66 protein-coding genes and 1 pseudogene (2 of these 67 only partly in view) are annotated in these 115,343 nt (G+C 68.6%); 35 read left to right on the top strand and 32 right to left on the bottom strand.

Annotation, left to right across the window (positions count from 1 at the left end):
• The 5 genes from VT85_RS18175 to VT85_RS18155 all read left to right on the top strand — a co-directional run.
• Nucleotides 1–479 carry the end of a SpoIVB peptidase S55 domain-containing protein gene (locus VT85_RS18175; RefSeq protein WP_068418505.1) on the top strand. 1,426 nt of this gene lie to the left of the window's left edge, so the window shows 479 of its 1,905 coding nt (coding positions 1,427–1,905); the start codon falls outside the window, past its left edge; it ends in the stop codon at nucleotides 477–479.
• A gap of 40 nt (nucleotides 480–519) precedes the next feature.
• A complete protein-coding gene (locus tag VT85_RS18170) occupies nucleotides 520–2,694 on the top strand; it encodes a hypothetical protein (RefSeq protein ID WP_068418502.1) in 2,175 nt (724 codons plus the stop codon).
• Nucleotides 2,695–2,697: 3 nt separating this feature from the next.
• On the top strand, nucleotides 2,698–3,699 hold the full coding sequence (locus VT85_RS18165; protein ID WP_068418500.1) for a DUF1559 domain-containing protein: 1,002 nt from the start codon (nucleotides 2,698–2,700) through the stop codon (nucleotides 3,697–3,699).
• 3 nt (nucleotides 3,700–3,702) lie between these two features.
• Nucleotides 3,703–4,353 carry an HAD family hydrolase gene (locus tag VT85_RS18160; protein WP_068418498.1) on the top strand — a complete coding sequence of 217 codons (651 nt, stop codon included), beginning with the start codon at nucleotides 3,703–3,705 and terminating at the stop codon, nucleotides 4,351–4,353.
• 728 nt (nucleotides 4,354–5,081) lie between these two features.
• Nucleotides 5,082–15,473 carry an Ig-like domain-containing protein gene (locus VT85_RS18155; protein ID WP_068418495.1) on the top strand — a complete coding sequence of 3,464 codons (10,392 nt, stop codon included), beginning with the start codon at nucleotides 5,082–5,084 and terminating at the stop codon, nucleotides 15,471–15,473.
• 786 nt (nucleotides 15,474–16,259) lie between these two features.
• Here the strand turns inward: VT85_RS18155 and VT85_RS18150 are convergent.
• The 8 genes from VT85_RS18150 to VT85_RS18115 all read right to left on the bottom strand — a co-directional run bounded on the left by VT85_RS18150 (nucleotide 16,260) and on the right by VT85_RS18115 (nucleotide 27,103).
• Nucleotides 16,260–17,591, bottom strand: coding sequence for a type II secretion system F family protein (locus tag VT85_RS18150; RefSeq protein ID WP_068418491.1), 1,332 nt, complete (start codon nucleotides 17,589–17,591; stop codon nucleotides 16,260–16,262).
• Between the two features lie 40 nt (nucleotides 17,592–17,631).
• On the bottom strand, nucleotides 17,632–19,092 hold the full coding sequence (gene gcvPB, locus VT85_RS18145; RefSeq protein ID WP_068418488.1) for an aminomethyl-transferring glycine dehydrogenase subunit GcvPB: 1,461 nt from the start codon (nucleotides 19,090–19,092) through the stop codon (nucleotides 17,632–17,634).
• Between the two features lie 59 nt (nucleotides 19,093–19,151).
• Nucleotides 19,152–20,504 carry an aminomethyl-transferring glycine dehydrogenase subunit GcvPA gene (gcvPA, locus tag VT85_RS18140; protein ID WP_068418484.1) on the bottom strand — a complete coding sequence of 451 codons (1,353 nt, stop codon included), beginning with the start codon at nucleotides 20,502–20,504 and terminating at the stop codon, nucleotides 19,152–19,154.
• Between the two features lie 57 nt (nucleotides 20,505–20,561).
• On the bottom strand, nucleotides 20,562–20,948 hold the full coding sequence (gcvH, locus tag VT85_RS18135; protein ID WP_068418481.1) for a glycine cleavage system protein GcvH: 387 nt from the start codon (nucleotides 20,946–20,948) through the stop codon (nucleotides 20,562–20,564).
• Between the two features lie 59 nt (nucleotides 20,949–21,007).
• Complete coding sequence (gcvT, locus tag VT85_RS18130; protein WP_068418478.1) at nucleotides 21,008–22,111, bottom strand: glycine cleavage system aminomethyltransferase GcvT; 1,104 nt, start codon at nucleotides 22,109–22,111, stop codon at nucleotides 21,008–21,010.
• Between the two features lie 120 nt (nucleotides 22,112–22,231).
• Nucleotides 22,232–26,224 carry an FtsK/SpoIIIE domain-containing protein gene (locus VT85_RS18125; RefSeq protein ID WP_068418476.1) on the bottom strand — a complete coding sequence of 1,331 codons (3,993 nt, stop codon included), beginning with the start codon at nucleotides 26,222–26,224 and terminating at the stop codon, nucleotides 22,232–22,234.
• Entirely contained in the window at nucleotides 26,221–26,460 is a 240-nt protein-coding gene (locus VT85_RS18120; protein ID WP_068418472.1) for a hypothetical protein, read from the bottom strand. Before VT85_RS18120 ends, VT85_RS18125 begins: the two co-directional genes overlap by 4 nt.
• Nucleotide 26,461: 1 nt before the next feature.
• Nucleotides 26,462–27,103, bottom strand: coding sequence for a hypothetical protein (locus tag VT85_RS18115; RefSeq protein WP_068418468.1), 642 nt, complete (start codon nucleotides 27,101–27,103; stop codon nucleotides 26,462–26,464).
• Between the two features lie 231 nt (nucleotides 27,104–27,334).
• Between VT85_RS18115 and VT85_RS18110 the strand changes: the two genes are divergently transcribed.
• A complete protein-coding gene (locus VT85_RS18110; RefSeq protein WP_082858708.1) occupies nucleotides 27,335–29,149 on the top strand; it encodes a MutS-related protein in 1,815 nt (604 codons plus the stop codon).
• Nucleotides 29,150–29,186: 37 nt separating this feature from the next.
• Here VT85_RS18110 and VT85_RS18105 read toward each other — a convergent pair whose 3' ends face one another.
• Together VT85_RS18105 and VT85_RS18100 are read right to left on the bottom strand one after the other, a co-directional pair.
• Nucleotides 29,187–30,527 carry a DUF1552 domain-containing protein gene (locus tag VT85_RS18105; RefSeq protein WP_068418466.1) on the bottom strand — a complete coding sequence of 447 codons (1,341 nt, stop codon included), beginning with the start codon at nucleotides 30,525–30,527 and terminating at the stop codon, nucleotides 29,187–29,189.
• Between the two features lie 55 nt (nucleotides 30,528–30,582).
• A complete protein-coding gene (locus tag VT85_RS18100; protein WP_068418463.1) occupies nucleotides 30,583–32,916 on the bottom strand; it encodes a DUF1592 domain-containing protein in 2,334 nt (777 codons plus the stop codon).
• A gap of 709 nt (nucleotides 32,917–33,625) precedes the next feature.
• Between VT85_RS18100 and VT85_RS18095 the strand changes: the two genes are divergently transcribed.
• The 4 genes from VT85_RS18095 to VT85_RS18080 all read left to right on the top strand — a co-directional run bounded on the left by VT85_RS18095 (nucleotide 33,626) and on the right by VT85_RS18080 (nucleotide 39,013).
• The gene (locus tag VT85_RS18095) at nucleotides 33,626–34,732 is read left to right on the top strand and encodes a DUF1559 domain-containing protein (protein WP_068418461.1); all 1,107 of its coding nucleotides are present in this window, start codon (nucleotides 33,626–33,628) and stop codon (nucleotides 34,730–34,732) included.
• Between the two features lie 139 nt (nucleotides 34,733–34,871).
• Nucleotides 34,872–35,105, top strand: coding sequence for a hypothetical protein (locus VT85_RS18090; RefSeq protein ID WP_068418458.1), 234 nt, complete (start codon nucleotides 34,872–34,874; stop codon nucleotides 35,103–35,105).
• 135 nt (nucleotides 35,106–35,240) lie between these two features.
• Complete coding sequence (locus VT85_RS18085; RefSeq protein ID WP_082858707.1) at nucleotides 35,241–38,249, top strand: FG-GAP-like repeat-containing protein; 3,009 nt, start codon at nucleotides 35,241–35,243, stop codon at nucleotides 38,247–38,249.
• A 5-nt stretch (nucleotides 38,250–38,254) separates the two neighbouring features.
• On the top strand, nucleotides 38,255–39,013 hold the full coding sequence (locus tag VT85_RS18080; protein ID WP_156512940.1) for a hypothetical protein: 759 nt from the start codon (nucleotides 38,255–38,257) through the stop codon (nucleotides 39,011–39,013).
• Between the two features lie 55 nt (nucleotides 39,014–39,068).
• Here the strand turns inward: VT85_RS18080 and VT85_RS18075 are convergent, their stop codons facing one another.
• Nucleotides 39,069–39,851 carry an MBL fold metallo-hydrolase gene (locus VT85_RS18075; RefSeq protein ID WP_068418452.1) on the bottom strand — a complete coding sequence of 261 codons (783 nt, stop codon included), beginning with the start codon at nucleotides 39,849–39,851 and terminating at the stop codon, nucleotides 39,069–39,071.
• 571 nt (nucleotides 39,852–40,422) lie between these two features.
• Between VT85_RS18075 and VT85_RS27765 the strand changes: the two genes are divergently transcribed.
• The 5 genes from VT85_RS27765 (at nucleotide 40,423) to recJ (ending at nucleotide 45,974) form a co-directional block, all read left to right on the top strand.
• Nucleotides 40,423–41,952: a HEAT repeat domain-containing protein gene (locus tag VT85_RS27765; protein WP_068418449.1), complete on the top strand. Its 1,530-nt coding sequence runs from the start codon at nucleotides 40,423–40,425 to the stop codon at nucleotides 41,950–41,952.
• Nucleotides 41,942–42,589, top strand: a complete 648-nt coding sequence (locus tag VT85_RS27760) for a hypothetical protein (RefSeq protein ID WP_197490851.1) — start codon at nucleotides 41,942–41,944, stop codon at nucleotides 42,587–42,589. The genes VT85_RS27765 and VT85_RS27760 overlap by 11 nt, the downstream gene beginning before the upstream one ends.
• Before the next feature lie 11 nt (nucleotides 42,590–42,600).
• Entirely contained in the window at nucleotides 42,601–43,035 is a 435-nt protein-coding gene (locus tag VT85_RS18060; RefSeq protein WP_156512938.1) for a hypothetical protein, read from the top strand.
• On the top strand, nucleotides 43,032–44,090 hold the full coding sequence (corA, locus tag VT85_RS18055; RefSeq protein ID WP_068418440.1) for a magnesium/cobalt transporter CorA: 1,059 nt from the start codon (nucleotides 43,032–43,034) through the stop codon (nucleotides 44,088–44,090). Before VT85_RS18060 ends, corA begins: the two co-directional genes overlap by 4 nt.
• A gap of 108 nt (nucleotides 44,091–44,198) precedes the next feature.
• A complete protein-coding gene (gene recJ / locus VT85_RS18050; protein WP_068418437.1) occupies nucleotides 44,199–45,974 on the top strand; it encodes a single-stranded-DNA-specific exonuclease RecJ in 1,776 nt (591 codons plus the stop codon).
• Between the two features lie 88 nt (nucleotides 45,975–46,062).
• On the opposite strand, the gene VT85_RS18045 is transcribed toward recJ, so the two are convergent.
• The 3 genes from VT85_RS18045 to VT85_RS18035 form a co-directional block, all read right to left on the bottom strand.
• Nucleotides 46,063–47,046 (bottom strand): ROK family protein, encoded by a 984-nt coding sequence (locus VT85_RS18045; protein ID WP_068418434.1) that lies wholly within the window; start codon nucleotides 47,044–47,046, stop codon nucleotides 46,063–46,065.
• A gap of 256 nt (nucleotides 47,047–47,302) precedes the next feature.
• Entirely contained in the window at nucleotides 47,303–50,314 is a 3,012-nt protein-coding gene (locus VT85_RS18040; RefSeq protein ID WP_068418431.1) for a sigma-70 family RNA polymerase sigma factor, read from the bottom strand.
• A gap of 502 nt (nucleotides 50,315–50,816) precedes the next feature.
• Nucleotides 50,817–51,755, bottom strand: a complete 939-nt coding sequence (locus VT85_RS18035; RefSeq protein WP_197490850.1) for an NAD-dependent epimerase/dehydratase family protein — start codon at nucleotides 51,753–51,755, stop codon at nucleotides 50,817–50,819.
• 218 nt (nucleotides 51,756–51,973) lie between these two features.
• On the opposite strand from VT85_RS18035, the gene VT85_RS18030 reads away from it, so the two are divergent.
• The gene (locus VT85_RS18030; RefSeq protein WP_068418425.1) at nucleotides 51,974–52,960 is read left to right on the top strand and encodes a DUF1570 domain-containing protein; all 987 of its coding nucleotides are present in this window, start codon (nucleotides 51,974–51,976) and stop codon (nucleotides 52,958–52,960) included.
• Between the two features lie 13 nt (nucleotides 52,961–52,973).
• On the opposite strand, the gene VT85_RS18025 is transcribed toward VT85_RS18030, so the two are convergent.
• From VT85_RS18025 to VT85_RS18010, 4 genes are all read right to left on the bottom strand, one after another.
• Nucleotides 52,974–54,923: a DEAD/DEAH box helicase gene (locus VT85_RS18025; RefSeq protein WP_068418423.1), complete on the bottom strand. Its 1,950-nt coding sequence runs from the start codon at nucleotides 54,921–54,923 to the stop codon at nucleotides 52,974–52,976.
• A gap of 165 nt (nucleotides 54,924–55,088) precedes the next feature.
• Entirely contained in the window at nucleotides 55,089–56,087 is a 999-nt protein-coding gene (locus VT85_RS18020) for a hypothetical protein (protein ID WP_068418418.1), read from the bottom strand.
• 100 nt (nucleotides 56,088–56,187) lie between these two features.
• The gene (gene murB, locus VT85_RS18015) at nucleotides 56,188–57,072 is read right to left on the bottom strand and encodes a UDP-N-acetylmuramate dehydrogenase (protein ID WP_068418413.1); all 885 of its coding nucleotides are present in this window, start codon (nucleotides 57,070–57,072) and stop codon (nucleotides 56,188–56,190) included.
• A 147-nt stretch (nucleotides 57,073–57,219) separates the two neighbouring features.
• Nucleotides 57,220–57,969: a hypothetical protein gene (locus VT85_RS18010; RefSeq protein WP_068418410.1), complete on the bottom strand. Its 750-nt coding sequence runs from the start codon at nucleotides 57,967–57,969 to the stop codon at nucleotides 57,220–57,222.
• Between the two features lie 194 nt (nucleotides 57,970–58,163).
• Here VT85_RS18010 and VT85_RS18005 point away from each other — a divergent pair, with 194 nt between their 5' ends.
• Together VT85_RS18005 and VT85_RS18000 are read left to right on the top strand one after the other, a co-directional pair.
• Complete coding sequence (locus VT85_RS18005; protein WP_156512937.1) at nucleotides 58,164–59,438, top strand: hypothetical protein; 1,275 nt, start codon at nucleotides 58,164–58,166, stop codon at nucleotides 59,436–59,438.
• Nucleotides 59,327–60,472, top strand: a complete 1,146-nt coding sequence (locus VT85_RS18000) for a hypothetical protein (RefSeq protein WP_068418404.1) — start codon at nucleotides 59,327–59,329, stop codon at nucleotides 60,470–60,472. Before VT85_RS18005 ends, VT85_RS18000 begins: the two co-directional genes overlap by 112 nt.
• Here the strand turns inward: VT85_RS18000 and VT85_RS17995 are convergent.
• Nucleotides 60,371–63,010 carry a serine/threonine-protein kinase gene (locus VT85_RS17995; protein WP_197490849.1) on the bottom strand — a complete coding sequence of 880 codons (2,640 nt, stop codon included), beginning with the start codon at nucleotides 63,008–63,010 and terminating at the stop codon, nucleotides 60,371–60,373. The genes VT85_RS18000 and VT85_RS17995 overlap by 102 nt on opposite strands.
• Before the next feature lie 47 nt (nucleotides 63,011–63,057).
• A complete protein-coding gene (locus VT85_RS17990; RefSeq protein ID WP_068418398.1) occupies nucleotides 63,058–64,119 on the bottom strand; it encodes a Gfo/Idh/MocA family oxidoreductase in 1,062 nt (353 codons plus the stop codon).
• 548 nt (nucleotides 64,120–64,667) lie between these two features.
• Between VT85_RS17990 and VT85_RS17985 the strand changes: the two genes are divergently transcribed.
• Both VT85_RS17985 and VT85_RS17980 read left to right on the top strand, forming a co-directional pair.
• The gene (locus VT85_RS17985) at nucleotides 64,668–65,966 is read left to right on the top strand and encodes an acetyl ornithine aminotransferase family protein (protein ID WP_068418394.1); all 1,299 of its coding nucleotides are present in this window, start codon (nucleotides 64,668–64,670) and stop codon (nucleotides 65,964–65,966) included.
• A 23-nt stretch (nucleotides 65,967–65,989) separates the two neighbouring features.
• Nucleotides 65,990–67,414: a hypothetical protein gene (locus tag VT85_RS17980; RefSeq protein WP_068418389.1), complete on the top strand. Its 1,425-nt coding sequence runs from the start codon at nucleotides 65,990–65,992 to the stop codon at nucleotides 67,412–67,414.
• Nucleotides 67,415–67,505: 91 nt separating this feature from the next.
• Here VT85_RS17980 and VT85_RS17975 read toward each other — a convergent pair whose 3' ends face one another.
• The 5 genes from VT85_RS17975 to VT85_RS17955 form a co-directional block, all read right to left on the bottom strand.
• Nucleotides 67,506–69,860, bottom strand: a complete 2,355-nt coding sequence (locus VT85_RS17975; RefSeq protein WP_068418386.1) for a c-type cytochrome domain-containing protein — start codon at nucleotides 69,858–69,860, stop codon at nucleotides 67,506–67,508.
• Nucleotides 69,861–69,918: 58 nt separating this feature from the next.
• On the bottom strand, nucleotides 69,919–72,429 hold the full coding sequence (locus VT85_RS17970) for a DUF1549 and DUF1553 domain-containing protein (RefSeq protein WP_082858702.1): 2,511 nt from the start codon (nucleotides 72,427–72,429) through the stop codon (nucleotides 69,919–69,921).
• On the bottom strand, nucleotides 72,429–74,960 hold the full coding sequence (locus tag VT85_RS17965; RefSeq protein ID WP_197490848.1) for a peptidase: 2,532 nt from the start codon (nucleotides 74,958–74,960) through the stop codon (nucleotides 72,429–72,431). Before VT85_RS17965 ends, VT85_RS17970 begins: the two co-directional genes overlap by 1 nt.
• 112 nt (nucleotides 74,961–75,072) lie before the next feature.
• Nucleotides 75,073–76,380 carry a DUF1501 domain-containing protein gene (locus VT85_RS17960; protein ID WP_068418381.1) on the bottom strand — a complete coding sequence of 436 codons (1,308 nt, stop codon included), beginning with the start codon at nucleotides 76,378–76,380 and terminating at the stop codon, nucleotides 75,073–75,075.
• 370 nt (nucleotides 76,381–76,750) lie between these two features.
• On the bottom strand, nucleotides 76,751–78,310 hold the full coding sequence (locus tag VT85_RS17955; protein ID WP_068418378.1) for a glucoamylase family protein: 1,560 nt from the start codon (nucleotides 78,308–78,310) through the stop codon (nucleotides 76,751–76,753).
• A gap of 400 nt (nucleotides 78,311–78,710) precedes the next feature.
• Here VT85_RS17955 and VT85_RS17950 point away from each other — a divergent pair, with 400 nt between their 5' ends.
• The 4 genes from VT85_RS17950 to VT85_RS17935 are packed head-to-tail and all read left to right on the top strand — an operon-like array spanning nucleotide 78,711 to nucleotide 84,334.
• Nucleotides 78,711–79,739: a cobalamin-independent methionine synthase II family protein gene (locus VT85_RS17950; protein ID WP_068418374.1), complete on the top strand. Its 1,029-nt coding sequence runs from the start codon at nucleotides 78,711–78,713 to the stop codon at nucleotides 79,737–79,739.
• Nucleotides 79,740–79,762: 23 nt separating this feature from the next.
• Entirely contained in the window at nucleotides 79,763–80,608 is an 846-nt protein-coding gene (locus VT85_RS17945; protein WP_068418371.1) for an MBL fold metallo-hydrolase, read from the top strand.
• Nucleotides 80,605–82,146 carry a xylulokinase gene (gene xylB, locus VT85_RS17940; RefSeq protein WP_068418368.1) on the top strand — a complete coding sequence of 514 codons (1,542 nt, stop codon included), beginning with the start codon at nucleotides 80,605–80,607 and terminating at the stop codon, nucleotides 82,144–82,146. The genes VT85_RS17945 and xylB overlap by 4 nt, the downstream gene beginning before the upstream one ends.
• A 34-nt stretch (nucleotides 82,147–82,180) precedes the next feature.
• Complete coding sequence (locus VT85_RS17935; protein WP_068418365.1) at nucleotides 82,181–84,334, top strand: ArnT family glycosyltransferase; 2,154 nt, start codon at nucleotides 82,181–82,183, stop codon at nucleotides 84,332–84,334.
• Here VT85_RS17935 and VT85_RS17930 read toward each other — a convergent pair.
• Nucleotides 84,324–85,220 carry a class I SAM-dependent methyltransferase gene (locus VT85_RS17930; protein WP_197490846.1) on the bottom strand — a complete coding sequence of 299 codons (897 nt, stop codon included), beginning with the start codon at nucleotides 85,218–85,220 and terminating at the stop codon, nucleotides 84,324–84,326. The two genes, VT85_RS17935 and VT85_RS17930, sit on opposite strands and share 11 nt — an antisense overlap.
• A 130-nt stretch (nucleotides 85,221–85,350) precedes the next feature.
• Between VT85_RS17930 and ispG the strand changes: the two genes are divergently transcribed.
• Nucleotides 85,351–86,520 (top strand): flavodoxin-dependent (E)-4-hydroxy-3-methylbut-2-enyl-diphosphate synthase, encoded by a 1,170-nt coding sequence (ispG, locus tag VT85_RS17925; RefSeq protein WP_068418362.1) that lies wholly within the window; start codon nucleotides 85,351–85,353, stop codon nucleotides 86,518–86,520.
• A gap of 73 nt (nucleotides 86,521–86,593) precedes the next feature.
• Here the strand turns inward: ispG and VT85_RS17920 are convergent, their stop codons facing one another.
• Complete coding sequence (locus tag VT85_RS17920) at nucleotides 86,594–88,072, bottom strand: NAD-dependent succinate-semialdehyde dehydrogenase (protein WP_068418359.1); 1,479 nt, start codon at nucleotides 88,070–88,072, stop codon at nucleotides 86,594–86,596.
• Nucleotides 88,073–88,383: 311 nt separating this feature from the next.
• Between VT85_RS17920 and VT85_RS17915 the strand changes: the two genes are divergently transcribed.
• From VT85_RS17915 to VT85_RS17905, 3 genes are all read left to right on the top strand, one after another.
• A complete protein-coding gene (locus VT85_RS17915; RefSeq protein ID WP_156512936.1) occupies nucleotides 88,384–89,004 on the top strand; it encodes a PEP-CTERM sorting domain-containing protein in 621 nt (206 codons plus the stop codon).
• A 123-nt stretch (nucleotides 89,005–89,127) separates the two neighbouring features.
• Nucleotides 89,128–90,717: a methionine--tRNA ligase gene (metG, locus tag VT85_RS17910; RefSeq protein WP_068418353.1), complete on the top strand. Its 1,590-nt coding sequence runs from the start codon at nucleotides 89,128–89,130 to the stop codon at nucleotides 90,715–90,717.
• A gap of 139 nt (nucleotides 90,718–90,856) precedes the next feature.
• Entirely contained in the window at nucleotides 90,857–92,401 is a 1,545-nt protein-coding gene (locus VT85_RS17905; RefSeq protein ID WP_156512935.1) for a hypothetical protein, read from the top strand.
• A gap of 13 nt (nucleotides 92,402–92,414) precedes the next feature.
• Here VT85_RS17905 and wecB read toward each other — a convergent pair whose 3' ends face one another.
• Nucleotides 92,415–93,569 carry a non-hydrolyzing UDP-N-acetylglucosamine 2-epimerase gene (gene wecB / locus VT85_RS17900; RefSeq protein WP_068418347.1) on the bottom strand — a complete coding sequence of 385 codons (1,155 nt, stop codon included), beginning with the start codon at nucleotides 93,567–93,569 and terminating at the stop codon, nucleotides 92,415–92,417.
• 62 nt (nucleotides 93,570–93,631) lie between these two features.
• Nucleotides 93,632–94,840 carry a glycosyl transferase gene (locus VT85_RS17895; RefSeq protein ID WP_068418343.1) on the bottom strand — a complete coding sequence of 403 codons (1,209 nt, stop codon included), beginning with the start codon at nucleotides 94,838–94,840 and terminating at the stop codon, nucleotides 93,632–93,634.
• Nucleotides 94,841–95,592: 752 nt separating this feature from the next.
• On the opposite strand from VT85_RS17895, the gene VT85_RS17890 reads away from it, so the two are divergent.
• The 3 genes and pseudogenes from VT85_RS17890 to VT85_RS26900 all read left to right on the top strand — a co-directional run bounded on the left by VT85_RS17890 (nucleotide 95,593) and on the right by VT85_RS26900 (nucleotide 101,846).
• A complete protein-coding gene (locus tag VT85_RS17890; protein WP_068418339.1) occupies nucleotides 95,593–100,188 on the top strand; it encodes a glycosyltransferase in 4,596 nt (1,531 codons plus the stop codon).
• A gap of 100 nt (nucleotides 100,189–100,288) precedes the next feature.
• Nucleotides 100,289–100,954 carry a DUF1559 domain-containing protein gene (locus VT85_RS17885; protein ID WP_068418336.1) on the top strand — a complete coding sequence of 222 codons (666 nt, stop codon included), beginning with the start codon at nucleotides 100,289–100,291 and terminating at the stop codon, nucleotides 100,952–100,954.
• A 45-nt stretch (nucleotides 100,955–100,999) separates the two neighbouring features.
• Nucleotides 101,000–101,846: pseudogene (locus VT85_RS26900) on the top strand (IS5 family transposase).
• 67 nt (nucleotides 101,847–101,913) lie between these two features.
• On the opposite strand, the gene VT85_RS17875 reads toward VT85_RS26900, so the two are convergent.
• Nucleotides 101,914–103,656, bottom strand: a complete 1,743-nt coding sequence (locus VT85_RS17875; RefSeq protein WP_068418333.1) for a class I SAM-dependent methyltransferase — start codon at nucleotides 103,654–103,656, stop codon at nucleotides 101,914–101,916.
• 283 nt (nucleotides 103,657–103,939) lie between these two features.
• Here VT85_RS17875 and VT85_RS17870 point away from each other — a divergent pair, with 283 nt between their 5' ends.
• From VT85_RS17870 to VT85_RS17860, 3 genes are all read left to right on the top strand, one after another.
• Complete coding sequence (locus VT85_RS17870) at nucleotides 103,940–106,105, top strand: glycosyltransferase (protein ID WP_068418332.1); 2,166 nt, start codon at nucleotides 103,940–103,942, stop codon at nucleotides 106,103–106,105.
• A 2-nt stretch (nucleotides 106,106–106,107) separates the two neighbouring features.
• On the top strand, nucleotides 106,108–109,383 hold the full coding sequence (locus VT85_RS17865) for a glycosyltransferase (RefSeq protein ID WP_156512934.1): 3,276 nt from the start codon (nucleotides 106,108–106,110) through the stop codon (nucleotides 109,381–109,383).
• Nucleotides 109,384–109,453: 70 nt separating this feature from the next.
• Nucleotides 109,454–110,263 (top strand): class I SAM-dependent methyltransferase, encoded by an 810-nt coding sequence (locus tag VT85_RS17860; protein WP_068418328.1) that lies wholly within the window; start codon nucleotides 109,454–109,456, stop codon nucleotides 110,261–110,263.
• 115 nt (nucleotides 110,264–110,378) lie between these two features.
• Here VT85_RS17860 and VT85_RS17855 read toward each other — a convergent pair whose 3' ends face one another.
• The gene (locus tag VT85_RS17855) at nucleotides 110,379–112,211 is read right to left on the bottom strand and encodes an ArnT family glycosyltransferase (RefSeq protein WP_068418326.1); all 1,833 of its coding nucleotides are present in this window, start codon (nucleotides 112,209–112,211) and stop codon (nucleotides 110,379–110,381) included.
• Nucleotides 112,212–112,647: 436 nt separating this feature from the next.
• Here VT85_RS17855 and VT85_RS17850 point away from each other — a divergent pair, with 436 nt between their 5' ends.
• Nucleotides 112,648–114,744, top strand: a complete 2,097-nt coding sequence (locus tag VT85_RS17850) for a right-handed parallel beta-helix repeat-containing protein (protein ID WP_082858697.1) — start codon at nucleotides 112,648–112,650, stop codon at nucleotides 114,742–114,744.
• 43 nt (nucleotides 114,745–114,787) lie between these two features.
• Here the strand turns inward: VT85_RS17850 and VT85_RS17845 are convergent, their stop codons facing one another.
• Nucleotides 114,788–115,343: the 3' portion of a class I SAM-dependent methyltransferase gene (locus VT85_RS17845; RefSeq protein ID WP_068418321.1), read on the bottom strand. It continues 212 nt past the right edge of the window; 556 of the gene's 768 nt are visible here — the last part of the coding sequence; its start codon lies off the right edge, out of view; its stop codon occupies nucleotides 114,788–114,790.

Genomic DNA, 115,343 nt, shown 5'->3' with positions numbered 1-115,343 from the left:
CCGTGGAGCCCGGCGGGACCCTGAAGGCGTTCGTCACGCTCAAGCCCTACAAGGGCGAGCGTCGGGTCGTGGAGGCGTCGGTCCAGATCCCCGCCGACTTTCCCGAAGGGTCCCACGAGGCCGTCGTCTGCGACCTGACCAACAGCGCCCGGAGACGGTTCCGCAACGACCCGATCTTCAGCGAGCCGCGCGACCTGGAGGGGATTCTCTCGTCGCTCCGGCTGCAAACCGAGCCCAAGCGGACCGAGGTCTACCTCCACGTCCAGACCCCCGAGCGCGGGCTGGCCGTGAACGGGGTGGCCTTGCCGAACCTCCCCGCGAGCGCCCGAGCGGCGTTCGGCTCGAAGCGGCAGGCGCCGGCCTCGGCCATCCGATCCGACCTGATCCAGGCGGCGGCCACCCCCTGGGTCGTCGAAGGGAACCAGACCCTCAAGTTCACCGTGGCCAAGGACGCCGGGCTCTCGTTATCGTTGGAGTGACCGGGCCGGACGCCCGACTTCACGACTGACGAGGATCGACATGACCGATCTCAGGCTCCCCCGGCGTCGGCGACTTCTCGAAAAGCCCCTCACGATCGCGACGCTCGCGGCGTTCCTCGTCGCGACCGGCGCGATCGAGGTTTTCGCGAAGCTCGAAACCTGGCGGCAAGAGTCGGCCTCGGCTTTCGCCAGGCACAGGCGCGAAGGCGTGGTGATCTCCGACCAGGGCCGCGTCCGCCTGGGTCGAGCCCTCCTGCCGACCGCTCCTCTCGACGCCGAACGCGTCTGGGACCTGGCGCGGGGAGCCGATGGTTCGGTCTACGCCGCGACCGGCGATTCCGGGAAGGTCTTCCGGCTCGCCCCCAAGGAGCCGACCGCCTGGGAGCCGATCCTCGACGACGCCGACGGCCAGGCGCTCAGCCTCGTCGCCACGGCGGACGGCAAGGTCTTCGTGGGCACCGGCCCGTCGGGAAAGGTCGTGGAGCTGACCGACCCGATGCATCCCTCGTCTCGGCCCGACCCGAGCGTGCTCTATGTCTGGGACCTCGCCGCCGATCCCCAGGGGAACGTCTACGCCGCGACCGGCCCTAACGGACAACTCTGGAAGCGGAGCGTCCAGGGGGCCTGGTCCCTCGTCCACGACGCCAAGTCCGCGCATTTGCTCTGCGCGGCGGTCGGGCCCGACGGCTCGGTCTATGCGGGCAGCGACGGCGAGGGGCTGATCTACCGCATCGCCCCGGACGGGAAGGCGTCCGTCTTGTACGACGCCCCCCAGTCCGAGATCCGCGCCCTCTTGCCCGGCCCCGACGGATCGCTCGACGCGGCCACGGCCGCCGAGGCGGGCGGCGGCGGCTCCTCGCGAGGGTCTGGGCTCTTCTCGATGCGGGGGTCCGACCCGGACGGCGACTGGCCCGGCGCGAGGCCCGGCGCGACGGTCGCCGCCGTGATGCAGGCGCCCGCCGACGACGAAGCCGAGAAGCCGGCTGAAGACGCCTCGGGCCGGAATTCGGCGGCGCCGAAACCCGCCGCGCCCGGCGAGAACGCCGTCTACCGGATCGACCAGGCCGGCGCGGCCCGCGAGGTCTTCCGGGTCAAGGCGCTCCTCTTCGCCCTGGCCCGGATCGAAGACCGCCTTCTGGTCGGGACCGGACCCGAAGGCGTGCTCTATGAGGTGCACGAGGGGGAATCGGAGAGCACGCCGATCGCCAGGCTCGACAACGGCCAGATCCTCGCGCTGCTCGCGGAGCCTGACGGCGGCCTGCTCCTGGGCGCGGGGGACCCCGGCGCGGTGGTGCGGCTGGCCTCGAACGTCGTGGAACGCGGCGAACTCGTTTCCGACGTCTTCGACGCCAAGCTCCCCAGCCGGTTCGGCTCGCTGACCTGGCAGGGTGAGACGCAGGAGGGGACTTCCATCGCGTTGCAGGTGCGCACCGGCCACGTCGGCGAGCCTGACTCGACCTGGTCCGACTGGTCGCCCGAGCAGACCGATCCGAAGACGGCCCAGGCCCAGGTCCCCATCGGCCGCTTCGTCCAGTATCGCGCGAAGCTCGCGACCCGCGACCCGAAGCGTTCGCCCGAACTGCGCTCGGTCGCCGTCTCGTACCGTTCGACGAACCTCCGCCCGGAGATCGCCAAGCTGGAGACGCCCGACGTCTCCGTCGCGGACGGCGCGGCGAAGCAGGCGAAGTTGAATCTCCGATGGGATGTGGCCGATCCCAACGGGGACGACCTGAACTTTCGGGTCCAGGTCCGCAAGGAGGGTTGGCCCGACTGGATCGGCCTCACTGACGCGCCGATTACGGAGAAGTCGTATTCGTGGGACGCCTCGGCCTTCCCGTCGGGGCGCTATCGGGTGCGGCTGGTCGCCAGCGACCGACCCTCCAACAGCCCCGAGGACGCCCTGAGCCGCGAGCGAGAGAGCGAGAGCTTCCTCGTCGATCATGAGGCGCCGAAAATCATGATCGCCCCCGAAGCTCGCAAGGCCGTGGTCTCGTTGACCGACGATCTGACGCGGGTTGTGAAAGCCGAGTACGCGGTCGACGGCGGCGCCTGGTCGTCGCTCTTCCCGGACGACGGCCTGTTCGATGGGACCAGCGAGACGATCACGTTGGCCTTGCCCGACCTGAAACCGGGCGTCCACCTTCTGATGATCCGAGCCACCGACGCCGCCGGGAACGTGGGTTCCGGCGACGCCCTCCTGACTGTGAAGGACTGATCCGTGAGGCGGTCGCCAGTATTCCGAGACGGTCGGCCCGCGCCGACCGCCCCCGCCGGGCTTGCGCCGGCCGACGTCGTCGTCATTCTCTTCGTCGTGATCGTGGTCCTGCTGTTCGTGGTCATGGGACTGACCCGAGCTCGGGAGTCGGCCCGGTTGACGATCTGCCAGAACAACCTGGCGCAGATCGGCAAGGCGCTGGCGTATTACGACGACGCCTACAGGGGCCTCCTGTGGGTCGGGTCGCCGATCGGCGTGGACGGATCGCTGGCGGACTCCCCGCCCGGACCGCTGCGGGCGATGCTGGAGACCCTCGGCGTCGCCAGCTTCCTCGGGCTCGACCCCGATGGATCCAACCTCCCCGGCCTCCGAGCGCCGACGCCCGAAGCGATCCCCGTCGCGGGATTCCTCTGCCCGAGCGACGCGACCGCGATCGACGGCCGCTTCGCCTCGCCGGTCAGTTACCGTGCGGCGACCGGGGGCGACCGCGAAGGGACCGACGGCGCGTTCGCGATTGGACGGCCGACGAACCTGGCCGAGGTCGAGCGTCGCGACGGCGCGAGCTTCACCGCGGCCTTCGCCGAACGGCTGGTCGGGAACGGCCGGGAGGAAGACGCGCCGGAGAACTACTTCATCGCGGATCAGCTCGCGACGCGGCCGATCGGCCGACCGTCGCCACCCCAGGGCGGGCCCTGGCGGGGCGACGCCGGCTCGACCTGGGCGCCCGCCGACTACCGCTACACGCTTTACAACCACGCCGACCCGCCGGCTTCCCCCGTTTCGAGCGTCTCTCGCGACGGACGGTCCGCAGTCATGAGCGCGTCGAGCGCCCACATCCGGGGCGTGAACCTGCTGATGCTCGACGGCTCGGCGAAGGTCGTCGCGACGTCGATCTCGCCGGTCGTGTGGCAAGCCTACGGGACCGTCGGCGCGGAGGCACCCCCTTCGACGGCCGACCCGTCCGAACTCGCCGTGCCGGATTCGACACCCCCCCCGAGGAATTGAGACATGCGTTCGCCGGTGCTGATGTTCGATTTCGGAAACGTCCTGGCCTTTTTCGACTACACAATCATCTACGGCAAGCTCGGCGCCCGGCTCGGGCTCTCCGCCGAGGCGTTCCACGAACTCGCGAAGTCCAAAGGCCTGAAGGGGCGGCTTTCCGAATTCGAATCGGGCCGACTTTCCCCGGAGGAGTTTTCGGCGATCGTTCAGCGGGAGGTCGGGCTCGACATCACGTTCGAGGAGTTCGCCGAGGCCTGGCAGGACATCTTCGAGCTGAACGCCCCGGTCGCCGCGCTGGCGGCCGAGTTGAAGGCCGGCGGCTATACGCTGCTGCTGGGTTCCAACACGAACGCCCTCCATGCCACGTTCTACCGTCGCCAGTTCCGCGAGACGCTCGACCAGTTCGACCATTTCGTGCTCTCGCACGAAATCCTGGCGATGAAGCCCTCGCGCGCGTTCTTCGAGGCCTGCACCCGGGCGGTGGGGGCGCCCGCCGACTCCTGCATCTTCATCGACGACGTCGAGGAGAACGTGCAGGGGGCTCGCGAAGCGGGCCTCGTGGGCCTGGTCTATACCGACGCCGCGACGCTCCGTGACGATCTCCGGGCCCTGGGCGTCGACCCGACCGGGCCTTCGTTCGAAAGCCCCCGGACTTGAGACGATTTCCCCTCGAATCGGGGTCGATCGGCGCGGGATCGTCGCGATCGACCCCTCCCATTCCGTACGAAATCATCCTCCGACCTCTCCCCTCGCCACGACCGATGAAGGTCCCACCCCGCCCGGCCATTCGACCCTCCCCCTCCTTTGACAACCCCCATCCATGGGTCAGACTGTCGTATGAGCCGCCATCTCCAACGTGGCGCCAGCCCCGATTCGCCTGACGACACCCCCTTTGAGCTCACATCCCGCCGAATTGCCCGGACCCGGGGCCTGACGAACGGAATCTTCAAAAATAATCATTGACTGCGTGCATGGAGTCACCCAATTATAGGGCTAACGCCTTGATCCTCGTCGCGCCGTCAGGCCGACGGGAGGAAGGGCGGGCGAGGGATCGAGGGCCTGGACGCATCGAAGTCGGGGCGACGTTTCTGAGCGGGGACGTCGGACGGCCCGGTGGGTGTGGGTCGCAGTTGTGACAAACGGGAGGGCCGCCGCTTGCGGCCTTCGAGAGATGCCGGTTGGAGGGCGAGCGGCCTCGCGAGAGGGCGGTCGCGAGGGGCCGCGCGGCCGACGGGCGGGGGCGAGGGATTTCCTCGCCGACGTCGGAACCGCTTGATCGGAATGAGTCACCTTGACGGGAGAGACCGACCTGTGGGGGCCGGCGCGGTGGAACGCGGCGGTCGGCCTGGGGCGGCACTTTCAACGCAAACCGGGGGAGTCTGTCGATGGGGAGCTTCAAGGCGGATAGTGGTGACAAGGGGCCCGATCGGCGTCAAGGCAAGAAGCACGCCAAGCGTCAGGGCTCCCCGAAGCTCGAGTACCTGGAGGGGCGCATCCTGCTGGCGAGCGATCCGCTCCAGGGGGGCAACCCGATCTGGAATGCGCGCTCGGTCGACATCGGGGACGTCCAGAACGGGCCCATGGCCCCGCTGGGCGGCCAGCTGATCAACCTGTACCAGAAGCAGCAGTCCGGGCTCACCTCGAACGCGCTGGCGGCGGCGTTCCCCGCGCTCCAGATCCGCAACGGCTCGGTGCTCGTCGGCCTGACGACGTGGGGCGACCTGAACGCGCTCCAGAAGACGGTGAAGAACCTGGGGATGCAGGTCACGTCGTCCAGCACGACTTACGGCATGATCAACGGCTGGCTGCCGATCAACCAGCTCTACACGACCTCGCAGATCCCCAGCCTCGTCAGCGGACGGCCGATCTACAAGCCCGAGGCCTCCTATCAGGGACTGGCCAACAACCAGGCGCAGCAGTCGATGTTCGCCGACGCCGCGGCGACGCAGTACAACGTCACCGGCGCGGGGGTGACGGTCGGCGTCCTCAGCGACAGCTTCGACTCGCTCGGCGGCTATCAGACCGACGTCTCCACCGGCGACCTTCCCGCCGGCATCCGCGTGCTTTCGGACCTCCCCGCGGGCCAGGGGTCGGACGAAGGTCGGGCGATGTTGCAGAACATCTATGACATCGCGCCCGGCGCGACCTTGCAGTTCGCGACGGCGTTCATCGACGACCTCAGCTACGCGCAGAACATCGTGGCCCTGGCCGACGCCGGCTCGAAGGTGATCGTCGACGACGTCGGGTACGCCAACGAGCCGTTCTTCCAGGACGGCATCATCGCCCAGTCCGTGACCAACGTCACGCAGCGGGGGATCCCGTACTTCGCCGCGGCCCGGAACTCGGCCGACGGCGGCTACCTGTCGAGCTTCCGAGGGGTCCAGGCCACGATCCCGTCGATCAACAACGGCGCGGCGGCCCGGTTCATGAACTTCAACGGCGGCTCCGGCACCGCCGTCACGCAGATGCCGATCACGACCGCGTCGGACGGCGTGTCGATCATCTTCCAGTACGACCAGCCGTTCGCCACCCAGCAGCCCGTGGGGACCGGCAACACGGTCACCTCGCAGCTCCACTTCTTCGTGCTGGACTCCAGCGGCGCCGTGGTCGCCTCGGGGACCGACGACAACACGGCCACCCAGCAGCCGTTCCAGTTCGTCACCATCCCGACCGCGGGCACCTACTCCGTCGTGATCCAGGTCGTCAGCGGCGCCGATCCCGGCCACGTCCAGTTCGTCGAGTGGGGCGGCGACGTCGCGGTCTCCCAGCAGTTCGGCACGGCGGGCGGGACCTACTACGCCACCAGCGTCGGCCACTCCACGGCGGTCGACACGATCGGCGTCGGCGCCACCCCCTGGTGGGCCCCGTCGCCGTTCCTTAACCAGAACCCGCTGGCGAACGAGCCGTTCAGCTCGTTCGGGCCGTCGATCTACGTCCGCGACGCCCGGGGCGCCCTGCTCTCGAAGTCGGTGGTCCCGCAGAACCCGTTCATCACGGCGCCTGACGGAGGCAACACGACGTTCTTCGGCGGGGTGATGCAGACGAACAACCCGCCGTTCCCGGGCAACCCGGCGACGACGACCAACCTCTCGCAGGACCTGCCCAGCTTCTTCGGCACCTCGTCGGCGGCCCCGAACGCCGCGGCCGTCGCCGCGCTGATGTTCGAGAAGGCCCCGGACGCAACCGTCGCCGAGATCCGCGCCGGCCTGGCCTCCTCGGCCCGGCCGATGAACGGCGCGGGCGCCGGGGTCTGGCATCCCCAGTCCGGCTTCGGCCTGATCGACGCCGTCGCGGCGGTCGCCTCGGTGGACGTGCTCCAGGTCGCCTCGACCACGCCGGCGAACAGCACGGTCGTCACCACGACGCCGAACTACATCATCGTGACCTTCAGCAAGCCGGTCCGGGCCTCCAGCCTGTCGGCGGGCAACATCCAGTTCGTCCGGAAGCCCAACGGCGTCACGACCTCGATCGGGGCGCCCATCCCGGTCGACGACCCCACGAATCCGACGGTCGTGGCCTATCCCTACTCGTTCACCTACAACAAGGCGGTCACCAATACGGCCAACGGCGTCTACAGCTACGTCGTCGCCGGGCCCGTCACCTCGACGGACGGTCGCGTCCTCGAGCAGTCGGGCCTGATCTCGTTCCAGCTCAGCGACGTCACGTCGCCGAGGGTGGCCTCGACGAACACGCAGGGGCGGCTCGTCACGGTCAAGTTCTCCAAGCCGATGAATCCGGCGACGATCACCAAGCAGAACATCATCGTCGCCCGCTTGAACGGCGCGCCGAACTTCAGCTCCCCCAACATCGCCCGTCCCTCGCTCGATCCCCGCGTCACCATCAGGTACGACGCGGCCACCAACACGGCCACGCTCGACTTCTCGGCGTTGCCCCAGACCGAACTGCCGACGGACGCCTACGCCATCGTGGTGATGGGCGGCGCGGGCGGGGTGACCGACGCGGTCGGCAACCAACTCGACGGCGAGTTCTCCGGCTCGTTCCCGTCGGGCAACGGGACGGCCGGCGGCACCTTCCTGCAAGAGCTGGGCACCCTGGTCGTCAGGGCCCCGGTGATCACGTCGTTCGCCCTGGATCCGTCGTCGACCAACGACACCGGCATCCCCTCTGACTCCAACACGAACAAGGCGCAGCCGAAGTTCATCGGCCAGGTGTTCAACACCTTCCCGGGCTCGGTCGCCAACGCGGATTACTACGTTCAGTTCAATTCCACGAACGGCGGCGCCTTCAGCCTCGGGGTGGGCCCCGGCGGTCGTGGGATCACCGGCAGCTACAACGTCTCGGGCAAGACCGACGCCAACGGCGCCTTCACGCTGACGGCGCACACGGCGCTGCCCGAAGGCTTCCAGCGGGCGCGGGTGGTGGTGGTCGGCCAGAACGATCAGACGTCCGGATCCGGCCTCTCCTCGTCGCTCGACCGGGCCTTCCGCATCGACCTGACGAGGCCCTCGGTCACCGGGGCCGCGCAGCTCGACCAGTCGCCGTTCCCGTTCTACGTCTCCGACCTGCCGGGGCTCTCGCTCTACGTGCAGGACGTCTCGGCGCAGGCGGCGGGCTATCTCGCGACGCCCAGGAACGTGGTCTTCCCGGCCCTCGATCCCTCGACGGCCGTCAACCTGAGCAACTACCAGCTCCAGGTTACGCTGGACAACGGGACGACCCTCGACGTCTCGCAGTACATCACCAAGGCGAACTACGTCGGCCTCACCCCCACGTACGACGCCTCGGGGAACTTCATCGGGACCTACCAGGGCCGCATCGACCTGACCCTGGCCCCCGGGCTCCCGGCGGGCACGTACCGACTCCGGGCCTTCAGCCAGGGGACGGTGGACGGCGTCTTCCGCAGCGGCCTGCTCGACGCCGCCGGCAACCCGCTGCTCAACGGGGGGAGCAGCACGCCGAACTACGCCCTGTACTTCAAGCTCCAGCGGGCCCCGGCCTACATCACCAACATGGTGATGGCCAGCGCCCCCTCGCCCAACGCGTACTACTCGGTCGGCGGGCCGGGCGCGTACTTCGACCTCTCGGGCGGCCGGGCCCAGGCCCCGCCCAAGGCGTGGATGCTCGACTTCTCGAACCCGCTCCCCTTCAGCAACGGCTCCGGCGCGGCCATCGACTACTCGGCGATGATCCAGCTCGTCCGCTCCGCCAACTCGGCCGGGGCCCCGGCCGACGGCAATTTCGGCGACCTCGGCCAGGACGGCAAGGGCTCCTCCGGGAGCGGCTTCACCCGGGTCGCCGGGACGATCGCCGAGCTTTACTGGCAGAACCCCGCCACCGGCGGCTGGATCAAGTCCGACGCCAGCCATCCCCACGGCACGCGGATCGTGCTCCTCTCCCCGGGCGGCCTGCCCGACGCCGACTACTACCGGGTCTACGTCCCCAACCAGGTGGACGTGAGCGGCAACGACAGCCGGATCTTCGACATCTACCGCAACCAGCTCGACGGCGAGTTCCTGGGCAACCCGACCAGCACCGTCAGCACCCAGTTCCACCCGTTCTCGCCCGATCCCTCCAAGCTGTTCCCCGGCGACCGCGCGATCTACAACTATGAGACGCTGCTCACGACGGGCTACACCTCGCCCGCGCCGGTCAGCCGCATGACCGGGGACGGGGTCGACGGCGGGGCGTTCATGGCCGGCTTCGTGGTGGCGACCAGCAACCACATCCTCTACACCCGCCCCGACTACAGGGAAGACCCGTTCGATCCGTCGACGGCGCCCGACGGCAGCCTGGCGAAGCCGTACTCGGCGCTCGCCCCCGAGGCCGCCCCCGGGTCCGACCTCAACCCGGGCCGCGACCCGAACGGCGGGCTCAATTCCGCCTCCAACTTCCTGTCGGGATTCAACCCGAACTACGACCGGAACGGCAACGGCCGGTTCGACCGCTCGGTGCTCTACGCGGCCCAGCAGCTCGCCTACACCGGCCCGGTCGTGATCGTCGCCATCCCGGGCACTCCCCAGCGGGATCCGCTCACGGGCGTCGTCACGCAACTGCCGTTCGTGCTCCAGGCTCCGGCCGGGTCGAATTCCTACAACAACGGCAGCGCCTCGGTCCCCTTCAACACCACCCTGGTCTTCACGCCGGGGACGACGCTGAAGTCTCAGAACGCGTCGCTGTTCGTCCAGAATCAGGGCTCCGCGCTCCAGATCCAGGGGAACTCGATCCCGGGCCAGCAGGTCAATTTCACGTCGTACAACGACGCGTCGATCGGCGGGCCGACCAACGGCAACCCCAACACCACGCCCCGGGCGGGCGACTGGGGCGGCGTGGTCTTCCGCAACTACAACCAGTCCGTCGACACCCGGGCCAACGACGTGCGATTCCCGGTCGACGGCATCTTGCTGGGCGTCGGGGCGGCTTCGGCCGATCCCGCCAGGCCCGCCCTCGCCGGGGCGGACGAGCTGATGTCGCGGATCAACTTCGCCACCTTCCGGTACGGCGGCGGCGCCGTCCCGCGAAGCTCGGGCACGACGTACAGCGGCATCACGCTCTACAACACTCGGCCCTCGATCACCAACACCCGCGTCACCGACACCGGAACCTCCGGCGGCACGCAGGGGGCGATCGGCGCCGACATGGACTCGTTCCTCCAGGACGACGTCGCTCGCGGTCCGGTGATCCGCCGGGTCACGGTCCAGAACAACAGCCTCAACGGCATCTGGATGCTCGCCCAGAACAACGGCTTCATCGAGCCGACCGACGCCACCCGCCTGGCCAACCCGATCACCGACCAGGTCAGGCCGGCGAACTACGCCTTGTTCCAGCCCCTGCCGCTGATCGTGCTCGCCCAGCTCATCGTGGGCCAGCAGTTCCAGGTCAATTCGGGCGGCAGCACCCGCTGGGTCGGCGACCGTCTCTACGTCGACTCGGGCAGCATGCTGCGGTTCGGCCGCAACTCCTCGCTCAGCGTGCTCAACCCCCAGTCGAGCCTCAACGTCGGCTCGCGCGACTACATGTCGAAGTTCGACCGGAATTCGAACTACAGCCCCGAGAGCGACAACTTCAAGGCGCTCAACGCCAACGACCCGCAGGTCCTGTTCACCTCGCTGTTCGACAACACGGCGACCACGACCCTCGTCCCCACGCCGATCAACGTGACCGGGAACACCACCCCGGTGACCCTCGGCCCGGCGATGTGGGGGAGCGTCGGCATCCAGAGCGGCGCCCGCGCGGTGATCAACGCGGCGACGTTCCGCTACGGCGGCGGCGAGGTCAACACGACCAACATCACCATGCCGTCGCAGTCGGTCCTGTCGTTCATCACCGACCAGACGACGTTCTCGACCCCGTTCACGTTCGGCCAGGGGACGCGGGTCTACGTCACCAACAACAACTTCTACAACAACTTCGACGCGGCCATGCAGGTCGAGCCCGACGGCCTCCTGGCCGGCGACCCGCTCCGTCCGCTCATCTCCGGCCATCCGTTCCTTCGTGGGAACGTGATGCAGGGCAACGGCATCGACGGCCTGGCGGTCCTGGCGACCCGCTCCTATCTCAGCAACGCCTCGTCGAACTACGCGGTCGTCGGCCCGATCGAGGCGAGCCTGCTCCCGTTCAGCTCCGGCAACCAGTTCGTCCACGCCGTCTGGGACCTGACGGACATCACCTACGTCCTTCGCGGGACCATCGTGCTGGCCGGGACGAGCCGCCCCGTCGCCAACCCGAGCGCCTTCGTCACGCCTCCGGGCCCCAACACTTCGCTGACGATCCAGTCGGCCTTGCCGAACACGCTCCTGGCCGACGGCACGCGGATCGCTAGCCCCGGGGCCTCGGTCGTGGTCAAGCTGCTGACCGAGAACAACACCAACGGAGCCGGCGACCTCGAGGGGACCTTCGGTTCCACCGGCGCAGCCGCGTCGCTCCAGGGCGGGGCCGGCTTCATCGCCGGCGTCGACGACGGAGCCGATCCCGACGCCAGCCCACTGATCGATCCCGGCGTCTGGTCGCAGATCCGCATCCTCGGCATCCCGGGCAATCAGAGCACGGGACAGAAGCGGGTGCCGGTGATCATCACCTCGCTCCGTGACACGACGGTCGGCACGACGGCCCGGGGCGTGGTCAACAACACCATTCTCAACAGCTACCCGGTCGGGCCCTACACCCGGTACGCTGGGCAGAGCCTCTCGACCCCGGCGGCGGGCGACGGCGGGTACATCTACATCGGCGGCAACTCGTCGACGACGTTCAACCTGGACGACCCCCGTCAGGGGAGCCTGATCGACAACGCCGATCTCCGCTTCATGACCCGGATCGAGGTCGAGGGCGGCGGCATCGTCAGCGCCGGGCCCGGAAGCCCGCTCGAGAACAAGGCCGGCTACGTCGATCCCTCGGTGCAGCTCAACGCCCGCATGGCGCTGCGGATCTCGGCCTCGAACATCGACTCGTTCGCCGACGCGGCCGTGTTCGCCCATCCCGGCGCCGCCAACGCGATCGTCGGCTTCGAGAGGTCCGACTTCCGCGGCCAGGGCGTGACGCTCTACCTCTACAACAACACGATCTCGAACACCCCGGTCGGCGTCCGGGTCAACTCCGAGACCGTCAACAACGACCCCAGCCCGTCGCCGATGATCCTGGTGGCGCTGAACAACACGTTCTACAACACCGGCACCGGGATCCGCACCCAGTCGCCGATCCACGACGGGACGAACTCCCAGTCGCACGTCTACACGATGGCGATGAACAACATCTTCGTCAATTCGAGCGACGTCGCGGTCAACCTCCAGGGGATGCAGTGGAACAGCCAGCTGCAGAACAACCTGTTCTTCGGCAACAACCAGAACGTCCTCTCGGAAGGCAACAGCGGGGCCTTCCAGGGTAACATCAGCCCCCGCTACGGCGATCCCAAGTTCGTCGACGCGGCCAACCGCAACTTCGCTCTGTCCGCCGGCTCGCAGGCCATCGACGCGGGCCGGAGCGAAATCGGCCCCAACCCCGCCGGGAACGCGGTCTACCCGATCGTCACGCCGCCGGCGAGCGGCCTGTCCTACGGCCCCCGCACTGATCCGGCGAACCTCACGGGGAACCAGCAGGCGGGCGCCTCGAACGTGCGGGGCGGCCTCGGCGGGATCTTCGACACCCGCCAGATCCTCACCCTGCCGGGCTCGGGCGCCTACAGCTTCCCGGACCTCTTCGTCCCCACGCTGACGCTCCCCGCCGGCGCGACCAACGGGCCCTCCTACGTCACGGGGTCACTCAAGTACGAGGCCCTCGGCAACCAGTTCCTTGGCCGTCGCGACCTGCTCGGCTTCATCCGGGCCGACGAGCCGACGACGCCCGACGCCGGCACCGGCTTCGATCCGTTCACGGACATCGGCGCCTTCGAGTACGTCAACCTCCACCCGCCCACCGTCACGGCAGTCACGGCCATCTACGCCGGGGCCGCGGGCGTCTGGGAGACCAAGAACTTCTACGCGGTCGGCGGCACCGCCGGGTCGAACCGGACCCCCGACTACGTGCAGTTCAACTTCGACAGCCCGATCGACCCGAACAGCGTCAACGCCGATACCGTCAAGCTCCAGGCCCAGGGCAAGACCGGCAACAACGTCCCGGGCACGTACATCAGCCTCGCCGGGCTGCTGAGCTATGACGTGGCGAACCGGTTCGTCCGCGTCAAGCTGGCCGCCGCCGGGATCGACCTGAAGACCGACGCCTACCGCTTCGTCCTCGTCGGCGAAGGCGCCAACGTCCTCGCCAACCCGCAGGGCATCGCCCTCGACGGCGAGAACCTGACCAACAACAACAACCCGGCCACCGGCGTCCAGTTGCCGCTCCCCTCGGGCAACGGCAACCCCGGCGGCGACTTCTACAGCAACTTCATCATCAACACGGTCGCCTCGGGCATCCTCCCCGGCAGCTTCGTGCTGTCCCCGGCCAGCGACAGCAACGTGGTCGGCGATCGGGTCACCAACGTCGTGAACCCGACCTTCACCGGCACCATCACCAACCCCAACACCGCCCTGGTCCCGCTCGCGGGCCAGACGGCCGTCGTCGACATCGGCGTGGTCTCCATGACCGGCAACGGCAACACCACGACCTACTGGACCGCGGCCTCCGCCCCGGCGAACCTCGCCGCGTTCGTCCGTCCCAACGCCGGCACGGGCCTGACCTCGAACACCGGCGCCTTCGCCGTCACGGTCGGACAGGACGCCGCCGGCTCCGGCCTCGTGACCAACACGGCCGGCCTGCTCTCCTCGCCGTACAACGTCGGTTCGAGCGGCAACCTGATCCCGATCCCCGGCACCGTCGGCGGCTACTACGTCGCCCGCGTCCGGATCATCGACCAGAGCGGCAACGTCTCGAACAACACGATCCCGGCCGCCCAGACGACGCTCGTCGTCGACAACGGCGTGCCCACCTCGGCGGGGACCCCGCTGGTCGTCAAGATCGACTCCCCGACGAACGGGTCGGTCGTCTCGAACCCGACCTCCGACTTCGGGTTCCAGATCTCGGCCAACAAGAACCTCGACCTGACGCACCTGACGACGTCGCAGATCCAGCTCGTTCGGGCCGGGGCGGACGGCACGTTCGCCAGCGGCACCTCGATCACCATCGACCCGGCAAGCATGTTGGTCCGTTTCCTCGACTCGGCGGCCGAAGGGGGAGGCGGCGGCAAGGGCCGCGAGCTCGTCACCTTCAAGCCGTCGACCAGCCTGGGCAACGGCCTGTATCAGCTCACGATCCTCGGCACGGGCGCCAACGGCATCCGCGACATCGCCGGCAACCTGCCCGGCGCCGACCTGACCATCCAGTTCGCGGTGTACAGCCCGTCGACCGCCCACAGCGTGTTCGTCGGCGCCGCCTTCGCCACCGACCCGTCCGCGACGTTGGGCTCGCGGGCCAACCCGTACTCCACCATCGCCGACGCCGTCTCGGCGGCTGGCTTCGGGGACCGGGTCGCGGTCCTGCCCGGCATCTACTACGAGTCCGTGGTGATGCGGAACCAGATCAGCCTGGTCTCCGCCTCCTCCAGCAGCACCGACGCCTCGCTGGTGCCTGGCAACGCCCTGAAGACCATCATCCGGCCCGCCGCCGCGGCGAACGCGATCTCCGTCACCGCCACCGGCCTGACGGCCTTCACCGACCCCACGACCGGGGCGACCTTGCAGACCGAGCTCACCGGGTTCACGATCGCCTCGTCGCTCCTCGGCGACCCGGCCTTCGGCTCGACCAACCAGAACTCGATCGGCCTGCTCCTGACCAACTCGACGATGCTCGTCGGCCAGAACTACTTCATCAACTCCGGCATCGGAGTCCTGGCCAACACCTCGTCCTCCGCACCGGGGACCTCGTCGTTCGTGAACAACGGGTTCATCGGCAACACCACCGGCGTCTACCTGAACGATCAGGGTGGCACGCCGACCTCGTCGACCCACTACCTGGTCAACAACACCTTCGCCTTCAACACGACCGGACTCTGGGCCCAGAACAGCGGCACCACCGGCTCGAACCAGGCGTACGTGGCCAACAACATCTTCTGGCAGAACCACGACCAGACCCCCGCCCGCGGCGGGCTCGGGATCTACTCGGCCACGCCGAGCCACCTGATCCTCAACAACAACCTGTTCTCCGGGAACGGCCAGAGCGACTCCCTGCACTGGTGGGCCGCCTACAACGCCGGCAACGGCTTCGACCTGACCAAGCTCGGCCGAACGCCAGCAACGCCGCCGCCAACCTCGGCAACTTCACGGGCTGGCCCGCATTCGTCTCGCCGATCGACCCCCGCCCCGGCTCGGACGGCCCGGCCACCTTCTACCTGAGCGCCGACTTCGGCCTCGCGTCGAACTCGGCCGCCATCAACAACGCCCTGGAGTCGATCGCCACCAAGACCGACTTCCGCGGCATCCCGGAGAACGTCAATCCCACGACCCGCGGCTTCAAGCTGGCCGGGTTCGGACCTCGCGACGTGGGCGCCTTCGAGTTCGTCCCGGCCGGCTCGACCACGACGCCCCGGACGACCCCCGTCACCACCCCCACGACGACGCCCGTCGGCGTTAGGACGACCGCCTCGGCGGCTCCTTCCACCGCCCCGGCGCAGGTCGCCGAGCTCGTGACGTTCGCGGCGCCGACCCCCGTCGCCCCGACCTCCCCGACGCCGGCGCCCTCGCCGACTCCGGTGACCGTCAACACCCGGGCCGGCGCTCGGGCCGCCGCCGCCGCCAAGCTAGCCGCCCAGCAGGCCGCTCGTCGGGCCGCCCGGGCCGACATGGCCGCCAACCTGGCGGGCCCCCGGCTCGCCACCCTCAAGCGGACCCCGCCCCGGTTCGCCGCGGGCCACTGATCTCACGCGGCGATCATCGCCGTGGCTGTAACCAGGGAGGCCGGACCGCAAGGTCCGGCCTCTTTTCTTTTCGAAGAAGAGTTGAGGCATCTCCGCGCGACGGAGCCCGAAGCCCGGCGCGATTCCTCGCGACGGGATCCTGGGCTCGACACGCCTGGATCAAGCAGGCGGCGGTGTCCAGACGGCCAGGTCCAGGGTCCGGAGCCTTGCGATCACACGGCTGAAGTCGGCCCACCACCTTCGAGACGGTGGGGCCGATCCGGCGTCATCCCCCGGCCAGCGACGTGATGAGCTGGATGTAAGGGAGGAAGACGGCCAGGATGATGAACAGGACGAACCCGGCGAGGATCAGGATGAGCAGCGGCTGGATGAGCTGGCCGAGGTTCTTGACCATGTGGGCTGCCTGCTCCTCGTACTCGTCCGCGAGGTGGTTCAGGGTCTCGGGGAGCCTACCCGTCTCCTCGCCCGATTCCAGGATGGCGATGACGTCCGGGCCGAACTGCCGGGTCGGCGCCAGCGCGACGCTCAACTCCCGTCCTTCCAAGACCTTCAGCTTCGTGGATTCGACGGCCTCGCGCATCGGGGTCATGGACAACGCCTGGGCGGTCAGCTCGATCGAGCTTCCGACGTCCACCCCCGCGTCGAGGAGGCTGGAAAGCGTGCGGGCGAAACGGCTGACGTCGAGCTTTCGGAAAATCGAGCCCAGCACGGGGATCCGGAGCAGGATCCGGTCCAGGATGCTCCTGCCGAGTGGCGTCTTGTACCACTGGAGCAGGGCGAACGGCACCCCGAAGAGCAGAAGTGGGAGGATCCACCAGCCTCCCGAGGAGACGAATCCGCTGAACGCGAGCAGCCCGCGGCTCGCCCAGGGGAGCTGGGCTTTCTTGCTGATGTCCGCCAGCAGCGAGGCGAACATCGGGAGGATGAAGATCGCCATCAGGCAGGCGATGGACGAGGCCATGAAGAGGACGATCAGCGGGTAGATCATGGCCGATCGCGCCTGGCGGATCATCCGCTGGCGGGATTCGTAGCTCTGGCTGAGCATGCGGAGGGTCTCGGGGACGCCTCCGCGCGCCTCGGCCACGCGGATCATGCTCTGGAAGACTGAGCCGAAGACCGCCTTCTCGGGTGCCGTGGCCTCTTCCAGGGTCGATCCGGCCTTGATCCGGAGACGCATACGCTCCAGGACCGGTCCGAAGGCCGTGCGCTGGAACTGGCGTCCCAGGCTGACGAGCGATCGGTCGTAGTCCACTCCGGCGTTGAGGTAGGACGCGAACTGGCGACAGAACTGCGCGAGTTGACCGGAGCTGACGCGGCCGAAGAGGATGCGTTCGTACCACTTGGGCCCCGGCGCGACGGCCTCTTGCCTGAGCGTCCCGTCGGCGGCCTTGCCGGACTTTCGAGCCGGTCCCGGCCGCGAGGGCGAAGGCGAGGGGCCTCCCACGCCGGGACTGGGCCGGAAGACGGAGTCGCCGTAGCCCGCGCGAGGAGGGTGCTCGGGGGGGCTCCCGGTCGGTCCGCCCCCCGGATCGGCGTCCCGTTTGGGCCGGGGTCTTCGGGGCTCGTTCGGATCGAGGTCGTCGGGGACGTGGCTCATGATGGGGCTCGGCGATCCGAAGCTCGGGTCGGCGGACGGATCAGGGGGTCCAGCGCAGGACGGGCGTCTTGGCGGCCTTGACCTCGTCGAGCCGGCTGACCGGCGTGGTGAAGGGGGCGTCTCGCAACATGTCGGCGTCTTCCGTCGCGATCGCCCGGAGCGCCTTGGCGAACGCTTCGAGCGTGTCGCGGCTCTCCGTCTCGGTCGGCTCGATCATCAGGGCTTCCGACACGATGAGCGGGAAGTAGACCGTGGGCGCGTGGAAATTGTAATCGATCAGCCGCTTGCCGACGTCCATGGCGCGAATTCCTCGGTCTCTCGCGAGCGAGCGGCAAGACGCGACGAACTCGTGCATGCAGCGATTCCCGCACGGGACGGGGTAGACGTCGTGGACGAGGCTCAGCAGGTAGTTCGCGTTCAGGACCGCGTGCTGCGCCACCCGCTTCAGCCCGTCGGGCCCCTGGCTGCGGATGTAGCAGTAGGCCCGGAACAGGACGCCCGTGTTGCCGAAGAACGCTCGGATCCGGCCGATCGAATGCGGATGGTCGTCGTCGAGGAAGAAGGAGCCGTCCTCGCGACGGGCCACCGTGGGGGAGGGGAGGTATTTGGCGAGCTTGGCCCGGACGGCGATCGGACCCGCGCCGGGGCCGCCGCCGCCGTGGGGGCCGGAGAAGGTCTTGTGGGGGTTGTAGTGCATCAGGTCGACGCCCATGTCGCCGGGGCGGACCACGCCGAGGATGGCGTTCATGTTCGCGCCGTCGAGGTAGAGGAACGCGCCTCGATCGTGGAGCAGGCCGGCGATCTCGCCGATCTGGGGGTCGAACAGGCCGACGGTGTTCGGGTTCGTGATCATGAACACGGCGACGTCGTCGGTCAGCTTGGCCTTGAAGTCGTTCAGGTCGACGAGCCCGCGGCCGTCGCTCTTCACGGTGACGGTCTCGAAGCCGGCGAGATGCGCCGAGGCCGCGTTCGTGCCGTGCGCGCTGTCCGGGATCAGGACCTGGGTCCGCTTGCGGCCCGGCTCCTGGTCGCGGAAGTAGGCCGCGGCGACGAGGAGGGCCGTCAGCTCCCCCTGGGCGCCGGCGGCCGGCTGGAGGCTGACGGCGTCGAGCCCGGCGATCTCGGCCAGGTCTTCCTGGAGCCCGTGGAGGATGGCGAGCATCCCCTGGAGCGTCGAGTCTTCCTGGTAGGGATGTTGGGCCCCCAGGCCGGGCAGCGAAGCCAGCCGCTCGTTGCGCTTGGGGTTGTACTTCATCGTGCACGAGCCGAGCGGGTAGAAGTTCCCGTCGATCGACATGTTGAGCGCCGAGAGGTTCGTGTAGTGGCGAACGACGTCGAGCTCGCTCAGCTCGGGGAGCGACGGCGGCGAAGTCTGGAGCTGGTCCGCGGGGATCAACTGATCGAGCGGGACGGCCGGCACGTCGGACGGAGGGAGGATCGCGGTGCTCCGGCCGGGGCGGCTCGACTCGAACAGGAGGGGGGGGAGATCGAGTTTATACATGGATAAGCTTGATTTCGAGAATGAGTGTCGGTCGCGGCCCCAGGTCCGTCGTCGCGGCCTCAGAGCGAGGCGAGGGCCGTGCGATAGGCCTCGGCCAGGCCGTCGATCTCCGCCCTGGTCCGCTTCTCGGTCACGGCGATCAGGATGTGGTCGGCCAGTTCGGGATACCACCGTCCCAGCCGGACGCCGCCGTGGAAACCGGCCTCGCCGACCTTCTCCAGGACGGCCTTGGTGTCCTTGGAGCAGCGGATCGCGAACTCCTTGAAGAAGGGGCCGGGGAAGGCCGGCGACAGCCCGTCGACCTTCGAGAGGACCTCGGCGGCGTAGTGGGCCTTGCGGGTGCTCGACTCGGCGGCCTCGCGGAGCCCGCGCGGGCCCATCGCGGCCAGGTAGATGCTCGACCGGAGCGCCAGAAGCGCCTGGTTGGTGCAGATGTTGGAGGTCGCCTTCTCGCGGCGGATGTGTTGCTCACGGGTCTGGAGGGTGAGGACCCATGAGCGTTTGCCGTTGCGGTCGGTGGTCTGGCCCACGATCCGTCCGGGCAGCTTGCGGAGATAGTCCTGACGGCAGGCGAGGATGCCGAGGTACGGCCCGCCGAACGACATCGGGTTGCCGAGGCCCTGGCCCTCGGCGACCACCACGTCGGCCCCGTAGGCGTCGGGGCGCTGGAGCAGGCCCAGCGAGATCGGGTCGACGCTGACGACGGCGGTCGCACCGTGGGCGTGGGCGGCGTCGACGAGCGTCCGCACGTCTTCGAGTCGCCCGAAGAAATTGGGGTGCTGGATGACGACGGCCGCCGTGTCCGGCGTGATCGCCTCCGCGAACGCCCGGGGATCGACCCCGCCGTCGACGGTCGGGACCGTGACGACCTCGGGCTCCAGGTGTTCGAGGTAGGTCTCCAGGATCTTGCGATGCTCGGGATGGACGCTGCCGGCGACCACGACCCGACGGTTGCGCCGGTTGGTGGCCACGGCCATGAGGACGGCCTCGGCCACGGCCGAGCCGCCGTCGTAGAGGCTGGCGTTGGAGACGTCCATGCCCGTCAGCTTGGTGATGAGCGTCTGGTACTCGAACGTCGCCTGGAGCGTCCCCTGGCTGGCTTCCGGCTGATACGGGGTGTAGGCGGTGTAGAACTCGCCGCGAGACGCCAGGTTGTCGACGACGGCCGGGATGAAGTGGTCGTAGCTGCCGCCGCCGAGGAAGCAGACGCGGCGGTCCGCGCCCTCGTTGCGCGCGAGCAGGCCCTCGACGTGGCGGGTCAGCTCCAGCTCGGCCATCGCGGGGGGGATCTGGAGCGGACGGTCGAGTCGGTACTCCGGCGGGACCATGTCGAACAGTTGATCGAGCGAGTCGAGGCCGATCGCGCCCAGCATGACGCGGACGTCCTCGGGCGTGTTAGCGATATAAGCCATTGTATTCCCGATATGATGAACGCGATTCGGCGCGGAGGGGCCTCGGACGGCTCGCGATCAGTGATCGTCCTGGGCGATCTTGGCCTGATAGGCGTCGTGGTCCAGGAGCTTGTCGGCGTCGGCCGGGTCATCCACCTTGATCTTGACCAGCCAGCCCTTGGAGAACGGGTCCTCGGAAAGGATCTGGACGTCGTCGATCAGGGCCTGATTCACCTCGACGACCTCGCCCCCCACGGGAGCGTAGAGGTCGTTGACCGACTTGACGCTCTCGACCTCGCCGAAGCTCTTGCCGGCGGTCAGTCGGTCTCCCACCTTCGGCAGCTCGATCGTGAGCAGGTCGGTGAGCTGGTCGACGGCGAACTTGGAGAGGCCCACGACGGCCTGGCCCCCGTCGAGGTCGACCCATTCGTGGGTGGGGGCGTAGCGGAGGTTCTTGGGGTCCATGGATCGGGTCCTTGAGCCTTCTGGGGGACGCATGCGGAAGACGACGGCGACGGGACTGCTCAGCTTCGTGGCCGCTTGTAGAAGGGGAGCGGGACGACCTCGGCCGGCTCGGGCTTGCCGCGGACGTCGATCACGACCTTCGTGCCCGGCGCCGCGAAGTCGGGGTCGATCGACGCCATCGCGAGGCTGGTCTGCAACGTCGGGGCGAAGCTTCCGGAGGTTACCACGCCCAGCGTCCGCTCGCCCGAGGAAACCGTCGACCCCTGCCGGGCGATCCGCTTCCCTTCCAGCTTCAGGCCGACCCGGATGGTGGCCGGACTCTTCGCCTGCTGCTTGAGCGCTTCGGCGCCGACGAAGTCCCCCTTCTCGAGCTTGACGGCCCAGCCCACACCGGCGGAGAACGGGTCGGTCGTCTCGGACAGCTCGTGGCCGTACAGGGGCATCCCGGCCTCGAACCGCAGCGTGTCGCGGGCCCCGAGGCCGCAGGGGGCGACGCCGAGCGGACCGCCCGCCTCCATCAGCCCGACCCACACCTTGACCGCCTGCGCGGCGGGGACGATCAGCTCGAAGCCATCCTCGCCCGTGTAGCCCGTGCGGCTGACGACGGCGTCGACGCCGTCGAGGACCTTGCCCTCGACCACGTGATAATACTTGAGTGCGTCGAGGGGCTTGCTGAAGAGGGGGCTGACCAGCTCGACGGCCTTCGGGCCCTGCACCGCGATCATGGCGGTCAGGATCGTCCTGTCCGTCATCGAGGCCTTGAAGCCCTCGTGGTGTTCCTCGAACCGGGCGACGACCTTCTCGCGGTTCGATGCGTTGCAGACGACGGAATAGTTCTTGTCCACGCGGTAGACGAGGATGTCGTCGATCAGCCCGCCGAGGTCGTTGGCCAGCAGGCTGTACTGGATCCGTCCCGGTTCGAGCTTGGACGCGTCGTTGGTGGCGACGAGGTTGATCCAGTCGAGCGCCTTGGCCCCTTCGAACGCCAGCCGCCCCATGTGGCTGACGTCGAACAGGCCCACGCCGCGACGGACGGCCTGGTGTTCCTCGACGATGCTCGTGTACTGCACGGGCATGGACCATCCCGCGAAGTCGACCATTCGGCCGCCGTTGGCCTGGTGCCAGTCGAAGAGGGGAGTTTTCAACGGGGTCGGGTCGGACATCAACGACGCTCCGGGCGAAAGCCCCAAACTCATGACTTTACAACGGGAATTGTGGATTGTATCCGTACCGGGTCGGGACGACAACCGAACCGAAAGGTCCGGCCGATTCGCCGGCGGGGATCACGGGATTCTTCCGGACAGCCGGGCGTGGAGAGTCGACAGGAATTCGGCGTCGATCGGGCGATACGGCCGGAATTTCTCGAGCTGGTTGTGCTCCTCGCTGGAGTAAAGCGCGCGGTTGGGGCCGAGCCTGGCGGCGGCGGGGCTGTCGAGCAGGTGGCCCGAATCGGTCGTGCTCATCTGGAAGACGACGCGCATGCCGAACTCGCGGAGTTGCTGGAGCGAGAAGCAGCGGTTGAGGTTGTTCACGGTGTCGCACCAGGCGATCAGGTGCACGCCGTGGCCGGGGCCTTCGCGGAGGATCAGGTCGATCAGGTCGGCGGGCGTCTCGTCCTCGCGTTCGCCGAAATGGAAGTCGTCCTCGCGGCGGCGGAGGTCGCGGAATCGGGGCAGGTCGTGAATCAGGAGGAACAGCTCGGGGCCGTCGGCCGCGACGGGCTCCCGCCGGCGCTTCAACTCGGCGCCGACCTCGGCGACGATCGCCGAGGCCTCGCGCCAGCCCCCGACTCGCACCTTGTGGGGGAGGGCCTCGGCCGTGCGTCGCAGGGTCTCGGCGTGCTCGGAATCCTCCGGGGTCCCGTCCAGGAGCCGGAATTCGGCCCCTTCGCGGACGTTCGGCTCGCGGGCCGGCGGGAACTGCGCCGCCAGGCTCGCGAGCGCCGCGGCCGTCACCCCGATCGCGGCCTCCTCGTTCTGGCCGACGATCAGGAGGTGGTTGCCCCCCTGGCGACGGAAGAGGGCCGCCGTCGGCTCCTTGATCGCGACCGGATCGCCGAGCCAGGCCTTGGCCGAGCGGGGGGAGTCGGGCCAGGCCGCCTCCCCCAGTCGTTCCAGGAGTAGGGGGTTGGTCGCGAGATCAGCCTGCGCGTCCCCCTCGAAGACGATCGGCGCGCGGGCGAGCGCGGGAGGTCGCCGGTCGCTGAGGGCGCGGATCTGATCTAGGTAATCCTCGCGACGATCCTCGCCGAGCCAGACGACCTGGAAGACGTGGTTCCCCTCGGGCGAGCCGTTGGCGTCGTTGTAGATCGCCTCGCCGGGCCGCGAGAGCGCCTTGGCGGCGGGGTTGTTCTCGGAGAGGATCAGGTGCGAGTCGACGTCGGAGCACTGCAGCGCGATCCGCACGGCCATCTGGCCGAGCGTGCTGCGGGCGAGCGTGAACGCCCCCCCCAGGCTCTGCGAGCCCAGGATCGCATGAATGCCGAAGGCGCGGCCCTGGCGGACCAGACGGTCCAGGACGCCCGCCGCCTCCTGCGCCAGCTTGTCCTCCTCGACGAAGAACTCCTGGAACTCGTCGACCACCAGCAGGATGCGGGGCAGGGGGGGCGAATCGGGGAGGTTCCGGAATCCCTGGACGTCCTGGACTCCCGCGGCGCGGAACCGATCGGCCCGGATCTTCAACTCGGCGTCGAGCCGGTTCAGCACGCTGACGCCGAACTCGCGCTCGCTCTCGATCGCGACGACGCTGGCGTGGGGGAGGCCGTGCGAGGCGTAGACCTTGAACTCCACGCCCTTCTTGAAGTCGATCAGGTAGAGGTCGATCTCGTCCGGGCTGTACGCGAGCGCCAGGTTGACGATCATCGCGTGCATCAACGTCGACTTGCCCGATCCGGTGCGACCGGCGATCAGGACGTGCTGCGACGTCCCCTTGCCGAGGGCCAGATGCTGGCGCTTGGAGGCGGCCGCCTTGCCCAGCGGCACGTCGAGCCCCGCGCGGCTGTCGAAGGTCCACCACGACTCCGGGGCGGGGGCGATGAACTCGAACGGCACCTCGACCCGCTTGGCGGCCTTCGCGGCCTCGCCGATGCGCTGGATCAGCCGCGTGGCCGTCTCGCCGACCGGAGGCGCGTCGGGGATGAAGGGGAAGCCGCCCAGTTCGGGGTCGTCCCAGGCGAGCGTTCCATCTTTCCAGACCAGCCGGGAGCCGTACGGTCGAAGGTCGGCGAGTCGGCAGCCGGTGGGGAATTCGCGGCCTTCGTCGACGGCGATCAGGGTGAGCACGCCGCACGGGGGGCCGCCGGCGACGATCGACGCCAGCCGCGAGGCCGCCTTCTCGTCGAACTTCGTCGGATAGTCGACCACGACGAGGACGCGGTAGGGCTCTGCGACCTCGCCGGCCGCTGCGTTGTACTCCTCGATCGACGCGTATTCGTTCCGCAGATACCTCTGCGTGACCAGCTCCATGTGGGCTTCCAGGTCGGCCAGGCGCTCCTCGATCTGGCGGGCGTCGGTCCAGACCTGTCGGTTCACCAGGGCCTCGTCGAAATCGGCCAGGTGCATGAACGCGCCGAAGCCGCGACCGAGCCCGATGGGATCGACGATCGTGAATCGGACCATGCCCGGCGGGAGCCCGGTGAGGAGACGGAGCATGGCCGCCTGGATCGCCGTCGACGCGGCGGCCCGGCCCTCGGCCGGCGTCTCGACGAGCAAGTTGGCGGAGGCCGGGAAAGGACGGAGCGCCGGGAGTTGGAAAAAATCCGGCAACCCTTCCATCAGCTTCGGGTCGGCCGGGAGCCCTCCCGGAAGCGACCCGAGGTCCAGCGCGACGGTCCCGAACCGGATGGCCGGCGGGATCTCGCGAGGGAGGGCGCGGTCGGCCCAGTCGTCGGCGTCCCAGGAGAGGCCGAATCCTTCCGCGCGTCGGGCCACGTCGTCCAGCACGGCGGCGGCCTCCGAGACGGCGGCGCGCCAGCGGGCGGCCGTCGCCCTGCGGTCGCTCTCGAACACCGCGAGGGCCTGCGCCTTGATCGTGCGGTGGCCCTCTTCGAGCTGGATCGCCCCGGCCTCGCTCTTGGCCTTCAGATCGGCGATCTTGCGCGCGTGGGTTTCGACCGCCTCCCTCGCGCGAGCGTCGCGTTCCTCGGAATTCTCGCGGAGCTTGCGGGCGTAGACCTCGTTGATCTGGCGGAGCCGCTCGTCGCGGTCGGCCTCGCCCTGGGCGATGGTCAGGGTGTGGGCCTCCTTGGCCTGCTCCAGGTCCTTCTCGCGTCGCGCGTCGAGGGTCCTGAGCGACTCCTGGAATCGGCCGTCGATCCGGGCCTTGGCGTGGTCGGCCAGCCCGGCCGCGTCGGACGCCGATTGCATCAGCGGCTTGTACAACCGATCGAGCTGCTGCTTGGACAATTCGACGAGCTTCATCCGAATCGCGAGACCGAGCGCCAGGCCGACGCCCGCCAGGATCGCCGTGACGCTCAAATCCGCGCCGAACGCCAGGCCGACGCCGCCGCCGATCAGGGCGGTGATGATGTAGACCCAGGCCTCGTTCGCCCCTTTCATGGAACGGGGGATGATCAAGCGTTCGAGGAGCTTCAGCGGCGGCCCCATGCGGGAGAGCCGTTCGAACACCTCGTCGACCGGCTCCGCGAACTTGTCGTACGACTCGCGAGTGGCGTGCGGGAACTCGGGATCGAGGTCGAACTTGCGGAAATCGGCGGCGACGACGGCGAGCCGTTCGCGATACGAATCGAGGATCGCGAGCGCGTCCTGCAGCGGCTTGGTGGCGAGGGCGTGCTCCTTGGCAGCGACCTTTTGACCGGAGTCGTGACCGCCGATCGCGTCGGATTTGTCGCGCGTCAGCTTGGACTTCGCGGTCTGGCGGAGAGCGTCGAACTCGGCGGCGATCCGACGGCTCCCCATCGCGAAATCGTTCTTCGCCCGAGCCTCCCCCGACGCCGCCGCCTCGTCGACTTCCCGACGACGCAGCTCGTCGGCGACGGCCGCGTCCTTCTCAAGCTGGGCGACGCGTCGGGTCAGGGCTTCCTTCTTGAGTCGAAACTCCGAGTCGGCCTCGGCCTCCCGCGTTTGGCGCGTGCGCTCGATCGCGGCCTCGCCCTGGGCGCGTTCGGCGACCGTGGCGATGAGCGAGCGCACGGCGTCGCGCTGGGCGCGGAGGAGGTCGGCCGCGGCGGTCGGAATGGAAGCGTCGGCCGGATCGGGTTCGGGGGCGTCGCCGTCGGGACGAGCGCCCGGGACTCTCAGCGAGGACGGGGGAGTCACGAGAGTTCACTCCGATCGGAGCAGTCGCGGCGGACCTTGTCGAGCACGTCGGCGAGCTTCTGGAGGCCGACGACCGCCGCATCGACGGCCGGGGCGAGCGGGGCGAGGTGTTGCTCCTCGAAACGGCGGCGGACGTCGTCGCCCCAGGTCGCCTCGGTGAGCATCCAGTGATCGTTGAGGATGCGAATCGTCTGCTTGAGCCGGGTCGATCCGGCGAGGATCTTCGCGTTCGCCACCTCAGGGGTCCTCCTCGGGGAGTTGAGGGTCGGTCGGGGGCTCGTCGTCGGCCGGCTCATCCTTTTCCAGGATCTCGCGTGCGACGGCCTGGAACGCCGGGGTGAGCCGAGCGACGCCGCCGCCCGCCGCCTCCGTGGTCGTCGACGGAGACCCCTCCGGCGGCTGGATCCGAAGATAAGCTTCAAGCGCCTCGACGATCCGCGCGAGTAGGCCCATGGCGCGAGGGACGTCGGCCGCCGCGAGGTCTTTCAGCCGCTGGACGCTGGCGTGGTATTCCAGCGCGGCTTGCTGGAGCGCGGGCTGCCATTTGCGGACGGCGAGGAGTCGCTTCTCGGCGTCCTGGAGGGCGGCCTCGGCCTGCCTCAGTCGTTCCTTGGGCTCGGCGAGCGAGGGGTGGTGCTCGGGAGTCTTCTGGAGCTTGAGCCGGAAGAGGTCGGCCCTGGCCGCGGCGACCCGGTCGCGCCGGCGTTTGATCTGCTCCTGCCAGTAGAACGGACGGTCTTGCTGGAGCCACTGGACGGTGCGGCGGATCTCGGCGTCGGCTGCGCCGAGGGCCGCCAGGACGTCCTCGCCGTAAAGCGCCAGCGCGGCGCGGAAGTCGCGCAGGGCCTCGACGGAATGGACTTCAGCCTGGCTGCTCATGGCGTTCCTCGCTCGCGCCATCGCCTGTTTCCCCGCGAGGCGGCCGGATCCCGAAAGGATCGCGCCGACGGGTCGGTCGCCATTCTATTCGATCGCCGGGCGGTTGGGGATGCGGCACCCGCCGGAAACCGTCGGCGCGTCGGGTCGCGAGCGTGGGCGGCTTGAGCCGACGCGGGCGATCGGCTACGTTTGGTCCTTGGCATTTTCTCCCCTCCGGCGACGACATCCATCATGACCGAACGATCCGACGTCTCCCCCGACCTCCGCGCGGAGTACGCCCGCCGGCTGGAGCTTCACGAGCAAGCCGCCGCCCGCTGGAACCGGCTCGACGCCCGCGTCGCCGACCTCCGCCTGATCGTCTTCGCGCTGGGCCTGGCGTTTGCGGCCTACCGATACCAGGCGGGGGGGCCTTCAGCCTGGTGGCTGGTCCTGCCGGTCGCGGCCTTTGCGGCGGTCCTGATGGCGCACGAGCCGATCCGCCGCCGGGCGGTCCACGCGGCGCGGACCATCGAGTTCTACAAGCGGGGGATCGCCCGGATGGAGGACCGCTGGGCCGGCACGGGGGTCGATGGCTCGAATTTCCTCGACCTGGATCATCCCTATGCGGCCGACCTCGACCTTTTCGGCGTCGGCTCGCTGTTCGAGCGGCTTTGCACGGCGAGGACGAAGGCCGGGGAGGACGCGCTGGCCGCCTGGCTGCTCGCCCCGGCGACTCCCGAAGTCGTCGCGACCCGGCATGAGGCTGTCCTGGAACTCCGGCCGCGACTCGACCTCCGCGAAGACCTCGAATTGCTCGGGGCCGATGTCCGCGCCGGGATCGACCCGGCCGCGCTAGCCGCGTGGGGGGAATCGTCACGCGTCTTCTGTTCGCCCGCGCTTCGCGTCGTCGCCGCGCTGCTCGCCGGACTCGGCGCGACGTCCGTGATCGGCTATTTCTGGTTCCAGACGCCGGGGTTCTTCCTGGCGCTCCTTCTCGTCCTGGCGATCGAGGCGGCATTCGGCCTCTGGCTCTCCCGACGCGTCGACACGGTGCTCGACGGCGTCGACGAGCGAGCCCATGACTTGATCGTGCTCTCGGGGCTGCTCGACCGCCTGGAGCGCGAGCCCCTGGATCGTCCGCTGCTCCGGTCGTTGCGCGAGGCGCTTGAGACCGGGGGCCGTCCCGCTTCCGAGCGCATTCGCAAGCTGGGGAAGCTGTTGCACCTGTTGGACACGCGCGACAACCAGTTCTTCCTGCCATTCGCGCTGGTGCTGCTCTGGAAGACGCAGCTCGCGATGAAGATCGACGCGTGGCGGGCCGAGAACGGGCCGCGGATCGCCGGTTGGCTGGCCTCGGTGGGCGATTTCGAGGCCCTCTCGGCGCTGGCGGCCTATTCGGCCGAGAATCCCGACGACGTGTTCCCGGAGGTGGTCGCCGGTGCGGCGTCTTTCGAGGCCGAGGGTCTGGGGCACCCGTTGATCCCCCGTCGCGAGTGCGTGACGAACGACCTCGCGCTGGGCCTGGGCGGCGTGACGGCCATGGTCGTCAGCGGGTCGAACATGTCGGGGAAGAGCACGCTGCTGCGCGCTATCGGCGTGTCGACCGTCATGGCCCTGGCGGGCGCCCCGGTTCGCGCCGACCGGTTGCGCCTCTCGGCGCTGGCGGTGGGGGCGACGCTCCGGGTCCAGGATTCGCTCCAGGCCGGTCGGTCGCGGTTCTACGCCGAGATCACCCGCGTGCGGCAGATCGTCGACGTGTCGCGCGGGCCGCTGCCGCTGCTGTTCTTGCTCGACGAGCTGTTCAGCGGGACGAATTCGCACGACCGCCGCGTGGGCGCGGAGGCGGTGATCCGGGGGCTGCTGGAACGCGGGGCGATCGGGCTGGTCACCACCCACGACCTGGCGCTGGCGGAGATCGTCGCCGGCCTCGGGAGCGGGACGCTCAACGTCCACTTCGAGGATCACTTCGAGGACGGCGTCATGCGGTTCGACTATCGCATCCACCCGGGCGTCGTGCAGCACTCGAACGCCCTGGAGCTGATGCGGGCCGTGGGGCTGGACGTCTGATCGACGCTCCCGCCCCGACGGCCTCGCGATTCACCGATCAGGCGAGCCGCTCCAGGCGTCCCGTGCTGTCGCCGAGGCGCTCGCAGGGGACGTCCATCCGGTCGAGCATCGACAGGTAGAGGTTGTTCAGCGGCTGCGAGGGGTAGACGACGTGGCGGCCGGTCTCGATCGTTCCGCCCCCCTTCCCGACCATGAGCACGGGCAGGTCGTCGTGATTGTGACGGTCGCCGTCGGAGATGCCGCTGCCGTAGACGATCATCGAGTTGTCGAGGATCGACCGGTCCCCCTCGCGAGTCTCCTTGAGCCGCTGGAGCATCCGGGCGAACTCTTCGATGTGGAAGCGGTTGATCTTGCGGATCTTCTCGTGCTTCTTCGGGTCGTTGCCGTGGTGCGAGAGATCGTGGTGTCCTTCGGGGATCTCCAGGAACGGGTAGGGCCGGCTGCTCCCCTCGTTGGCGTACATGAAGGTGCAGATCCGCGTCGAGTCGGTCTGGAAGGCCAGGACGATGAGGTCGAACATCAGCCGGACGTGCTCGGCGTAATCCTTGGGCACGCCGGCCGGACGGGCGGAGCCGACGTCGAAGCCCTTGTCGTCGGAGGCGTCGGCGCGAGCGATCCGCTGCTCGACCTCGCGGACGGCGGTCAGGTACTCGTCGAGCTTGCGACGGTCGTTCACGCCGATGCGGTTGCGAAGCGCCTGGGCGTCTTCGAGGACGAAGTCGAGGAGGCTGCGCTCGTAGAGGCTCCGCTTGCGGCGGTCGGCCTCGGAGCCGGTCTTGCCCCGGCCGCCGAACAGGCGGTCGAAGACCAGGCGGGGGTTGATCTCCTTGGAGGTCGGGGTGGTCGGCGACCGCCAGGAGATGTTCGAGGAGTAGGCGCAGCTGTAGCCCGAGTCGCAGTTGCCCGACTGGCCGCCGCGCTCGACGCCCAACTCCAGCGAGGGGAGCCGCGTGGCCGAGCCGATCTGCTGCGCGGCCACCTGGTCGACCGAGACGCCGGCCTTGATGTTGGCCCCGTCCGTCTTGACCGGATGGACCCCCGTGAGGAAGCACGAGAGCGACCGGGCGTGGTCGCCGGGGCCGTCGCCGAGGGCCTTGGCGTTGTGCTGGGCCAGCCCGGTGAGGACCAGGGTGTCGTCCTTCAGCGGGTTCAGGGGCTCGAGGATCCAGGGAAGGGTGTAGTCGCGCCCGTCCCCCTCGGGCTTCCAGTCCTTCATATGGACGCCGTTGGGGACGTAGAAGAAGGCCATGCGGCGGGGACCGGCCGGGGTGGAGCCGGCCAGGTCGGCAGCGCTCGCCATGGCTTCCATCCACGGCAGGGCGACGGCCGCGCCGGCGCCTCGGAGGACGGCTCGCCTGGTAATCTTGGATCGGCTCATATCTCGGCTCCTTCATTGCCGAAGCGTGGGAGAATCGCGGGCCCGTCCGGCCCGCTCAGCCCCCTCGCTTCAGGAAAGGGTCGCTCTTCACGATTTCCAGCACCATGCGGGAGAGCCGGTACTGGTCGGCGGAGACGGTCTTGACGAGGTCTTCGACGGTGCAGGCGTCGGGATCTTCGAGCCCCCGACCTAGCGCGTAGGTGAGCATCTTCTCGCCCAGGCAGCGGACGAACTCGGCCTTTCGGCCCTTGAGGATCTTCTTCAACTCGGCCGGTCCCTGGAAGGACTCGCCGGAGGGGAGCTGGGCGGAGGCGTCGATCGGCAGGCCGCCGTCCTTGTCGCGCCAGGCGCCCACGGCGTCGTAATTCTCCAGCCCGAAGCCCGGCGGGTCCAGTCGCGCGTGGCACGAGGCGCAGCTCGGGTTCGAGCGGTGCTGCTCCATCCGCTGTCGGAGCGTGCCGACGAGCGGCCCGTTGGAGTCGTCGGCGAGCTGCGGCACCTCGGGCGGGGCGGGCGGGGGGGGCGTGCCGAGGATCTGTTCCAGCACCCATTTGCCCCGCTTGACCGGCGAGGTCCGCGAGGGGTTGGACGTCACGGTCAGCACGCTGGCCTGGGTGATGAGCCCGCCGCGCTCGCCTCCCTCAAGCTTGACCTTGCGGAACTCCGGGCCCTTGACGCCCGGCACGCCGTAGTGGTCAGCGAGTCGCTCGTTCAGGAAGGTGTAGTCGCAGTCGATGAAGTCGAGGAGGCTCCGGCCGTCGCGGAGGACCGAGGCGAAGAACAGCTCGCTCTCCTTCTGCATGGCCTCGCGGAGCGGCTCGTCGAAGGTCTTGAACTGTTCGGGGTCGGGATTCACGGACTTCAGGTTGCGGAGCTGCAACCACTGGCCGGCGAAGTTCTCCACGAACGCCTGCGACTTCGGGTCGCGGATCATCCGCCGCACCTGCTCCTCAAGGACGGCCTCGTCGTGCAGCTTCCCGTCCAGGGCGAGCTTGGACAGCTCGTCGTCCGGCATGCTGCTCCAGAGGAAGTAGGAGAGCCGCGAGGCGACCTCGAAGTCGTTCAGAGGCGTCCCGCCGGGCGAGGCGATCGGCTTCCCCTTGGCGTCCCGCTTCGGGCGGTAGAGCTCGACCCGGAACAGGAACTGGGGAGACGCCAGGACCGCCTGCACGGCGAGTTGGATTCCCTGCTCGTAGCTCTCGCCGTTCTCGCGGGCCAGCTCGGCCAGCCTGACCAGCTTGGCGACCTCGCCGCCGGTGACGGGACGGCGATAGGCCCTCCTGAGGAAGCGCTCCAGGACCTCGGTGGTGGCGTCGAAGAATTCCTCGGGCTTCGTCGGGGTTCGGAAGACGACCAGCTTGTGGCTGGGGGGGAGCGGGGCGCCGGCGACGTCTTGCGGGCCCTCGATCTCGATGCTCTGGACGATCAGGTTGCGGTCGCGTTTGGCCGGGTCGGGATTCCCGGGCTCCCAGTAGTCGTTCAGGAATTCCGCGGCGATCCGCCTTCGTCCGCCCCGCAGCTTCTGCTCCACCTCATACGTCCCCGGCTGCCCTTCGACGGCCTTCACGTCGAAGCTGCGGAGCGGCTTGCCGTCGATCTTGACCGCCATCCGGGCGGGCGCGTCGCCGGCCTGCTGGGCGAAGGCGCGGACGCGGACGACGTAGGAAGCGTCTCTGGGGAACGCGTGGGCCACGACGATCTCGCCGTTGGTCCCCAGCAGGCGGCCGTCGTCCTGGGCGGAGACCCCGCCGGAGTCGTCCAGGTCGGGACCCTCGTAGGTCTTCGTCGGAAGGGTCGAAGCCCCCCCGGCGACGATCGCCCGCGCCGCGATGGTCTCGGCCGCAGCCAGGTATTTCTCCATCAGGATCGGCGGAAGGCTGAGGACGTCGCCGATGTTGTCGAATCCGTAGCCGACGTCGTCCGAGGGGAAATCCTCGGCGGGCTCGAAATCGACCCCCGTCAGGTCGCGGATCGTGTTGTTGTACTCGGCCCGGTTGAGCCGTCGAATGGTCACCCGCCCGGGATCGACCGCCACGCCGCAATCGAGCTTCTTCATCTCGGCGTCGACCCACGACGCCAGGGCGTTCACCAGATCCTCGGGCGGCTGGGGATGGTCTTCCGGCGGCATCGTGCCCCCTTCGACGTTCTCTTTCACCCGGTTCCAGGGCTTGCGATTCGACGCCGGAGGACCCTTCGCCATGAGCTTGACGAGATCGACGCCCCCCTCGGACTTCTCCCCCTGGTGGCACGAGAGGCAGTATTTCGTGAACAGGGCCTGGATGGGCTCGGGAGGCGCCTCGGCGGGATCCTGGGCCCGGGCCGGCATGATCGCGAGGGTGTAGGCGAGGGCGGCGGCCAGGATTCGCGACATCCTAGTCGTAAGCATCATGGCTTCTCCGAACGGGCGGGGCGTCGAGGCGGGCGTGCGGGCGCATGATCATCTGAGGTTGCACTAAAGTTTAACAGAGAAGGCCGATTCCTCCAATCGATATCTTGGCGTCTTGCAGGAATTTAAGAACAGGAGAGCGGGCGGGGACCGATCGCGATCGGCCCGAAGGGCGACCTGCCCGCGATCGCGGCCAGGCACGCTCACCCTTCCAAGGCGGGAAGGGGAAGCACCCCAAGCTCCTCTCGGAGTCGAACACTCCGACCTTGGTCGGGCTGAAATTAGGGCCGAGAGAGGACGAAATAGGCTTGTTCTGATTGATGCGAACATGCGTGTTCGGCTGGCGTCGATCGGGCGCAAAGGGCGTCATGTTAATGAATTAGGACAAAGTAAAATTCCTGGATGCGACTGAATTGTCTTGCCGATTCTTCGGGGACGTGTCTATGCTCGGGGCCGCATCGGAATCCCTTCGACGGATGTGTCGGTCTGAACCGGCGAACTGAATAGAACACCTGCCGCAGAGGTCGTGCTCGATCGGCCCATACCGTCGAGGGGGCGCCCCGGATTCGCGATGGGCTCTCGCCCAATTCGCAGTCGGGGTCGGCCTCGGTCCGTTGCATTTCGGTCCACCTGTCACCTGTCTCGGTCGTGCTTCTTCCCCGTCATTTTCGATTACTCGCTGCAGGAACCCTGCGGACGAGGGGGTGTCTCAATGAGAACAAGATCCCTGCGTCATCGCGCCTTCACGCTGATCGAGCTCTTGGTGGTCATCGCCATCATCGCCGTGTTGATCGCGCTCCTGCTGCCGGCCGTCCAGTCGGCGCGTGAGGCGGCCCGCCGGTCGCAGTGCGTGAACAACCTGAAACAACTCGGGCTGGCGACCCACAACTACCACTCGGCCACGAACGCCCTGCCGCCGCTCTTCGGCAACTTCGGGACCGCGCCCAACGGCCCGAGCGAGGATGGAGGCCCCTGGCCGCTCGGCTGGATGGTCCACCTCCTGGGGTTCATGGAGCAGCAGGCGCTCTACAACTCCGCGAATTTCTCCTTCGGGGCGTACGCCGGCCCGAACGTCAATACCCTCAGCACGACGAAGGTCAATGGCTTCGTCTGCCCGTCGGAGAGCCTCAAGGCGGGCGGCTGGATCTCGTCGACCTGGACCAACTATCACGCCAACTTCGGCGGTCCGTGCTCGATGGCGTCGTGGAGCGGCGCCTTCGTCCCCTTCCGAGGCGATCCGGGCGACCGTCCCGGCTACACGAACGCCGTCACCACGGCGAACATGGGGACGGTCGGGTTCGAGGGCTTCACCGACGGGACGAGCAACACCGCCCTGGTCAGTGAGAAGCTGATCGGCCTGGCGGGGTATGTGGGCGGGGCCCTCCCGGGCTCGAGCAACGGCAAGCGCGTCTCGTTCCAGTCGACCGCTAGCCTCGGCTGGGACACGGCGACCGGCGCGGCGGACGCCCTGGCGTTCTACAACGCCTGCAAGGCCATGCCGTCCACCACCGCGCCGACCAACCCCACCCAGTGGTCGGGGGCCTGCTGGAACGGCAGTCACGCCGGCACCCTCCATTTCAACGCCTACGGCCACCTGATGACGCCGAACACGCTGTCGTGCGTCGCTGCCAACTCCTGGGGCGGCGCCCCCGGCGGGTTCAACGACGCGATCACGGCCACGAGCAACCACCCGGGCGGGGTGAACGTCGCGATGGTCGACGGCTCCGTCAAGTTCGTGAAGGATTCCATCGCCCCGCAGATCTGGTGGGGGGTCGGCACCCGCAACCAGGGCGAGATTATCAGCTCCGACGCATTTTGATGTGACGAAAATCTGAAACGCCCGGTCCCGGGCCGCTCGCCGTTCGGGCGGCGGCCTGGGGAACGCGGGCATGGCGATCATCCTCGGGCGATCCTCGACGAGCCCGGAATGCGTCTCGAGACGGAAAGGAAGGGATGGCATGCGACGATTCGGATTCTTGATCGTGGGCGGGGCGATGGCGTGTTTCGCCGGAGGCTGCGGCGAAGACCAGCCGAACGCCTCGACGCCGCCCGAACAGGTCAACGAGGACTTCACCAAGAAGACCGCCGACATGATGCGGGCCGCCAACACGGGCATGGACAAGAAGAACATGAGGTCGGCCGGCAAGGGCGCCCCGAAGCCCGCCGAGTCGGCCCCCGCGCCCTCCGAGTGAACTGGTTCGGATTCCGTCCGGCCCCGGCGGGTGCGTGCGGGATCCTCGACGCAGGGCTCGATGATCCGAGCCTCGGCCTGGCCGGGGATCGGGCCGTCGAGCCCTTTCGGCATCCTGCGGTTGAGGGTTGCATCCATGAATCGAAGGCGGCGACGCATCGTCTGGCTGGCCGTCGCGGTGCTGGCGGCCTCGGGGTTCGGATCGTGGGCCGTCGCGCAATGGCGGTTCGCGACATCCCTGGAGCAGTCTCGACTCTTGATGGAGGCCCAGCGATTTCCCGAGGCTCGCGAGCGGCTCCTCGGCCTTCGATCGTCACGACCGAGCGACCCCGAGGTCGCCTATCGGCTCGGGGTCTGCGAGCACGCCGTGGGTCGTCCCGAGGCATCCCTGGCGGCGTGGGCGGGGGTCTCGCCCGGCAACGAGTGGTGGGGCAAGGCGTCTCTGGCACGCGCGAGGACGCTGGTCGGCGACATGGGACGGTTCAGCGAAGCGGAGGCGCTCCTCGAGGCGATGCTCGACGGGGCCGCCGCCCCTGCGGATCGCGACGAGGTGCGCCGGACCCTCTCGGAGCTCTACTTCTGGCAGGGCCGACGCGAAGAGGTCCTCGGCCTGATCGAAGAGAACTGGCGGAACACGACCGATCCGACGGGCGATCTGGTCGACCACTGGAAAGGGGAGAATGCGCCGACCCTGTTTGAGGCCGTCCGAAACGAGGTCGAGCGAGCGGCGGCGCTGAGCCCCGGCGACGACCGCGTCTGGCTGGCCCAGGCCGATCTGGCCTTGCAGACCGGCCGCCTCGCGGAAGCGAAGGCCAAGCTGGAGCGTTGCCTGGAGGCCAGGCCGGAGGATCAGGCCGTCTGGCGAGCCCGACTGGAACTCGCGCGGGTCGAGGAGGATCTGGAGGCGTTCCGCCTCTGCCTCGCCCATCTTCGGGCCGATCGATTCACCGTCGAAAAGGCGCTGGGCGTCCGGGCCTGGCTGGCGAAACGCGAGGGGGACGGCGCCGCGGAGCGAGCGGTCCTCGAACGGCTCATCGCGGTCGCCCCCAGCGACGCGGGGGCCCTCGATCGGCTGGCCGTGCTCGCGGCGGAGTCGGGCGAGGTCGAGAGGTCGCGCGAGCTTCGCGTCCGCAAGGCGACCTGCGACGCCGCCAAGGACCGCTACCGCCTGCTGATCGACGAAAAGATCGCGCCGGCGCGGTTCACCGAGCTGGCCGGTCTCGCGGAGACGATCGGTCGGAAGTTCGAGGCTCGGGGGTGGTGGACCCTCCGGGCGGCCTTCGTGCCGACCGACCCCTCCGCCCGCGAGGCGCTGGCCCGACTGCGCGAGCCGGTCTCGCGCGAGTCCCCCTCGCCGGGAGTCACGCTCGCCCAGGCCCTCGCGTCGGACGAGGCCGAGTCGGTCGGATCGGCCGCGAACCCCGCGAGGAAGCCGGCGACGACCGACATCGTCCCGCCGCTGTTCCGCGACGACGCCGAAACCGTCGGGCTGCGGTTCGAGTTCGACAATGGCCGTTCGCCGAAACGCCAGATCCCGGAGACGACCGCCGGCGGCGTCGCGCTCCTCGACTATGACGGCGACGGCTGGATGGACGTGTACGTCGTGCAGGGGGGGGCTTTCCCGGCGGACCCCTCGCGACCCTACGAGGGGGATCGGCTGTTCCGGAATCGCGGGGACGGGAGCTTCGAGGACGCGACTGCCATCTCGGGGATCGCGGACATGGCCCGCGGCTTCGGGCACGGCGTCACCGTGGGCGACATCGACAACGACGGCCGCCCGGACCTCTTCGTGACGCGATGGCGGTCCTACGCCCTCTACCGGAACCGCGGCGACGGGACGTTCGCCGACGCGACCGCCGAACTCGGCCTCGACGGCGATCGCGACTGGCCGACCTCGGCCGCCTTCGCCGACCTCGACAACGACGGCGACCTCGACCTCTACGTCTGCCACTATCTGGTGTGGGACGCGGACGATCCCACGCTCTGCCCCCGGGTCACTGTGGCGAAAACCAGCGAACTCTCCGATCCCGGCCAGCGGTACAACTACTGCACGCCGCGACCCTTCGCCGCCTTGCCCGACCGCCTCTATCGCAACGACGGATCTCGATTCGTCGACGTGACCGCCGAGGCCGGAATCGTCGACGTCGAGGGCCGGGGGCTCGGCGTCCTCGCGGCCGACGTGGACGACGACGGGCTCGTCGACCTCTTCGTCGCCAACGACACCACCGCGAACTACCTCTGGCGCAACCTCGGCGGCATGAAATTCGAGGAGATGGGACTCGTCAGCGGGGTCGCCTGCAATGCGGGCGGAGCGTTCCAGGCCGGGATGGGGACCGCCTGCGGCGACATCGACGGCGACGGCCGCCTCGACCTTTTCGTGACCAACTTCTACGGCGAGTCGACGACCTGTTTCCGGAACCTCGGGGACGGGGCGTTCGGCGATCACGGCGGCCTCCTGGGCCTGGCGGGACCCAGCCGATACATGCTGGGATTCGGCATCTGCCTCCTCGACGCCGACAACGACGGCCGACTGGACGTCGCCACCGCCAACGGGCACGTCAACGACGACCGTCCCGACTACCCGTACCAAATGCCCACCATGCTCCTGCTCGGCGGCCCCGACGGCCGCCTCGTCGACGTGACCGAGAGTTCGGGGGCCCCCTGGAGCATCCCCCGCGTCTCTCGCGGCCTCGCGACATGCGACCTCGACAACGACGGCCGCGTCGACCTCGTGGTGCTGGCGCAGAAGTCGCCGCTCGGTTATTTCCACAACCTGGCGGAATCAGGCCGATCCTTGACGCTCGAACTTGAAGGGACCGCGTCGAACCGCGACGCCGTCGGCGCGGTGGTCTCGGTCACGGCCGGGGGCCGTCGCCTCCGCCGCTGGCGGTCGGGCGGCGGGAGCTATCAGTCCGCGTCCGATCCTCGCCTGCACTTCGGGCTGGGAGCCTCGGACCAGGTCGACCAGGTCGAGGTCCGCTGGCCTTCGGGGCGCGTCGAGCGATTCGCCAAGTTGGAGGCCGACCGAGGCTATCGACTCCGCGAAGGCGACCCCGCGCCGATCCCTCTCCCCGGACCCTGGCGCCGCCAGGCCGCGAAGGCCGACTCTCCCTCCATTCCTCTCGAACGTCAGGCAGCCGAATGAACGCGATGAACGATCTGGGGGCTTCAATCCCCGAGCCCGACGGCGAGACCGTCTCGCCCGCCACCGCCGTCGGGAACCCGCTCGGAACCGTGCCGTCCTGGCTCGCGACCCTCGTCGCCGGCCTGGTCGCCGGCTCGATCGCCTGGGGACTCGGCGAGTCGCGGCTCGTCCGGGTGGAGGCGAGGAAGGTCCCGATGGTCACGATGGGGCAGAAGCACGAGGGAACGACCCCGGCGACCGAGCAAGCCGCCGTGATCGCGACGGCGAGCCGCAACGCGGCGGCGTTCGGAGCGTTGCTCGGTCTCGCGATGGGCGTGGCGGGGGGTGTGGTTCGTCGCCGGAGCGAGAGCGGAATGAGGGCGGCCCTGTCCGGCGCGGTCCTGGGAGGCGTCGCGGGGGGCCTGGCCACTTTCCTGGCGGTCAATCTCCACGCCAGGGCCGTCTCGTCCTTCGAGGACGATTTGATCCCCTCCCTGGTCATGCACGGGGCGATCGCGACGGCGATCGGCGCCGCCGCCGGGTTGGCCTTCGGGCTCGGGGCGGGGGCGGGCGAGCAGCGAGGCCGTCGCAATCGGACGCTGATCGGCGGGGCCGTCGGGGGCCTGCTCGGCGCGATCGCCTTCCAGATCCTGGGCGGCCTGTTGTTCCCGATCGACGGAACCACGGATCCGGTGCCGGCCACCGCGATCGCCCGCTTCGTCTCGCCGATCCTGGTCGCCGCGTCCACCGCGATCGGCGTCATCGTGGGCTACGGGAGGCGCTGAGAGGGCGGTGCCGGGGACGCGCGAGCGTGGGCCTCGTCCCCGGTCCCGGCCGTCGTCAGAACTCGAGATTCGGCTGGTGCAGCTCGTCTTCCCAGGCGTCCATGAGCGGCCAGTCGACGGCGCAGGTGCCGAAGTCGGACATGTGCGAATACCCTTCCAGGCGGTCGATGGTCCGGTTCAGCAGGTCGACGTCCTTGCGGAAGATCGGCCCGTGGGAGGGGAGGAGGAACTTGGCGTCGGAGTCTCGGATCCGCTTGAGGCTGGCGATGTAGTCGGGGATGTTCGATCCGTGATGGGCGTCGATGGCGCCGACGCAGCCGTCCCGGAAGATGTTGTCGCCCGAGAAGAGCAGGTCCCCCATGCGGAAGGCGAGCTGGCCCGCCGCGTGGCCCGGCGTGCTCCAGACTTCGAGCGTGCGGTCCCCCACCTGGATCTTGGACCCTTCGTCAAGCTCGACGTCGACCTTGCACTTGGGCATGGGGATGCTGATCCCCTGGGCGTCGATGCGGGCGAAGGTGAACAGCTCGTCGCCCGTCTCGATCGCGGCGACGCTCTTGGGATGCGCGGCGACCGGACATCGGAGGACGTCGCGGGCCCGGGCGAGGCCCTGGGTGTGGTCGACGTCGGCGTGGGTGGCGACGATCATCTTGCACGCCGAGAAACTGTAGCCCAGCTCCCTGATGAGCTGGAGGACGTTCACGGCGTCCTCCAGGAAGCCCACGTCGATGAGGATGTACTCGTCTCCCCCGTCGATGAGGTAGACGTTGACGCCCATCCTCCGCCGGGCTTGATAGTTCATCTCGATGACGTTCGGGAACAAGTAGCGACGCTCAGTCATTGCAAGCATCCAATTTGAGGCGGCCGGCGGAGGCCCCGGATCGGCGATCGTGGTCGGCGGCACGGTCTCGTCGTCCGAGCGGACGGAACTCCCTCGCGACGTGCGACTAGATTCTAGGAAGGACTCGCGGCCGGCTCAACCCTGGCCGGAGAGGAGCACTCGCGGTCTTCGAGGCGAAGCCGGCCGCTCGCCTCGGGGACGAAGGTCGGGATGGCGCCCGGGACCGTCGCGAGTGGTGGCGCGAGGGCGGGCGGCGACTTGACAGGCGGCTTTCGGCGGGGTAGCTTCCATTTCGGGTTTTCGTCGTTCGAAGTGCCGTGAACCAGACGAGATGAGTTGACGCCGGCGGGGCCGTCGATGTGGCGGCGAGCCGTCCAGGCCCCCGCGAAACCGCGTCGACGACTCCCCTTTCTCCGTCTCCCGAACCCATCCCCCCGAGACCGCGACGAGCCTGCCGATCTTCGGGGCGCGGCCGGTCGCCGCGAGAGGCGTCCAGCCCGGCGGGGCGGGCTTCGGATCGTGTTCCCTGGCCGAGCATGCGTCCGAGGGGCTTTTCACGAGGTTAGTCGCAATGATCAAGGTGTTCATCGCCGCGAGGCGCGTCGCGCCCCGACTCGAAGGCGTCCGGGCGGGGTTGATCGCCCTCCTGGCCTGGACCTGGCTGGGGACCGCACCCGCCCCCGCCCTGGCGCAACAGGCCCCCGCCAAGCCGGCTGAAACGAACCCTCAAGAACCTGGGAAGCCCGCCGAGGGCGACGCCGCGGCGGAGGACGACGAGACCCAACCGGTCGTGGACCCCTCGGCCTCGCACAAGGCGAGCTCGCTCGAGATCTACAAGGATCCGAACGCCGAGCCCCTGCTCGACCCCAAGAAGTTCCCCGAGATCCGGGCCCAGCGGATCCCCTCGCCGCAGGAGATCGACCAGGTCAAGCTGATGGCGGCCAACCCGGTCGCCACCGTCGACGTCAACGCGATCACCAACGTCGTCAACGGGATGATCGCCCAGATGACGAACACGCGGAACATCCAGGCCGTGGTCGACCCCGCCTCGGAGCAGAACGCCAACGTGACCCGGGCCATCCAGGTCGCCACTCAGAACCTGCTGGAGCCGATCTTCACCTCTCGGAACGCCAAGAACGTCCAGTTCCAGAACCAGTTCAACAAGGTCCTGCTCCAGAAGCTCCCCCCGGTCTTCAAACACCACCTGGTGCCGCGGATCCAGGCCATGATCGTCCTGGCGCAGTCCGCCAACCCGGACGCCCTGAAGGTCCTGCTCGACGAGATCAAGAGCCCGAACCAGACGGTCTGGGTCAAGCTCTGGGCGTTCCGCGGGATCACCAACATCAAGTTGCTCGCGAACCGGCTCTCCGCTTCGCAGGAGTCCGAGGCCGCGAAGACGATCTCCGACCAGCTTGCGAAGAACAAGGACTGGCCCTGGTGGGTCCAGCATCGCGCCCTGGAAGCCCTGACGGCCCTGCGACAGGGCTTCCTGCCGACCTCGCCGCGGACCGCCGACATGGCCGCGGTCGCGTTCCAGTACCTGACGGACGAGGCGCTGCGTCCCGAGGTCCGCGCCGAGGCGGCCCTGGCGCTCGGCTCGATGCAGGTCACTTCGGCGGTCCCGAAATACAACGTCGAGATCGCGGCGTACGCCACGGCCCAGCTGGCGGCCACGCTCGTCGAGCGGATCGTCGACGGCTTCTCCGAGAACAGGACGCGATCCCAGCAACTCACCACCCTGCTGGTCGGCCCCGTGCTCCAGGCTTTTGAAGGTCAAGCGGGCGTCCGCGACAGCGGCTTCCTCAACAGCCCCGTCCTCGCCAACAAGGCCGAGGTGCAGAAATACGTTGATGCGATGAAGCCTTCGGCCAAGGCCTGCGCCGCGCTGATCGGGGCGCCGTCCGGCCAGATCGAGGCGCTGACGGCGGACCTGAAGACGAAGGTGGCGGAATTCAAGGCGTTCCTGGCGAAGGCGACCCCCGCCGAGGCCAGCCTGTTCCCCGGCGGACCGTCCTACGCCGCGCCGGCCGCCGAGGCCGCGCCTCCCCAGGCGGCGGCCGCCCCGAGTGCCGAGGCCGGTGGGAATCGCCGTGAGCCTTGACGCCGCGGGGGAGCCGGACCCGTCGGGCTCCCCCATCTCGGTCACCGAACTTCGCGACTACCACCAGATCAACGCCGAGGTCGTGCGCCGCCTCAACCGAGGAGCGGGGCTGATCCGGCTCGACGGCCCGGCGGGGCACCGGCTCCTCCTGGCCGGGCTGCAAGGCCCCTGGCAGGCCGTCGTGGAGATTGCAGGCGACGCGGGGCCGGAACTCGCCGCGGGCCTGAACTCTCCAGGACTCACGGTCGTATGTCGAGGCTCCTCGGCGGACGGCGCGGGCAGCCGCCTGCGCGCGGGCGTGCTGCTGTTGCAGGGGCCCACCGGCACCGCCGTCGGCTACCATCAGTCGGGGGGCCTCCTCATCGCCGCCTCGGCCGTCGGCCCTCGCGCGGGACTTGGCATGACGGGTGGCGATCTCATGCTCCTGGGACGAGTCGGGCCGATGGCCGGCGATCGCCAGACCGGCGGTCGCCTGTTCCTCCCGGCTTCGGACGTCGGGCCGATGCTCGGCCGGGAATCCCGCGGCGGTCGGCGGATTATCGCCTCGGAAGTCGAGCCCGAGACGGACGACGGACGGGCGTGGAGGCTCGCGGTGCAGTTGCACGATCGCTACGCCGGCGGCTCATCCGCCGCCTGAGGGGGGCCGCCGTGGAAGGACGCTCCGCGCTTCGGAGGATGATCGGCCCGACCGCTCTCTGGCTGGCCTGCGGCCTGGCCGGGGGCTGCGTCGAGGAACTCGGCCCGGAGGCGATCCCGACGACGCCCGTTTCGGGAGTCGTGACGCTCGGCGGGAAACCGCTCGGTCGCGGCTGGGTCGAATTTCAGCCCCTGGATGGGACGCTCGGCGATCCGACCTCGGCGCGGATTCATCAGGACGGGTCGTTCCAGATGGCTCGCGCCCCCCTGGGCCTGAACGTCGTCCGACTCGTCGACGCGCCGATCGAGATCCCGGGGGCGATCCAACTCCTCCGCAACGCGTCGCCCATCCGAAGGACGACCCTGTCCCCCCCCGGCCCGCCGATTCGGATCGACGTCCTGGAAGAGCTTGTGCGCTTCAACGCCAACCCGGAGGCCTCGCGATGAAGACGCTCCCCGAGGCGTCTCCGAAAGATTGCGAGTCCGGAGAAAACCCAGGGGTGCGGCTGCGAGCCCTCTACCGCGACGGCCACGGCGAGATGCACCTGAACTGGCCGATCGAACGGCTCGACGAGGCGATCCGGGACGAACTCGGCACCCTCTGGCTCGACATCGACGACGCTCCGGGGCAACCCAGCGCCGTAGCCGAGCACCTGCTTCGCGACGTCTTCCGGTTCCACCCTCTAGCCATCGAGGACGCGCTCCGGGAGACGCACGTTTCCAAGATCGACGACTGGGACGACTATCTCTATCTGGTATTCCATTCGACCAGCATCGACCCCGAGGCCGACGACCTCCGGCTCGAGGAGCTGGACGTCTTCCTGGGCCCGAACTACCTGGTGACCTACCACGAAAGGACCCTCGCGTTTCTCTCCGAAAGCCGGGAAGCCATCGAGCACGACCCGCGCGATCGGATGAAGCATGGCGCGGACCATTTGCTGTTCCGCTTCCTCGATCGTTCGGTCGATCAATCGTTGGCCGCGATCGAGCAGCTCGACGAGCGGATCGACCGCGTGCAGGACGAAGTCATGGAGCGGATGGACCCGCGCAACCTCCAGAAGATCTTCCGGATCAAGCGCTCGGCGATCCAGCTCCAGAGGACGTTCAGCCCCCAACGCGACGTGCTGAACCGGCTGGCTCGCGACCCTTACCGGGTCGTCAAGGAGGAGCACCGGATCTACTTCCGGGACGTCTACGACCACGTCGTTCGGATCCACGACATCTCCGAGAGCCTGCGCGACCTGATCGCCGGCACGCTCGACACCTACCTGTCGGTGATGTCGAACCGCAGCAACGACATCATGAAGACCCTGACGATGGTCACGGTGATGTTCATGCCGATGTCGTTCATCGTCGGCTTCTTCGGGATGAACTTCTTCGGCGCGACCCTGGCCCTGGAGACATGGCTGCCCAAATGGGCGTTGTTCCTGGGTTCGATCGCGATCATGAGCCTTTCCCCGGTGGGGATGCTGGCGTTCGCCCGCCGTCGTCGCTGGCTCTGACCGCTCGCGCCCCGACAGGGGGGCATGGTGTATACTTCTCCAGAGACGTCGTGCCGCAGCGTTCGTCGGTCTTTTGGATGTCGAGCGAGAGGTCAGGAAGAATCCGGGATGTCGACTCGATGGCGGATCCAACCCTTTGATCGCGACCAGATCGCCGCGCTGAGCCGGGGAGCGGGGATCGCGCCCCTGGTGGCGCAGGTCCTCATCAATCGAGGGGTGCGCGACCCGGAACGCGCTCGTGTCTTCCTGGAGTCCCGGCTCAACGGCCTGAACGACCCCGAATCGCTGCCGGGCGCGGTCGAGGCCGCGGACCGCGTCGTCCGGGCGATCCGGGATGATCGGTCGATCGTCATCTATGGCGACTACGACGTCGACGGCGTCTGCGGCGTGAGCGTCCTGTGGGCGGCGCTCAAGCTGGCGGGGGCGAAGCGGGTCGCCTATTACATCCCCCATCGCGTCCAGGAAGGCTACGGCGTCAACCCGGACGCGGTGCGGCGGATCGCCGAGGAGCATCCCGGCGCCCTCGTCGTCACGGTGGACTGCGGCATCTCCGCCGTGGCCGAGTCGCGGCTGGCCCGGGAACTCGGCCTCGAGCTGATCGTCACCGATCACCACACGATCGGCCCCGAGCTGCCCCCCGCCGACGTGGTCGTCCACCCCCGCCTCCCGGGGGGGTCGTATCCCTTCGGGGACCTCTGCGGCGCGGCGGTGGCGTTCAAGCTCGCCTGGCAGATCTGCAAGAGCTTCGGCGACGGCAAGAAGGCCTCGCCCCACCTGCGCGACTACCTCGTGCAGTCGCTCGGCCTGGTGGCGATGGCCACGGTCGCCGACGTCGTCCCCCTGAAGGATGAGAATCGCATCCTCGTCCGCCACGGCCTCGCGGGCGTCATGGCCTCCCCGACCACCGGGATGCGGGCCTTGATGAAGGTGGCGAATTGCCTGGGGCGGTCGAAGCTCACCGCCGGGACCGTGGGGTTCAACCTCGCCCCCCGGATCAACGCGGCCGGTCGGCTCGAACGAGCGATGCGCGCCGTCGAGATGCTGACCACCAGCGACGACGCCCTCGCCGACCAGATCGCCGACGAGCTGAACGCCGTCAACCAGCGCCGGCAGGAGGTGGAGCGGGCGATCGTCCACGAGGCGCAGGAGCAGATCCGCTCGGAGGGGGGCCTGAAGGACCGGGGGGCCATCGTCCTCGGCCGCAAGGAATGGCATCCGGGCGTCATCGGGATCGTCGCCAGCCGGCTCGTGGAGATCTACCATCGGCCGACGATCCTGGTCGCCTTCGGCCAGGAGTTCGCCCAGGGCTCCGCGCGGTCGGTGCCGGGGTTCAACATCTACGAGGCGATCCAGGCGTGCTCCGAGGGGCTGATCGGCTTCGGCGGCCACTCCGCGGCGGCCGGCGTGCGCATGTCCGAGGGGCACTTCGCCACCTTCGCCGAGCGCTTCGACGCCCACTGCCGGACCCTCCTCACGCCGGAGCTGCGCGAACGCGTCCTGACGATCGACGCGGAGGTCTCGCTGGCGATGCTCAACCTGAACGTCGTGCAGGACCTGGAGAAGCTCGAGCCGCATGGGATGGGCAATCCCCGGCCGCTCTTCCTCGCGAGCCAGGCGCGGGTGGTGGGCGAGCCCCGGGCCGTGGGCGAGGGCAAGAAGCACCTCCAGCTCAAGATCGGCCAGGGGAGCGCCGTCTTCAAGGCCGTCGCCTGGAACATGGCCGAGAAGGGGAAGGACCTCGCCCACGACGTGGAGTGCAGCGTCGTCTTCCATCCCGGCGTCGACGAGTGGAACGGCTATCGCCGAGTCCAGCTCGAGGTCAAGGACTTCGTCGTCTCCGGCCGCGTCCCCGCGCCGATGGAGGCGGCCGCCGCCGGCGCGTGAATCGCGAGACCAAACGACAGGGGCCGGAGGAACGCTGACGCTCTCCCGGCCCGGGGTCTCGATCATCAGGCACTGCGCGGGAGGAAGCTCAGCGTCCGAAGGCGTCGCGGGCGCATCCGGCGGCGCCGATGAATCCGGCGTCGCCGCCGAGCTCGGCGTAGTCGACCCGCGTCCCCTGGGCGACGGCGGGGAACGCCATATTCTGGATGTGCTGGCGGATCTCTTCGAGGAAGCCCTCGCCGGCGGCGATCATCCCGCCGCCGAACAGCACGATGTCAGGGTTGATGGTGTGGAGCAGGTTGACGGCCCCGACCGCGAGGTAATAGGCCGTCTCCTTCATGAGCCGTCGAGCGATCGGGTCGCCGGCGTCGGAGGCCTCGCTGATCGCCCGGCTGCTGAGTTCCTCGGCCGGGACGTCGCGAAGCACGCTCTGGGCGGAGTCCTCTTCGAGCAGGTCGAGGGCGCGCTTGACCACGGCCGTCGCGGAGGCGTAGGCCTCCAGGTGGCCGTAGGCCCCGCAGCCGCAACGACGGCCGTTCTCCATCTGGATGATGATGTGGCCGCACTCGCCGCCGTGGCTGTGACGACCCTCGACGATCCGGCCGTCGGTGATGATGCCGCAGCCGATCCCCGTCCCCAGCGTGAAGAGGACCAGGCTGCGGGTGTTGCGACCCGATCCGGCCCAGTATTCGCCGAAAGCGGCGGCGTTGGCGTCGTTCTGGAGGATCGTCGGCTTCTGGAGCTTCGCGGCGAGCAGGTCGCGGATCGGAAGCTGGTTCCAGCCCGGGAGGTTGGGGGGCTCCAGCAGCATCCCGCGAGAGAGGTCCATCGTCCCCGGCGAGCCCAGCCCGACCCCGGCGATCTGGTCCCAGCTCAGGCCGCTGGCCTCCACCGCCATCCGACCCGCTTTCGCCAGGTTCTCGATGCCCACCTCGGGGCCGAGTTCGGCGTTGGTCTCGATGCTGACCGAGGAGAGCGGACGCCCCGTGTCCTCGACCACCCCGCTCTTGATGTTCGTCCCCCCGAGGTCGATGCCCAGGTAGAATGGCGGGCGGGGATCGAACGCGTTCATGAAACTCAGCCTTTCAATGCGTATCTGATCGATGCTTGAGGAAGGTGGGACGATCGTCGGTCGGTCCGGCGGGCTCCTGCCGCCTCCCAGCTTAAGGACTGCCGCCCGCCCGGTCAACTCCGCCGCGCGGGGGGGCGATCCACCCCCCCGCTCGATCACGCATAGTCGGACTACTCGCCGCCTCCGGACCGGTTCCGGGGGTTCGCCTCGGGACGTGTGGATGACCCACCGACGCGAGACTCCGCATCCCGAAGGGTCAGCGGGGCGAGTCGGCGGTTCGGATCTGCACGAGTCCCCGATTCGACTCGGCGAAGAGACCGGCGGCCGCCTTTCGAACGCTTTCGGGCGTGACGGCCTGCATTGCAGCGGTCATCGCCGCAGGTTCGATGCCGAGCTGCTCTCGACGGCCCATCGCGAACGCCACGCCGTAGAGGTTGGCCGCCAGCGCCTGATCGGGGAGGTCGGTCGTGCCCAGGAAGAAGCCGTACGTCGACAGGACCTCCGCGATCTCAGCGCTCGTCGATTCGGCCTGCACGACCTGCGAAAGCCGGCCGGTGAGACGCTGAGCGGCCGCATCGCCCGTCTCGGTGGGGAGGGCGACGGTCGACACGATGATCGCGCCGGGATCGTCCAGTAAAGGCATATAAGGCTGGATTCCGCTCGACGGGTCCATCGCCAACTTCACGAGGCGGGCACCGAGCACGACGTAACCCGCGTAATCGCCGTCGCGCGGTTGAGGGGCGGCGATGGCCACGGCCGCCATCGACCCGCCCGGAGCCGGCACGGAGACCACCTTGTCGCGAGGCGTCGCGATCGCGCCGGGCTCCCCCGGCGCGGGTCGTTCTTCTCCTGCCGGGAGTCCGTCGAAGTGGCGTCGGATGAGTGCGGACGCATCGTCGACGTCGAATGAACCGGCTACGACGAGGGTCGCGTTGCGGGGTTTGTAGTAGCGTCTCCAGTACTCGCTCGCCTCCTCGGCGGTGATCTTCGCGAGCGACTCGGGCAGGCCCCCCCGTCGACCACCCCGAGGAGTGGGACGCACGATCTCACGAGCGTTGTTGATCGCGGCGAGGCTGGGAACCAACTCGAACATCCTGGCCGTCTCGTCGATCAGTCGAGGACGTTCCCGGTCGAGGTCGGCCTCGGTGATCTTCAGCGATCCCATGCGAGCGGACGCTTCGCCAAGTTCGGCGTCGATCTGGGCGGCGGGGAAGACGGTCGCGTAGGCCGTGTAGCGATCGCCCGTCTGGGCGTTGCAGCCCGCGGGATATCGCTGGAGGAACTCCTCGGCGGTGCGGGGGGCGCTCGTTCCGGCGCCCGCGGTCGTGTACAGGTGCTCGACAAAGTGCGCCAGGCCCGATCGCCCCTCGGGGTCATGGTCCCCGCCGATGTCGTAGAGCACGACGAGCGCCGTCTGCGAGGCCCCCGAGACCGGCCGCAAAAGGACGGTCAGGCCGTTGTCGAGCTGAAACCTCGTCGGGGCGGGGGGCGCCCCGGACGTCGAGCAACCGCTGAACACCGCCAGGCTTCCCGCGAGGAGGATCCCCACCTTCGTCGACTGACTGAAAAGCGGGCGTCGATACATCAGAGCCATCCTCGTGAATTCAAGGGCCAGACCGATTACACCGATTCCGAAGAACACCGACCGGCCCTGGGGCATGAGCCGACGCGCGGCGAGCGCGATCGGCCCCTCCAGCGCGGGGACGCCGCTTGGACCGCCGGCGAGCCATCGAGCACCGACCTCATGCGCGACGGCCCTCTGACCGGCGATTGCGGCCCCTCCCATCGCCGTGTCCCAGGCCAGGGCGATGCCGCCGACGGCCAACGACCGGGCCAGGCTCGCGCCGCCTAAGGCGCAATCGCCGACGGCCAACCCGCCGACCGCGACCACTCCGAACGCCAGGCCCGCGACCGCCAGCCCACCGACGGCTACACCGCCGAGGGCCACCACGCCGATCGCCAGTCCGCCGAAACTGACGAGCCCGAAGGCGGCGCCGCCGATCGCCAGGGCCCCGAAGGCTCGCGTCCCGACGGCCAGCAAGACGCCACGCGCCTCGTCGCCGACGGCGATCCAGCCCGTGGCGACGCGTCGGGAAGCCGCCGGGGCCGCCTGCACGCCGTCGCCGTCGTACTGCGGCGGGTCGGCGACCTGGATGTCGACCAGCGGCAGGCCGAGGAACCGGAAGCGACTCCGATAGACGCGTCCTCGCGCCCCACGTGCGGCGAACGCCAGTCCCTGCCGAACGGCCGTCACGTTGACCTCGTCGGGGGCGCTGGAGGCCCGGATCTCCCCGAGGCGTCGGCACAGGCGCCAGACCTCGATACCCACCCAGACCTGGAATATGGCCATCGCCGCCAGCCAGGCCGGGAGATAGGCCCGGGTCCCCGCGAGCGTCCGGCTCAGGACCAGGATGACCAGGGCGAACCCGACCGAGGCGAGCAGGAGCCGCCGCCCGGCCCTCCGGTGGGCCTCGCGCTGGCGGATCGTGGCGGCCGTCTGGGCGGGAAGCCATGCGCCGAGCCAGCCGCCGAGGAGCCCGGCGAGCATGCCGAAAACTCCCCCGGTCGCGATCGAGCCCGCGACGGCGGGGAGCGTGGCCCCGGTGGCGGCGACGGCGGATTTCGACCCGGCTCCGGCCAGCGTCAGGCCCGCCATCACGCCGGTCGTGAAAGAGCGTCCGGGACGGCTCCGACGCAGCCCGGCTTCGACCAAAGAGGCGAGCCGTTCGCGGAGCATCGCCCGACCTCGCGAAAGGCGCTGTTTTACCGCGTCCTCGGTCAGTTCGAGGCTCGCGGCGACGTCCGCCACCGACTGTTCCTGTCGGTAGTAAAGGATGAGCGGCTCGCGATACAGCGGCGGAATCTCACCGAGCGTCCGCCAGATCAGCGCCTGCTCGTCGCCTCGGAGGGCCGCCTCGGCCGGGTCCGGCCCGGCCCCTTCAAGGTCCGTCGCGTGGTCATGGACGCTCGAAGTCCCCCGGCTTGCGGAACGCCGGACGGCGTTCGCCGCCAGGTTCCGGGCGATGCCGCAGAGCCATGGGCGCAGGCGGTTCGGGTCCTGGAGGGAGTCTCGCCCTTTCCAGGCCGCCCAGAAGGTTTCCTGCGCGACGTCCTCGCTGGTCGTCAGGTCGCCGCAGACGTTGTAAGCGACCGCCGCGACCAGCGATTGGTGCCGGCGGACGACCTGCTCGAACGCCTCGCGACTTCCGCCACGGACTCGATCCCAAAGTCTCGCGTCATCCGCTTCCCTCTCAGTCGTCGCGTTCATGCCAGCATCCCAGGGTCGAGGGCCCGAAACAGGGTCAGGGCCGGCTGCCGTTCCGATCGGCCCCAGCCCTCCTTCCCTGGGTGGCGTCTCGGCGTCTCATGGTGACGGATTTCTCGACTTTCGAATCCGCCCGGTGCTGGCGGAGCGACCGAGAGCGACGACGAAATTGGGTTCGATTGGCTTCGGTCGCAAGCCGTGAATCATGCGTAAATCGTTTGTTGGCAGCAACTTGAATTAAAATGAAAATTGGCTTCCTTCGGCGTTTTCGATCGCGCGGCGGAATGCCGTTGCCTCACGGACTACAGGAGATCAGGTCGTCCAGGAGACAACGCCCCAGGATAACACTGGCTTCCGATTGCAGCCGGGGGAGGCCGGTTTCTGGGAATTCGGTCGATGGGGGAGGGGATTGGAGGGCGGAACGGTCGGCGCGCGGAAACGCCCCCGGCGCGCCGGTCGGGCGTCGGGGGCGTTTGAGATCGTCCTTCGCGCGGCGAGGCCCGTCTCAGGAGCGGGCGTCGGCTTCGGCCTTGTTGGCCATGTACCACTTGATGGTCTTGGCGAGGCCGGCTTCGAGGCTCGTCGGCGGCTTCCAGTTGAGGACGCTCTCCATCTTGGAGACGTCGAGGACCTTCCGCATCACGCCGTCGGGCTTGGTGGTGTCCCAGACGATCTCGCCGTCGAAGTGGGTCAGGCGGGCGACGATCTCGGAGAGTTCCTTGATGGTCGTGCCGATCCCGGTGCCGAGGTTGAGCGGGTCGGTATAGCCGCTTTCCAGCAGCCGCGCGACGCCTTCGGCGGCGTCGCCGGAGTAGATGAACTCGCGGACGGGGGCGCCGGTCCCCCAGCAGACGACCTGCTTCTTCTTCTCGATGACGGCGTCGGCGAACTTCTTGATGAGCGCGGCGGCGACGTGCGAGCGATACTCGCCGAAGACGTCGTGCTCCCCGTAGAGATTGGTGACGATGGGCATCTGGCCCATCATCCCGCAACCGCGCTGGTAGGCCCGCATGCCCACTTCCATGACCTTCTTGGTGAAGCCGTAGGACTCGACCGAGGGGTGGAGCGGGCCGGACCAGAAGTCGCTCTCCTTCATGTCGCCGTTGACGGCCCCGGCGTAGGCGCAGGCCGACCCGATCGTGAGGAACTTCTTGGCGCCGACCTTGGCGGCGGCGTCGAGGAGGTTGACCCCCATGATGACGTTGCGCTGGAAGATCTGAACCGGCTCGGCCACGCAGATGCCAAGCCCGCCGTAGTGGGCGGCGGAGTGGACGATCGTGTCAGGCTTGACCTGCTCCAGCGTGCGGAGCGTGGAGTCCGGGTCCATGAGGTTGAAGTCCGGCCGGCCGGGGGTGGCGACGGTATGGCCGCGTTCCCGAAGGACTTCAGCGATGCGACGTCCGAAAAATCCGGTCCCGCCGGTCAGTAAGATGCGATCGGGCATGTCCATCCTCGCAAGCGTCCCGGCATGTGGAGCTCTCGTTGCGGAGGTCGGCTCGGCACGCGAGGGATCTTGGGTGTAGCGTCTTGATCCAAAACCATCCCTGTGGGGTCGGGCGGGGAGCCGCGACCCTTTTTCTGGACGGAGCGGAGTATAATCGAGTCGTTCCTGCGCGCCGAGACGAGTTGTCCGACGCTCGCCCCCTTCGCCGGAGACTTCGCATGACCCGGAATCGACCCGAGTTCGCCGCGTCCCGACGGGAGTGGCTTCGTCGCGCGTCGACGGCCATCCTGCTGGCCTCCGCGGCGGGTCCGGCTTCCTCCCGGCGGGCGATCGCCCGGGACCGGGCCTCGGTCGCCGAGGAGGCCGAACGGGTGGCCGGAATCCAGGCCCAGGCGAAGAAGGCCGGATTGGCCCCATTTGGATATTCCTGGACCGAGCACTTCCTCGGCGTCGGCGATGCGCCGGACGCTTTTCGGGATGGCGCGCTGGAGATCTGCGAGGCCCTGGGTCGCGTCTTCTTGAAACACCTGCGCGACCGGGGGCTTCCGGTCGACTTCCCCGACGAGCGGATGATGGTCGTCGTCCTGAAGGACGCGATCTCGTACGGGGCGCTGGTGGGGGAGGCGCCGGGGAAGGACGTGGGGGGGCACTTCGACCTCGACGCCGACCGCCTGGTCGTCTTCGACTTCCGGCCCGAGCACGGGGCGGGGGGGGCGGCCGAACGGATCAATACGTTTACGCTCGTCCATGAGACGACGCATCTGCTCTGCTTCAACACCGGCCTGCTGGCGCTTCGCAAGGAGCCGCCGAAGTGCGTGACCGAGGGGTTGGCGACGTACTTCGAGATGTGGCGGCGGAGTTCGCGAGTCCCCGTCGGCGGCGTGAATCGGCCGAGGCTGGAGGCGATCCGGGCCGCGAGCCGGACGGACGAGCCCTGGATCGAGCTGCCGAAGCTCCTGACCGATGACGCGCTCTTCGACCGTCCCGCGACGGCGCAGCTCGCCTACGGCCAGAGCTGGCTGCTGATGTACAACCTGCTCTCCTCGCGCTCGCTCAGGCCCAACCTGGCGGCCTACCTGGCGGACCTGCGCACCGAGGCCGGCCCCGATCGGCTGGCGACGTTCGAGAAGCGCCTGGGCCCGATCGCGGCCGTGGAGGATCGCCTTCGGCGCGAGGCGAGGGCGATGCTGCGGGACGTTCGATGAACGGGCCGTCCGGTCAGCCGAGGACCGGGTTGAGGCCCATGTTCTTGCGCATCTCGGCCCGCTGCTTCTCATAGTGCATGAGGAGCTTGCGGTCCTTGAAGTGCTGCCGCTCCTTGCGTGCCTGGGCCCGGATGAAGAATTGTCGCCAGCCGGCGCTGGTCAACTCGCCGCGGCCGGCATAGCGTGCGCGGACGCGGTTGGCCGGCTTCTCGCCGATCGCCTCGACGATCTCGTCCTGGAGGCAGACGAAGAACTGGCAGATGCCGCGGTCTCCCTGGCGGGCGGAGCGGCCGGCGAGCTGGCGGTCGATCCGCCGCGACTCGTTGCGCTCGGTGCCGATCACGTGGAGCCCGCCCAGGTCGGCGACCCCCTCCCCGAGCTTGATGTCGGTGCCGCGACCGGCCATGTTGGTGGCGACCGTGACCCGCCCCTGCTGGCCGGCCTGGGCGACGATCTGGGCCTCGACCTCGTGGTTCTTGGCGTTGAGGACCTGATGCTCGATGCCCGCCTCGGCGAGCAGGGCGCTGAGGTGCTCCGACTTCTCGATCGACCGGGTGCCCACCAGGACCGGCGCGCCTTTCTTGTTCCATTCGACGATCTGGTCGGCGACCGCCTGGAACTTCTCCAGCTCGTTCGAGAAGACCCGGTCGGGGAGCCAGATGCGGGCGTTGTGGCGGTTGGTCGGGATCTTCATCACGCCGACCTTGTAGATCCGCCGAAGCTCCGCGGCGTCGGTGGTCGCGGTGCCGGTCATGCCCGCGAGCTTCTTGAACCGCTTGAAGAAGTCCTGGACGGTGACGCGGGCGGCGGTGATCGTCTCCAGGGTGATCTCCAGGCCTTCCTTCGCCTGGATCGCCTGATGGAGCCCGTCTTGCCACTGGCGGCCGGGCATCATGCGGCCCGTGAATTCGTCGACGATGACGATCTCGCCCTCGTGGATGACGTAGTCGCGGTCGCGGAGGTAGGCGATCTGGGCTCGCAGGGAACGCTCGACGTACTCGTAGAGCGAGTCCACGGTGAGCATCCCGAACGAGGAGTGGGCCGCGCGGGCCTGGACCTTGCGGCGGCCGGCGGCTGACAGTTCGGCCTTCTTCTCGATCGGGTCGTACTTGTAGTCCTTGATGCGGACGAGGGTGGCGGCGAGCTGGTCGGCGCCGTAGTAGGCGGAGGCCTCCTCCTGCGTCGGCTGGTTGTTGGCGCCGATGATGAGCGGGGTTCGGGCCTCGTCGATCAGGATGCTGTCGGCCTCGTCGACCATGGCGAAGTGGTGGCTGCGCTGGACCGGGGTCTCGGACTCGACATGGACGCCCTGGCCGAGAAAGGCCTGCTCGAACGACTTGCGGTGGGTGTCGCCGAGTTGCAGGCGCTTCAGCTCGTCGCGGAGGAAGTCGAAGCCCATCTCCTTGCTGGTGCCGTAGGTGATGTCGCAGCCGTATGCCTTGCGGCGTTCCGAGTCGGCCATCCCGGTCTGGATGCAGCCGATGGTCAGGCCCAGGTGGCGATAGATCTGGCCCATCCATTCGGCGTCGCGGCGGGCGAGGTAGTCGTTGACGGTGACGACGTACACCCCCTTCGACGGCAGCGCGTTCAACACCGCCGGCATGGTGGCGACCAGGGTCTTCCCTTCGCCCGTCTCCAGCTCGGCGATGCAACTATTGTGGATGGCGACGCCGCCCAGGACCTGGACGTCGAACTGGCGCTGGCCGATCGTCCGCTTGGCGGCCTCGCGGGTCAGGGCGAAGGCTTCCGGCAGGAGCCCGTTGAGCGAGTCGCCCTGCCGCGCGCGGAGTCGCAGGGCGTGGGTTTTCTCGCGAAGCTCGGCGTCGGTCAGGGGCTCGAACCGGGATTCCAGGGCGTTGACGCGAGCGACCTGGACGGCGAACGAGGCGAAACGTCCCGTGGGCGTCGGCCCGGCGATCCGGGACATCTGATTGATCCAACCCACGCCGAGTCGGCTTGCCATTGGTGCTTCCTCTTCCATCCCATTGAGGGTCCGAGCCGAGGGGCGCGACCGCCTTCGAACCGCTCCGCGGGCCTGCGGATCGACTCCCCCTTGAACGGGACGTCGACCAGCGACGGATTCCCTCGGATTTCGTCGGATTTCGCGATCGGCGGGGGCGGGGCGGTTTCAGGAGCCGGCGTTGTAGCGTTTGAACCGCAATTCGTTGCGACCGAATTCCCAGTAGTCGCCGTTCTGGCCCGGCTTCAGGAGGCCCTTGGCCGCCTGGTTCGACAGGATCCCCCATTTCTCCTGGGCCGAAAGCTCGCCGGGCTGCTCGTCGCCGGGACCGCGTCCCCAGAGGATCATGGCGTTCTCGGAGTTCTGGAGGAACAGCCCTCGGGGATCGGAGATGATGACGGCGAGGATCCGCAGGGCCGAGGTCGATTCCGCCTGCTCCTTCCGGCTCGGTTCCAGCAGGAAGCCGGAGAGCCGGGCCGCCTGGAGCACGGCCTCATCGACGGCCGCGCGACGGGGCGTCTGCGGCGTCTCGGTCTTCCAGAGCTTGCCGAGGCGGTCGGTCGAGGGGATGGTGAGTCCCTCGCCGCGGATCCGGATCAGCCGACCCAGACGCTCGGTGTCGATGTCCTCCAGCGGGAGGATCAGGCCGTGACGATCCAGGACGACCTGGTCTGAGTTCGCGATCAGGACGTGCGCGACCGGCTCGCGGTAGGCGAGCCGCACGATCAGGCCCCGGGGGGGGAATTCGATCGATTCGACCGCCTCGACCCAGGGGAAGAGCTTGAAGGCGCGGTCGATCCGCTCGGGATTCACGTCGAGGACGGGGAGGATCTCGGCCTCGTCGGCGTTCCGGCGCACCCGTTCCAGAAAAGCGTAGGCGCCCCCCCGGAAGCAGGCCGGAGGCGGGACGGGGAGTTCGATCCGATCGAACGGAAGCTGATATTGGGGCTGCCTGTGGAGCCAGGCGATCGTCGAGCGAGCGACCTGGCCGCCGACGTAGCCAAGGACCGCGAGGATGCTGACGGCGAGGAGCAGGACCGCCGCGATCTTACGGACGTCGAGCCGGCCGGTGGAGCGCACGAACTCGAACCGACGGACGCGGGCCGGCGTTTCCTGGCCGTCGTCGCCGTCCGACGCGACGATCCGGGAAAGGTCGCGGTACTCCATGTCGCCGGCTCCTCCCGGATCGGTCGGCGCGCGACGACCCGCGCGCGGCGCACGGCCGGCGAGTCCTCGGTCGCGTGGTCCCGCCCCGGACGTCATGAAACTACCAGATTCGGAGCTGGAGTTCCAACTCGTAGCCGAACTGCTGCCAGACCCGCTGCTGGATCTGGTCGATCAGGTGGAGGACGTCGTCGGCCTTCGCCCCCGGATGCGCGATGATGAAATTGGCGTGGCGGTCCGAGACCTCGGCCCCGCCGTGCCGCGTCCCCTTCATCCCGGCCTGGTCGATGAGCGCCCCGGCGGAGATGTCGGCGGAGGGGTTCTTGAAGATGCATCCCGACGACTGGTGGCCGTAGGGCTGGTTCTCCTTCTTGACGATCCAGATCCGTCGCATCCGGCGGACGACCGATTCGGGCTCCTCCTGGGAGAGTTCGAATTCGGCCGAGAGGATCACCGGCTCGTCGAGGTTCGATTCCCGGTCCACGAAATTGAGGTCGTCGCGCTCGCGCTCCTGGACTTCGAAGGCCGAATCCAGGACGGTCACCCGGCTGACGAACGGGCCGATCGCCCCCTGTCGGCTTCCGGCGTTGCCCCGCAGCGCGCCCCCGACGGTCCCGGGGATGCCCGTGAGGATCTCCAGCCCCGCCAATCCGGCCCGCGCGGTCTGCGAGATCAAGGCGGTGAGCGGTACCGCCGCGCCGGTCTTGATGCGGTTCTCGACGACCGAGACGTCCGAGAAGTGGGGACTCTCCATGAGGACCACGAGGGCCTCGACGCCAGGATCGCGGACCAGGACGTTGGTCCCCCCGCCCAGGAGCTTGTAGGGAATCCCGGCCTCGTTCGCGCGACTCAGCACGGCCCGCATGTCCTCGATGTTGCGAGGCCTGGCGAAGTAAGCGGCGGGCCCGCCGAGACGGAACCAGGTCAGCGGGGCCAGGGGCTGGTTCTCGGCGACGAACTCCTGGAATTCCTTGAAGGGATGCTGCAAGCGACGAACCCCAATTGGCGTACAACGTTCCCGAAAACAGACGGGCGCATGGTAGCGGCAAGCCGGTTGACCGTCAAGCGCGCCGTGGTCTCGCGGGCGGGCGTCGCCCGGGGGATCGGGAGGGTCTGGGGGGGCCGTCGGCGGGGATCAGGGTTGGGCGGTCCCGGCGAGCGTGCCGGGCCTCGACTTGCGGAAGGCCTCCAGGGTGCGCCCGCCGTCCAGCCGCCAGCCCCAGCGGTCGTCGCCCGCGAGGATCATCGGCACCTCGACGGCCCCGGTGGACTTCATGCTGGTGGAGACGTCCGGGACCGCGAAGCCCATCCGTCCGACCGCTTGATCGGTGTGGATCGAGGCGAACGCCTCGCGGAGTCCAGGGCCGACGTCCTGGTGCGAGCGGACGACCTCGACCCTGGGGGCGGCCGTCTGGGACGATTCCGTGTGTTCCTGGAACTCGGGCCGGACCGCCTCGGCCCACTCGGCGACGGCGTCGTCGGTCCCCGAGACGCTCAGCCCTCGGAGCGTTTTCAGGTCGTTGCGGATCAGGGCCTGGGCGATGCGGGCCGCCTGTTCGTCGAAGGGGAGGGGGCGGCTGGCGCGAAGCACCGCCAGGCCGCCGACGACCAGGCCCAGCACGAGGACGGCCGCCGCGATCCAGGGGACCGACCGGCGCAGCCGCTCCACCCAGTGGTCGACTTCCTCCTCGACGTGATCGAGCACGTGGGCCTCGGGGATGAGGTGCAGAGCCTTCCCGGACTCGTGCGGCGAGCCCGCGACGACCCTCCCCTCGGGGGTCAGGTGGAAGCTCTTGAGGCACTTCTTGCAGAGAAGCCGGGTATTGACCTTGTCTTTCGGGACCCGGCCTTCGGCGCCGCAGGAGGGGCAGTTCATGGTGATCACGACGGACCTCCCAGTTCCCTTCGATCGTCGTACGCTACGGAGGATATCGCGTGGCGTCTCCATTTATTACGATACGAACCACGGCCGGCGTTGTGTCGACTCGATAAAACATTACCGTCGTTTTCATGTCTTAATTAGGTCGTTCTCGCCCTCCAGCGGTGGTGGACGACGTTAGAATGGACATCGGGTCGACCATGCAGAGAATCCCGGCCTTCGTATCCAACCCGGCCCTGCTCTGGACCCTGGCGCTGGCGGCGTGTCTCCTCTCGGCCTTGCTCATCGGGATCGAGCCGGTCGGCGGCGATCCGGATCGGATGTATCGCCCGATCAAGGCGGAACTCGCGAGGGCCCTGGACGAGGGAGGAATGCCGTACTGGTCCGATCGAGTCGGGCTGGGATTCCCCCTGCTGGCCGAGAGTCACGCGGCGGCTTATTATCCGCCCAACCAGGTCCTCTACCGGCTGCTATCGGTCCCTTTGGCCTATCGCCTGTCGATGTTCCTGCATTACCTCTTGATGGCCGGGGCGACCTACGCCTACGGCCGTCGGCTCGATCTCTCGCCATATGGCGCCGCGCTGGCGGCCTTGAGCTTCTCCTTCTGCGGCTTCCAGTCGATCCACTCCAGCCACGAGTGGTCCTATCACGCCCTGGCGTATCTGCCGATCTGCCTGCTGGCGGCCGAACGGATCATGGCCGAGGGACGGCTGGTCTGGGTCGCCGGGCTGGCCGTCGCGTATGGGCTCCAGTTGACGGTCGGACATTTCCAGGTGCAGTCGTGGACGGCGGGACTGGTGGTCGCGACGGGCGCCTGGCGGGCGCTCGAGGCGCCGAGGCGGGCCTGTCGGGCGTTGGGCCTGCTCGCGGGCCTGGCCTGGGGGGCGGCGATCGCGGCGGTACAGCTCGGCCCCAGCTGGGAGCTGGCGCGGTTCGTCGGCTTCGATGACCGGCCGTTCCTGTCGCTGGCGTTCTTCGGATTTCCCCCGGCGCACTGGGCCGAGCTGGTGGCGCCCGGATGGCTGCGGGGCATCCCCGGCGGTCCCGAGGCCGGCTACTGGTACGCCCTCGGGACGACGGGCTATGAGGCGTGCCTCTACATCGGCACGATCCCGCTGATCTTCGCCTTCGTGGGCCTGGTCTCGCAGCGCGACTCCGCGACCCGGTTCTGGACCGGCGTCTCCCTGGCGACGTTCCTGCTGGCGATCCTGCCGAGCGTCTGGCTCCAGGGGTTCGAGTGGGTCACTTCGGTGCCGGGGATGGGTCTGTTCCGGGCGCCGGGACGCTTCCTGGCCGTGACGAGCCTGGGCCTGGCCCTGATCGCGGGCCGGGGTCTCGACCGGGGCGGGAGCCGCGCGCCGGCGTGGTTCGGCCTGGTCCTCGCGATCGCCTTCGCGGCGGGGGGGCCTGGTGGATCGTCTCCTGGTCGTGGCGGCCGGACCACGTCCGCGAGCTGGGGGGGGATCGGCTCCTGATCCGGCTGGCGATGGCGGCCGGGGTCTGGCTGGTCGCGGTGATCCTGGCCGTGGGATGGCTGCGGGGGCGGGCTCCCGCGCAACTCTTGCTCGTGGCCACGGCGGCCGAGCTGGGGGCTCTCTACTACACGTCGACGACGGACTGGGGATGGGCGGTCGCCATCCCCGAGTCGAGCCCCATCCTGACGCGGCTGGCCCAGGAGAAGGACGTGGGGAAGGTCGCCGGGCTCCTCAGCGACATCCCGCTTCGATTGGGCATGGCCCCGATCTTCCCTTACACGGGCTTCGAGGCGCCGCCGCCCCACCCGTCGCTGGCGGCGATGGCCCAGCGTGGCGCGCTGAGCCACATCAACGGCTTTGACTTCTCTTACTACGGTGCGACTCACGGGGTCTGGGATGAGAACGACCGAATCGTCCCGGATTTTGCGGAGACCCTCCTGGTCGGTCGCGACGAGGCGCTGGATCGCCTGATCCACAAGCCCGCCGGGGCCCCGGCCCATGCGACCTGGCGGCTGGTCCGGTTCAAGAAACCCGCCCCCAGGATCCGGGCATACGTCCATCCCCCCTACCTTCGGAACGAACGCCAGAGATCCCTCGCCAGCGAACTCCCCCCGCGTGATCAGACGCCGAGGGCGACCCTCGCCGAGGTCACCTCCTGGGATGGCCGGACCGCGACCGTCGACCACGATGGATCTTGCGACGTGGTCCTCGTGCGAACCTACTATCCCGGCTGGACGTATCGGATCGACGACGGCCCCGAACGGCCGGTCGCCGACGTCGAGCGAGGCGTCCAGGCCGCGCACGTCCCCGGGGCGGGCGTGCATCGGGTCACGTTCGCTTACCGGCCGACCTACCGCACATCGACGATCGTCGCCAGCGCAGGGGCCTTGCTCCTGGCGCTGGCGACCCTCGTCAGGGAGAAGACCCGTCGATCACCGCCTCGAAAGACCGACGCCGACCGCCAGGACGACCGCGCCGAGCAGCATGGCCTGGGTGGGGGCCGCGAATCGGGGGGCGAGCCACGCGAAGCCTAGTCCGAGGATCGGGCCGAGGAGGACGACGCCGGCGGCGAGGAACGCGAACAGGCCCACCGTCCGCGATCGGAAGAGGGTCGACGCCACGAGGAGCAAGCCCGCCACGCCGAGGTTCGCCGCGAGGATCGACCGGAAGGGGGCCGGAATCCAGGCGTCGCCGAGCGGCTGGAACCATCGCGACGGCTCCACGGGGATGTCGACCTGCACGTCCCGCAGCGCGTCCGGGTCGGCGTTCTCCGCCGCCGCCTTCGCCGCGCGGCCGATCTCGGTCGCGGCGCGACCGACCTGGTCGGCGGTCACGACCTGATGCGAGTGCATCCAGTAAGCGAACACGGCCAGAAGCCCCGCGCCCAGGACCAGGCGGGGGAATCGGCCGAAGATCCGCTGAGACCAGGCGTCGAGCCGACGAGCGAGCGGCCCCGGACCGGACTCGCGACCTTCGAGGATCCGCTCGGGGTCCTCGATCGCGTTGCGGAGGTGCTGGGTGATCGTCGGGCCGGTCGATCCGGGCGCCCGCGACCCGGCCTGGAGGGCGGCCTGTTCCTCGCGCCACTCGGCCGCGGCGCGGAGCAAGGCGGCCGAGGCTCGCCAGGAGAGACGGCGGGCGGTCAGCAGGTTGAGCCCCTCGGCCTCGAACCGCGCCTCCTCGACCTCCTGAAACAGTCGACGCAACCGGGCCTCCCGGCGCATCGCCACGAGCGCGGCGAGAAGGGTTTCGAGCCGTCCTCGCCACCAGGATCGAACCTCGCCGCTGGGCGAGGATGGGTCGTGAAGGCTGCGAAGTCGCTCGGCCGCGAGCGCCCGTTCGCCGAAGAGGGCGGCGAACAGCGTCTCCCATGCCCGGCCCGCCGCGACGATCAGCGCGTCTCGCAGTCGACGCTCGTCGACCCCGGCGCGACGAAGCCTTCGGAGAGGGTCCCTGACCCGCGCGACGGCCTCGTCCCGGCTCGCGAGGAACGGACGGTCGACGTAGTAGTGAAACCCCCCGATCAGCCCTCCCACGCAGGCCGACAGGAAGAGCAGGGGGCAGAGGAAGCCGCCGTAGAGCGTCATCGCCAGCAGGATCAGCACCCCGATCCCCATGGCGAACCACGAACGGAGCCCGTCTCCCAGAAACACTTCCCGAAGCAGGTCGGCCAGTCCCGAGGGCCGGATGGACCTGGAGGCGAACGCCAGCGCGGCGGCCGTGAGCAGGCCGAAGCCCGCGACCACGACCATCGGCCGATACGCCCCCAACGCCAAAAGCAGCAGGAGGAACGCCAGCCACACGCCCCCCACGGCCGTCAACACGCCGCGACGCAGCCTTGCGGCGGGCGCGTCGTGCATCAGCGTCGCCGCGTCCATCGCCTCGGCCTGGTAAGCGGCCTCGTCGGCCGACGTCGCGCCTTGTCGCAGCCCCAGAGCGTCTTCCAGGACGTCGACCACGACGTCCATGCTCGGGTAGCGTTCCTCGGGCGTCTTCCGGGTCATCGCCAGGATCACGTCGGAGAGCGAGTCCGGCAGGCTGGGGACGAACTCCTTCGGGGGGATGAGCGCCTCATTCTGATGGCTGGCGATCAGCTCGGACGCCGTGGTCTTTGTGAAGGGGATCCGGCCCGTCACAAGCTGGTAGAACGTGCAGCCCAGGGCATAAACGTCGGCCCTTCCGTCGATGACGAGCGCGTCGCGCGCCTGTTCGGGGGCCATGTAGATGGGCGTCCCCGCCGCCGCCCGCAGCGCTGGAAGGGCCTTCTTCGAGGCGTCCTCGGCGGCGATCCGCCCCCGGCCGCGAGGCCCTTGCCGGGCGGACGTGTCGCGGGCGCTCTCAGCCACAGCCATCGAGGGGGTTGTCTCCAGGCCGAGGTCGTCGACGACGACGAGGCCGTCGGCCGTGAGCCGGAGGTTCTCCGGCTTCACGTCGCGATGCCAGATCCCCTGGGCGTGCGCGACGGCCAGCCCACGCGCGGCCTGGAGGATCCACGAGGCGGCCGTCCGGGGTTCGATCTTCCCCCGTCGAGCCAGCTCCTCGGCCAGCGACGAGCCCGCCACATACTCCATCGCCGTGAACGTCGACGAGCCGTCTCGGCCGATGTCCACAATCGGGATGATGTGCGGGCTGGCGACCTGGGAGGTCGCCAGCGCCTCGCGCAGGAACCGCTCGACGAAGATCGCGTCGCGCTCCCGGTCGGCCGAGACCACCTTCAGTACCACGCGGCCGGCGAGCGACATCGGCCGGGCCAGCAGCGACTTCCCACGCGGGCCGTGGCCGAGGAGCTTGAGCACCACGCAACGGGCCAGGTATCGCGGCGTCCCGCGCGGCAACCGGCTGTAACCGGGAATCGCAGCGGGGGCGTCGAGGGTCGTCGGGATCGCTTCCAGGGACGGGGCCGATGCGTCTGGGCTCGCGGAGCCCGCCGGCTCGACGCCCGGCGCGGTCGCTCCTCCCTCCGGGATCGTCAGGACGAAGGGCTCCCGACAGCTCGGGCACCTCGGCGTGAACCGGCCGGGATGGACGTCGACGATCCGGATCGGGTGTCGACACGACGGGCAATGAATCACCAACTCAACAACCCTCCGACGTTCGCCCTCCGGGGCGTCGCGTCAGCTCAGGAACCCCAGGGACCTTCCACCGACTTATGCTCGCGCGAGGATTCGAGGGCCGCTTCGAGGACCTTCACGACCTCGCGACCCTGTTCGGCCGTCACGGCCAGGGGCCCGCTCCGCGTCAGATGGGCGGCGATGTTCGCATAGTAGCCGTCCCAGTGCGAGCGCACCGAGGGGAGCCGACGGCGGGCCGTCTCCGGGTCGCGCGTGTGCGGATCGGGATCGGCGGCCGTGCTGAGGAGACCCTGCTGGCTCTCGGACTCGTCGGCCCGGTCGATGTCCCCGGCGCGGAGCGCATCCTCCTGCGGGTCGACGCCGTACTTGACGTAGCCCCCCGCCGACCCCACCACCCACCATCGAGGACGATCGATGCGGCAGATCCGGCTCGTCTCGGCCTGGAAGACGGCGTGGTCGAACTCCAGGATGATCCGGCCGTGCCCGCCGATGTCGACCCCTTCCCAGGGGCTCTCGAACAGCCAGGAAGTCAGGCGTCGGCAAGGTCCCAGGCCGAGTTGGATGGCGTGGTCGACCATGTGGGCGCCCCAGTCGTGGAGGATCGTGCCCGACGCCCCGAGTTCTCCGCGCCAGCCTTGCGGCGCCTTGAATCGACAGACGGCGCTCTCGATCAGGAGCGGGCGGCCGATCAGGCCCTCCTGGAAGATCCGGCGGAGCGTCGAGAAATCCCAATCCCAGCGCCGGTTGTGGAAGACCGAGAGCATCCGGCCCGAGCGGTCGCGGGCGGCGATCATCCGATCGGCGTCGGCCGTCGTCAGCGCCATCACCTTGTCGACGACGCAGTGCCGGCCGGCTTCGAGGGCGCGCACCGTCATCTCGGCGTGGACGTCGTGCGGGGTCGCCAGGACCACGAGGTCGACGGCCGGATCGTCCAGCGCCTCGTCGAGGTCGGCGAAGGTCTTCACGCCCCGCTCGGCCCGGACTCGCTCGCGAACCTCGGGTTTGCGCGCGACGACGCCGTGGAGTTCCAAATCGGGCTGGCGGAGGATCAAGGGGACGTGCAGCTCACGTCCCGCCATGCCGTATCCGACGACGACGGTTCGAATCATGGCGACGGTATCGCAGGAGGAGGGGACGGTCGGCCTCGAACCGCTCAGCTCGACGGCCTCGGCGTCCAGGTTCCCCAGTATCGCGGGCGACGCCTCGACGTGCGAGGCCGGTCCGGTGCTTCCGGTCGCGAGATCAGCGAGGCCGGCCCGCCCGCGATCGCCGATCGGCCCTTTCCCGAGGTACTCGCGCGGCGTCGGCGACCGTATCCCAATAGCCCGAGACGGGTCGACGGCAACCCGTCCAGTCAACTAAGGAATTCAACCTACAATTGCCTGACCCTTGACGCGGCAAGAAGTTCCGGCGGTTCTATCGAAACGATGAGATTTGACGAAGGTGGATGTTTCGGCGATAATCCCTGTGTACGACGCGAGCCCCCTCTCGGTCGGACGAGCACGTCCGGCCCGCTCCGTCGGCGCGGTGGGAACCGTCGGAAAGCCTCTCGCCAGCGGCCGTCGTGGGCCGGGGCGTCCCGTCGCGCACGGGCCGAATCCACGTCGAGTCGTGCGTTCGGGCCGTCGGGCTCGCAACTCGGAAAGGGGAGGAGGCGATGGTCGCACTGCATCGAGACGAGCCCCGGATTCTCGGGCCGATTCCGGGACCGAAGAGCGAGGCCTGGCTTGAGCGCGACGACCGCGTGATGTCGCCTTCGTACACGCGAACGTATCCCCTGGTCGTGCGTCGGGCCAGGGGGGCTATGATCGAGGATATGGACGGCAACCGCTTCCTGGACTTCACCGCCGGGATCGCGGTGACGAACGTCGGGCACTCCCACCCCAGGGTGGTCGAGGCCATCGTCCGGCAGAGCAAGCGGCTGATCCACATGTCCGGGACGGATTTCTACTACGCCCCGCAGATCAAACTGGCCGAGCGGCTGGCGGAGATCTCGCCCGGATCGACGCCCAAGCGGGTCTTCTACACCAACAGCGGGGCCGAGTCGATCGAGGCGGCGCTGAAGCTGTCGCGCAGGCACACGGGGCGTCCCCGGGTGATCGCGTTCCTGCGGGCCTTCCACGGTCGGACCTACGGCGCGATGTCGTTGTCGGCTTCGAAGCCGATCCATCGCCAGGGCTTCGCGCCGCTGGTCGCCGACATCCACCACGCGATCTACAACGACCTGGAGAGCGTGACGAGGCTGTTCAAGACGGTCTGCTCGCCCGAGGAGACGGCGGCGATCTTCGTCGAGCCGATCCAGGGCGAGGGGGGCTACATCGTCCCTGACGATGGCTTCCTCCCCGGCCTCCGCAAACTCTGCGATCAGCATGGAATCCTCCTGGTCGTGGACGAGATCCAGTCCGGATTCGGCCGGACGGGGAAGATGTTCGCCTGCGAGCATTGGGGCGTCGAGCCCGACATCCTCTGCCTGGCGAAGGGGATCGCCAACGGCCTGCCGCTGGGCGCGATCGTCGCCCGGGCCGACGTGATGGACTGGCCGCCGGGGAGCCACGCCTCGACCTTCGGCGGCAACCCGGTCGCCTGCGCCGCAGCCCTGGCGACCATCGACCTGATCGAGTCGAAGTACGCCCGCAACGCCGTCGAGCGTGGCGCCCAGCTCGTCGCGGGGTTGAAGGAGGCGGCCGTGGGCAATCCTTCGGTCCGCGAGGTTCGGGGCAAGGGACTGATGATCGGCATGGAGATTCAGGACGGGTCGGGCTCGCCCGCCCCGGCCCTTCGCGACCAGATCATCGACGCCGCCTTCTATCGCGGGCTCCTCCTGCTCCCGTGCGGGCCGAGTACGGTGCGATTCTGCCCCCCCTTGTGCCTGACCGAGCGTCAGGTTGAAATCGGGCTCAGGCTGCTGGGCGCCGCCATGGTCGACGTGCAGACGGCCGACAAGGCGGGCGTTTGACCGTCCTTTCAAGGAGCCCTAATATGACGCTCGCGACCGAGCCGGACCTCGCCGCGCCGTTCCAGTGGCGGCGGTGGCCGGAGACCGAATCCCTGATCAACGAGCTGACCCGGCAGTCCCTGGCGGGGCACGCCTTCGCCGCGAGCCTGGCCGAGCGCTTGCCGCCGGAGACCGGCACGATCTTTCAGAATTGGCTCGACCACTTCGTGGTGGCCGCGCCCCCGTCGTTCGCCAACCGCCTCGTGACGCTCGGCTACGAACGGACGCCCGACACCCATTCGGTCGGCGTCCCGGTCTACGCGCATCCGGGGGGCGTCTTCCCTCGGATCGCCGTCGGGCCGAAGCCGAAGTCGTCGGCGGGCGCCGAGCCGGTCGTCCGGGACGTCGGCCTCAAGGTGGAGTCCGTCGCCGCCTTCTCCGGCGCGCACGACCTCGGGCTGAGACTCCAGGGCTATCCGATGGGGCCGCTCCGCTCCGCCCGCGTGCCGGGCGAGGGGGTCGACCTCGTCGTGGTGGAACGTCGCGCCTACCTGGGCTTCGAGAACTATCCGACCGAAGCCGCCCGACGCGGGCTGATGAAACCCCACGCCGCGCGCGAGGCGCTGGCCGCGCGCGACCTGTGGCTGGCCCGTCGCCGTCGGTTCGACGACGACGCCGAGGGGTTCGCCGCGACCGAGGCCCTGGTCGACGAGGTGATCGAAACGGCCGGCTCGGCCGACCTGGCCTGCCACCTGATCTTTGAGGTGGAGCGCGACTACTGGCAGGCTCGCAACCGCGCCGCGCAGGTGCAGAAGGCCCGGCAGGATCGATTCGGCCTGGGCTGGGCGAACCACGACCACCACACGTTCCGCAGCTCTCGCCGGTTCTTCCCGAACCTCATCCGCATCTTCACCAGGCTGGGGTTCTTCCTGCGGGAGCGATTCCACGCCGGCGAGCACGCCGGGTGGGGGGCGCAGGTGCTGGAGCATCCGACGACCGGGATCGTCATCTTCGCCGACCTCGACCTGGCTCCCGACGAGGCGACCCAGGATTTCGCCCGCCATCCGCTCCCCGACCTCGCCAGGCCGGGCACCGTCGGGTTGTGGGTGGCGCTCCACGGCGAGTCGATCCTGGAAGCAGGGATGCACCACCTGGAGGCCCAGTTCGAGTTCGACGCCCTCCGCGACGGGCTCAGGGCCGAGGCCGGGATCGAGACGATGAAGCCGTTCTCGGACTTCCCGTTTCTTCGCCAGGCGTTCACCGCCGGTGAGCGCTGGGCGGTCTCGTCGAAGCGGGCCGATCGGGCGCTCGCCGCTGGCTGGATCACCCAGGAGCAGCGCGACAAGTTCGTGAACGAAGGGACGATCGGCAGCCATCTGGAGAACCTCCAGCGCCGCGAAGGCTTCAAGGGGTTCAACCAGCAGGCCGTCAGCGCGATCATCGCCGCGACCGACCCTCGCCTGCACTGAGTCGCCCATCATTCGGCCGCGTTCGAAACGAAAGGAGGGCGTCCCGTCTGGGACGCCCTCACTTTGTCGACTAGTAACACGACGACGCCGATCAGGGCGTGGCGGCGGCCAGTCCGTCCTTGGCGTGGCCCGCCCGCTCCTTCTCCTGGCCGAGCAACTCCAGTTCGGTCTTGAGGGCCTGAGCGCGGGCCTGGGCGGCGGCGGCAGGATTGGCCTTGTCGGCGAGAGCCTTATCGGCGGCGGCCTTGCCGGCGATCGCCTGGTCGAGCTTCCCCTTGAGATCGGCGACGAGGGCCGTGGCCGCTTGTGACGCGGCGTGGGCCTCGGCGAGGGCCTTGTCGCTCTCGGCCTTTTCGGCTTCGAGGCGCTTGACGGCCTCGGCGGCGGCGGTCAGGCCTATCCCGGCGGCCTTGGCGCGAAGCTGGGCCGGAGGGACCGCCTCGGGCGCTGCGGCCTTCGCAGCGGCGGCCTGCTTGACCGAGGCGGCGGCGGCGGAACGACCCGCCCCGGCGGCGGTCAGGGCCTGGATCAACTCATTCGCACGCTGCGTCTGGCGGCCGAGCTCCTCGGCGGCCTTCGTCGCGGCGTCGGGGTCGGCGGCGTTCGCAAGGGCCTCGGCGGCGGCGGCGAGGGGGAGGTCGTGGGCGGCCTTGTCGGCGAGCGCCTGGGCGACGGCCGATTTCGTGGCCTCGAGCGCGGCGAGGGCGGCCTTCTCGGCGGCGTCGGAGTCCACGACCGCCTTCTCGGCGGCGGCCTGCGCCTCGCGGGCCTGGGCGGCGAGCTGCTCGGCGGCGTTCGCGGTGGCGGCGGCGTCCTGGACGGCGGCGGCCCTGGCGTTGACGACCACTTCACGCTCGGCGACCAGGGCCGTCTGGGTTGCCGACGCCTGCTCGGCGGCGGTGAACGCCTCCTGGGCCTTCGCCTGGGCCTCGGCGGCGGTGCCGGCGGCCGCCTGGAGCGGCGGAAGCTCCTTCGCGAGCGCCTCGGCCTCGGCCGTCGCGACGGCCAGTTCCTTCTCCGACTGGTCGATGCGCACGGCGATCGGCGCGGGGGCGGGGGTCAAGGAGGCCAGGCGATGGCCGTCCTTGGCGTCCCAGACGCGGATCGCGCCGGACCAGTCGGTTCCGGCGACGGCGGCCTCGTCGTGGGTCAGGGCCACGGCCAACGCCAGGTCGCCGAAGGGCTCCAGCTCGAGTTTCTTGCCGCCGTTCGCGTCCCAGGTCCTGACCATGCGGTCGCGTCCGGCCGTCGCGAGGCCGCCGTCCTTGGCGAACTGGAGGGCGGCGACGCCCGGCGGGTGCGCGGGGATGTTCTTGATCGCCTTCCCCTCGTTCATCTCCCACAGCTTGACCGTCCCGTCTTCGCTGGACGAGGCGAGCACGTTGGAGTCGAGGCGCCAGGAGAGATCGGTGATGGAGCCCGTATGGCCGCGGAGTTCCAGGTATTCGCGGCCCGTCTCCGCCTCCCAGACGAGGAGGCCGTTGTTGCGGTCGCCGGTGGCGAGGAGGACGCCGTCGGGGCTGAACTCGATCGCGGTGATCCACTCGGTGTGCTTCTTGATCTCGAAGAGGGGGCTGCCGTCGGCCGTGTTGTAGACCCGGACGATCCGTCCCGGCCCGCCGAGGGCGACCTGACTCTGGTCCGGGCTGACGTCGGCGGCCAGCACCGCGTCGTATTCGCGGCCGACCTCGAAGACCCGCTCGCCGGTCTTGACGTTGAACCCGACCGCGAGGCCCGAGTCCCCGCCGCGACCGCCTCCGACCAGCAGGAGGTCGCCGCCGCGGCTGAACTTCAGGACGTGGATCGTCCCCTCCGGGAACGGCAGGACGCCCATCAGGTGATGGTCGGTGGTCCGATACAGGAGCACCTGCTTATGGCCGCCGACGGCCAGGAGCGGGGCCCATGGGCTCGCCGCCAGCGCCACGACCGCGCCCGGTCGGGCTTCGGGGGTGAACGGCTGGGTGGCCAGGTTCTCGGGCATCGCCGGCTCGCCGGCCGGCTTGCCCAGCGCCGAGGGGTCGAGCTTCAGCTCCATCTTGGGCTTGGCCTTGGCCGCGACCTTGCTGCCCGAGGATTCGAGCGCCCCGCCCTCGATCCACTTCTTGATCAGCTCGATCTCGGCGTCGGGGATCCGGGCCGAGTTCGGGGGCATCTTGGGCTCCTCGGTGTGTAGGATCACCGCCAGGAGCGTGCTGGAGTCCGGGTCGCCGGGCTCGATCACCGCGCCCGAGCCGCCCCCCTGCATGGTCCCCCCGAAGGTCTCCAGGTTCAGGCCCCCCTTGGCCTTGTCCGGGTTGTGGCAGGAGCCGCAACGGTTCCGGAAGATCGGAGAGACCTGGTCCATGAAGGTGATCTTGGCCGCCCCGTCCTCGGCGCGGGCCGCCGGGACGGCGGCGCCGAGGGCGAACAGCGCGAGGAGCGGGAGCGACGGGATTCGGGATCGCATGGCGTCGGGCCTCTCGAGGGTCGAACGATGGCGGGGGCGGTCGGCCGTCGGGATCGGATCAATGGTTGAACAGGAATTCACGACTGTTGAGCAGGGCCCAGAAGACGTCGCCCAGCGCCTGCGCCTGGTCGGGGGCCTGGGAGACCATCGGGGTGAGCTTGGCCAGTTCGTCCGGCGTGGGCCGGCGCGAGAGGCAGCGGAGGTACAGGTCGGCGATCCGGTCCTCGGCGGCGGGGTTGTCCTTCATGACCTCGTCGAGCACGCCCCCCTGCTTGATCTTGGCGTTGACGGTGTCGCCGTTGAGCAGGTGGAGCGCCTGCGACAGCGTGGGCTCCATCTTGACCTCGCACGAGCAGGGGGTTTCCCGCGTCGCCCGGCCGAAGGTCGTCAGGAAGTAGGTCGAGCTGTTGCCGTCGGCGATCTGGACGGCGCGGGCGCCGAGGGGGAGGCCCCCGAACTTGTCCTTCGTGTTGGTCACGTGGCTAATGGCGTCCAGCAGGTTCTCGGCCTTGATCCGCCGGACCAGGGCGTGCGAGAAGTTCCGGTCGTCGCCGGCGTTGCTCTCGTTGCGGTGGGTCGAACGCTGGTAGGCCCGCGAGGTGCAGATGTCCCGGACGAGGCTCTTGAGGTTGTAATTGCTCTCCGTGAACCGCTTGCCCAGCGCTTCCAGCAACTCAGGATTCGTGGCGGGATTGCTGATGCGGAAGTCGTCGACCGGCTCGACCACGCCGACGCCCATGAAGTGCGCCCAGACGCGGTTGGCGAACGACGTCGCGAACCAGGGGTTCTGCGAGGAGGCGAGCCACTTGGCCAGGATCACGCGGCGGTCCTTGCCGGCGACGTCCGGCGACTCGCCGCCGAGGAACTTGGGCGCCATGACCCGGCCGTCGACGGGATGCTTCATCTCGCCGCCGCCGGCGTTGAAGACGATCAGCTCGCGGAAGTCCTCGCCCTGCTTGCGGCCGATCTGCGAGAAGAACGCGGCGAAGCTGTAGTATTCGTCCTGAGTCCAGCGGTCGAACGGGTGGTTGTGGCACTGGGCGCACTGGATCCGCATGCCCATGAAGACCTGGGCGACGTTCTCGGTCAGGGGGAGCGTCTCGGTCGTCGTCTGGTAGAAGTTGGTGGCCGGATTCTTGAACGTGCCGCCGTTGGCCCCCAGGAGCTCCTGGACCATCTGGTCCATCGGCAAGTCCTTGGAGAGCTGCTCGACGAGCCAGTTGTAGTACAGAAACATCGACTTGTAGCTGACGGTCAGGCTGGTCCGGATCTGGAGCAGCTCGGCCCACTTGCTCACCCAGATCTCCGAGAACTCCTTGCGCTGGAGCAACTCGTCGACGAGCTTCGCCCGCTTGTCGGGGTCGGCGGAGGTCATGAACTGATCGAACTCCGCGACCGTGGGCGTAAGGCCGACGATGTCGAGGAACACGCGGCGGACGAACGTGGCATCGTCGCAGATCTCGGATGGGGCGATCCGGAGCTTGCGGAGCTTGTCGGCCACCAGCTCGTCGATGTAATTGCCCGTGGATTCGTCGGGGTAGGCGAACTGGAGCGCCTTGGGCAGGACGATGAACTGCGAGCCGACGGTGAAGGTCTCGAACCGGGCCATGACGAACGCCTCGCCGCGCTCGCCGGCCTTGACGAGCCCGTCGGGGGAGACGGCGGCGGAGGAGTCGTTGTTCGTGAGGAAGAGGGCCAGCCCGGTGACGTCGCGGTCGGTGCCGTCGGAATACTTCGCCAGGACGGTCATCTGCTGCTCCGAGCCCTTGCCGTCGAGGACTCCGGCCTTGGGATAGAGCTCGACGCCGACGACCTTCGGCAGCTTGGAGACGTCGTCATTCAGCGCGCCGGCGGTGATCCACTCGTGGATCGAGCGATAATAGACGTCGCCCGGCTCGAAGCGCTTGCCGCCGGTGTGCTGGACGGCGCCGATGGACTTCTCCAGGAGGGTGCTGTCGGCCGGGAGGGCGAGGTTGACCCGGCGTCCGACCATCTCGCGGGTGAGGCGGAAGTAGTCGCCTTCCGGGTCGTAGCCGAACAGGGAGAGCCGGAACCCGTCCTTGCCCCTCGCCGCGCCGTGGCAGCTTCCGGTGTTGCATCCGGCCCGCAGGAAGACGGGCATGACGTCGAGTCGGAAGCTGAGGGGCTCGGCCGTGGCGGCCCTGGCCACCTTCAATGGGATGGTCGCCGACTGGCCGCCGAAGGCGACGGTCATCGTGGTCTCGCCGTCGACCCTGGGGAGGAAGGTCGCCCCCTCGCGGACGACCAGCGAGGGGTCCGCCGGCGTGAACGTCGCGACCGGGGTCAGGTCGCGGGTCAGGCCGTCGGAGTAGAAGCCCTGCACGACGACCGACTGCCGGTCGCGGGCGGTCGTCAGGTCGACGGCCGCGGGGAACACCTGGATCTCGACGAGCCCGGCGGTCAGGACCGGATCGGGGGCGAAGACCTCGTCCGGCAGGGGGGCCGCCGGATCGGCGGCGGTCGCGAGGGGCGGGGCCAGGCCCGCGAGGACGAGGCCCGCCAGGGACGTTCGGAGCGCTCGGGCGAAGGCCGCGGTCGATTGGATCATCACGTGGGCGTCCTCATCAAGGTCCGGAATGGTTCGGCGGGTCTTCCCTGCGGGTGTTCGGGGGGCCGCTCAGGGCGTGCCGCCGGCCTGCTTCTGCTTGGCCTCCAGCCGCAGCTTCTCCAGGCGGCTGAGGGGCTTCGCGGGGGCCTCGGCGGGGGCGGGGCGGCGGCGGGCGTCGGGGCGGGCGCGGCGGCGTCAGCCGGCTTGGGGGGCAGGGGGGCGTCGATCTGGAGCGTCCCCGAGCCGATGTTGTGGACGATCGGCTCGCCGTCCTGGGTGATGATCACCTGGCAGAACAGGTTCGCGTGCTTGCCGACCGGCGAGGCGGCGTCGGTCTTGATGTGGAAGACCAGGTCGGTCGATTCCTTGGTGATCGACTTGGCGTCGGTCGTGGCCTTGTTCGGCAGGCCGATGAGCGTGACGCTGGCCTCGCCGTCGAAGTCCACGTTCTTCGCCACGGCGACCGCCATGTCCGTCTCCTTGCCCTGCTCCACGCCGGCCGCCTGGAAGGTCAGCCCGACGTAGGGGGCGGCGATGGTCAGGTCGGCCAGTTGCGAGGAGACCATGATCGGCCCGGTCGGCCCGGAGGAGGACCCGTTGACGACGATCTTCCAGGTCCGAAGCTCGGCGTTGCCGTCGGCGTTCATGGGGATGACCGCCTCGTCCTGGCCCTCGGGAATCGCGACCCCGCCCCCCGAGCCCACGCCCGGCGGATTCCAGGGGAGCGACACCGCAATCGCCGCCTTGAAGTCGGGCTTGCGGATCGCCTTGACCTTCAGGCCCATCTGGCCGCTGCGGACCAGGGGCACCTTGGGCTGGACGATCTCGATGGAGTAGGGGGCTTCCTCGGTCACGGCCACCGCGAGGCGGTCGACCGAGCGCGACCACATGATGATGCCGTTGTTGTTGGGGGCCAGCACGAAGGCCGACAGGGTGTTGAATTCGGAACGGACGGCGACGTTGGGGTCGGCCGACTTGCCCGAGACCGCCACGAGCGCGCCGGCGGGCGCCGCGTCGGCCTTGGCCGTGAACAGGACGGGTACGAGAGCCTGGCTGGCGGCCAGGGGCGGGGCCTCCATCTCGACGCCCGCCGGGAGTCCCTCGGCGCTGAAGAGGACTTCGCCGCCGAAGTCGGCCCGGCTCCCTTGCAGGAGGATCGCCTGCCGCCCCCCCTTGGGAACGCTGGCCGCCATCACTCCCGTCCCCAGCATGATCTGTTCGGCCGGGGTGGAGACGGTCAGCCGGGGCTCGGGGACGCTGATCTCGATCCGGTAGACGTAATCGGGCCCCCCCTTCCCGAGGTGGTCGGCGATCCAGACGACGTACTCGCCGTCTTCCGGGAGGGCCTGGCGGAAGTAGCTGTCCGGGCCGACCGCGTCATCGCTCCCGGCCAGCGCACCGCTCCCTTTCTTGGCGAGATACAGGACCGCATCGATCGGCGAGCGGACCTGGCGGCCGTAGACCTTGAAGTCGAAGACCTGGCCCTTCTTGCCGGTGAAGACGAAATGGTCGGTGTCGCCCGGCTTCTCCAGCACGCCGTTCAGAGCGGCCGGGGCGGTGAACGGCGTCGCCGTCCCCTGGTCGTTGTTGGGCTCGACCTCCATCGCATTCTCAAGGTTTACCAGGCGGAAGGCGTTCGGATAGGGCGAAGCCCCCTTGTCGTCCTGCCGCTGGAGTCCCCAGCCCGCGCGAGCTTCCGCGGGGAGCGCCGCCTCGGACGTCGATTCGCCGGTCGCATCGCCGATCCAGCGCACGGCGAGCGTCTGTCCCGGCTTGCCGCCGGCCGGCAGGACGCCCGTGGAGCGGGGGAAGCCGCCCACGTGCAGCCGGTACAGGCACGAGCCGTTGCCCGCGTAGGCGCTCTCGCGGACCTGGATGATGTACTTGCCGTCCTCGGGGGCGAGGATCGAGGTGAAGCCGTCCTGCCAGAGCAGGGCCGCGTCGTCGCTGGACGCCAGCTCGAATCGCTTCGCGTTCAGGATCGCGACGTAGGGGTCGAACAGGGTGATCCCCAGCCGCATCCCCTCGACCTCGGCCGAGATGCGCTCCCCTTTCTTGGCCTCGACCACGAAGTAGTCGACGTCCTCGTTCTCCGCCACGCCGTTGACGACGACGTTCATCGGGATCGCCTGCGGGGCCTCGAAGTCGTTGTTGGGTTCGACCTCGACCGCCTCCTTCATGGCGCCGACGCTGAACCCGCGGAGTTCGCTCACGCCGGTGGCCGTTCGGACTCGCAGGTCGTGGAAGCCGAGCGGGGAGTCGGCCGCGATCTGGACCGTGGCCTTGAAGCTGTTGTCGTCGACCTTGGCGATCCCGGTCGCGACGACGCCCGGCTGGTAGAAGAGGACCTCCTGGGCGTCGCCGAGCCGTGCACCTGAGAAGACGACCTCGACCTCGGTCCCGCGCTGGCCCCCCATCGGCCGGACCGCGGTCAGGCTGGGGGTCGACGCCCGGGCGTACGTCGCGAAGGCGGCGGCGAGCGAGAAGGCGACGACGAGGCGGCGAAGGCGTTCGAGGCGGGGTCGGCGCATGATCGAGGCTCTCATGGGTGCGGATCGAGCGGGGGAACGTGGCGCGACGGATCCCGGAAGGCGGGGAGGGAAAGCGGCTGGGGCGGCGGGGACGCCGCCCCGTGGGCGAGGGTCAGGCGAGCAGTTCGTTGACCACCTTGCCGCCGTCGACGATCTCGATCGGGCGGTCGCCGGGGGCCATCAGCTCCTTGTCGGCGACGATGCCCATCATGTGGTAGACGGTCGTCGCCAGGTCCTCGGGGCCGATCGGGTCGCGCTCGGGCTCGGTGGCCGTGGCGTTGGAGGCGCCGTAGATCAGGCCCCGCTTGGCGCCGCCGCCGGCGAGGGCCACGCTGAAGACCTTCGGCCAGTGGTCGCGGCCGCCGTCCTTGTTGATCTTGGGGGTCCGGCCGAATTCGCTGGACACCATGACCAGCGTGCGGTCGAGCAGGCCCTGGCGATCGAGGTCGCGGATCAACGTGGCGTACGCCTGGTCGAAGGCCGGCATCTGGTTCTTCATGCCGGGCACGATCTGGTTGTGGAGGTCCCAGGAGCCGTATTCGAGAGTGACCATCCGCACGCCCGCGGCCACCAGCCGACGCGCCAGCAACATGCGCTGGCCGGCCGGGTTGCGGCCGTACTCGTCGCGGATCGCGTCGGGCTCGGCGGCGATGTTGAACGCCTCGCGCGCCTGCTGCGAGCTGATCAAGCTGTAGGCCCGGTCGTAGAAGGTGTCCATCGCCTCGATGTTGTCGCTCTTCTCGCGTTCGCGGAAGTACGAATTCACGGCGTCGAGCACGTTGCGACGCGAGGAGAAGCGGGCGTCGTCGATGCCGGTCGGGAGGTTCAGGTCCTGGACGCGGAACCGCTTGGAGGCCGGGTCGCTACCCAGGCTGAACGGCGAGAAGGCCGAGCTGAGGTAGCCGGTCCCCGCGTAGACGTTCGGCATCCGGGGGATGCAGACGTAGGGGGGGAGGTTGTTCTTGGGGCCGTACTCGTGCGAGACCACGCTGCCGAAGCTGGGATACTGGAGAGCAGGGCTGGGACGATAGCCGGTGAACATGTTGTGCGTGCCGCGCTCGTGGGCGGCCTCGCCGTGCGTCATCGACCGGATCACGGTCATCTTGTCGGCGAGCTGGGCGGTCTGCGGCAGCGTCTCGCTGAACCGCTCGCCGTCGAGCTTGGTGGGGATCGAGCCCATGTCGCCGCGGTACTCGACCGGGGCGAACGGCTTGGGATCGAACGTCTCCTGGTGGGCGATGCCGCCCGGCAGGAAGATGTGGATCACCGAATCGGCCGTCGCCTTGATCGCGTCGTACGTCTTGAGCTCGGCCCGGGCCTGGCTCCGCAGCAGATCGGCGAGCGTCAAGCTCCCCAACCCGAGCGCGCCCACGGTCAGGAAGCCTCGACGACTCATCGGCCCTTGACATCCGGTCGCCATCTGCGGGTCTCCTTCTGGGGATCTGGGGGGGGATTCGGGGGCCGGCGGAGGGCTCGTCGCGTCGCGCGACTCGCGGAGTGGGTTCTGGCGGGCCTCGGCGTGGGAAATCGGGCGGAGGTCCATCGACGCCCATCCCGGCCGAGGACGTCGTGCTGGATGAGAGCGATCATGCGGCGAAGCGGGTATAATTATTATCAAACAAGTCGATCGTTCCGCAAGATGCTACGTCTCGGAATGGCGTGTCGTTGGCGCGTTTTCCAAAACAAACATCCGGGCCGTCGCGGTTGAACTTTCCAGATTGGAAAAAGCCCGCGAAAAAGCCATCACGGCTTCCTGCGGGCTGGAGGCGATCGCATTCGTGGACGCGAGATCAGCGCTCCAGTCGCGGCTCGGTCCCGGAGAGGCGGGTGATCTGGGCCTCGGTCTGATGGCCCGTGGGGTAGGGACCCGGGGCCCCGGCGGTGAACTCCTCGACCGCGATCAGGGGGCGGACCAGTCGTTCCACCGACCCCGACGAGAACGCCTTCCGCAGGTGGTCGTCGGCCAGGGCGTTCGTGAGGGCCGCCATGATCATCCCCTGGTCGAGCGACAGGACGCATCCCGAGACCAGGCCTGAGCGGACGTCGACGGAATCCTGGAATCCGAGCGATCCGTAGATGGGGAAACGCTCTTCGAGGGCCCGGAGGTTGTCCATCACCTCGCGAGGGGCGTAGGGGAGGGCGAGGAATGAGGCGTGGGGGGTCACGACGCCGTGGACGACCTCGCTGGTGAGGGTCGCCAGGTGGGGGGGAAGGCCCCAGGCGACGTCGTACGAGAGGTAGCCGTTGGGGTTGGTGCCCAGCTCCTTGACGCCGTAGACCTCGTACCCCCCCGAAGGACGGAAGGACGGAGAGAAGCCCCAGTAGCCGTATTTCATCTCGCGAAGGCCGTGCTCGATCTGGCCGCGGACGTAGAGGGGATGGTTCACGCCCCAACTTTTCGGGGCCCATTCCTCCTCCGGGAGGAAAAGGGTCACCATGAGCGCCTCGAACATGCTGCCGCCCCAGCTGGGGACGACTCGCATGCCGAGGTAGTCGTAGGCTCCCTCGAAGACGGCGACGCCGTGATAATCGCGGGCCCTTCCGGTCGGCGTCTGGGTCTGCGGCGCGACCTCCGTGGGGAGGGTGCGGTACATCCGATAGTAGTGCTCGGGGGGGAGCTGGCCCCGGGCGATCGCCAGGTAGCTGGCGATGCGGGCCTCGGTGTTGAGCATCCCGTAATGCCCGTAGAAAGCCTTCTCATCCACCCAGTAGCCGACGCGGAGGAGGCCGGGCTGGCGGATCGGGTCGTCGGCGTCGTAGAAATCGTAGAAGAATCCGAAATCCATCGCCCGGAGCAGCCGGTCGGCGGCGGGGGCGAGCTCGGGCTGGGTGTTGACGACCAGTGTGAGAGCCAGGGCCAGCCAGGCGTTGTCGACGGTACTGATGAGCGGGCGTCGAGGTGATGAGTCGACCGGCGAGGCGGTGAGCCGCTTCCCGTCGCGGGGGTCGATATCGTTCACGAAGAAGCCGTGGGGTCGGTCCATCGCCTCAAGGGTTTGGATGGTCCGGGTCAGCCTCGATCGCGCCTCCTCATGGGTGATGATCTCCAGGCGCTCCGCCCCGAGCACGCTCCAGATGTACGACGCGATGTTCGTGGGGGTCGTCTCCAGGACGGGTTCCCCCCATCCCGCGCCCTCGCGATGGACTCGGTCGGCGGGAAGCCCGCTGGGGAAAGCCAGCTTGTCCATCGACCGCCAGGTGTCGGCGGCATAACGGCGAAGCCGGATTCGATCTTCCTCCGTGAGGCTCGACGACTGCTCCTGGCCCCAGGTCGACCCGGGGACGATCGTACCGAAGAGGATGCAAGCCAGGAGAATCCAGAGAGCCCGCGAAACCGGCGATCGAGTCATCGCACCACCTCGGATAGAGGGTCTCGGTCGGTGCAGGGGATCCGCGGCGATCCCCACGAATCCCTTCGGCATGGAGCGTCGAGGTGCCTTCTCTAAGTAAAACTCTATACGAATATACCGATCGCTACAAACATCGTGACAGGATTCAAGCACGCAGTCTTGTGTGGAGGATTCGACTCTCTCCGGGGCAGGGCCTGGCATCGCCTGGACGCCACGGTTAGATTGACGAACGACGGCATCGGAGGGCCCGGCGGGCTGGCTGAGCCGGCTTTCGGGCTCCCCATCGCTTTTCTCAAGCGTCATCGTCGTGGGATTTCGGTTCGCGGGCTCGCACCCCCGCTTCATCCACTGATCGTCCGGAGTCGGGCGCAGCTTGAAGAACTTGAAGAAAGGATGAAGGATGGCGGACGCGTTGTTACCCGCCACGGTCATCGGCAGCTGGTCATTCCCCGGCTGGTACGAGAAGTTCGTCCAGGACGTGAAGGAGCATCCCGAGCAGTTCGGTCCGGTGGATCGCGAGGAAGCCGTGCGCGACGCCGTCCGCCTGGTCGTCGACGACCAGTTGAGGGCCGGCCTGGACCGGATCACCGACGGGGAGATGCAGCGCGTCGACTTCAATCTAGGGTTTTACGAATACCTCGGCGGGCTCGAGCCTCTGCGTAAGGCGAGGCATTGGGGGGCCCCCGCCCACGATCAGCGGGATCGCTATCGGTGCATCGCCCCGCTCACCGCGCCGGATGGTTTGGGCGTGGTGACGGAGTATCATCGGCTTCGGGAGTACGTCACCGCGCCGGTGAAGACGCCCGTCCCGGGCCCGTTCACGCTGGCCGGGTGCATCGACGGCGGGGACGTCTATGCCGATCGTCGCTCGGTCGCCGAGGCCCTGATCCCGATCGTCGCGGCCGAGCTGAAGGCCCTGGCCGCCGCCGGGGTCGACTTCATCCAGATCGACGAGCCGAGCTTCGCCTGCCATCCCGACGCGCCCGACTACTTCCTCGACGTCGTCGCGCGGACGGTCGAGGGGGTGGACGCCTATATCAGCATGCACATGTGCTTCGGCAACTATCGCGCGCGGGCGGTGGGACGACGCTCGTACCGGCCCCTCTTCCCGCACATCGGTCGGGCGAAGGTCGACCAGTTGGCGCTCGAGTTCGCCAGCCGGGAGATGTCGGAGGTCGAGATCCTGGCCGAGCTTCCCGAGGGAATGGACGTGGCGGTGGGCCTCGTCGACGTGAAGAACACCTGGGTGGAGCCGGCCGAACTGGTCGCCGATCGAATCCGCCAGGTTCTCCGATACGTCGCGCCCGAGCGGGTCTCGGTGACGCCCGACTGCGGGTTTTCCCAGACGTCCCGGCATATTGCGGTGGGCAAGGCGCGCGCTTTGGCCGAAGGGGCGGCGCTCGTCCGCCGCGAACTCGGTCGTTCCTGATCTATCGAGGCCTGGTGAGCATCATGATCGAGCCCGTCCGGATGGGGGACGACCTGGTCCGCGAAATCGAGGAGGCCGTCCCGCCGAGCGACGGCCTGCTGGTGTGGTGGACCGGCCAGAGCGGCTACCTGATCAAGTCCGCGCAGGGCCTGCTGGCGGTGGACCTCTACCTTTCCGAGCACCTGACGCGGAAATACGAGGCGACCCCCCGCCCCCACGTACGGATGACCCGTTCTCCGCTGAGCGGGGGGGACCTGAAGTCGGTCGACTTGCTCCTGGCCAGCCACAAGCACTCCGACCACCTGGACCCGGGGACCGTCCCGGACCTGCTGGACGCCTCGCCTTCGGCGATGCTGGTGCTGCCCGAAGCGATCCGTTCCTACGCGACCGGGCTGGGCCTCCCCGACGACCGTCTGATCGGCGTCGATTCCGGGGCGGAAGTCCGGGGGGCGGGGTTCCACATCCGGGCGATCCCCTCGGCCCACGAGGAGTTCGACCGCGATTCGAACGGGCGTCATCCCTACCTGGGGTTCATCATCGAGGCTGCGGGGCTGCGGCTCTATCACAGCGGCGACACGCTGGCCTACGAGGGGCTGGCCGAGGCCCTGGCGAGCGAGACGCTCGACGTCCTGTTCCTGCCGATCAACGGCCGGGCCCCCGACCGCGGCGTCCCCGGCAACATGGACGCGGCCGAGGCCGTCGACCTGGCCTCGCGGGTCCGCCCCCGTTTCGTCGTCCCTCATCATTATGATATGTTCACGTTTAACACGGCTCCGGTCGAGGAGTTCGAGCGACAGGCGCGGCGCCTGCCGTCCGAGGTCGAGCCGAAGGTCCTGAACTGCGGCGAGCGCTGGGAGATCCGTCCGTGAGCGTCACCATCGGAATCGACATCGGGACGTCCGGGACCAAGGCGCTGGCGATCGACGAATCGGGTCGCATCCTGGCGTCGGCCTCGTCGGAGTATCCCTGCTCGCACCCCAGGCCGGGGTGGTCCGAGCAGGACCCGGAACTCTGGTGGTCGGCGACCCGGGAGACGCTCCGTTCGATCCTCGCCGACGGCGCGTTCGCGCCGGCGGACGTGGCGGGGATCGGGCTCAGCGGCCAGATGCACGGCTCGGTCTTCCTCGACGCCGACGGCCGGGTCATCCGCCCGGCCCTGCTCTGGAACGACCAACGGACGGCCGCCCAGTGCGCCGAGATCGAGGAGCGAGCCGGCGGCCGTGAGGCGCTCATCCGCATGGTCGGCAATCGGGCGCTGACGGGCTTCACCGCGCCGAAGATCCTCTGGGTCCGCAAGGAGGAGCCCGCGAACTGGGACCGGGTCCGTCAGGTCCTGCTGCCGAAGGATTACATCAGGTATCGCCTGACCGGCGCCTACGCCACCGAGGTCAGCGACGCCTCCGGGACGCTCCTCCTCGACGTCGCCAACCGCCGCTGGAGCCGGGAACTGCTGGGCAAGCTCGACCTCGACCCGGCCATCCTGCCGCCGTGCCACGAGAGCCCGGAGGTCTCGGCGACGGTGAGCGCGATCGGGTCCGAGGCCACGGGGCTCCCCGTGGGCGTCCCCGTCGTTGGCGGCGGCGGCGACCAGCCGGCCGGCGCGGTCGGAAACGGGATCGTGAGGCAGGGGGTCGTCTCGGCCACGATGGGGACCTCGGGGGTCGTCTTCGCCCATTCGGACCACCTCGGCTTCGACCCGGAAGGGAGGCTCCAACGCGGCTGTCACGCGGTCCCGGGCGCGTACCACGTCATGGGTGTGGTCCTCTCCGCCGGCGGCAGCCTGCAATGGTTCCGCAACGAGCTGGGCAAGGCCGAGGTCGCCCTGGCAAGGTCGCAGGGGATCGACCCCTACCAGCTCCTCACCGCCGAGGCCGCGATCGCGGGGCCGGGGGGCGAAGGGTTGTTCTTCCTCCCCTATCTGACCGGCGAACGCTCGCCCCACTTCGACCCCGACGCCAAGGGGGCGTGGGTGGGCCTGACGGTCCGCCACGGCCGTCCTCACATGATCCGCGCGGTGATGGAAGGCGCGACGTTCGCGATGCGCGACAGCCTGGAACTGATCCGCGACATGAACGTCGCGATCGAGCAGATCCGCGTCTCCGGCGGGGGCGCACGGAACGCCCTCTGGCGGCAGATCCAGGCTGACGTCTACGGTTCCGACGTCCATACAATCAACGCCAGCGAAGGTCCGGCCTTCGGCGCCGCACTCCTCGCCCAGGTGGGGACCGGCGGCTACAGCTCGGTGCCCGAGGCGTGCGACGCCGCCATCATGACCGTCGAGAGCACCAGCGTTGATCCTCGGGTCCAGGCGTACTACGATCGGGCGTACAAGGTCTACTGCGGCCTCTACGAGCACCTGAAGGGGAGCTTCCGCGAGATCAGCGAGCTGGTGGCCCAGGGCCTCTGACCCAGCTTCCCCGACCACCCGCAGGAGTCTTCGCTTGGCTCGCAAGTCCCGAGGCGCGGGCGACCGCCGCCGAGAGTCGGACCGTCCCCAGACCCATCCCGCGCCCTCGCCCTCGATCCCGCCTTCCGAGCCGCCCGGCGGACCGTCGGCGCCCGAGGCCGCGCCTCGGGACCGCCGCCGGAGGTTCTGGATCGGACTCGCCGTCGTCGCCCTGTCGGGCGTGCATCTGGCCCTGGCCGAGCGCAGCCTCTTCTCCGAGAATCCCACCGTCGACGAGGTCGTGCACATGCCGGCCGGATTGACGTACTGGGACAGGCAGACGTTCCGGCTCTATCGCCACAACCCGCCCCTGGTGAAGATGGTCGCCGCGCTGCCGGTCTGGCTAGCCGGGCCGGTCCTGGAACCGCTCTACCAGAGACGGGCCTGGACCGACCGCGAGCCGGCCCAGCTGAACTTCTCGCAGGACTTCGCGTACGCCAACGCCGACCGCTACTTCGAGCTGTTCGACCTCGCCCGGATGGTCATGCCGCTCTTTTCAGTGCTGGGGGGTCTGGTCGTCTTCGCCTGGTCGGCCCGGCTCTACGGCGCGACGGCGGGGCTGCTGAGCCTGACCCTCTGGGCCTTCTGTCCGAACATCCTGGCCCACGGGAGGCTCATCACCTCGGACGTCGGCTCGAGCGCGGTCGGCGTCGCGGCGACGTTCCTGTTCTGGCTTTACCTCCGGCGTCCCGGCTGGGGGGGCGCGGCGGCCGCCGGCGTGGCCCTCGGCGTGGCGCAGCTCACCAAGTTCAGCATGCTCCTGCTCTACTTCGTCTGGCCCTTCCTGTGGCTGGTCCGGCTGGCGCTCGTCCCGTCGTCGGAGAGCTGGGGGCGGAAGCTCGGCCGGGGGCTCGCGCACGGCCTTCTCGTGGTCGCCCTGAGCATCCTGACGATCGACGTCGGCTATCTCTTCGAAGGGGTCGGCAAGCCGCTGGGGAGTTTCGAGTTCGCCAGCGGCAGCCTGACCAAGCCTCCCCCCGGCGGGATCAGGACGCCGCCGCCGTCGGACAACCCGCTCTATTTCATCCAGTGGCCGTTCGTGCAGAATCGGTTCCGCGGGACGATCCTGGAGAAGCTCCCGGCCCCGCTCCCCGAGCACTATCTGCTGGGCTTTGACGAGCAGAAGTTGGAGGCGGACGGCATCCCCCTGCGCCTGGACCGGGCCTTCGCGGCGCTGAAGGCCGGGGACGTGGAAGCCGCGCGCGTCGAGGCCGCCTCGTCCGACCGTTCCTCGGCCGGATACAGCGTCTATCTGAACGGCGAGCTACGCGGGACGGGTTGGTGGTATTATTACCTGGCCACGCTGGCCTACAAGGTGCCGGAAGGGACCTGGCTCCTGGTCCTGGGGTCGATCGTACTCCTTGTCGTGCGGCGAAGATCGCGAGAGGAATGGGCCGACGAGATCGCGCTCTGGACGGTGCCGTCAGTGATCCTCTTCGCCATGAGTTTCCTGACGGATATCAACATCGGCTTGCGCTACATCCTCGCGGTCTTCCCCTATCTGTACGTCCAGGCAGGGAAGCTCGCGCCCTGGATCGAGGCGCTGTCGGGACGCGCCCGAACGGCCGGTCGCGCGGCGGTGCTGGGGGCCCTGGGATTGACGATCGCGGCGACGGCCGCGATCCACCCGCATTACCTGTCGTATTTCAACGTCGTCTCGGGCGGACCCGACCGGACGCCGGCGCGACTGATCGACAGCAACCTGGACTGGGGTCAGGACCTCGTCAATCTCCGGGAGTGGTGCCGCGAGAACATCCCCGACGAGCCCATCGGCTTGGCCTACTTCGGGCAGATCAATCCCAGCCTCTTCACCATGAGGGGCGATCGCTTCGACTGGTTCCTGCCGCCGGTCCGGCCGGGCTCGCTGATCCGCATGGCCGCGCCGGCCGCGCGTCTGGTGGGCCCGGCCGGCGAGTTGACGCCCGGCTGGTACGCCGTCAGCGCGACGCTCGTCTACGGCCTCAAGTGGAGGTTCTACGACCCGACCACGTTCTACCAGGAGGCCTGGGCCCCGTCGTGGCGATCGGACAACGACGTGTACGGCTACTTCCGCCTCTTCCAGCCCGACCGCCGCATCGGCCACTCGATCTACCTTTACCACCTCACGGCGGAGGATGTGGCGCGGGCCGCGTCCGTCCTCAAACCGTAGGCTTGCGACAGACGTAGACCTGGCCGAGATCGTCGTCGGAAACCGGCCCGAAACGGACTTCGGTCTCGAAGCCGGCCTCGCGAAGAAGTTCCGGGAAATCCATCCCCAACTCGGTGAAGACGGGATACCCGGCGTCGCCTCCGGGATGGCGGATGCAGGTGGCGAGTTGCTCGATCGAGCCGTCGCGGTGCAACCGCGCACGCGGGAAGGTCTTCGCGAAGTGCGGCGAGACCGGAGCCGTGAAGACGTGGAGGCCGCCGGGGACGAGCACGCGGCGGATCTCGGCCAGCGACCTCGCCAGATCCGGCACATGCTCCAGCGTCTCGGACGTCAGAACGAGGTCGAAACGGTTGTCCTCGTAGGTCAGGTCGTCCAGATCCTCGTGCCGCAATCCCCGGACGTAGGAACCGCGATGTGCGTTCGGGATGTAGTCGGAGGGATGGAACCGCGCGAGGTCTTCCAGGACTTCATGGATCCCGTCGATCCGATTGATCTCGGCGATCCGAAGGCGGCCCGCCTCGTGGCTGCCGGACCATTCCCGAAGGTCCGTGACGCGGCGGCCGTCGACCGGATAGAGGTCGAGCAGGACCTCGGCCATGCGACGCGCGCGGAGCTTCGCGCCGCAGCCGGCGCAATCGCAGGATTCCTTGCGGGCGAGGGCCTCGGCCTGCCGCTCCGACAGCCCCCAGAGCTCGACCAGGCGCGGCGGGATCACCCGACGCCGATAGAGCATCCGGCTCGTCTTGCCGCAAACCGTACAATGCTCGCGACGACCGAACGCCATCGCTGATGCGTGGTCGCGGGCCAGCCACCCGAGGCGGTGGGCCTCGTTCCAGGCGACCACCAGGGGACGTTTGACGACGCGGGGCAGGGGGAGCTTGCTCATTTAGGGATGAGTCCGTCGGGCTCGCGCAGGCTTGACCGTGGGGCGGCGGTCGATTACGATCGATTCATACGTCCACGAGGATGAAGTGCGCGTTAAAGTCTGATTTGACGACAAATTAGGGCGAGGATCAATGGCCTACGCGACGACCGTCCAGCGTCACAAGACGAAGGAGATCGGGATCGGCGACCATGTCGTCGGTGGAGACAGCCCGATCCTGGTCCAGTCGATGACGACGACCAACACCTTCGACGCCGAGGCCACCCTGGCGCAGATCCGCCGCCTCGAGGAGGCCGGCTGCGAGGTCGTCCGCGTCACCGTCCCCAAGAAGGAAGACGTCGAAGGCGTCTCGGCCCTTCGCGATCAGATCAAGATCCCGCTCATCGCCGACATCCACTTCGATTACCGCATGGCCCTCGCCTGCCTGGAAGCCAGGACCCCCTCGGGACGCCGGGCCGTCGACAAGATCCGGATCAACCCCGGCAACATCGGCGGCGTGGAGCGGTTCAAGGAAGTCGTCCGCAAGGCGCGTGACGCCGGCGTACCGATGCGGATCGGCGTGAATTCGGGGAGCCTGGAGAAGGACCTGATCGAGAAGTACGGCTTCCCCTGCCCGGAGGCCATGGTCGAGAGCGCGCTGCGGAGCATCGAGATCGCCGAGAGTCTCGGCTACAAGCAGATCATCGTCAGCCTGAAGGCCAGCCACGTCCCGACGGCCGTCGCCTGCTACACCGAGTACGCCGCGAAGTCCGACTATCCCACCCACGTCGGCATCACCGAGGCCGGCTCGAGGGAGTACGGCACGCTCAAGAGCGCAGCGGGGATCGGCTCGATCCTGCTTCGGGGCATCGGCGACACCATCCGGGTCTCGCTCCTGGGCGACCCCGTCCCCGAGATCGAGGCCGGTTTCGACATCCTCCGCGCCTGCGACCGTCGCGTGACCAAGCCCGAGATCGTCGCCTGCCCGACCTGCGGCCGGCTCGACATCGACCTGGAGCGGATCGTCGCCGAGGTCGAGGAAAAGATGAAGCACCTGACCAACCCGCTGCGGATCAGCATCCTCGGCTGCCTGGTCAACGGCTTCGGCGAGGCCAAAGAGGCCGACCTGGGCATCGCCGCCGGCTCCGGCAAGGGGATCATATTCAAGCGAGGCGTCCCCATCCGTCACGTCAAAGAAGCCGACATGGTCCAGGCGCTGCTGGAAGAGGTCGAACGTTTCGACGAGGAGACCCAGCCCCTGGCCTCCTTCGTCGAGAAGGAAAAGAAGAAGCAGGCCAAGTCGGGACTGACCGTCCTCGGCTGATCGATCCATCCACCGTTCCGATCTTCGCGAGACGCCCCGAGCTGAAGCCTCGGGGCGTCTCGCTTTCGAAGGCTTACGACTGCCGCAGGCCCACGGCGACGTACTTGGTCTCGAAGTAGGCGTCCAGCCCTTCGCTCCCCAACTCGCGGCCCACGCCCGACTCCTTCATGCCCCCGAACGGGCACTGGGGGGTCGCCGGGATCGGGTCGTTGATGCCGATGATCCCGGCTTCGAGCCCCTCGGCCATCCGAGTGGCGACGGTCAGGTCGTTGGTGAAGACGTAGGCGGCGAGGCCGTACGGCGTCGCGTTGGCGGCGGCGATCACGTCGTCGAGCTTGTCGAAATCGAGGATCGGCATGACCGGCGCGAACGGCTCGTCGGTCATCAGCTTCATCGCGCCGTCGACGTTCGTCAGCACGGTCGGTTCGAACCAGTAGCCCTTCTCGAACCGCGAGGATCGGCCGCCGCCGGTGAGGACCTGGGCGCCCTTCCCCCTGGCGTCGTCGATGAGGCCCTGGGTCTTGTCGAGGGCGCGGGCCTCGAACATCGGGCCGACCTGCACGCCGTCCTCCAGGCCGTTGCCGACCTTGAGCTTCTTCGTCAATTCGACGGCCGCCTCGGTGAAGTCCTTGGCTACCTTCTCGTGCACGTAGAATCGCGAAGGGGCGATGCAGACCTGGCCGTTGTTCCGGAACTTGCCGATCACCGCCGCCTGCGCGACCTGCTGGACGTCGGCGTCGGGGAAGACGATCAACGGGGCGTGGCCGCCGAGTTCCAGGCTCAGGCGCTTCACCTGATCGGCCGACCGCCGGATGAGTTCCTTGCCGACCTCCGTGGACCCCGTGAAGCTGATTTTGCGCACGGCGGGATGAGCGAACAGGGCGTCGGCGAACGGCCGGGCGGGGCCGATGACGAGATTCACGACGCCGGGGGGGACGCCCGCGTCGGCCAGGCACTCGACCATCAGGATCAGGGTGATGGGGGTCTGGTCGGCGGGACGGCTCACCACCGTGCAGCCGGCGGCCAGCGCCGGGCCGATCTTCCGACTGGGGAGCGCCGCGGGGAAATTCCAGGGGGTGATCGTGCCGACCACTCCCACCGGATGCTTGATGGTGTAATAGCGCTTGGAAACGTTCGTGGGAGGGATGATGCGACCGTAGGCGCGCTTGGCCTCCTCGCCGAACCACTCGAAGGTGTCGGCGGAGTGCAGGACCTCGGCCTTCGCCTCGGCCAGCGGCTTGCCCTGCTCCATCGTCATCGCGCGGGCGATCCGGTCGGCCCGCTCGCGCATCAGCTCGGCGGTCTTCTTGAGGATCTTGGCGCGGTCGTAGGCCGAGAGGGCCTTCCAGGCGGGAAAGGCCCGCGCGGCGGCCTCGATCGCCCGACCGGCCTCGGCTCCCTCGGCGTAGGCCACCTCGGCGACCACCGATTCGTCGGCCGGATTGATGACGGCCAGCGTCTTGCCGGCGTCTCCGTCCCGCCAGCTCCCGTCGATGTACATCCGGGTCGGGAAGGGCTGGGTGGTCGGATCGCTCGCTGCGGTTGGGGGCATGGTCGTCTCTCCGGGGATGTCGACGGCGGCGCGTCTCGACGAGGCGGTCGGCCGCGCAAGGCTCCTGGGAATCCGCCCTCTCGCGCCACGATACTCCGTCGACGCGAGGGTGACAACGAGCCGGGTCCGGGAGGGACCGCGACCTCCGATCGAAGGACCGCTACAACCCGCAGGCTCGTCGTTGCAATCCTTCGGTTCGCGTCAATAGTTCGAGCCGGAAGGGCCGATTTTTCTGGTGGCACGAGATCTCCTCGCAGCGTCATGTGAGGGATGTCGCGGAAGGATTCCATCGACGGCGAGGTGGGTGACGCATGGATGCGAACAGCAGGACGTTGAGAATTCAAGCTCACCGAAGAGGACGGCTTGCGCTCGCGCTCGGGATGGTCCTCCTCGCCTTCCCCCTCGCGACGGCCCAGGCCGGGCCGATGCGTGCGAAGTTCTCGGGACGGCTTGCCGCCCAGGAGTTCGCGCCGATCTCGGCCTCCTCTCCGGCTTACTCGAACTCCTGGGCGTCGTTCCTGTCTGGGGGCGAGCCGACCTGGGCTTCGCGGCCATCGCCCCCCGTCACGATCTCCGTGCGACAGGCCGTCCTCCGGCTGATCAACGGCGATCCCTCGATCGCGGCGTCGAGCCCCCTGATCGGCTACATGGTCTGGCGGAGGAACCTGGACGTGGCCCGGTTCGACTTCTACCATCCCCACATCGGGCCGAGGTTGCCCCAGGGATTCATCCCACCCGCCCCGCAGGTCGTCCCGCCCCTGGCGCCGCCGTCGGACATCCCCAGCACGCCGGACGACCCGCCGCTCCTGCCGCCGGTGCCAAGCGTCATCCCTCCCGTCGTCCCGGAGCCGTCCGCCTTTCTGGTGATCGCGATGGGGACGGCCGGGGCGCTCTGGATGCGGCGACGACGGGCGGCTTCCGCTTCTCGGTGAGATGAGCCTGGAAAGATTTTTGGTACACTCGGCGCTCGCGGCGAGCCGGTTCGTGAACCGTCGGCCCGGGCGAAGCCTCCGATAAGGGCGAGGTCTCGCGAGCTTCAAGGCAAGGAACGGGCAATGGACGAGCAGCAGCGGTACTACATCACGACGGCCATCGACTACCCCAACAGCCGCCCCCACATCGGCACCGCGTTCGAGAAGATCGGCGCCGACGTCCAGGCGCGGTTCCGGCGCATGGAAGGCGCGTCCGTCCACTTCTTGATGGGCAACGACGAGAACACGAACAAGGTCACCATCCGCGCCCGCGAGCTCGGGCTGGAGCCGAAGGCGTACGTCGACGAGATGGCCAGCCAGTTCCAGGACGTCTGGAACGCCCTCGAAATCTCGAACAGCGACTTCATCCAGACCAGCGAGGAACGCCACCACGTCGGCTGTCGGAAGTTCATCCAGGCGGTCTACGACGCGGGCGACATCTATAAAGGGGTCTACGCCGGCCACTACTGCAACGGCTGCGAGTCCTTCAAGACCGAGAAGGAAGTGGCCGAGGCCGGCGGTCGTTGTCCCAACCACCCCAACGCGCCGCTGTCGTGGGTGGAGGAGGAGAATTACTACTTCCGGCTCTCCGCCTACCGCGACAAGCTGCTGGCGTTCTATGCGGCGAACCCGGACTTCATCCAGCCCGAGAGCCGTCGCAACGAGATCCTCAGCCTGGTGGAAGCCGAGTTGAAGGACGTCGCCATCACCCGCAAGGGGTTCACCTGGGGCATCCCGGCGCCGTTCGACGCCGACCAGACGATTTACGTCTGGTTCGACGCCCTGCTGAACTACGTCACGGCCGTCGGCTATGGGACCGACGACGAGCGATTCGCCCGGCTCTGGCCCGCGGACGTCCACGTCATCGGCAAGGACATCACCCGCTTCCACTGCGCCCTGTGGCCCGCGATGCTCATGTCCGCCGGCGTGGCGCTGCCGCGGAAGGTCTTCGGCCACGGGTTCGTCTATCGCAAGAACGAGGAGACCGGCGAGGTCGAGAAGCTCAGCAAAAGCCTGGGCAACGTCGTCGAGCCGATGGACCTGATCAAGGAGTTCTCGGCCGAGGCGTTCCGCTACTACTTCATGAGCAAGTGCCCGTTCGGCGGCGACGGCGAATTCTCCTTCGAGCGGTTCGCAGACGCCTATAACAGCGGACTGGCCAACAACCTGGGCAACCTTTACAGCCGCATCTTGACGATGTGCCTGAAGTACTTCGACGGCGACCTCGGCCCAGTCGGGGAGATCGACCTGACGGCCTGGCGGGGCGAGCTGGACCTCCCCGCGCTCACCGAGACGCTCCGCGACCGTGTCGGCGGCTTCGACTACACCACGGCTCTCCAGCGGATCTGGCTCGAGGTGGTCGACGCCGCAAACAAGTACATCCAGGTGACGCAGCCGTTCAAGCTCGCCAAGGTTGACAAGGAAGCGACTCGGGTCGTCCTGGCGAACCTGGCCGACTGGATGCGAGCGACCGCCGTTCTCATCAAGCCGTTCCTCCCGCAGACCGCCGAGACCTTCTACCGGGCGTTCGACTTCGAGTCGCACCAACCCTGGGAGGCCGTCTCCTACGCCTCGGCCGCCTCGCCGGTCTCTTCCGAGACGCATCTCCGGGTGACGGCCCCGGTGGTCGACGGCAAGCCCGCGCCGCTGTTCCCCAAGGTGGACGCGCGTTGAGAATGGGGTCGCGGCATCCGGCATAATCGGTAAAGTTCGTGATGCCTCGGCGGCCGATCGGCCGAAGAGAGGGAAGAAGCCCGCCGCTCGGCGAAGCGGCGGGACCGTCATCAATCACGGATGGTTCGAGGTGGACGTCATGGATGGACCGAATCGCAAGCTCGTCGTCCTCATGTGCATGCATCGGAGCGGCTCGAGCCTGACGGCGAACATCCTGCAACAGCTCGGCATGTCGCTCGGCCCGTTCGAACTCATCGCGGCGGCGCCGAGCAACCCTTACGGCCACTTCGAAGCCATCCCGTTCCACTCCTTGAACCGTCGGATCCAGGAATGGGCCTTCGGCTTCGCCGACGACCTCCCCGAAGATCCGGCGGTCCTCGCCCGTTTCCTGCAGACCCAGGCCGCCTGGCCCGACGAGCGGACTCTGCCCGAGGAGTGGCTCGAGGAGGGGGAGCGGATCACCCGCGTCCTGATCGAGAGCGGGCCGGTCTCGGGTTTCAAGGACCCGCGCACGGTCCTGGTCTGGCCCTTCTGGAAGAAGGTCTTCGACCGCATCGAGGGCGTCGACGTGGTGTCGGCCTCGCTGCTCCGCTCCCCGCACGAGATCGCCATGAGTCTCTGCACGCGGAGCAAGGGGAACATGCCGTACTGGAGCGCCATCGACGTCGTCGGCGTCCATCTGGCGAGGATGAAGGCGGCGGCCGAAGAGTGGGAAGGTGACGCCCACGTCGTCCGATTCGGGACTTCGAGGTTCTGGGACGACACCAAGAACCTCGCCGAAGCCTGCGGCCTCCCCTGGAGCGACGAGACGGTCCGGCGGGTGTACGACCCGTCGTGCGTGCACCACCTGCCGGCCGCCGTGGCACACCCGTCGCAGCGCATCCTGAACGAGCTGGGGGCGAACGCCTGGGCCGACTTCGATCCCGAGACGAACGCCGAACGGCTCGCCGAGGACGCCCGCCGATACGAGGCGATGACTCAGGGGCAGCTGGCGACGACCCGGAACGAACTCGGCAAGACGCTCGTAGGTCTTCGCCAGGTCGAATTCCAGTGCAACGAGACCGGGGCCCAATCCCGAGACTTCGAGCTGAAGAACTCGCTCGTCCAGCGCGAGCTCGCCGCGACGCAGCAGGCCCTCGCCGAGACCGAGAAGGGCTTCCAGCTCGCCAGGTCCTGCCTCGAGCAGACCGAGAAGCAACTCGCCCGGGTCATGGAGACACTGGTCTCCAATCAGGAGCGCAGGGTCCAGGCCGAGCAGTTGCTCGCCCACACCCAGGGCATCCTGGCCCATTCCGAGCAGACCCTGCTGGAGACGCAGCGTCGGCTCGCCGAATCGCTCGATCAGCAGGAGCGGAGCCTCAAGCTGTTCCAGCAGGCCCTCGCCACCTCCCAGGGGGGCTGGGACTCCGATCGGCGCCGGCTCGATGAGACGATGACGCAGGTCTCGCAGCTTCAGGACACCGCGATGCGCAAGGAGCAGCAGCTCGTCCGCTCGCTCGAGCGCGAAGAGAAGCGTTGGCTGGAGAACGTCGCGCTCCGTCGTCGGCTGGACCGCTTCGAGTCCAACGCGCTGATCGGGGCGGCCGTGAAGGGGAAGAAGCAAATCAAGCAGATCTGGCTCAAGCTCCGCCACCTGGGCCCTTCCGGGGAGCTGAGGTCCACCCGGGTCGACCGTCCGTCGTGACCGACCGTCGGCGTCAGACCCCGACGGTCGCCTCCGACTCGACATGAAGCTTGCGGTGCAGGATGGAGGCGATCCGGGCCGCCGCCCGACCGTCCCCGAACGGCGTTGCAGAGCCGAGGAGAGCCGGGCGGACCGGATCCGGGCCGTCGGCCAGGCATCGCGAGCCTTCCCGCTCGATCGCGTCCGGGTCGTGGCCCACCAGACGCGCGACGCCGGAACGCACCGCTTCCTCGCGCTCGCTGATCTCCCGCAGCACCAGGACCGGCGTGCGAAGCTCGGTGGCCTCTTCCTGGACGCCGCCGCTGTCGCTGAGGATCACGGCCGCGCGCTTCATCGCCGTCACGAACGGCCCGTATTCGAGCGGACGGACGAGGTGGACGCGCCCGAGGCCCTCGAATTCGCCCCGAACCACGGGCTCGACGCCCGGATTGGGGTGGACCGGCCAGAGGAACTCCAGATCGGGATGGCGATCGTGGAGTCGCCGGACCCCCTCGCAGATCCGCCGCAGGGGCTCGCCGAGGTTCTCGCGGCGGTGAACGGTGACGAGGACGAACCGCGCGCCGGGACGAGGCCCAACGCCGAGGGGGGACTCGCGTTCGGCCGCGAAGTGCAGGGCGTCGATTCCCGTGTTCCCCGTCAGGTGGATCGCCTCGGGAGCGATCCCTTCGCGGAGGAGGTTGTCGCGGGCGTCGGGCGTCGGTGCGAAATGGATCGAGGCGAGATGGCTGGCGGCGACCCGGTTGGCTTCCTCGGGGAAGGGGGCGTCGAGCCGATGCGTCCGCAGTCCGGCCTCGACGTGCGCGAACGGTGCGCCGATCATGTAGCTCGCCAGGGCCGCGGCCAGGACCGTCGTCGTGTCGCCCTGGGCGATCACGCAGTCGGGCCGTTCACGCTGCAGGGTCTCGTGAACGGCGACCAGCAGGCGGTTGCTCAGATCCGGGAGCGATTGGCCGGGACGCATCACGTTCAGGTCGACGTCAGGGTGGATCCCGAAGAGGTCGAAGATCGGCCCCGCCAGGTCGCGATGCTGGGCCGTGAAGACGAGCCGGCAGCGCGCCCATGGCTGCTCGCGCAGCGCGCGGACGATCGGGGCCGTCTTGATCGCCTCCGGACGCGTCCCGACGACGCAGACGATGTTCTTGCGACGTGGACCTTCGCTTGAAAACATGGGCGTCCCTCCTTGGAGTCGATCATCGGGGGTGCAGGGGCGGCGAGGCGCTTCGAGACCGCTCAACCGGTCCGGGCCATCCGTCTCCATGCCGACTTGACCGAGCGATAAGCCCTGAGCGCCGGTTCTGGTGCGTGCGCCCGGATGGTCCCGCGCAAGCTGGCGGTGGCCTCGGCGGGGCGGGGCTCGGCCGTGGGCTCGGCGATCGGCTCCGCCTCCGGGGCGGGCGTCGGCTGCGGCGCCGGCGCGTCGACGTAGGTGCGATGCCAGTGGAGATACGAATTCGTCGGGTCGGAGTCGTCGAACGGATCGGCGAAGTACCGGAGCAGGTCGTCGCGGCGGCGATACGTCAGGCGATGCTCGTCCTTGATCTTCTCGCCGCTCTTGTAGGTCGTGTACCGGCACGGGGTCTTGCCGATCGTCGACTGGCCGTGGCGCTCGCATTCGGCCAGGTACCATTCGCGGAAATCGTACAGGACCGGGCTGTGCGAGCCGTAGCGGTCGAGCATCTTGAGCTGGGCGCCGCTGTCGAAGCCCGAGAAGTGGTAGAAGACGAGGGGGCGGCCGTTGATCTGGATGTCGTAGGGGGCGACGCCGGTGCCGCGACGATGGCTCAAATTCCAGGTCGAGACGTTGTACTGGGGATCGCGGAGGATCTTCACGCCGTCGAAGATCGCCGGGGCGAGGTCCATCCAGCGCTGGTCGGTGAAGAGGCCGTTGGGGACCTCGTCGTAGCACCATCGGGTGAGCCGGTCGGCCCACCAGTCGATGAGGCGGCGTCCGTTACGATCCATGCGGACGGCCAGGAATCCCAGGTTGTAGACGCCGTGCCGGAGGCAGGTGATCTCGTTGTCGACCATCGCCTCCGGGTTCGACTCGGGCTCGATCGAGTGCGGCGTGAGCAGGACGCTGGACGAGTCGAGCGCCCGCTCCAGGTCGTCGAGCCGGTTCGTGACGATGATGTCGGGGTCGAAGTAGTAGATCCGCTCCGCGCCGTGGAGGTCGGCGATGTGCTGGAACGCGGCCCCCTTGACGGCGGTGCAAAGCTCGACGATCCGATGGCGGAAGATGAAGCGCGGCAGGTTCTCGATCGGGAGGTCGCGGATGTTGATGATCGAGTCGAAAGCCCCCGTGACGGACGAGGGGCAATCCGGCATGTCGTCCGAGAGCACGACGTGGAAAACCGCCTCGGGATGCACGCGCTTGACGGAGTGGGCCAGCGATGCGGCCTTCGGCAGGTAGTTGGCCGTGATGCTCGTGAAGACGTGCATGGGCATTCCTTTGCGCCAAACGGGATTTCGGCTTCGATCGGGCCGGAGCGGAGGGCCGATCGTCGACGATTCGCGACGGGAGCGAGAGCGACGAGACCCTTCCTGGGCCTCGACGTTTCCGCGAGGAACTCGAACGCGAGGAGGGTCGGGGAAAGGTCGATCCGAATGGAGGCGGATTCGCCCCTGACTCGCAACCTAACTTACCCTTCCCTTCGCCGTCTTTCTGGACTCGCGCGGCGTGAATCTAAACCGTTTCGTGATCGCTGTCAACCGTCGCTGCGACGCCTCGGGCGTGGGAGGCCGTCGCGGTCGGGCGGTTTTCGGGCGTGAGCTCAAGAAATCTGGAGTGGAAGGCCGTCCACGCCGAAGAAAACGAGGACTGTCATGACCAGGACGGCGGCGAGGAACAAGCGTCCGGATGGGCCTGTCGAGATCGAAATGGAGTTCGATCCGTCGGGCCGCCGCCTCCAACTTCGAAAACCTGTCCGGTGGGACTTCTCCTGACGGGTCCCATCGTGGCGAGGACTGAATCCGAGGCGCGTCGCGACCGCACACGCCCCGGGCTTCGGATTGACAAGCTTTGGCCATGCTGTCATTTAAGTCGGAATGACACAGGAGCGGTCGTTCCCGATCTCGCGGGGCTCGACGCCGGGAGAAGCTACGAATCGCGCCGAGGCGTTGGGACGCCGGGACGCGATCGGGCTTTTCCGGGGCGCGTGATGGCGAGGGGGGACCCGAGGAGCGTGAAGGATATGGATGTCGCACATTACCTGTCGGCCGCCTCGTTTTGGGCGCCCGATCACGCCTTCGAGCCCAGCGACCACGCCCAGATCAGCCCCGTGATCTTCTGGACCATCGATGCGATCCGACCTCGCAAGATCGTCCAGATCGGAGTCCGCGAGCCCGGAATCTACTTCTCGATGTGCGAGGCCGTCCGGCGACTTGAGATCGACGCCCGCTGCCTCGCGGTCGAGCCCCGTCTCGGTTCGGGGACGAATTCGGCCTTCCTGGAAGCCTCGCTCCAGCGCGTCCGGGAGGCCCATGATCGCGCGTACTCGACCATTTCCAAGCTGCTTCGCCCCTCTTCCGAGGAGGTCGTCGACACCTTCCAGGACGGCTCGATCGACCTGTTCCACCCCTCGGACGCCGCCGGCGTCGAGGCCCTCATGGCCGACTTCGAGCGTTGGAAGGCGAAGTTCTCCGATCGCGCCGTGCTCGTGCTCTCGCGGACGTGCCTGCAAGGCCGGAAGCTCGGGGCGTACGACGCGTTCCACGACCTGGTCCGTCGCTATCCCAGCTTCGAGTTCACGCACGGCGACGGCCTCGGGCTGCTCGCGATCGGGCCAAACCCCCCGCATGGCATCAGGCCGCTGTTCGAGGCGGACGCCGAGCCGGGCCGTCGCAACGAGATCCGCGCCGTCTATGCGAGGCTGGGGCGGAGCCTGTCCGACCGCATGGCGATCGAGTCCGATCGGCGATCCTCCGACGCCTCGATCCTCGTCCTGGGCGAGCGTGAAGGTCGAATCGCCGACGCCACCCCATCGATCGAGGAGGCTCTGGCACTTCGCGAGGAGCTTCAATTGCTCCGCGAGGAATTCGCAAGCCTGGATGAGAAGCATCAGACGCTTGCGACCCAGCACGCGGCCCTCGAGCGCGAAAACCCCTGGCTTCGACACAACCTGGCGCACTTCCAGCACCACCACGCCACGGCGGCGATGCAACTGGACGACCTGCGGAGAAGCACGGCGCTCCGGGTGATCGAGCGTTGTCGAGGTGTACGCAGGCGTTTCTTCCCGGAGACCCGCCTGCACGGCCGATGCCTCACGCTCTCGATCCGCTTCCTTCGCGTGGCCGCGAACGACGGACCTCGGCCCGCGCTCGCCAGGGCTTCGCGCCGGTTGCTTCACAAGTTCGGCAAGGCGGTGGGGACGCAGACCCCGCACGTCTCCCCTCCGATCGTCGCCGGGCCTCCCCCGGCCGCGCTCGCGACGACCGCGTTCGAAGCCCTCCCGTGGAAGATCCACGACGGTGAGCGTTCCGCCGCCTCGCGGGGGCGAGCGACCTACAAGGTCCTGCTCGTCTCGCACTCCGCCTGCCGGACCGGGGCGCCGCTGTGCCTGCTTCGGCTCTGCGAGGAGCTATCGAAGCTCCCCGGCGTCGAATGCTGGGTGGTTCTGAAGACGACCGGTGAACTGGAATCGGAGTTCGTCCGCCGGGCTCCAACGCTCTTGCTGGCGAACGTGGTCGAGGCCGGGCTCGCCACCTGGGAATCGGCCCCGGCCGTCATCGCCGAGCGGTTCCGCGAGTACGCCCGCGCCGGCGCGGCCGTCTGCAACACGATGGCGGTCAGCGAATTCCACGCGGCCCTGGAGGCCGCCGACGTCCCGGTCCTCTCGTGGATCCACGAGCTGCCGACGTTCATCAAGATCCTCGGCGGCGGAGAGGCGATCGATCGGATCAAGTCCGCCAGCCGACGGACGATCGTCCCCGCGAACGTCGTCCGCGACGCGTTGATCGATCGATTCGGGATCGAACCCGCGCGGATCCAGACCGTGCGCTACGGCCTCGACGCCAGGACGCGCGGCCTGTCGCGCGACGAGATGCGGGAACGCGTGCTCGACGAACTGGAACTCCCCGAGGACGCGCGGATCGTGCTCGGCTGCGGGACGATCGACCTTCGCAAGGGGGCCGACCTTTTCGTCCAGACCGCGCGTCGGCTGTTCGCCGACCCGGAGTCGGCATCCCTGGCCGACCGGACCTGGTTCATCTGGTTCGGCCACGTCGTCGACGACGAGTTGTACCAGTGGCTTCGGCATGACGTCGAGGTCGCCGGCCTCGCCGACCGCATCCGGTTCGCCGGCGTCCGCGGCGACCTCTCGCCGTACTTCCTCGCCGCCGACGTCTTCGCGCTGACCTCGCGCGAGGACCCTTGTCCGTTCGCGAACCTGGAGGCGATGGAGAGCGGCCTCCCGGTCGTCGCGTTCCAGGGCTCCGGGGGCGCGCCCGAGGTCCTCGACGGCGGCGGCGTCGCCGTCGCCTATCTCGACGTCGCGGCGATGGCTCGAACGATCCACGAATTGCTCTCCGACGATTCGACCCGCGCGGCGATGGGCGGGCGCGGACGAGCCGCCATCCGGGGCTCGTTCACCTGGTCGCGGTTCATGGGCGAGTTCCTCGCGATCCTGGGCTCCGAGTACGGTTACAGACCGTCGAAGGTGCTGAAGGTCTCGGTGATCGTCCCCAACTATCGGCACGCACCCTTCCTGGAGACCCGGCTGCGGAGCGTCTTCGAGCAGACGGTCCGGCCCCATGAGATCATCTTCCTGGACGACGCCTCGCCGGACGACAGCGTGGAGGTGGCGCGACGCCTCGCGCCGGAGTCGCCCGTCCCGATGCGGATCGTGGTCAACGAGCGCAACAGCGGCAGTACGTTCCGCCAGTGGCTGAAGGGGATGGATCTCGCGACCGGCGACCTGATCTGGTTCGCCGAGTCCGACGATTCCTGCCGTCCGGAATTCCTCGAGAGGCTCCTCCCCGAATTCCACGATCCGGAAGTCGCCCTGGCGTACTGCCAGTCCGGGCTGATCGGGCCCCAGGGCGAGCGCTGGGCGGCCGATTTCCTGGGCCATACCGACGACCTCGATCCCGAGCGCTGGCGCCGGGCGTACACGGCCGAGGCCGCCGAGGAGGCCGAACTCGCGTTGAGCCAGAAGAACACGGTCCCCAACGCCAGCGCCGTCCTATTCCGCAAGCCGGAACGCCTGGACTTCGCCGAGGAACTGGCGGGCATGCGGTTCGCCGGGGACTGGCTCTTCTACGCCATGATGATTCGGGGGGGCAAGATCGCGTTCGCGCCCGAGTCGCTGAACGACTACCGGCGGCACGAACAGACGGTCTCGTTCCAGTCGATCAAGGCGGACACGCACGCACAGGAGACGCTTCACGTCAAGTCCCGCGTGTTCGAGACCTTCGACGTCTCCCTCAATGCGATGGCGAGGAGCCTCGGCCAAACGCTCTTCGAATACGACATGATGACCGAGCGGTTCGCGCTCAAGCGGCCTCCGCTCATGTCCAACGCCCGCGCCGCCGGCCCGCTGGAGGAGATCCGCGAGCGGTTCCGGCGCAAACTCGACGCGCCGGGCGAGTTGCGGATCCTCCTGGTGATCGACGGCTCGGAGTCCGGTCTCGTCGCGGCGTCGACGATTCATCTCGCGAACGCTTTGGCTCGCGAGCATCGGGTCTTCGTCCTCGCCGTCTCGACATCGGAGCAGACTCGATCGTTCCAGCAGGCGTTGAGCGATCGCGTCGTCCTCCTCGAAGGAACCCTAAGCGCGACCCCCTGGTCCGCCGGCCAACCGGCCGAGGACGGCGCAGCGAACCGCCTTCGGGTCAGGATCCTTCAGGAGTTGATCCGCTTCCACGAGATCGACGTCATCCACTCCCGCCACGAGTCGGCCGATCGACTCGTCGCGCAGTTCAATGCCGACCTGAACATCCCCTGGTTCATTCATCACGATGAACGTTGCAACAGCGGCTTCGATGTGGATCGCGCCGGCTCGGGCCCCCGCTCGTCTCGCCCGCTCGACTTGATCTCGGGCGTCTTTCACGAGACCGACCCGTCGCCCGAATTCCTGAAAAAGTGGCCGGAACTGGCCGCCCGCCGCTGGATTCCCCTATGTCCCGGCCTTCAGCCCGACTCATCGGCCGCCTCCGATGCGGCGCGGATCGCCAAACGAGACGGGGAATTCCTGGTCTTCCTGATCACGGGCGGTTCCGAGGCTCCTCAGGCGAGCCAGGATGCGATGACGGCCGTCCGCGTCCTGAATCGTCTCCCCTCCGCCGAACGCGCGGGTCGCCGCGTGAGGCTCGTGCTGATGGAGTCGGAGATGGTCTCTCAGGGCGGGCGCGATGCCTCGCCGCTCATCGCCCAGTGCGACGTGGCGCTCGTCCCTCGCGAGATCCCGACCGCGGAAACCTCGACGTGGGTCGCCGCGGCCCTCGCGGGCCGTCTCCCGGTCATCGCGCCGGACCGGGGACCGATCCACGACATGCTGACGCTCGACCGCCGCACGGCCGGGATCGTCGCCAAGTCGAACGATCAAGGCGGGCTGGACGTCGACCGCATGGTCACGGCGATGCTCCGCTACCTCCGCCACCCGGACCTCTACGCGGCCCATCGCAGCCGCGCCAGGTCGCTTTTCGAGGTTCGCTTCCACATCGACCAGACGGCCGCCGTCTGCGTGGAAGCTTACTTTCACGCCCGCGATTTTTTGGTCTTCCCTCGGGAGACGCGGCCGACGATCGCGATCCCCGAGCGGCCCAGGAAGGCTTCTCGCGAGAGCGCCTGACTTCCCGACGAAATCGGTCGATCATGCTGACGCCGATTCATCTTCATCGAGGACGCCGCTAGACTGGATACGGCCGATAAGGCGCATTCGGGGAGGCGTCATGCGACCGTTCCAATTCAGGCTCACGCATCTGGCGCTGATGGTCGTCGTCGCGGCGGGCGTCTCGGCCTTTCTCACCGCCGCAGGGCGTGCGAGGACGGCCGCCCGCGCCTCGCAATGCGGCAACAACCCGTTCCGGCTCCACCTGGGCCTGCGAAACTATCGCGACGCGACCGGGCGGAATCCGCCGGCTGTCCAGCTCGATGCGGGCGGCCGATCGATGCACAGTTGGCGGGCCATCCTTTGCGCGTCGCAATTCCCCGACGCGTTCGCCGTCCCGTACGACTTCGGGCTCCCCTGGGACCACCCGGCGAATCTCAAGGCGGCCGTCGTCGCTCCCAACGACATGGTGTGCCTGAACACCCAGGCCGCCCCGGCGCGCCACGCGAACGTCGCCGCGGTCGTCGACGGCGACCTTTGCTCGCTCGATCTCACAGGCCGAGTCGGCCCGGGGGGACCGTGGATCGTCCTCGTCGAGGTGGCGGATCCGAAGATCTTCTGGACCGAACCTCGCGACGTGACGCCGGCCGAAATCGCGGCGTTCGCCGCCCCCCACGATCCGGGCGGATTCGCCGTCGCGTTCTCGGACGGGAGTTCCGGCCGGCTGTCTCGCGAGGAGATCCTCGCGAACTGGGCCGGGGCGAGGGCGGTGCTAGGTTCTGTCTGACGGCTCGTAAAGGGTTACGATGGCGGCTTCACCAGGGAGGCCGGGATGTCGCGACGCTACGAGCTGAAGGACGACGAATTCGCCCTGATCGCCGACCTGCTCCCTCCGGCGGGCAGACCGGGCGGTCGGTGGAACGACCACCGCTCCACGCTCGACGGGGTCCTGTGGATCCTGCACACAGGGGCCCAGTGGCGGGAGCTGCCCGAACGTTACGGCAAGTGGAAGAGCGTCTACGACCGCTTCAACCGCTGGGCTCGCGATGGGACGATCGACCGCATCCTGGAGCGGCTCCACCTGCGGCTTGACGCCTCGGGAAGGATCGACTTCGACCTCTGGTGCATCGACGGGACGTCCATCCGGGCCAGCCGCGCGGCCGCCGGGGCCGGGGGGGAAAAGGGGGACGGCCGAGCCCGTCGACCACGCCCTCGGCCGCTCGCGGGGCGGCTTCGGGACGAAGCTGCACCTGGTCGTCGACTCCGGCGGCGTGCCGCTCTCCGCCGTCGTCACGGCGGGCCAGGCCCACGAGTCGAAGTCCCTGGAGCCGGCCCTGGAGGCGGTGCGGATCAAGCGTCCCGGTCGAGGCCGGCCGCGTCGCAGGCCTCGACGCCTGGCCGGCGACAAGGGCTACAGCTAGCGGCGTATCCGCCGCTATCTGCGACGTCGGGGCATCAGGGCCGTGATCCCCACTCGCAAGGATCAGCGGAGAAACCCGAGGTTCGACGCCGAGGCCTACCGCCGCCGCAACATCGTCGAGCGGTGCATCCTCTGGCTGAAGGAGAACCGCCGCCTGGCGACCCGGTTCGAGAAGCTGGCGGTCAATTTCCTGGCGATGGTGAAGCTCGCCATGATCCGCCGTTGCTTCCGACTCCTCGAGCCGTCAGACAGAACCTAGGCGCAAAGCGAAACCCCGGCCGATGATCGACCGGGGTTCTCGTGGATTCATCAGGATGTGAGTCGGATCAACGATTCTTCTTGACGATCCAGAGATCCTGGTGGAACCACCACTCGGCCTGCTTGTAGTCGGCGATCGGGGCGCCGACCGCCTTGTGGACGGTCGGGACGACGTATTGTGGGAGGCTGAGGGTCAGGCCGTACTCGGCGGCGTCGAGGTCGTGCTGCTCGCTGCGGGCCTGGAACCAGAAGCCTTCCTCGTCGGCGTCGTCGACCGTGATCTGGAGGCCCTGGCAGCTCTTGACGCCGTGGGTCGTGAAGAGGAGGTAGCCGCCGACTTCCAGCGAGTCGTAGAGCGCCTTGATCCAGCGCCCGAACGTCGCCTTGGGCATGTGCGAGAAGAACGACAGGCAGAAGATCGCGTCGTACTTCTTCGGCGTCGCGAAGCCTTCAGGCGTGTGCGCCGACTGGAGCGCGTCGACGCCGATCTGGTTCGTCAGGAAGTCGATGGCTTCCGGGTGGATGTCGCAACTGGTCAGGTCGAACCGGGGGTTCTTCTTGAGGTGCCGCGAGACGCATCCGTAGCCCGAGGCGAATTCCAGGAGCTTGATCGGCTTCTTGTCCTCGCCGAACAGCCGGGTCAGGTGGCCGTCGAGCTTGGCCGCCGAGCGGGCGCCGTCCTCGAAGTAGTACTTCGTCGCGTCTTCGAGCGACATCTCCGGGTGGGTGGCCACGAACCAGAAGATGAAGTCGCCGGGGTGGACGGACGGAGTGACGTGCTCCTTCTCGGCCCATTGCTCGTTGAGCCGGAGCATCTCCTCGGTGAGCGCGCCGTTGTTGGGAGGGACGGGGACGCCGCCGGTCTTCGGCTTGGAGGCCTCGGCGACCTCGGTCTCGGTCTTGGCCCCGCCCACGTTCACGATCGTCGGCGTGGAGCTGCCGGGCTTGACCTTGAACAGCATGGCGTACTGGCCGAGGACCTCGCCGAGCTTGACGGCGAGCGTCAGGCCGGCCTCGTCGCACATCTCGACGAAGTAGTCGACGTCGACGTCGATCTTGACCTCGTCGCCGGAATACCGCGTCCCCGGCGCCGGGTTGGTGTGGATCGTCGGCAGGAACATGCCGGCCGGGGCCAGGACCCGCCGCACTTCGCGGAGGTAGTGCCGCGCGTCGGGTTCGAGCAGGTGGGTGAACAGCGAGCAGCCCCAGGCGAGGTCGACGGAGCCGTCCTTCGCCGGGAAGGCGACCTCGGTGGGCTTGATCGCGCCCTGCGGGTTGTAGCAGGAGACGACGTCGAGGTGGTGGAACTCGAACTTCGGCCCGATGCGGGGGACGAGGACCTGGTTGCAGAAATCGACGCTGTCCTTGAGGACGTCGAACCCGATGTACTTCCGCACGTGCGGGTGGTACGCCAGGTTGCGAGCCATTTTGCCGCTGCCGCAGCCGATGTCCAGGAGCTGCGAATTCGGCTTCAGGAACTTGCTGATGAGGATCTGCCAGGCGTCCGCGCTGAGGATGTAGCCGGCCATCGAAGGGGAGCCGGCGGTGGCCCGGACGCCTGCGCCCGGGATCGGCGGGATGATGCCGGAGAGGTGTTCGGTGCCCAGGAAGTAGGGGTCGGGCCCCTCGAACTGGGACTGTTCCTTCTGGAACTGGGCGAGCTGCATCTTCAGCCAGGAGATCTCCATCTCCATCGCTTGAACGTTCGCCGCCTTGCCCGCCCCCTCGCCTGCCAGGGCGACGGGGGACGTCCGCGGGAAGAGGACGCCGAGCAGGCCCTTGCGGGGCGGGGACGCATTCAGGTTCGCCATGCGGGCTCACTACCTTTCTCGAGATCGGTGGATGACCGAGGAAGTGATGGACGCCCTGGCCCGACGCGTGACGGATTAAGGGCGGTTTTGGCGCGGGATTATAGCCGGGGACCGAGATCGAGCAAGGCGAGTCTCGACCGGGCCGAGCGCCCGCCGACCTGCCTTGACCTCCCCGTCGGATCGGGGTACACCTCCCCCGTCCGCGCCTCGCGGCAGGCGCCCGCGGTCCGACGAGCGAGCGTCGTCGCCGAGCTGAATCCAGCGATCCTATTCGGAGGAAGACATGGCCCAGGTTCGATTCGCCGATGTCATCGTGCCCGTCACGCTCGGCGGCCCCGCGATCCTGGCCCGGCTGCGAACGATCCTGGAGTGCAGCGGGCCCGCGCTCCGCCGCCTGATGGTCGTCGAGGACGGTTGCGCCGACCGCGTCCTCGCTCAGGGGTTGGCCGAGCTGGCGGCGGCCGACCCGAGGCTCCAGACCGTGCGGTGCCCGCGCGGCCTGGCCTGGGTGGACTACGCCAATCGCGGCCTGGCCGAGCGCGACGGCGACGCCATCCTTCTCGCCCCCGACGCGCTGCCGACTCCCGGATGGATCGAGCCCCTCGCCGCGGCGGCCCACTCCGAGGAACGTGTCGCCCTGGCGACCCCGATCAGCCACGGCGACGGCTTCGACGCGAATGCGGGGCTTGACGAAGAAGGCGTGAGACGGGCGATCGCAAACCTGCCGGAGACCCTCTTCGCGGCGCGTGCGGGCCGGCTCTGCAACTACCTTCGAGGGGACGTCCTCGACGCCGTGGGGCTCCTCGACGACTCGCTCGGCTCCCCTCGCGCGGCGGTGGACGACTGGCTGATGCGGGCGGGATCTCTGGGCTTCTTCGCCAAACGCGCGGGAGGCTCCCTGGTCCTCGCCGATCCTCCCGAGACGGTCGAGTCGGGAGATGGCTCGGAGCCCGCCGGCCCGGAGACGCTGGAAGACCGCCATATCTACATGAAGGGGCAGGTGGATCGCCACGCCGGGACGCTCGACGGCTCGATCGCGGCCCACGCGGTCGACTACCAGTTTTCGAAGCGGATCAAGGTCGCGCTCGACCTCCGTCATCTCCCCCTGGAGATGAACGGCACGAAGATGTACGCGGTGAACCTGGGCAAGGCGCTCGCGGCGAGGCCCGAGGTCGAGCTGACCCTCCTCGCCGCGCACCCCCTCCAGGCCGACGGCGTCGAGGGAAGGCTGGTCTCGCCCGAGGATTGGGCCGACGACGCGGCGATCCTCCACAAGCCCGCGCAGATCTTCGATCGGTCCCACGCCCGGCTGCTCTTCGAATCCCGGGCCCACGTCGTCCTCACGTATCAAGATCTGATCGCCTATCGCATGGCCCACGTCTTCCCGAACGAGGCCGAGTACAATGCCTATCAGCAGACGAGCCGGCTGACGCTGCCGGCCGCGCAGGCGGTCCTGACCTACTCGGAGAACACCGCTCGCGAGGTCGAGGCGGAGTTCGGGCTGGACCCGAGCGTCATCCATCCCGTCTTCCTCGGCGTGGACCTGGACGCCTTCGCCTCCCCGGTCGACGAGGACGAGACCGCGACGATCCTCGAGAACTTCGACCTTCCTCCCCGTTACCTGTTGAGCCTCGCGTCGGATTACCCACACAAGAACCTGCCGGGCCTGCTGGAGGCCTACGCCATGTTCCGGGAGTGGTGGACCGACGGCGAACCCCCCGCGCTCGCGCTCGCCGGACGAGCCCCGCGATCCGAGTCGGATTACCCGAGCCGTGCGGGCGTCCGGTTCCTGGGTGCGGTGAGCCACCAGGAATTGCGGGCGCTCTACCAGAACACGCAAGCGCTCGTCTTCCCGTCGTTGTATGAGGGCTTCGGCCTCCCCCCCCTGGAAGCGATGGCGGCCGGGGTGCCGGTCGTCGCGATGCCGTTCTCGTCCGTCCCCGAGGTCTGCGGCGACTGCGTCCTCTACGCCGAGGGGCTCTCTCCGGTCCACCTGGCGCGGGCGATGCAGCGAATGGCGGCCGACCCGGATCTCGGGCGTGAACTCCGCGAGAAGGGGCTGAAACGGGCGCGATTCCTCTCCTGGGAGAAGACCGCGAGCGAGACGCTGGAGGTCTACCGAAAGGTCCTCCTGGACCCCTCCGCGAAAACACTCCAGGCCCGCCGCGCGCTCAGCGAGGCGATCGGGCATTGGTCCCGACCGCTCGCAACGGCGGCGGTCCCCATCGAGCCCACCGTGGAGGTCGAGGTCGAGGATCACGTCGAGATCCTCGAAGCGGCCGAGGTCACGGATGGTGCGGTCGAATCGCCGGCGCCGATCGCCGAGATCCAGCCCGCTCCCGAGCCGCCCGCGACGCCCGTCGCGATCGAGCCTCCCGCCCCCGCCCCGCCCCCGCCCCCGCGCCCGAGCCTCCGATCGCGATCCCCGCAATCGCGGCTCACCCTGTGATCGTGGAGCCCGAACCGCTGGGCGTCATCAACGCATGCCAGGCGCTCCAATCCGCCCTGCGAAGGAGGCTCCGTCGGGACATCGTCCGGCAAGCGGCCGTCCAGCGGGCGAGGCTGGCCAGGCTCAAGCGGCTCTCCCTGCGGTTCGTCCATGTAGCGAGGTCCGACGGCCTGGGCGCCGCCTATAATAAGGCGGTGCGGAAGGCTAAGAACAAGGTGCGGCATCACCTCCGGCGATGGGTCCCGCTGCGGGTCTTCCGCGGGCCGGGCTGCGCCTACCATCAGCCTTCGGAACCGATCGACGCCTACGACGCCTGGCGGCGAGTCAACGAACCCTCGCCTTTCCGGGCTGAGGCCCTCCGCGAGCAGGTCGAGACGCTGCCGCGCCCCGCGAGCTTCTCGATCCTCGTGCCCGTCTATAACACGCCTCCCGCGCTGCTCGATGCGGCGGTGGCCAGCGTGCTGGCGCAATCGTACGAGCACTGGGAATTGATCCTGGCCGACGACGCCAGCACGGATCCCGCGCTGGCGGCTTACCTGGCCGACGGACTCTCGCTCGATCCTCGAGTGCGACTGGTCCGTCGCGCGACGAACGGCAACATCTCGGCCGCGACCAACACGGCCGCAGAGCACGCGACCGGCGAGTTCTTCGTCCTGCTCGACCATGACGACGTCCTCCATCCCGAGGCGCTGACGCACCTGGCCATCCGTCTGGATCGGGAGCGGGACGTGGACCTGATCTACACCGACGACGACAAGCTTGGCATGGACGGCGGCCGGTTCGCGCCCCAGTTCAAGCCCGACTGGTCTCCCGAGCTTTTGCTCTCGTTCTGCTACACGGGGCACCTGACGGCGGTTCGCGCCAGCCTCTACCGCCAGGTCGGCGGGATGCGTCTGGGCTTTGAGGGCTCGCAGGACCACGACTTCTGGCTGCGGGCTTCGGAACGGGCTCGACGGATCGCGCACATTCCCCAGATGCTCTATCACTGGCGGGTGCTGCCGGGCTCCACGGCGGCGAGCGGCCACGAGAAACCGCACAGCTTCGAGGCCGGTCGGCGCGCCGTCGAGGAGGCGTTCGGCCGCCGCGGCGTCCCCTGTCGCGTCGAGCAGCCGGACTGGGCCGTCGCGGCCGGCTGCGGCGTCTTCCGACCCGTGATGCCCGACGACGGGCCCTCGGTCGCCATCCTGATCCCGACCAGGAACCAGAAAAAGCTTCTCCAGACCTTGCTCACGTCGTTGGAGAAGACGAGCTATCGCAATTATCGCGTCTACATCATTGATAATGAGAGCGACGACCCCGAGACGCTCGCCTACCTGGCCCGGATCCCCCACACCGTCCTGCACATCCCGAACGTCGACGGCGTCTTCAATTACGCGGCGATCCACAACGCGGCGGTGGCGCGCGTCCAGGAGGAACTGCTCCTGTTCCTCAACAACGACGTCGAGGTCATCGAGCCGCGCTGGCTGAGCCAGATGGTCGGCTGGGCGATGCTCCCGGGAGTGGGGGCGGTCGGGGCGAGGCTGCTCTATCAGGACCGTCGGATCCAGCACGCGGGGATCGTCCATGGGATGCACGAGGGGCTTGCCGGGCACGCGTTCAAGCTCTTGCCGTGGTGGGACGGCGGGGCGATGGGGCTCGCCCGCGTCACGCGGGACTGCCTGGCGGTCACCGCCGCCTGCATGCTGACGCCTCGCAAGCTGTTCCGCGAGATGAACGGCTTCAACGAGACCGATTTCGGCGTGGCCTACAACGACGCCGACTACGGCTACCGGCTCCACGACGCCGGCCGACGGAGCGTCCTCTGCGCCGAGGCGGAACTGTTCCACTACGAAGGGGCCACGCGGGGGTTCGGCGACAATCCCCGCGAGGAGGCCAATTATCGACGCATCCACGGACATCGCGTCGACCCCTACTTCAGCCTCCATCACGACGCCCAGAGCGAGACGTTCGAGGTCAAACCCACCGTCGCGCCGGTCGCGCCGGTCGACCGCCCCGTCCGGGTGCTCGCCGTCTCGCACAACCTGAACTGGGAAGGGGCGTCGCGGTTCGAGCTGGAGCTGACCACCGGCTTGAAAGCTTCCGGCCACGCCGATCCGATCGTCGTAAGCCCGGTGGACGGTCCGCTCCGCGAGGAGTACGAGAAGGCGGGCGTCGCCGTCCGCATCGACCCCTCGCTGGTCTGCCTGTTCGGGGGCGAGGCCGGCTACGCCGAGGCGCGGCGCAGGGCCGTCGACCTGATCGTGGAGCAGGGCTGTCAGGTCCTGCACGCCAATACCCTCCAGGGCTTCTGGGCCGTCGACGCCGCGCGTGAGGCGGGAGTTCCGTCCATCTGGAGCATTCACGAGAGCGAGCCCTGGCAGACGTATTTCGACCAGTTCCCGACCGAGATCGCGCGGATCGCCCTGGACTGCATGCCGTCCCCCTATCGCGTGGTGTTCACCGCGCGAAGCTCGGCCGAGGTCTGGAAAGACATGGACACCCGCCGCAACTTCGGGCTCGTCCGCTACGCGCTGAACGTGGAGCGCTTCCAGGCCGAGTTGGCGGGCTGGCCGCGCGAGCAGGCCCGCGCCGCGCTCGGCCTCGCGGCCGACGAGGTCTGCGTGCTCCTCCTGGGGACGGTCTGCGACCGCAAGGGGCAGCACGATCTGCTTCACGCCTTCCGAACGATGGCGGCCGACGACGCCTCGCGGGTCCGCTGCGTCGTCGTCGGGGCGCGCGACTCGCTCGATTACAGTCGGGAATTGCGGAGGCTCGCGGACGGCCTCGACGCCGATCGTCGCGGGCGGTTCCACATCGTCGACGAGACCGGGGCCACCGCGCCGTACTGGCAGGCGGCCGACGTCTTCTGCTGCACTTCGCGGGTGGAGAGTTATCCGCACGTCGTCCTGGAGGCGTTGGGGCGCGGCCTGCCGATCGTCACGACGTCCGTTTATGGGATTCCCGAGCAGGTCCGACGCGGCGTCAACGCGCTGTTCTACGAGCCGGGCGACGCGCGGAGCCTGGCCAGGCATCTGGAGACGTTGGCCCGCGACGAACCGAAGCGCCGGGCGATGGCCGAGGCTTCCTCGTGGATCCTCCGCGCGCTGCCGAGCCACACGGACATGATCGTCCAGTACGCCCGGCTCTTCCGCGCCGCGGCCGAGAGCGCCGCGGGAGACGGAACGCACGCCCGCAGGATCGACGCGGCGTCGCGATCCGTCGACTTGCATCTGGTCCACGGCGTTCACGCGAACGTCTTCCGGTCGCGCACCCCGGTCTCGACGAGCGTGGCGGAATAGGTCGCCAGCCAGCCACTCACAGCCGGCGGCGCCGCGCCGCCCACGTCCACTGGATACGAGGGAGGTTCCGATGAGCGAGATTCCGGAGGCGATGCTCGAACGGCGTCGCGGGCTCTGCCACAAGCACCTGGCCGGCGACGGCGTCGAGGTCGGCGCCTTGCACCATCCGATGGAGATGGGCGAGCGCGCCCGGGTCCGCTACGTCGACCGCATGGACGTGGACGGCCTGCGCGCCCACTACCCGGAACTCCGCAACTACGACCTCGTCCACGTCGACGTCGTCGACGACGGCGAGCGGCTGGGGACCCTCCCGGACGCCTCGCTCGATTTCATCGTCGCCAATCACTTCCTGGAACACACCGAGAACCCCCTGGGGACGGTGCGCAACCACCTCAAGAAGCTCCGCCCCGGCGGGACGCTCTATCTCGCCGTGCCGAACAAGGACCACAGCTTCGATCGCGATCGCGCCCTCACCCCGTTCGACCATCTGGTGCGCGACGACGTGGAGGGGGTGGAGGTCTCGCGTTCCGAGCACTTCCGCGAGTGGGCTCGGTTCGTCGAGGGGATCGAAGAACCGGCCGCGATTGAAGCCCAGGCGAAGCGCCTCGAGGAGGTGGGCTACAGCATCCATTTCCACGTCTGGGACGCGACGTCGTTCGCCGATTTTCTGGATCGCGCCCGGGGCCACCTCGGGGGGATGTTCCAGATCAAGGAGTACGTACTCAACGACGCGGAGATCATCGCCATTCTGGAGCGGGTTCCGACTCCCGCCCGACGAAGCTGGATGCCGAGCGGGGCGTCCCGTTCCCTCCGAGGCCTCGCCGCGCGGCTCGGCCGCTGGAAGTCCCGGACGTCGGGCCGGGTTTCCGTCGGGCACTGAGCGTCCTTCCGGCGCTCCTTGCCTCCGGATCAAACAGCAACGCCGGCCGACCTCTCACCAATGCGAGGTCGGCCGGCGGTTTCATTTCGTCCTGGGATCGAGCCTCGTCGATGGTTCAGCGCCGGGTCTCATGGTCGACGGCCCCGACCGTCGGAGATTCGTGATCGGCGACCTTCCGACAGGCCGGAGCGGGAACTCCCTCCGCGCTGGCGTCGACCCGCTCGCGCTTGCGGCCGATCGTGAGCCACGACGGCCTCGCCGGTTCGGTCGCGACGCCGTCCGAGGCGAGGGAGATGGATCGCACGGCGGTCAGGAAAAGCCCCAGGCCGACGATGGTCGCCAGGATGCAGGTGGTGGTCGACAGGAACCCGACCTGGAGGCTGGTGATCCGGCTCAGGGCCGCCCACCCTTCCGCTCCGCCCGAATACACCGGGAGCATCTGGACGAACCACGAGGTCTGTTCCGCGGCGATGCTGAGCAAGACGATCGCGGCCACAAATCCCGGGGCCACGAAGCGGTGCCAGCAACTCGCCCCCACGCCGATCAGAACCAGGAACCACGGAAGCGCCGGCGAGGCGTACCAGGGGCCCGTGGTCGAGACGCCCCAGGCCAGCGCCGACTGGAGGGCGTGGTAGACCAGTCCGGCATGAAAGCCGACGCAGACGGCGAGGCAGAGCAGGGGGACGGCGAGCGAGTCGAAGCCCATCGTCAAACCGCCGACACCGTCCAGGGGCCGCTTGCGAGCCCTCGCGATGAGCCTGCGGATGACAAGGCCCGCCGCAGGGAAGCACAGGCCGAGGGCCGCCAATTCCAGGACCTGCCAGTGCATCACGGTGAGCTCGCTGATCGGCAGGACGAACGACCAGTTGCCCTGGACGAACAGGCCCTGGCCGAACAGCCATCGCCCGTAGGCGACCGGATGGAACTCGCGGAAAGCCTGGTACATATCGGAGAATCCTCGGCCTTTCGCGCGATTCTCCAGCGCCTCCTGGATCGGGGTCGCGATTCCGTAGGTGCTCAGGTTGTGCGCCAGGTCCGGTCCGATCAGGGCGCCGAGGATCAGGCCGATCGCCGCCACCGAGCCGAACGCCACCCTCGGCGCGGGACGGGTCCGCGCCACGGCGAGGATCCAGGCCACGCCCATCGCGGGAAGGATCGCGAAGTTGGAGGCCTTCATGAGGATGGCCAGGCCCACCAGGACGCCGATCCGGCAAGACCGACGGACGAGTCGGCGCTCGTCGATCGCCAGCGTCATCATCTCGGCGACCGCGGCCACCGAGAAGAAGACCCCGGCGGCGTCGCTGGAGACGCGGATCCCGTTCATCACCAGGAGCGGCTGGACGCCGATCAGGAGGGCGATCCAGCCGGCCGTCCGGCGGCTGCGGACCCGCTTCGAGACGACTCCCAGGGCGATCCAGACGGCTCCGGCGGTGAGCGCGAGGTTCAAGAGCCGCAGGCCGGTCACGGACGATCGCAGGTCGTTCACCCCGCCCATGGCCTGGAACAACGGCGAGACCAGGACGTAGTACCACCACGAATGCTGGGCCTGATACAGCTTCAGATCATGCGGCGGCACCTCGGACGCGGCGAGGCGGGGCGTCGTCGACTCGGTCCCGTTCGATGCGAGCCGCCAGTAGGATTCATACGACGGCGGCTTGAGGACGTTCGGCATCTGCACCCGCGCGGCTTCCGGCTGGGGGAAGTCGTGATGGATCGCCGCGAGCATGCTCGACGGTACGAGCGTCTCGTCGAGGATCGCTCGTCGTCCCGTCTCCTGAATGTGGACGATGTAGGCGACGTGCTGGTATTCGTCCCACCCCTCGAACAGGGGCGTCACGCAGAGGCCGACCACTCCCCGAGCGAGGACCAGGCCCACGATGACGAGTCGGAGGTTGCGCGACAGCGAGCGCCGCGGGGAGTCCTCGGTCGATTGCGGCGTCGTGTCCATGACTGGATTCGCCTCCTTGCGAATTCGGCCCGCCTCGGCGTCCCGCCGATCGGCGCTGGTCCTGTTCCGATCCTCCGCCTCGTTATCGGCTCCGACTCCCTCGAAGATCAGCCGATACGCCGATCCGGGCCGATTTTCCTGTCGGCCGATTCCTCATCCTTCGATCGGTGAGCTAGGTTACACCAGGCCCAGCTTTGGATCGAGACGTCTCGACACGGCGCGCCCCCGCCGGTGAAACTGGAGGCGACGAATCGCGTTCGCGACCTCGGGCGAGCGACCCGGTACGGGTCCACTGTCGCGACCACCGTCTCCCGGGCACGGGAGATGCCTATCATGGCGATAGAATCGACTGAGCCCATCCGTTCCGTTCCGTGCCGGAAGCGGGCGGGGGGGCTTCCACGCGGCATCGTGAATCGGCCTCAGGCGGGGAGACATCATGACGAGAGCGGCTAAGCTGACGGGGGCCCTGGGGCGGTTTTGCGGGGCGGCGTCCTGGGGACGACGGGCGACGGGCCGACGGGCGAGGCCCACAGTCCCGGTGATGGAGCGTGTGGAGGACCGGGTGTGCCTCTCGGGTGCGGGCTTGATCCCCGGCATGGGCGTCGCCTATCCCTCGGGCGGCTCGATGGTCTACTACGTCGACAACGACATGAACGTCTCGACCGACATCACCCGGAGCTTCGGATCGGCTTCCGACGTCCCGGTGGTCGGCGACTTCACCGGGACCACCCTCACCACCATCGGCTCCTATCGCCCGAGCACCGGCGTCTGGTCGCTCGATCTCCGGAACGACGGCTCCGCCGTGAACATCCGGTTCGGCGGGCCTCAGTGGAAGCCCGTGACGGGGGACGTGGACGGGAACGGGACGACGGACCTGGGACTTTTCGACCCCAACAACGGCGTCTGGCTGTTCTGCACCGACCTGAGCGGCCGGACGACGAAGAGCTTCGTCTACGGCGGTTCGCCGGGCGACATCGCGCTGATGGAGGACTTCAACCACGACGGGATCGACGACCCGGTCATTTTCAACAACGGCCAGTGGCTCGTCGACACCAACTCCGACCGGCTCCCGGATCAGATCTTCCACTTCGGCGGGTTCGCCAAGGGGGCGATCCCGTTGGCCTTCGACCTGTACGGGAATCACGACCCGGGCCTCGCCGTGGTCGCCCCCCAGTCGAACGGGCAGTTGATGTGGTACATCAACCCGAACCGCGACGGTCGCTCGATCGGCCAGTATCAGTACGGTGCGAACGGCAGCCGGCCGTTCACCGGCAACTTCGCGACGGCGGGCTCGCTGTTCGTCAACCCGGCGACCGGCAAGGACGTCGCGGGCGCGGGGACGTTCGGGGCGCCCTTCAGGACGATCAACGCGGCGGTCGCCGCCTCCTCGCCCGGCTCGACGATCCGCCTCATGTCGGGCGCCTACGTCGAGAACGTCCAGGTGGTCGGCAAGAGCGACCTCAAGTTCGTGGGGACCGGGCTGGTCTCCTCGGTGAGCTATCCCACGCGGGGCGACGGGTTCTTCGTCTACAACTCCAATAACATCTCGTTCGACGACATGTGGTTCGCCTCCGCCGGTCCCGAGGGGAGGGGGGTGGTCGTCCTTGCCTCGTCGGTGAACACGGGGCTGATCCGCACCAACCTGACGAAATGGATCGGGCTGCTGGCGGGGAGCGAGAACGGCCGTCCCGCGACGGTGAACGCGCGCTACAGCCAGTTCAACGGCGTCCAGACCGGCAGCGGCGTCTACCTGGACAATGGGGCCAACGGCACCTTCTACGGCGTCTCCGCCTCCGAAAACGGCCTGGCCAGCGACTACCGGGCCGACGGCGGCGGCCTGATCGTCGGAGGAACCTCGACGGCGAAGATCGACAGGTCGAGCTTCGTCCACAACCGCCATTCCGGCGTGATCCTCAACACGACCGCCCGGGTCGAGATGTCCAACTCCTACTCCGCGCGGAGCATCCTCGGCTTCGGCGCGATCCTGTTCAACAGCTCCACGGGCATCTTCATCGGCAACACCTTCGCCGAGAACGGCGTCACCTTCGGGGCGGCGACGGGGATGAACGGGATCGAGTTCGCCTACAACTTCACCGGCCACGGCTACGTCCAGGGGAACCAGTTCCTCAACAATACGGCCAGCGGCATCTACATCGGCAGCGCGCCGAATCAGATCCAGATCATCGGCAACTACTTCAGCGGCAACTGGTCGGGCGTGACGATGTTCGGCGATCAGCCCCGGCAGTCGTACGCCAAGATCGTCCGAAACTACTTCGCGACGCCGGCCGACTCCCCCGAGGTCACCTTCGGCGTCGCCGGGATCGGCAGTCGGATCCACGCGGTCATCGGCGGACCGAACGGCGACGGAAACCTGTTCGACGGTTTCCGCGACTACCTCTCCATCAACCGCAACCACGGCGGGGGCGATCCCTACCTGGAGTTGGGCTATCCGGACTTCTCGATCTCCGGCAACACCTACCGGCGCAAGGGGGTGATCATCCCGCCCTCCAGGGCCATCACCCCCATCAACTGATTGATTCGAGCACACCCGTCGGGGCTGGGGGGCGTCCACCTCCTCAGTCCCGACGACCTCGGACGATGGCGTACACGCACTCGATCCTGATCGTCGCCCCCTGGCCCGGCGCGACGCGGAAACCTCGCGCGTCGAGGCCGGTCTCCAGGGCTTCACGCAGGCTCTGCTTGGATTCGCTCGGTGAACCCCGGTCGAACCACTCGTCGAAGTCGAGCGCGAACGCCTCCTCCTGGTAGTGGACGTCGTTCAGGCCGGCGTCGGCGAAGAGATCGACGAGTTCGCCGCCGGTCAGGTTCCTGGTGTGGGTCCGATCGCGGCCGACCTCGAATTCCTGGTGGCGTCGCGCGAGCGCGGGGTCCGGGGAGGTGATGTGATCACCCAGGACGATCAGGCCGCCGGGGCGGACCAGCTCGATCTGGCGGGCGAGGAACGCGCGGGGATCGAGGACGTGGTGGAGCACGTACCGCGAATAGGCCCCGTCGAACGGCCCCTCCGCCGCCACGCCGTCCTCGTAAATCGAGCCCTGGAGGAACCGCGCCGAGTCTCCCGCGAAGCCGCATCGCGCGCGGGCGCGGTCGATCATGACCGGGGAGAGGTCG

The organism is Planctomyces sp. SH-PL62 (assembly GCF_001610895.1).
Classification (GTDB): domain Bacteria; phylum Planctomycetota; class Planctomycetia; order Isosphaerales; family Isosphaeraceae; genus Paludisphaera.
This window is presented reverse-complemented; position numbering and strand designations above follow the sequence as displayed.

Excerpts from the sequence above, each read along its gene's own strand:
- VT85_RS18170 (WP_068418502.1), top strand. The coding sequence starts at position 520 with ATGACCGATCTCAGGCTCCCCCGGCGTCGGCGACTTCTCGAAAAGCCC.
- VT85_RS18160 (WP_068418498.1), top strand. The coding sequence starts at position 3,703 with ATGCGTTCGCCGGTGCTGATGTTCGATTTCGGAAACGTCCTGGCCTTT.
- VT85_RS18155 (WP_068418495.1), top strand. The coding sequence starts at position 5,082 with ATGGGGAGCTTCAAGGCGGATAGTGGTGACAAGGGGCCCGATCGGCGT.
- VT85_RS18150 (WP_068418491.1), bottom strand. The coding sequence starts at position 17,591 with ATGAGCCACGTCCCCGACGACCTCGATCCGAACGAGCCCCGAAGACCC.
- gcvPB (WP_068418488.1), bottom strand. The coding sequence starts at position 19,092 with ATGTATAAACTCGATCTCCCCCCCCTCCTGTTCGAGTCGAGCCGCCCC.
- gcvPA (WP_068418484.1), bottom strand. The coding sequence starts at position 20,504 with ATGGCTTATATCGCTAACACGCCCGAGGACGTCCGCGTCATGCTGGGC.
- gcvH (WP_068418481.1), bottom strand. The coding sequence starts at position 20,948 with ATGGACCCCAAGAACCTCCGCTACGCCCCCACCCACGAATGGGTCGAC.
- gcvT (WP_068418478.1), bottom strand. The coding sequence starts at position 22,111 with ATGTCCGACCCGACCCCGTTGAAAACTCCCCTCTTCGACTGGCACCAG.
- VT85_RS18115 (WP_068418468.1), bottom strand. The coding sequence starts at position 27,103 with ATGAGCAGCCAGGCTGAAGTCCATTCCGTCGAGGCCCTGCGCGACTTC.
- VT85_RS18110 (WP_082858708.1), top strand. The coding sequence starts at position 27,335 with ATGACCGAACGATCCGACGTCTCCCCCGACCTCCGCGCGGAGTACGCC.
- VT85_RS18105 (WP_068418466.1), bottom strand. The coding sequence starts at position 30,527 with ATGAGCCGATCCAAGATTACCAGGCGAGCCGTCCTCCGAGGCGCCGGC.
- VT85_RS18100 (WP_068418463.1), bottom strand. The coding sequence starts at position 32,916 with ATGATGCTTACGACTAGGATGTCGCGAATCCTGGCCGCCGCCCTCGCC.
- VT85_RS18095 (WP_068418461.1), top strand. The coding sequence starts at position 33,626 with ATGAGAACAAGATCCCTGCGTCATCGCGCCTTCACGCTGATCGAGCTC.
- VT85_RS18090 (WP_068418458.1), top strand. The coding sequence starts at position 34,872 with ATGCGACGATTCGGATTCTTGATCGTGGGCGGGGCGATGGCGTGTTTC.
- VT85_RS18085 (WP_082858707.1), top strand. The coding sequence starts at position 35,241 with ATGAATCGAAGGCGGCGACGCATCGTCTGGCTGGCCGTCGCGGTGCTG.
- VT85_RS18080 (WP_156512940.1), top strand. The coding sequence starts at position 38,255 with ATGAACGATCTGGGGGCTTCAATCCCCGAGCCCGACGGCGAGACCGTC.
- VT85_RS18075 (WP_068418452.1), bottom strand. The coding sequence starts at position 39,851 with ATGACTGAGCGTCGCTACTTGTTCCCGAACGTCATCGAGATGAACTAT.
- VT85_RS27765 (WP_068418449.1), top strand. The coding sequence starts at position 40,423 with ATGATCAAGGTGTTCATCGCCGCGAGGCGCGTCGCGCCCCGACTCGAA.
- corA (WP_068418440.1), top strand. The coding sequence starts at position 43,032 with ATGAAGACGCTCCCCGAGGCGTCTCCGAAAGATTGCGAGTCCGGAGAA.
- recJ (WP_068418437.1), top strand. The coding sequence starts at position 44,199 with ATGTCGACTCGATGGCGGATCCAACCCTTTGATCGCGACCAGATCGCC.
- VT85_RS18045 (WP_068418434.1), bottom strand. The coding sequence starts at position 47,046 with ATGAACGCGTTCGATCCCCGCCCGCCATTCTACCTGGGCATCGACCTC.
- VT85_RS18040 (WP_068418431.1), bottom strand. The coding sequence starts at position 50,314 with ATGAACGCGACGACTGAGAGGGAAGCGGATGACGCGAGACTTTGGGAT.
- VT85_RS18035 (WP_197490850.1), bottom strand. The coding sequence starts at position 51,755 with ATGCCCGATCGCATCTTACTGACCGGCGGGACCGGATTTTTCGGACGT.
- VT85_RS18030 (WP_068418425.1), top strand. The coding sequence starts at position 51,974 with ATGACCCGGAATCGACCCGAGTTCGCCGCGTCCCGACGGGAGTGGCTT.
- VT85_RS18025 (WP_068418423.1), bottom strand. The coding sequence starts at position 54,923 with ATGGCAAGCCGACTCGGCGTGGGTTGGATCAATCAGATGTCCCGGATC.
- VT85_RS18020 (WP_068418418.1), bottom strand. The coding sequence starts at position 56,087 with ATGGAGTACCGCGACCTTTCCCGGATCGTCGCGTCGGACGGCGACGAC.
- VT85_RS18005 (WP_156512937.1), top strand. The coding sequence starts at position 58,164 with ATGCAGAGAATCCCGGCCTTCGTATCCAACCCGGCCCTGCTCTGGACC.
- VT85_RS17990 (WP_068418398.1), bottom strand. The coding sequence starts at position 64,119 with ATGATTCGAACCGTCGTCGTCGGATACGGCATGGCGGGACGTGAGCTG.
- VT85_RS17985 (WP_068418394.1), top strand. The coding sequence starts at position 64,668 with ATGGTCGCACTGCATCGAGACGAGCCCCGGATTCTCGGGCCGATTCCG.
- VT85_RS17980 (WP_068418389.1), top strand. The coding sequence starts at position 65,990 with ATGACGCTCGCGACCGAGCCGGACCTCGCCGCGCCGTTCCAGTGGCGG.
- VT85_RS17975 (WP_068418386.1), bottom strand. The coding sequence starts at position 69,860 with ATGCGATCCCGAATCCCGTCGCTCCCGCTCCTCGCGCTGTTCGCCCTC.
- VT85_RS17970 (WP_082858702.1), bottom strand. The coding sequence starts at position 72,429 with ATGATCCAATCGACCGCGGCCTTCGCCCGAGCGCTCCGAACGTCCCTG.
- VT85_RS17965 (WP_197490848.1), bottom strand. The coding sequence starts at position 74,960 with ATGCGCCGACCCCGCCTCGAACGCCTTCGCCGCCTCGTCGTCGCCTTC.
- VT85_RS17960 (WP_068418381.1), bottom strand. The coding sequence starts at position 76,380 with ATGGCGACCGGATGTCAAGGGCCGATGAGTCGTCGAGGCTTCCTGACC.
- VT85_RS17955 (WP_068418378.1), bottom strand. The coding sequence starts at position 78,310 with ATGACTCGATCGCCGGTTTCGCGGGCTCTCTGGATTCTCCTGGCTTGC.
- VT85_RS17950 (WP_068418374.1), top strand. The coding sequence starts at position 78,711 with ATGGCGGACGCGTTGTTACCCGCCACGGTCATCGGCAGCTGGTCATTC.
- VT85_RS17945 (WP_068418371.1), top strand. The coding sequence starts at position 79,763 with ATGATCGAGCCCGTCCGGATGGGGGACGACCTGGTCCGCGAAATCGAG.
- VT85_RS17930 (WP_197490846.1), bottom strand. The coding sequence starts at position 85,220 with ATGAGCAAGCTCCCCCTGCCCCGCGTCGTCAAACGTCCCCTGGTGGTC.
- ispG (WP_068418362.1), top strand. The coding sequence starts at position 85,351 with ATGGCCTACGCGACGACCGTCCAGCGTCACAAGACGAAGGAGATCGGG.
- VT85_RS17920 (WP_068418359.1), bottom strand. The coding sequence starts at position 88,072 with ATGCCCCCAACCGCAGCGAGCGATCCGACCACCCAGCCCTTCCCGACC.
- VT85_RS17915 (WP_156512936.1), top strand. The coding sequence starts at position 88,384 with ATGGATGCGAACAGCAGGACGTTGAGAATTCAAGCTCACCGAAGAGGA.
- metG (WP_068418353.1), top strand. The coding sequence starts at position 89,128 with ATGGACGAGCAGCAGCGGTACTACATCACGACGGCCATCGACTACCCC.
- VT85_RS17905 (WP_156512935.1), top strand. The coding sequence starts at position 90,857 with ATGGATGGACCGAATCGCAAGCTCGTCGTCCTCATGTGCATGCATCGG.
- wecB (WP_068418347.1), bottom strand. The coding sequence starts at position 93,569 with ATGTTTTCAAGCGAAGGTCCACGTCGCAAGAACATCGTCTGCGTCGTC.
- VT85_RS17895 (WP_068418343.1), bottom strand. The coding sequence starts at position 94,840 with ATGCACGTCTTCACGAGCATCACGGCCAACTACCTGCCGAAGGCCGCA.
- VT85_RS17890 (WP_068418339.1), top strand. The coding sequence starts at position 95,593 with ATGGATGTCGCACATTACCTGTCGGCCGCCTCGTTTTGGGCGCCCGAT.
- VT85_RS17885 (WP_068418336.1), top strand. The coding sequence starts at position 100,289 with ATGCGACCGTTCCAATTCAGGCTCACGCATCTGGCGCTGATGGTCGTC.
- VT85_RS17875 (WP_068418333.1), bottom strand. The coding sequence starts at position 103,656 with ATGGCGAACCTGAATGCGTCCCCGCCCCGCAAGGGCCTGCTCGGCGTC.
- VT85_RS17870 (WP_068418332.1), top strand. The coding sequence starts at position 103,940 with ATGGCCCAGGTTCGATTCGCCGATGTCATCGTGCCCGTCACGCTCGGC.
- VT85_RS17860 (WP_068418328.1), top strand. The coding sequence starts at position 109,454 with ATGAGCGAGATTCCGGAGGCGATGCTCGAACGGCGTCGCGGGCTCTGC.
- VT85_RS17855 (WP_068418326.1), bottom strand. The coding sequence starts at position 112,211 with ATGGACACGACGCCGCAATCGACCGAGGACTCCCCGCGGCGCTCGCTG.
- VT85_RS17850 (WP_082858697.1), top strand. The coding sequence starts at position 112,648 with ATGACGAGAGCGGCTAAGCTGACGGGGGCCCTGGGGCGGTTTTGCGGG.